At 54.7% G+C, this 115343-nt stretch carries 108 protein-coding genes (2 of these 108 cut by a window edge); 56 read left to right on the top strand and 52 right to left on the bottom strand.

Annotation, left to right across the window (positions count from 1 at the left end):
• A protein-coding gene (add, locus tag RAC90_RS04595; protein WP_375124017.1) for an adenosine deaminase crosses the window boundary here: on the top strand, window positions 1-432 show its 3' end. 564 nt of this gene lie to the left of the window's left edge; 432 of the gene's 996 nt are visible here — the last part of the coding sequence; the start codon falls outside the window, past its left edge; it ends in the stop codon at window positions 430-432.
• A gap of 48 nt (window positions 433-480) precedes the next feature.
• On the opposite strand, the gene RAC90_RS04590 is transcribed toward add, so the two are convergent.
• The 5 genes from RAC90_RS04590 to RAC90_RS04570 form a co-directional block, all read right to left on the bottom strand.
• A complete protein-coding gene (locus RAC90_RS04590) occupies window positions 481-1521 on the bottom strand; it encodes an oxidoreductase (RefSeq protein WP_375096269.1) in 1041 nt (346 codons plus the stop codon).
• A gap of 78 nt (window positions 1522-1599) precedes the next feature.
• The gene (gene araC, locus RAC90_RS04585; RefSeq protein ID WP_006119067.1) at window positions 1600-2517 is read right to left on the bottom strand and encodes an arabinose operon transcriptional regulator AraC; all 918 of its coding nucleotides are present in this window, start codon (window positions 2515-2517) and stop codon (window positions 1600-1602) included.
• Window positions 2518-2589: 72 nt separating this feature from the next.
• Entirely contained in the window at window positions 2590-3576 is a 987-nt protein-coding gene (gene araH, locus RAC90_RS04580) for an L-arabinose ABC transporter permease AraH (protein WP_033741305.1), read from the bottom strand.
• 12 nt (window positions 3577-3588) lie between these two features.
• Complete coding sequence (gene araG, locus RAC90_RS04575; protein WP_033741304.1) at window positions 3589-5109, bottom strand: L-arabinose ABC transporter ATP-binding protein AraG; 1521 nt, start codon at window positions 5107-5109, stop codon at window positions 3589-3591.
• A gap of 118 nt (window positions 5110-5227) precedes the next feature.
• On the bottom strand, window positions 5228-6211 hold the full coding sequence (locus RAC90_RS04570; RefSeq protein ID WP_006119064.1) for an arabinose ABC transporter substrate-binding protein: 984 nt from the start codon (window positions 6209-6211) through the stop codon (window positions 5228-5230).
• 365 nt (window positions 6212-6576) lie between these two features.
• Between RAC90_RS04570 and RAC90_RS04565 the strand changes: the two genes are divergently transcribed.
• Both RAC90_RS04565 and araA read left to right on the top strand, forming a co-directional pair.
• Window positions 6577-8262, top strand: a complete 1686-nt coding sequence (locus tag RAC90_RS04565) for a ribulokinase (protein ID WP_058701963.1) — start codon at window positions 6577-6579, stop codon at window positions 8260-8262.
• A gap of 12 nt (window positions 8263-8274) precedes the next feature.
• A complete protein-coding gene (araA, locus tag RAC90_RS04560; RefSeq protein WP_039340462.1) occupies window positions 8275-9765 on the top strand; it encodes an L-arabinose isomerase in 1491 nt (496 codons plus the stop codon).
• Window positions 9766-10024: 259 nt separating this feature from the next.
• Here araA and RAC90_RS04555 read toward each other — a convergent pair whose 3' ends face one another.
• From RAC90_RS04555 to RAC90_RS04545, 3 genes are all read right to left on the bottom strand, one after another.
• Window positions 10025-11020 carry a hypothetical protein gene (locus tag RAC90_RS04555; RefSeq protein ID WP_375124016.1) on the bottom strand — a complete coding sequence of 332 codons (996 nt, stop codon included), beginning with the start codon at window positions 11018-11020 and terminating at the stop codon, window positions 10025-10027.
• A gap of 740 nt (window positions 11021-11760) precedes the next feature.
• Window positions 11761-12588, bottom strand: a complete 828-nt coding sequence (locus RAC90_RS04550; protein WP_367143066.1) for an MBL fold metallo-hydrolase — start codon at window positions 12586-12588, stop codon at window positions 11761-11763.
• A 72-nt stretch (window positions 12589-12660) separates the two neighbouring features.
• A complete protein-coding gene (locus RAC90_RS04545) occupies window positions 12661-13545 on the bottom strand; it encodes an SDR family oxidoreductase (RefSeq protein WP_367143067.1) in 885 nt (294 codons plus the stop codon).
• A 114-nt stretch (window positions 13546-13659) separates the two neighbouring features.
• Between RAC90_RS04545 and RAC90_RS04540 the strand changes: the two genes are divergently transcribed.
• The 3 genes from RAC90_RS04540 to RAC90_RS04530 all read left to right on the top strand — a co-directional run bounded on the left by RAC90_RS04540 (window position 13660) and on the right by RAC90_RS04530 (window position 17103).
• Entirely contained in the window at window positions 13660-14562 is a 903-nt protein-coding gene (locus tag RAC90_RS04540; RefSeq protein ID WP_039340470.1) for an AraC family transcriptional regulator, read from the top strand.
• A gap of 502 nt (window positions 14563-15064) precedes the next feature.
• Window positions 15065-16048 (top strand): DUF1852 domain-containing protein, encoded by a 984-nt coding sequence (locus RAC90_RS04535; protein ID WP_033741287.1) that lies wholly within the window; start codon window positions 15065-15067, stop codon window positions 16046-16048.
• Between the two features lie 26 nt (window positions 16049-16074).
• Window positions 16075-17103: a methionine synthase gene (locus tag RAC90_RS04530; protein WP_133745206.1), complete on the top strand. Its 1029-nt coding sequence runs from the start codon at window positions 16075-16077 to the stop codon at window positions 17101-17103.
• Between the two features lie 239 nt (window positions 17104-17342).
• On the opposite strand, the gene RAC90_RS04525 is transcribed toward RAC90_RS04530, so the two are convergent.
• Complete coding sequence (locus RAC90_RS04525; protein WP_006119054.1) at window positions 17343-17510, bottom strand: general stress protein; 168 nt, start codon at window positions 17508-17510, stop codon at window positions 17343-17345.
• A gap of 332 nt (window positions 17511-17842) precedes the next feature.
• Window positions 17843-17965, bottom strand: a complete 123-nt coding sequence (locus RAC90_RS04520) for a hypothetical protein (protein ID WP_269750921.1) — start codon at window positions 17963-17965, stop codon at window positions 17843-17845.
• A 727-nt stretch (window positions 17966-18692) separates the two neighbouring features.
• Between RAC90_RS04520 and RAC90_RS04515 the strand changes: the two genes are divergently transcribed.
• Window positions 18693-18860, top strand: a complete 168-nt coding sequence (locus RAC90_RS04515; protein WP_006119050.1) for a general stress protein — start codon at window positions 18693-18695, stop codon at window positions 18858-18860.
• A 140-nt stretch (window positions 18861-19000) separates the two neighbouring features.
• Window positions 19001-19660, top strand: coding sequence for a hypothetical protein (locus tag RAC90_RS04510; RefSeq protein ID WP_110267546.1), 660 nt, complete (start codon window positions 19001-19003; stop codon window positions 19658-19660).
• 427 nt (window positions 19661-20087) lie between these two features.
• Here RAC90_RS04510 and RAC90_RS04505 read toward each other — a convergent pair whose 3' ends face one another.
• The 4 genes from RAC90_RS04505 to RAC90_RS04490 all read right to left on the bottom strand — a co-directional run bounded on the left by RAC90_RS04505 (window position 20088) and on the right by RAC90_RS04490 (window position 26718).
• Window positions 20088-22418 carry an FdhF/YdeP family oxidoreductase gene (locus tag RAC90_RS04505; RefSeq protein ID WP_375124015.1) on the bottom strand — a complete coding sequence of 777 codons (2331 nt, stop codon included), beginning with the start codon at window positions 22416-22418 and terminating at the stop codon, window positions 20088-20090.
• Between the two features lie 405 nt (window positions 22419-22823).
• Window positions 22824-24374: an MFS transporter gene (locus RAC90_RS04500; protein WP_375124014.1), complete on the bottom strand. Its 1551-nt coding sequence runs from the start codon at window positions 24372-24374 to the stop codon at window positions 22824-22826.
• Window positions 24375-24473: 99 nt separating this feature from the next.
• Complete coding sequence (locus tag RAC90_RS04495) at window positions 24474-25538, bottom strand: Gfo/Idh/MocA family protein (protein WP_375124013.1); 1065 nt, start codon at window positions 25536-25538, stop codon at window positions 24474-24476.
• A 10-nt stretch (window positions 25539-25548) separates the two neighbouring features.
• Window positions 25549-26718, bottom strand: coding sequence for a Gfo/Idh/MocA family protein (locus RAC90_RS04490; RefSeq protein WP_375124012.1), 1170 nt, complete (start codon window positions 26716-26718; stop codon window positions 25549-25551).
• Window positions 26719-26914: 196 nt separating this feature from the next.
• Between RAC90_RS04490 and RAC90_RS04485 the strand changes: the two genes are divergently transcribed.
• Window positions 26915-27988 carry a LacI family DNA-binding transcriptional regulator gene (locus RAC90_RS04485; protein ID WP_367143072.1) on the top strand — a complete coding sequence of 358 codons (1074 nt, stop codon included), beginning with the start codon at window positions 26915-26917 and terminating at the stop codon, window positions 27986-27988.
• Window positions 27989-28347: 359 nt separating this feature from the next.
• Here RAC90_RS04485 and RAC90_RS04480 read toward each other — a convergent pair whose 3' ends face one another.
• The 5 genes from RAC90_RS04480 to RAC90_RS04460 all read right to left on the bottom strand — a co-directional run bounded on the left by RAC90_RS04480 (window position 28348) and on the right by RAC90_RS04460 (window position 38025).
• Window positions 28348-29604: an MFS transporter gene (locus tag RAC90_RS04480; protein WP_375124011.1), complete on the bottom strand. Its 1257-nt coding sequence runs from the start codon at window positions 29602-29604 to the stop codon at window positions 28348-28350.
• An 826-nt stretch (window positions 29605-30430) separates the two neighbouring features.
• Complete coding sequence (locus tag RAC90_RS04475) at window positions 30431-31129, bottom strand: hypothetical protein (RefSeq protein ID WP_375124010.1); 699 nt, start codon at window positions 31127-31129, stop codon at window positions 30431-30433.
• 422 nt (window positions 31130-31551) lie between these two features.
• Window positions 31552-33207: a methyl-accepting chemotaxis protein gene (locus RAC90_RS04470; RefSeq protein ID WP_375124009.1), complete on the bottom strand. Its 1656-nt coding sequence runs from the start codon at window positions 33205-33207 to the stop codon at window positions 31552-31554.
• 1257 nt (window positions 33208-34464) lie between these two features.
• A complete protein-coding gene (locus tag RAC90_RS04465; RefSeq protein ID WP_162285660.1) occupies window positions 34465-36009 on the bottom strand; it encodes a methyl-accepting chemotaxis protein in 1545 nt (514 codons plus the stop codon).
• Between the two features lie 585 nt (window positions 36010-36594).
• Window positions 36595-38025, bottom strand: coding sequence for a purine-cytosine permease family protein (locus RAC90_RS04460; RefSeq protein ID WP_375124058.1), 1431 nt, complete (start codon window positions 38023-38025; stop codon window positions 36595-36597).
• Between the two features lie 285 nt (window positions 38026-38310).
• On the opposite strand from RAC90_RS04460, the gene RAC90_RS04455 reads away from it, so the two are divergent.
• A complete protein-coding gene (locus RAC90_RS04455; protein ID WP_375124008.1) occupies window positions 38311-39855 on the top strand; it encodes a methyl-accepting chemotaxis protein in 1545 nt (514 codons plus the stop codon).
• 317 nt (window positions 39856-40172) lie between these two features.
• Here RAC90_RS04455 and RAC90_RS04450 read toward each other — a convergent pair whose 3' ends face one another.
• From RAC90_RS04450 to RAC90_RS04440, 3 genes are all read right to left on the bottom strand, one after another.
• On the bottom strand, window positions 40173-41240 hold the full coding sequence (locus RAC90_RS04450; RefSeq protein WP_033741268.1) for a mechanosensitive ion channel family protein: 1068 nt from the start codon (window positions 41238-41240) through the stop codon (window positions 40173-40175).
• 511 nt (window positions 41241-41751) lie between these two features.
• Entirely contained in the window at window positions 41752-42375 is a 624-nt protein-coding gene (locus RAC90_RS04445; RefSeq protein ID WP_033741267.1) for a protein phosphatase CheZ, read from the bottom strand.
• A 177-nt stretch (window positions 42376-42552) separates the two neighbouring features.
• Window positions 42553-43227, bottom strand: coding sequence for a hypothetical protein (locus RAC90_RS04440; RefSeq protein WP_375124057.1), 675 nt, complete (start codon window positions 43225-43227; stop codon window positions 42553-42555).
• Between the two features lie 287 nt (window positions 43228-43514).
• On the opposite strand from RAC90_RS04440, the gene RAC90_RS04435 reads away from it, so the two are divergent.
• Both RAC90_RS04435 and RAC90_RS04430 read left to right on the top strand, forming a co-directional pair.
• A complete protein-coding gene (locus tag RAC90_RS04435; protein ID WP_263758101.1) occupies window positions 43515-43646 on the top strand; it encodes a hypothetical protein in 132 nt (43 codons plus the stop codon).
• 118 nt (window positions 43647-43764) lie between these two features.
• Entirely contained in the window at window positions 43765-44451 is a 687-nt protein-coding gene (locus tag RAC90_RS04430; protein ID WP_375124007.1) for an RluA family pseudouridine synthase, read from the top strand.
• A 76-nt stretch (window positions 44452-44527) separates the two neighbouring features.
• On the opposite strand, the gene RAC90_RS04425 is transcribed toward RAC90_RS04430, so the two are convergent.
• A complete protein-coding gene (locus tag RAC90_RS04425; RefSeq protein WP_054687792.1) occupies window positions 44528-45067 on the bottom strand; it encodes a DUF2058 domain-containing protein in 540 nt (179 codons plus the stop codon).
• A 243-nt stretch (window positions 45068-45310) separates the two neighbouring features.
• A complete protein-coding gene (locus RAC90_RS04420) occupies window positions 45311-45793 on the bottom strand; it encodes a cold-shock protein (protein WP_375124006.1) in 483 nt (160 codons plus the stop codon).
• Window positions 45794-46060: 267 nt separating this feature from the next.
• Here RAC90_RS04420 and RAC90_RS04415 point away from each other — a divergent pair, with 267 nt between their 5' ends.
• The 5 genes from RAC90_RS04415 (at window position 46061) to RAC90_RS04395 (ending at window position 51835) form a co-directional block, all read left to right on the top strand.
• On the top strand, window positions 46061-46726 hold the full coding sequence (locus RAC90_RS04415; protein ID WP_375124005.1) for a haloacid dehalogenase type II: 666 nt from the start codon (window positions 46061-46063) through the stop codon (window positions 46724-46726).
• 24 nt (window positions 46727-46750) lie between these two features.
• Window positions 46751-47800, top strand: coding sequence for a phosphotransferase (locus RAC90_RS04410; protein WP_375124004.1), 1050 nt, complete (start codon window positions 46751-46753; stop codon window positions 47798-47800).
• Between the two features lie 14 nt (window positions 47801-47814).
• Window positions 47815-49176, top strand: coding sequence for an aspartate aminotransferase family protein (locus RAC90_RS04405; RefSeq protein ID WP_375124003.1), 1362 nt, complete (start codon window positions 47815-47817; stop codon window positions 49174-49176).
• A gap of 15 nt (window positions 49177-49191) precedes the next feature.
• Window positions 49192-49695: an Lrp/AsnC family transcriptional regulator gene (locus RAC90_RS04400; RefSeq protein WP_033741252.1), complete on the top strand. Its 504-nt coding sequence runs from the start codon at window positions 49192-49194 to the stop codon at window positions 49693-49695.
• Window positions 49696-50182: 487 nt separating this feature from the next.
• Window positions 50183-51835, top strand: coding sequence for a methyl-accepting chemotaxis protein (locus RAC90_RS04395; protein ID WP_375124002.1), 1653 nt, complete (start codon window positions 50183-50185; stop codon window positions 51833-51835).
• A 211-nt stretch (window positions 51836-52046) separates the two neighbouring features.
• Here the strand turns inward: RAC90_RS04395 and yjfF are convergent, their stop codons facing one another.
• Genes yjfF through ytfQ form a run of 4 tightly spaced genes read right to left on the bottom strand, consistent with a single transcriptional unit; the run spans window position 52047 to window position 56567 of the window.
• Window positions 52047-53030 (bottom strand): galactofuranose ABC transporter, permease protein YjfF, encoded by a 984-nt coding sequence (yjfF, locus tag RAC90_RS04390; RefSeq protein ID WP_058709196.1) that lies wholly within the window; start codon window positions 53028-53030, stop codon window positions 52047-52049.
• Window positions 53027-54043: a galactofuranose ABC transporter, ATP-binding protein YtfT gene (gene ytfT, locus RAC90_RS04385; RefSeq protein WP_033741250.1), complete on the bottom strand. Its 1017-nt coding sequence runs from the start codon at window positions 54041-54043 to the stop codon at window positions 53027-53029. Before ytfT ends, yjfF begins: the two co-directional genes overlap by 4 nt.
• Window positions 54036-55556: a sugar ABC transporter ATP-binding protein gene (locus tag RAC90_RS04380; RefSeq protein ID WP_367143079.1), complete on the bottom strand. Its 1521-nt coding sequence runs from the start codon at window positions 55554-55556 to the stop codon at window positions 54036-54038. Before RAC90_RS04380 ends, ytfT begins: the two co-directional genes overlap by 8 nt.
• A 54-nt stretch (window positions 55557-55610) precedes the next feature.
• Window positions 55611-56567, bottom strand: coding sequence for a galactofuranose ABC transporter, galactofuranose-binding protein YtfQ (gene ytfQ / locus RAC90_RS04375; protein ID WP_033741249.1), 957 nt, complete (start codon window positions 56565-56567; stop codon window positions 55611-55613).
• A gap of 665 nt (window positions 56568-57232) precedes the next feature.
• On the opposite strand from ytfQ, the gene ydgT reads away from it, so the two are divergent.
• From ydgT to nth, 9 genes are all read left to right on the top strand, one after another.
• Window positions 57233-57448: a transcription modulator YdgT gene (gene ydgT / locus RAC90_RS04370; protein WP_058701988.1), complete on the top strand. Its 216-nt coding sequence runs from the start codon at window positions 57233-57235 to the stop codon at window positions 57446-57448.
• Window positions 57449-57555: 107 nt separating this feature from the next.
• A complete protein-coding gene (locus RAC90_RS04365; protein WP_172912430.1) occupies window positions 57556-57999 on the top strand; it encodes a DUF2569 domain-containing protein in 444 nt (147 codons plus the stop codon).
• A 123-nt stretch (window positions 58000-58122) separates the two neighbouring features.
• Window positions 58123-58704 (top strand): electron transport complex subunit RsxA, encoded by a 582-nt coding sequence (gene rsxA / locus RAC90_RS04360; protein WP_013025663.1) that lies wholly within the window; start codon window positions 58123-58125, stop codon window positions 58702-58704.
• Complete coding sequence (rsxB, locus tag RAC90_RS04355) at window positions 58704-59282, top strand: electron transport complex subunit RsxB (RefSeq protein WP_033741239.1); 579 nt, start codon at window positions 58704-58706, stop codon at window positions 59280-59282. The genes rsxA and rsxB overlap by 1 nt, the downstream gene beginning before the upstream one ends.
• Complete coding sequence (gene rsxC / locus RAC90_RS04350; RefSeq protein ID WP_375124001.1) at window positions 59275-61989, top strand: electron transport complex subunit RsxC; 2715 nt, start codon at window positions 59275-59277, stop codon at window positions 61987-61989. Before rsxB ends, rsxC begins: the two co-directional genes overlap by 8 nt.
• Window positions 61990-63048, top strand: coding sequence for an electron transport complex subunit RsxD (gene rsxD, locus RAC90_RS04345; protein ID WP_006119020.1), 1059 nt, complete (start codon window positions 61990-61992; stop codon window positions 63046-63048).
• Between the two features lie 3 nt (window positions 63049-63051).
• Window positions 63052-63684, top strand: coding sequence for an electron transport complex subunit RsxG (gene rsxG / locus RAC90_RS04340; RefSeq protein WP_283788898.1), 633 nt, complete (start codon window positions 63052-63054; stop codon window positions 63682-63684).
• Window positions 63677-64381 carry an electron transport complex subunit E gene (locus RAC90_RS04335; RefSeq protein ID WP_054633871.1) on the top strand — a complete coding sequence of 235 codons (705 nt, stop codon included), beginning with the start codon at window positions 63677-63679 and terminating at the stop codon, window positions 64379-64381. Before rsxG ends, RAC90_RS04335 begins: the two co-directional genes overlap by 8 nt.
• Window positions 64378-65010 (top strand): endonuclease III, encoded by a 633-nt coding sequence (gene nth / locus RAC90_RS04330; protein WP_283786873.1) that lies wholly within the window; start codon window positions 64378-64380, stop codon window positions 65008-65010. The genes RAC90_RS04335 and nth overlap by 4 nt, the downstream gene beginning before the upstream one ends.
• Before the next feature lie 43 nt (window positions 65011-65053).
• Here the strand turns inward: nth and RAC90_RS04325 are convergent, their stop codons facing one another.
• Window positions 65054-65758, bottom strand: coding sequence for a CTP synthase (locus RAC90_RS04325; RefSeq protein WP_006119016.1), 705 nt, complete (start codon window positions 65756-65758; stop codon window positions 65054-65056).
• A 597-nt stretch (window positions 65759-66355) separates the two neighbouring features.
• Between RAC90_RS04325 and dtpA the strand changes: the two genes are divergently transcribed.
• Window positions 66356-67840 (top strand): dipeptide/tripeptide permease DtpA, encoded by a 1485-nt coding sequence (dtpA, locus tag RAC90_RS04320; protein WP_033741223.1) that lies wholly within the window; start codon window positions 66356-66358, stop codon window positions 67838-67840.
• A 153-nt stretch (window positions 67841-67993) separates the two neighbouring features.
• Window positions 67994-68599, top strand: coding sequence for a glutathione transferase GstA (gstA, locus tag RAC90_RS04315; protein WP_174250611.1), 606 nt, complete (start codon window positions 67994-67996; stop codon window positions 68597-68599).
• Window positions 68600-68628: 29 nt separating this feature from the next.
• Here the strand turns inward: gstA and pdxY are convergent, their stop codons facing one another.
• The 5 genes from pdxY to uraH form a co-directional block, all read right to left on the bottom strand.
• Entirely contained in the window at window positions 68629-69489 is an 861-nt protein-coding gene (gene pdxY / locus RAC90_RS04310) for a pyridoxal kinase PdxY (RefSeq protein WP_006119013.1), read from the bottom strand.
• 56 nt (window positions 69490-69545) lie between these two features.
• Complete coding sequence (tyrS, locus tag RAC90_RS04305; protein ID WP_367143081.1) at window positions 69546-70820, bottom strand: tyrosine--tRNA ligase; 1275 nt, start codon at window positions 70818-70820, stop codon at window positions 69546-69548.
• A 136-nt stretch (window positions 70821-70956) separates the two neighbouring features.
• A complete protein-coding gene (gene pdxH, locus RAC90_RS04300) occupies window positions 70957-71613 on the bottom strand; it encodes a pyridoxamine 5'-phosphate oxidase (RefSeq protein WP_033741468.1) in 657 nt (218 codons plus the stop codon).
• Window positions 71614-71636: 23 nt separating this feature from the next.
• Complete coding sequence (locus tag RAC90_RS04295) at window positions 71637-71951, bottom strand: MliC family protein (RefSeq protein WP_006119010.1); 315 nt, start codon at window positions 71949-71951, stop codon at window positions 71637-71639.
• A 275-nt stretch (window positions 71952-72226) separates the two neighbouring features.
• Window positions 72227-72643: a hydroxyisourate hydrolase gene (uraH, locus tag RAC90_RS04290; protein ID WP_006119009.1), complete on the bottom strand. Its 417-nt coding sequence runs from the start codon at window positions 72641-72643 to the stop codon at window positions 72227-72229.
• Between the two features lie 219 nt (window positions 72644-72862).
• On the opposite strand from uraH, the gene RAC90_RS04285 reads away from it, so the two are divergent.
• The 4 genes from RAC90_RS04285 to ycgZ all read left to right on the top strand — a co-directional run bounded on the left by RAC90_RS04285 (window position 72863) and on the right by ycgZ (window position 74654).
• Window positions 72863-73096, top strand: a complete 234-nt coding sequence (locus RAC90_RS04285) for a YgdI/YgdR family lipoprotein (RefSeq protein WP_033741212.1) — start codon at window positions 72863-72865, stop codon at window positions 73094-73096.
• Between the two features lie 31 nt (window positions 73097-73127).
• Window positions 73128-73355 carry a YgdI/YgdR family lipoprotein gene (locus RAC90_RS04280; protein WP_033741210.1) on the top strand — a complete coding sequence of 76 codons (228 nt, stop codon included), beginning with the start codon at window positions 73128-73130 and terminating at the stop codon, window positions 73353-73355.
• Between the two features lie 562 nt (window positions 73356-73917).
• Window positions 73918-74187 carry a hypothetical protein gene (locus tag RAC90_RS04275; RefSeq protein WP_283786883.1) on the top strand — a complete coding sequence of 90 codons (270 nt, stop codon included), beginning with the start codon at window positions 73918-73920 and terminating at the stop codon, window positions 74185-74187.
• 227 nt (window positions 74188-74414) lie between these two features.
• Window positions 74415-74654, top strand: coding sequence for a regulatory protein YcgZ (ycgZ, locus tag RAC90_RS04270; protein WP_033741208.1), 240 nt, complete (start codon window positions 74415-74417; stop codon window positions 74652-74654).
• Window positions 74655-74798: 144 nt separating this feature from the next.
• Here ycgZ and RAC90_RS04265 read toward each other — a convergent pair whose 3' ends face one another.
• The 5 genes from RAC90_RS04265 to umuD form a co-directional block, all read right to left on the bottom strand.
• Window positions 74799-75002 (bottom strand): hypothetical protein, encoded by a 204-nt coding sequence (locus tag RAC90_RS04265; protein WP_054633877.1) that lies wholly within the window; start codon window positions 75000-75002, stop codon window positions 74799-74801.
• Window positions 75003-75145: 143 nt separating this feature from the next.
• On the bottom strand, window positions 75146-75787 hold the full coding sequence (locus tag RAC90_RS04260; RefSeq protein WP_375096253.1) for a TetR/AcrR family transcriptional regulator: 642 nt from the start codon (window positions 75785-75787) through the stop codon (window positions 75146-75148).
• Between the two features lie 140 nt (window positions 75788-75927).
• Entirely contained in the window at window positions 75928-76773 is an 846-nt protein-coding gene (gene hchA / locus RAC90_RS04255; protein ID WP_375124000.1) for a glyoxalase III HchA, read from the bottom strand.
• A 127-nt stretch (window positions 76774-76900) separates the two neighbouring features.
• Window positions 76901-78166, bottom strand: coding sequence for a translesion error-prone DNA polymerase V subunit UmuC (gene umuC / locus RAC90_RS04250; protein WP_033741199.1), 1266 nt, complete (start codon window positions 78164-78166; stop codon window positions 76901-76903).
• A gap of 2 nt (window positions 78167-78168) precedes the next feature.
• Window positions 78169-78588: a translesion error-prone DNA polymerase V autoproteolytic subunit gene (gene umuD / locus RAC90_RS04245; protein WP_033741198.1), complete on the bottom strand. Its 420-nt coding sequence runs from the start codon at window positions 78586-78588 to the stop codon at window positions 78169-78171.
• Window positions 78589-79314: 726 nt separating this feature from the next.
• Here umuD and RAC90_RS04240 point away from each other — a divergent pair.
• Window positions 79315-79533, top strand: a complete 219-nt coding sequence (locus tag RAC90_RS04240) for a LuxR C-terminal-related transcriptional regulator (protein ID WP_283786890.1) — start codon at window positions 79315-79317, stop codon at window positions 79531-79533.
• Window positions 79534-79746: 213 nt separating this feature from the next.
• On the opposite strand, the gene RAC90_RS04235 is transcribed toward RAC90_RS04240, so the two are convergent.
• Window positions 79747-80613 (bottom strand): LysR family transcriptional regulator, encoded by an 867-nt coding sequence (locus RAC90_RS04235; RefSeq protein ID WP_162285647.1) that lies wholly within the window; start codon window positions 80611-80613, stop codon window positions 79747-79749.
• Between the two features lie 271 nt (window positions 80614-80884).
• On the opposite strand from RAC90_RS04235, the gene bla reads away from it, so the two are divergent.
• Window positions 80885-81766 (top strand): class A beta-lactamase, encoded by an 882-nt coding sequence (bla, locus tag RAC90_RS04230; RefSeq protein WP_052133179.1) that lies wholly within the window; start codon window positions 80885-80887, stop codon window positions 81764-81766.
• Between the two features lie 228 nt (window positions 81767-81994).
• Window positions 81995-82777: a BPL-N domain-containing protein gene (locus tag RAC90_RS04225; protein WP_375123999.1), complete on the top strand. Its 783-nt coding sequence runs from the start codon at window positions 81995-81997 to the stop codon at window positions 82775-82777.
• A 248-nt stretch (window positions 82778-83025) separates the two neighbouring features.
• On the opposite strand, the gene RAC90_RS04220 is transcribed toward RAC90_RS04225, so the two are convergent.
• Window positions 83026-83250, bottom strand: a complete 225-nt coding sequence (locus RAC90_RS04220) for a hypothetical protein (protein ID WP_133745201.1) — start codon at window positions 83248-83250, stop codon at window positions 83026-83028.
• Window positions 83251-83839: 589 nt separating this feature from the next.
• On the opposite strand from RAC90_RS04220, the gene RAC90_RS04215 reads away from it, so the two are divergent.
• Both RAC90_RS04215 and RAC90_RS04210 read left to right on the top strand, forming a co-directional pair.
• Window positions 83840-84097, top strand: a complete 258-nt coding sequence (locus tag RAC90_RS04215) for a biofilm development regulator YmgB/AriR family protein (RefSeq protein WP_033741464.1) — start codon at window positions 83840-83842, stop codon at window positions 84095-84097.
• A 238-nt stretch (window positions 84098-84335) separates the two neighbouring features.
• On the top strand, window positions 84336-85193 hold the full coding sequence (locus tag RAC90_RS04210) for a manganese catalase family protein (protein WP_039340546.1): 858 nt from the start codon (window positions 84336-84338) through the stop codon (window positions 85191-85193).
• A 46-nt stretch (window positions 85194-85239) separates the two neighbouring features.
• On the opposite strand, the gene RAC90_RS04205 is transcribed toward RAC90_RS04210, so the two are convergent.
• Window positions 85240-86208 carry a UV damage endonuclease UvsE gene (locus RAC90_RS04205; protein WP_058701997.1) on the bottom strand — a complete coding sequence of 323 codons (969 nt, stop codon included), beginning with the start codon at window positions 86206-86208 and terminating at the stop codon, window positions 85240-85242.
• Window positions 86209-86534: 326 nt separating this feature from the next.
• Here RAC90_RS04205 and RAC90_RS04200 point away from each other — a divergent pair, with 326 nt between their 5' ends.
• The 7 genes from RAC90_RS04200 (at window position 86535) to RAC90_RS04170 (ending at window position 97303) form a co-directional block, all read left to right on the top strand.
• Entirely contained in the window at window positions 86535-86711 is a 177-nt protein-coding gene (locus RAC90_RS04200; protein ID WP_072021692.1) for a general stress protein, read from the top strand.
• A gap of 233 nt (window positions 86712-86944) precedes the next feature.
• The gene (locus RAC90_RS04195; RefSeq protein WP_375123998.1) at window positions 86945-87085 is read left to right on the top strand and encodes a hypothetical protein; all 141 of its coding nucleotides are present in this window, start codon (window positions 86945-86947) and stop codon (window positions 87083-87085) included.
• A gap of 137 nt (window positions 87086-87222) precedes the next feature.
• A complete protein-coding gene (gene katE, locus RAC90_RS04190; protein ID WP_039340551.1) occupies window positions 87223-89487 on the top strand; it encodes a catalase HPII in 2265 nt (754 codons plus the stop codon).
• A 465-nt stretch (window positions 89488-89952) separates the two neighbouring features.
• Window positions 89953-91740, top strand: a complete 1788-nt coding sequence (gene treZ, locus RAC90_RS04185) for a malto-oligosyltrehalose trehalohydrolase (protein WP_375123997.1) — start codon at window positions 89953-89955, stop codon at window positions 91738-91740.
• A complete protein-coding gene (gene treY / locus RAC90_RS04180) occupies window positions 91737-94268 on the top strand; it encodes a malto-oligosyltrehalose synthase (RefSeq protein ID WP_375123996.1) in 2532 nt (843 codons plus the stop codon). Before treZ ends, treY begins: the two co-directional genes overlap by 4 nt.
• Before the next feature lie 59 nt (window positions 94269-94327).
• Window positions 94328-96400, top strand: a complete 2073-nt coding sequence (gene glgX, locus RAC90_RS04175) for a glycogen debranching protein GlgX (protein ID WP_375123995.1) — start codon at window positions 94328-94330, stop codon at window positions 96398-96400.
• A gap of 138 nt (window positions 96401-96538) precedes the next feature.
• Window positions 96539-97303 (top strand): SDR family NAD(P)-dependent oxidoreductase, encoded by a 765-nt coding sequence (locus RAC90_RS04170; RefSeq protein ID WP_033741178.1) that lies wholly within the window; start codon window positions 96539-96541, stop codon window positions 97301-97303.
• A gap of 167 nt (window positions 97304-97470) precedes the next feature.
• On the opposite strand, the gene RAC90_RS04165 is transcribed toward RAC90_RS04170, so the two are convergent.
• A complete protein-coding gene (locus RAC90_RS04165; RefSeq protein WP_033741176.1) occupies window positions 97471-97746 on the bottom strand; it encodes a hypothetical protein in 276 nt (91 codons plus the stop codon).
• 701 nt (window positions 97747-98447) lie between these two features.
• Here RAC90_RS04165 and RAC90_RS04160 point away from each other — a divergent pair.
• Together RAC90_RS04160 and RAC90_RS04155 are read left to right on the top strand one after the other, a co-directional pair.
• Entirely contained in the window at window positions 98448-99659 is a 1212-nt protein-coding gene (locus tag RAC90_RS04160; RefSeq protein WP_110267815.1) for a diguanylate phosphodiesterase, read from the top strand.
• A gap of 228 nt (window positions 99660-99887) precedes the next feature.
• The gene (locus RAC90_RS04155; protein WP_006119000.1) at window positions 99888-100121 is read left to right on the top strand and encodes a DUF4060 family protein; all 234 of its coding nucleotides are present in this window, start codon (window positions 99888-99890) and stop codon (window positions 100119-100121) included.
• Window positions 100122-100170: 49 nt separating this feature from the next.
• On the opposite strand, the gene anmK is transcribed toward RAC90_RS04155, so the two are convergent.
• Window positions 100171-101292: an anhydro-N-acetylmuramic acid kinase gene (gene anmK, locus RAC90_RS04150; protein ID WP_006118999.1), complete on the bottom strand. Its 1122-nt coding sequence runs from the start codon at window positions 101290-101292 to the stop codon at window positions 100171-100173.
• A 282-nt stretch (window positions 101293-101574) separates the two neighbouring features.
• On the opposite strand from anmK, the gene slyB reads away from it, so the two are divergent.
• On the top strand, window positions 101575-102042 hold the full coding sequence (gene slyB, locus RAC90_RS04145) for an outer membrane lipoprotein SlyB (protein ID WP_006118998.1): 468 nt from the start codon (window positions 101575-101577) through the stop codon (window positions 102040-102042).
• A gap of 46 nt (window positions 102043-102088) precedes the next feature.
• Here the strand turns inward: slyB and slyA are convergent, their stop codons facing one another.
• Window positions 102089-102526 (bottom strand): transcriptional regulator SlyA, encoded by a 438-nt coding sequence (gene slyA, locus RAC90_RS04140; protein ID WP_006118997.1) that lies wholly within the window; start codon window positions 102524-102526, stop codon window positions 102089-102091.
• Window positions 102527-102669: 143 nt separating this feature from the next.
• Between slyA and RAC90_RS04135 the strand changes: the two genes are divergently transcribed.
• Genes RAC90_RS04135 through RAC90_RS04125 form a run of 3 tightly spaced genes read left to right on the top strand, consistent with a single transcriptional unit; the run spans window position 102670 to window position 105772 of the window.
• Window positions 102670-102912 (top strand): DUF1656 domain-containing protein, encoded by a 243-nt coding sequence (locus RAC90_RS04135; protein WP_006118996.1) that lies wholly within the window; start codon window positions 102670-102672, stop codon window positions 102910-102912.
• A 5-nt stretch (window positions 102913-102917) separates the two neighbouring features.
• Entirely contained in the window at window positions 102918-103775 is an 858-nt protein-coding gene (locus RAC90_RS04130; protein WP_203232187.1) for an HlyD family secretion protein, read from the top strand.
• Complete coding sequence (locus RAC90_RS04125; protein ID WP_375123994.1) at window positions 103772-105772, top strand: FUSC family protein; 2001 nt, start codon at window positions 103772-103774, stop codon at window positions 105770-105772. Before RAC90_RS04130 ends, RAC90_RS04125 begins: the two co-directional genes overlap by 4 nt.
• Here the strand turns inward: RAC90_RS04125 and RAC90_RS04120 are convergent, their stop codons facing one another.
• The 4 genes from RAC90_RS04120 to RAC90_RS04105 form a co-directional block, all read right to left on the bottom strand.
• Window positions 105773-106240, bottom strand: a complete 468-nt coding sequence (locus tag RAC90_RS04120) for a hypothetical protein (RefSeq protein ID WP_039340576.1) — start codon at window positions 106238-106240, stop codon at window positions 105773-105775. It lies immediately after the preceding gene.
• 142 nt (window positions 106241-106382) lie between these two features.
• Window positions 106383-106901 (bottom strand): superoxide dismutase family protein, encoded by a 519-nt coding sequence (gene sodC, locus RAC90_RS04115; protein ID WP_054633889.1) that lies wholly within the window; start codon window positions 106899-106901, stop codon window positions 106383-106385.
• Window positions 106902-106983: 82 nt separating this feature from the next.
• Window positions 106984-107880 carry an aldo/keto reductase family oxidoreductase gene (locus RAC90_RS04110; RefSeq protein ID WP_033741168.1) on the bottom strand — a complete coding sequence of 299 codons (897 nt, stop codon included), beginning with the start codon at window positions 107878-107880 and terminating at the stop codon, window positions 106984-106986.
• 65 nt (window positions 107881-107945) lie between these two features.
• A complete protein-coding gene (locus RAC90_RS04105) occupies window positions 107946-108236 on the bottom strand; it encodes a DUF1289 domain-containing protein (RefSeq protein WP_191091045.1) in 291 nt (96 codons plus the stop codon).
• Window positions 108237-108360: 124 nt separating this feature from the next.
• Between RAC90_RS04105 and RAC90_RS04100 the strand changes: the two genes are divergently transcribed.
• The 4 genes from RAC90_RS04100 to rnt all read left to right on the top strand — a co-directional run bounded on the left by RAC90_RS04100 (window position 108361) and on the right by rnt (window position 111422).
• The gene (locus tag RAC90_RS04100) at window positions 108361-108963 is read left to right on the top strand and encodes a TetR/AcrR family transcriptional regulator (protein ID WP_033741167.1); all 603 of its coding nucleotides are present in this window, start codon (window positions 108361-108363) and stop codon (window positions 108961-108963) included.
• 46 nt (window positions 108964-109009) lie between these two features.
• A complete protein-coding gene (locus tag RAC90_RS04095) occupies window positions 109010-110107 on the top strand; it encodes an alkene reductase (protein WP_039340582.1) in 1098 nt (365 codons plus the stop codon).
• Window positions 110108-110220: 113 nt separating this feature from the next.
• Window positions 110221-110628, top strand: a complete 408-nt coding sequence (gene gloA / locus RAC90_RS04090) for a lactoylglutathione lyase (RefSeq protein ID WP_033741163.1) — start codon at window positions 110221-110223, stop codon at window positions 110626-110628.
• 122 nt (window positions 110629-110750) lie between these two features.
• Window positions 110751-111422 (top strand): ribonuclease T, encoded by a 672-nt coding sequence (gene rnt / locus RAC90_RS04085; protein WP_006118986.1) that lies wholly within the window; start codon window positions 110751-110753, stop codon window positions 111420-111422.
• Between the two features lie 38 nt (window positions 111423-111460).
• Here the strand turns inward: rnt and RAC90_RS04080 are convergent, their stop codons facing one another.
• Window positions 111461-111796 (bottom strand): Grx4 family monothiol glutaredoxin, encoded by a 336-nt coding sequence (locus tag RAC90_RS04080; RefSeq protein ID WP_170317969.1) that lies wholly within the window; start codon window positions 111794-111796, stop codon window positions 111461-111463.
• A 364-nt stretch (window positions 111797-112160) separates the two neighbouring features.
• Here RAC90_RS04080 and RAC90_RS04075 point away from each other — a divergent pair, with 364 nt between their 5' ends.
• On the top strand, window positions 112161-112979 hold the full coding sequence (locus RAC90_RS04075; RefSeq protein ID WP_039340601.1) for a C40 family peptidase: 819 nt from the start codon (window positions 112161-112163) through the stop codon (window positions 112977-112979).
• A gap of 258 nt (window positions 112980-113237) precedes the next feature.
• Here the strand turns inward: RAC90_RS04075 and RAC90_RS04070 are convergent, their stop codons facing one another.
• Window positions 113238-113327 carry a YnhF family membrane protein gene (locus RAC90_RS04070; protein ID WP_100208612.1) on the bottom strand — a complete coding sequence of 30 codons (90 nt, stop codon included), beginning with the start codon at window positions 113325-113327 and terminating at the stop codon, window positions 113238-113240.
• Between the two features lie 282 nt (window positions 113328-113609).
• Here RAC90_RS04070 and purR point away from each other — a divergent pair, with 282 nt between their 5' ends.
• Entirely contained in the window at window positions 113610-114635 is a 1026-nt protein-coding gene (purR, locus tag RAC90_RS04065; protein ID WP_375123993.1) for an HTH-type transcriptional repressor PurR, read from the top strand.
• On the opposite strand, the gene punR is transcribed toward purR, so the two are convergent.
• On the bottom strand, window positions 114632-115343 hold the 3' portion of the coding sequence (gene punR, locus RAC90_RS04060; RefSeq protein WP_110267577.1) for a DNA-binding transcriptional activator PunR. 194 nt of this gene lie beyond the right edge of the window; only the last 712 of its 906 coding nucleotides appear in the window; the start codon falls outside the window, past its right edge; the stop codon is at window positions 114632-114634. The genes purR and punR overlap by 4 nt on opposite strands.

Here is a 115343-nt window from a genome sequence, read left to right as displayed (position 1 = left end):
GATGCCGGTTTTCATATTACCGTGCATGCCGGTGAAGCCGCAGGCCCGGAAAGTATCTGGCAGGCGATTCGTGATCTGGGCGCTGAACGCATCGGTCATGGTGTGAAGGCTATTGAAGATCGCGCGCTGATGGACTATCTGACGGAAAACGGTATTGGTATCGAATCCTGCCTGACCTCCAATATCCAGACCAGCACCGTCGCCTCGCTGGCGCAGCATCCGCTGAAAACGTTCCTGGAGCATGGCGTGCTGGCGACCATCAACACCGACGATCCCGCCGTACAGGGCATTGAGCTGGCCCATGAGTACCTGCATGCCGCCCCGGCTGCGGGACTGAGCCAGGCGCAAATGCGTCAGGCACAGGACAACGGCCTGACTATCGCGTTTTTAAGCGCGGCAGAAAAAGCCGCCATCCGGGCGAAAGTGCAGTAAGCATAAAAAAGGCCGCGTTATTCGCGGCCTTTTTAGCGCTGAAAGCGCTTATTTCAGCGACATGGTCTGGCGTTTTTCCGCCGACTGCAGCCCCAGCTCAATCAGTTCCATGACCTGAATGGCTTCTTCCGCCGTCACCGGATTCGCCCCGCGCCCGGTAATGGCATCACGAATCGCAGCGTAATAGGCGGGATAGTTGCCCGGCTGTGTCAGGACGGTTTTTTCATTCAGCGCGTCGCCCTCCACCTGGGTCAGCGTACCGTCACGCATGTCGTAACCCCAGTTCTCGCCCGGCGGGAAATCCCCCGCTTTCAGCCGATCTTCCTGCGGGTCCAGACCGTATTTGACGTAACTGCCGCGCGTACCGTGCACGGTATAGCGTGCGGATTCGGCCGCCACCAGCATGCTGGCGTGCAGCACCACCCGGCGCTGTGGATAGGTCAGCGTCGCATGAAAATAGTCGGTGGTCTGGGCACCCGGCCGCATTTCCGCCAGATCAACGTTAATCGCCACCGGCGGGCCAAACAGCTGTAGCGCCTGATCCAGCAGGTGCGGTCCCAGATCGTACCAGATGCCGCTGCCCGCCCCTTTCATCTCGCGCCAGCGCTGCCGTACTTCCAGACGGAAACGGTCAAAGTGCGATTCAAAATAACGCACCTCACCCAGCTCACCCGCTGCCAGTAAGCCTTTCAGCGTCAGGAAATCACTGTCCCAACGGCGGTTATGGAATACGGATAACAGCAGCCCTTTGGCTTTAGCTAAGGCATCCAGCTCGCGCGCCTGTGACAACGTCACGGTGAACGGTTTGTCCACCACGACGTGCTTGCCTGCGTTGAGTGCGGCTTTAGCCAGAGGGAAGTGCGTATCATTCGGTGTAGGGGTAACAATCAGATCTAACGTAGGATCGTCGAACAGGGCCTGGGGCTCGGCGACGACCTGCACGGCGGGCCAGTCGGCATGGACTTTGCTGGCATCGCTGCTGGAGATGGCAGCCAGTTCAACCTCCGGCGTGCCCGCGATCAGGGGCGCGTGGAAGGTTTTGCTGGCAAAGCCATAGCCGATGAGTCCTACTCGCAGTTTCTCGCTCATTCCTTTTCCTCATTAATCGCTTACCAGACTGATTTAAGACTAATAGTCGGGTCAGGACAAGGAGGATTCCCCTTAAAATCAGGAGACTGAGCGCCGTGCACCGTTCCAGGCGCTCTGACTGGCCAGATTATCGTGTACGTCCTGATTGCGGCGGCGGAAATCACTCGGGCTGACGCCGACGCGCTTACGGAAGACGCGCGAAAAATAAAGCTGATCGTCGTAGCCCACTTCACGCCCAATGCTGGCGATGGGTTCCTGCGTGGTTTGCAGTAGCAACTTAGCGCGAATGACGCGCTGATCTTCCCGCCAGCGAAGCAGGTTCACGCCCATTTGCTCGCGGAACAGGTGCGCCAGCCGCGAAGGTGACAGACACACATGGCGCGCCACTTCCTCGATTTTGACCTCGCTGGCAAGATGATTATTCACATACTGGCAGGCTTCGATGATACGGGGATCGCGGATTTGCTGATGGTTACGTGGATCTTCTTCCACCGCCCGTAACAACAGCCGTTCCAGCAAATTCATTGCCAGTTCTTCGGCAAAACGACGCGATGAGTTGTGGGTTTGTTCAATAGTGGCAAACAGGCGATCAAATTCGCCCCGCAGTGACTCCGGTAAGCGCAGCCGCCCGACGCCTTCCTGTTCATCCTGCCAGCGCAGCCAGTCATGCCAGTACGCGCGCGGACGAAAATAGACCCAGCGGTGAAACCACTGCGGACTGTCGGGCGCCCGACCATAATAGTGAGCCGTTTTTGGCTGGAACAGCAGCATTTCACCCGGTTCACAGTCAAAGGCCTTTTCGCCGTCGAACACCCGCCCTTTGCCTTTAATGGTCAGGTTGAGAATATAGCCCTTCATGCCGTGTGGGCGATCAATAAAGAAATCCAGCGGACCATCCGCGGTGATCGGGGTTAATCCCGCCACCAGCCAGGCATTAAACGCGTATCCGGGCAGCAAAGGGTTCTGCTGCTCTGCCGGTAATTCACGGTGATACATACTGTCCTCACTTCGTCGTTGATTGATCACGCGCGGACACCTTTCGCGTCCGCGGGAAGGTTTCACGCCAAATCAGACTTTATTCTTTTGTTTGTAGCGGTCGAATATCACCGCTGCCAACAGTATCAAACCCCGCACAACATACTGTGAGAATGGCGAGATATTTAATAAATTCATCGCATTCTCAACGGTGCCCAGAATCAGTACCCCGGCGATCACATAGGAGATTTTGCCGATGCCGCCCTTCAGTGACACGCCGCCCAGTACGCAGGCCGAGATGACCACCAGTTCATAACCAATTGAGGTCATGGGCTGACCGCTGGTCATACGTGACGCCAGGATGATGCCCGCCGCCGCAGAAACCAGGCCAGAGAGAATAAAGATAATGATGCGGGTACGCACAACCGGCACGCCCGCCAGCCGTGCAGCCTCTTCATTCCCGCCAATCGCCAGCGTGTTGCGGCCAAAGGTGGTTTTGTTCAACAGGAAGGCGAAGATCACCATGGTACCCAGCGTGATCCAGATGGGCGCAGGCACGCCCAGCCAGTTGGCGAAGCCCAGTACGAAGAAGCGCTCGTCTTCGATGCCTACCGCTTTACCGTCCGAGAAGATATAGGCCAGACCGCGCACAATCTGCATGGTCGCCAGCGTGGTAATCAGGGCGTTGATTTTCAGTCGGGCGATAACAAACCCATTGATAAATCCGGTGATGACACCGAGTAACAACCCGGCCGCCACCCCCAGCCAGAGGCTCTCGCTCATATTGATCACCACGGCGGTGACCACGCCCGCGCAGGCGATCACCGAGGCCACCGACAGGTCAAAATCGCCGGAGGCCAGGCAGAACAGCATACCGCAGGCCACCATGCCGGACATCGACATGGCCAGCCCCAGGCCTTTCATGTTGATAAAGGAGCCAAAGTTAGGGACAAAAACCGCACAGGCGATGAACAGCAGGGCAAACACCACCAGCATGCCAAAGTTGTCCCAGACGCGCCCAAAATGCACACCCCGGCGAGGGGCGGCTGGCGGCGTATTTGATGTCGTGGAAGAAGTCACGGTACTCTCCTGTCAGGCCACGGCGGCCGCATGTGTCGTTTTAGGCATGGCCAGGCTCAGCGTCAGCTGCTCTGTGGCCTCGTCATGCAGTAATTCCCCGGCGACCGCCCCTTCGCGCATCACGATAATGCGGTCGGCCAGGCCCATCACTTCCGGGAGATCGCTGGAGGCAAACAGCACCGCAATGCCGTTGTTCGCCAGCTGGTAAATCAGGTTATAAATTTCGTGTTTAGCCCCGACATCAATGCCGCGGGTAGGCTCGTCCAGCAAAATCACCTTGATCTCCTCGGACAACCAGCGGCCAAGAATGGCTTTTTGCTGGTTACCGCCGGACAGGTTCATGATCAACTGGTCAGCGCTGGGCGTTTTGATTTTGAGGGAACGGATATGGCTGTCGGCATTCTTCACCTCCCAGCCGTTTTTGATCAGGCAACCGGCGGTGAGGTTATGACGGCGGGCGCTGATGTTGATGTTGTCGCGCACCGAATGCACCGGAATAATGCCTTCGGCTTTGCGATCTTCAGGGCACAGCATCACGCCCGCCCGAATCGCATCAATTGGCGCCGTCACGTTAAGGGGTTCCCCGTCCAGCAGAATGCGGCCACCGCGCAGGCGCGTGGCACCAAACAGCCCTTTCAGCAGTTCGGTGCGTCCCGCGCCCACCAGACCAAACAGGCCGACAATTTCCCCGGCATGCACATTCAGCGAGATTGGCGCTCTGACGCCCTTCGCCTCCACGTCCTGTAGCGCCAGCCGTACCGGGCCTTTTTCCCGCGGCGCGTAGCCGTAGATATCACCCAGATTACGTCCGACCATCGCCTGTACCAGATCGTCATGATGCGTATTGGCCATGTCCGTAAAGGTGCGCACATAGCGCCCGTCTTTAAACACGGTGATGGCGTCACTGAGGGCAAAAATCTCTTCCATACGGTGCGAGACATACAGCACCACGCGCCCTTCCGCGCGCAACTGGCGGATCACCCGAAACAGATTGTCGATTTCGCGTGCGGACAGCGAGCTGGTTGGCTCATCAAAGGCAATGATGCGCGCGTTACGGGCCAGCGCTTTGGCAATCTCAACCATCTGCCACTGGCCCAGCGACAGGTATTTCAGCGGCATGTCCGGATCGATATCCATACCTAAATTTTTCAGTTGCAGCCCGGCTTCGTAACGCAGCAGCTTGCGGTTTACCAGGCCATGCTTATGCGGCAACTGGCCCAGATAGATATTCTCCGCCACGCTCATTTCGGGCACTAAATGCAGTTCCTGGTAGATAATGGCGACACCCGCATCCAGCGCATCCGTGGTGTGCTGGAAATTCATCGGCTTGCCTTTGATGCGAATCTCGCCGCCACTGGGCAGATAGCTGCCGCTGAGGATTTTAAGCAGTGTCGATTTACCGGCACCGTTTTCCCCCATCAGCGCGTGCACCTGACCGCCATGGCATTCAAATGAAATATCCTGCAGCGCTTTCACGCCGGGAAAAGTTTTACTGATGCCATGAAACGACAGAAAGGCTGAATCAGTGTTCATGGTGTCTCCAATAGATGGCTGTGAGGAATCGGGGCACCTGACGCTCAGGCTGAACACCGTCGCGGTGTTCAGCCCTGCTTTCCTGATGACCCGATGGTGTTATCCGTACTGCCTGTTATTACATCAACCCTTTCTTCGCCAGCTCGGTTTTGAAGTTGTCACGCGTAATCAACACGACGTCTGTCACTTCGGTGAATTTCGGTGGCTCCTGTCCTTTGCTTACCCAGTTGTAGAGCATCTGGCTGCTCTTATAGCCATGGATGTCCGGACTTGGCAGCAGTGAGCCATAGAAGCCGGTCGCGTTGGCTTTTGACAGTTCGCTGACGGCGTCGACGCCGTTGATACCGATACCGATCACGTCAGCGGCTTTAAAGCCCTGACCTTCGGTTGCACGCACGCCGCCCAGCACGGTGTTGTCGTTCATGCCGACAATCAGCCAGTGCTTCACTTCAGGGTGCTGAACCAGCAGAGAGTTACCGGCATCAAATGCGCCGGGGATGTCATTCGATTTGGTCGGGACCTGATAGATCTGTTTTTCCGGGAAGCCGGCCGCTTTCAGGGCATCCATCGAACCACCGGTACGACGACGCGCGGTATCCAGTTCGTTAGCGGTGATCGCCATCACGGCGGTGTCTTTGACATCCCAGCCGCGTTTCTGCATTTCTTTATACAGTTCCTGTCCCTGACGTTCGCCAATTTTGGTCGCGGCCATCATGACCAGCGGTACGCTGTCCATCGGCTTGCCTTTGGCGTTCACAAACTGATCGTCCACGGCGATCACCTTCAGGCCATAACCGCGCGCCTTTGCCATGATGGCGGAGCCGAGTTTGGGATCCGGTGTGCAGATCACGAAGCCTTTTGCGCCATTCGCGGCCAGGCTGTCGATAGCGTTAAGGGTTTTTTCGCCGTCCGGAACGGCAATTTTAATCACCTCAAAGCCCAGGTCTTTACCGGCTTTATCCGCAAATTTCCATTCGGTCTGGAACCAGGGTTCTTCCGGCTGCTTCACCAGAAAACCCAGCTTCATGGTCTCGGCGATAGCTGATTGTGACATAACCGCTGCCAGCCCGATGGCTGCCAGCGCTTTAGTGAATTTATGCATGATGCTCTCCGGCGCTAGTGGTTTTATCGCTGTTAAATACGAATCGGTGTAAACGCTACCAGTTAACTCTCTTTTGTAGGTACAGATGTAAATCAGCACGTTAGCGGGAGCCATGAGGGTAGCCTGCTTAAACGCTGGCCTAGTTTTAGCGGGAATGAAGAAGAAAAATGTAGAGCGGTATCACATCTTAAAATCACGACAGAATGATCCATATATTCAGCAAATTTAACCGTCTGTTAACTTTTGCAATGGATCACAAATTCACTGCGTGTGGCAGAAAAGTGCATATTCTCAGCCAGCCGTGACTAACCCTTCTTTTTTACACAACTCAGGATAAGGAGGTTTATTCACAACAGGAGAGTCAAATGCGTACTGAAGCCATCACCCTGGGGCTGGACTTTGGTAGTGATTCGGTGCGTGCGCTGGCGGTGGATTGTCACACTGGTCAGGAGCTGCACAGTGCCGTGGCCAACTATGCACGCTGGCAGCAGGGACTTTACAGCGATCCTCACAGCAACCGCTTTCGTCACCATCCTCAGGACTATATTGATGCTATGGAGCAGGCCATGCTGGGTGTGCTCGCGGCGCTGAGCGACACGCAACGGGCCGCCGTCGTCGGCATCGGTGTCGACAGCACCGGCTCCACCCCCGCTCCGATCGATCGTGACGGCAAGGTACTTGCCCTGCGACCGGAGTTTGCGGAAAACCCCAATGCGATGTTTGTGCTGTGGAAAGACCATACGGCCATTGAAGAAGCGGAAGAGATTAATCGCCTGTGTCGCAGCGGCCGCTTTACCGATTACAGCCGCTATATCGGCGGGATCTACTCGTCGGAATGGTTCTGGGCCAAGATTCTTCATATTACCCGCCAGGATGCTGCCGTGCGCGATGCGGCCGTGTCCTGGGTTGAACTCTGTGACTGGGTGCCCGCCTTACTCAGCGATACCGTCGCCCCGGACAAACTCCGTCGTGGGCGTTGTGCCGCTGGTCACAAAGCGCTGTTTCATGCTGACTGGAACGGCTTACCCGACGCCGACTTCCTTAACGCGCTGGACCCGGCGCTGACTCAACAGCTGGACTCTCCCCTGTTCAGCGAGACCTGGACCGCGGATATCCCGGTGGGCACGCTGAGCCCGGAATGGTCGCAACGCCTGGGTTTATCGCAGCAGGTTACGATTTCGGGCGGCGCATTTGACTGCCATATGGGCGCGGTCGGCGCCGGTGCGCGACCCTATACCTTAGTGAAAGTGATTGGCACGTCGACCTGCGACATCCTGATTGCTGACACCGGGAAAGTCGGCGACCGCGCCATCAAAGGCATCTGTGGTCAGGTTGATGGCAGCGTCGTGCCGGGCGCGATTGGTCTGGAAGCAGGCCAGTCGGCGTTTGGCGATATTTATGCCTGGTACAGCCGCCTGCTGGGCTGGCCGTTGCAGCTGGCAGCGCAGCACCATCCCGAACTTAAACCGCAGTTGGCGGAGATGCAAACGTCACTGATCACCCGTCTGACCGAGGCCTGGGTCGCCAGTCCGCAGTTGGATCACCTGCCCGTAGTGCTGGACTGGTTCAACGGCCGCCGTACACCCAATGCCAACCAGCGCCTGAAAGGGGTTATTACCGACCTGAATCTCGGCACGGATGCTCCGGCCCTGTTTGGCGGCCTGATTGCGGCCACCGCCTTTGGTGCCCGCGCCATCATGGAGTGCTTCGAGCAGCAGGCAATTCCGGTGGAAAACATTCTTACCCTCGGCGGCATTGCCCGTAAATCCCCCGCCATTATGCAGGCCTGCTGCGACGTGATGAACCGGCCGCTGGATATCGTCGCCTCCGATGAGTGCTGTGCGCTGGGCGCAGCCATCTTCGCTGCCGTCGCCGCGGGCGTTCACCGCGATGTGGAGCAGGCGCAGGACGTCATGGCCAGCCCGATTGACGTGACGCTGCAGCCCGATCCGCAGCGCGTCGCGCGCTATCAGGCACTTTATCAACGCTATCAACAATGGTGCGAGACGGCAGAACCCCATTATGCCGCCCGTTCCGCTTCCGCTAAGTAAAGGAGTGGTTTTATGCAACAGTTCAACGTGTGGTTTGTCATTGGTACACAGCACCTCTACGGCGCGGAAACGTTACGTCAGGTTGAACACAATGCCCGGCAGGTGGTGGACGGATTAAATCAGGCGGGTTTGCCTGTACGTCTGACGCTGAAACCGCTGGTCAAATCGCCTGATGAAGCGCTGTCGCTGTGCCGTGACGCCAGTCACGATCAAAACTGTATCGGTATCATTACGTGGTTGCATACCTTTTCGCCGGCCAAAATGTGGATCGGCGGATTGAATGTCTTAACGAAGCCCCTGCTACAGTTTCATACCCAGTTCAATGCCGAGATCCCCTGGGACAGCATGGACATGGACTTTATGAACCTGAATCAAACGGCGCACGGTGGCCGTGAGTTTGGCTTTATTGGTGCGCGCATGGGCCTGCAGCACAGCGTGGTGACCGGCCACTGGCAGGATAAACACAGCCAGCAGCGCGTCGCCAACTGGATGCGTGCGGCGCTGGCCAAACAGGCCAGTCAGCATCTGAAAGTCGCGCGTTTTGGTGACAACATGCGTGAAGTCGCGGTCACCGAAGGCGATAAAGTGGCGGCGCAAATCCAGTTCGGCTATGCGGTTAATGGCTGGGGCGTGGGGGATTTGGTGGAGGTGATCAACAGCGTCAGCGAGGGAGATGTCAATGCGCTGGTTGACGAATATGAAAGCCAGTATCGTTTCTCCGACGTGGCCGCCGCAGGCGGTGAAAAACGGCAAAACGTACTGGACGCCGCACGCATCGAGCTGGGCCTGAAGCGTTTTCTGGACGATGAAGGCTGCAAGGCGTTTACCACCAACTTCCAGACGCTGCACGGCATGACGCAGTTGCCCGGCCTGGCGGTACAGCGCCTGATGGGCCAGGGTTATGGCTTTGCGGGCGAAGGAGACTGGAAGACCGCCGCCCTGCTGCGCATCTTTAAAGTGCTGGCGGGTGACCGTCCCGGCGGCACCTCCTTTATGGAGGATTACACTTACCACTTCTCGCCGGGCAACGATTTAGTGCTGGGTTCTCATATGCTGGAAGTGTGCCCGTCTATCGCGCGGGAAGAGAAGCCGCTGATCGACGTGCAGTTCCTCGGCATCGGCAACAAAGCCGATCCGGCGCGTCTGATTTTCTCCACGCCGGCCGGTCGTGCCATTAACGCCAGCGTGATCGATATGGGCGATCGTTTCCGCCTGCTGGTTAACGTTGTGGACGCGATTGAACAGCCTAAACCACTGCCAAAACTGCCGGTAGCCCGCGCGTTGTGGAAAGCGCAGCCGTCTCTGGCGACCGCCTCTGAAGCCTGGATTCTGGCAGGCGGTGCGCACCATACGGTGTTCAGTCAGGCCCTGACGCTGGACGATATGTATTTGTACGGCGAGATGCACGGCATTGAAGTGCTGGTGATTGATGAGCACACCCGGCTTCCGGCCTTTAAAGATGCGCTGCGCTGGAATGACGCCTATTACCATATGAAGCGTTAAGCACCGCTAGCGAACGCATTAACAAAGCGGCGGGCCAGCCCGTTGGCGGCCCGCTTTTTTATGCGTCGCGCTCAACCTGAGGCACAGCGTTACTGCCCTGATATCGGGCAATAATCCCCCCTGACCGCTGTCTGTTTCCTTTGCCAGTCGATCGGCAAAAGCCGCTGCCGGCCTGGCGATATGACCGCCCGATAACGGGACAGGTTATCTTCGTTAACCTTCCCCTCCGCGAGGCACCGTTACATGGCTGTCATGCGGCTCAGACGTTGTGCGTGAGGGCAGTGTGACGCGGCGTCACGCTATGACTGCCCGTCTGATCGTTAATGTTTTGATAGTGAACGTCGCTGTGGCTGACGCGCGCGGGCCTGTCAGACAGGAAGCGGCTGTCTTGCTCTGTCTGTTGCGTGGGCGTCCCGGCGGCCTTGCCTGCCTTGACCAGAAGCGGCTTCACGGGCGCTGCCGAAGGCTGCCAGGCTATCCGCGCCTCGGTCAGCGTATTTTGGGCCAGATTCTCATTCACCTGCGCCAGCTGCCGCCGCAGCACATTGAGTTTCACTGCGGTCGCCAGCGGAATCTGACGTTCCTGATCCTCCAGCACGCTAATCTGCTGACGGGTCGCATACTGTTGTTGCAGCAACGCGCGGTACTGGCTTTCATAGCCCCAGACCACCGACTGCTCCTGTGCAAACTGCAACGCCGAAATATAGCCTTTGTTCAGCAGCGGTCGCCATTTGTTGACCAGGTTTTGCGCCATGCCAACCTGCGCGGACTCGATTTTGATTTGCTGATCAAGTTGCGCCAGTTGTCCGTTCAGCATAGCGGCCTGGAAGTGGTTATCACTGACCTGTTGCAGTGCCAGCTGCTGCGTGTGGGCCATGTCCTGCAGCAGGCTGCCCTGCTCCAGCTTCAACTGATCGCTGACGAGTTGCATGCCTTTGAGTGCCTGACGGTTTGCCTCGGCGATCATAACGACTGAAGGCACGGAGGCATGCGGCAAATGTTCACTGACGGCAGCGATTTGTCCGGTTGGGTTGGGTGCAGTAGCGGCGCTGAGCGGGCGCGCGGACGCGTGCCGGCTGGACAGGGCCTGGCGCAGAGCGGACGTATGATTGTCGACAAAACAGATCAGGCTCACCGTCCCCACCACCAGCGAGAACAGATTACGCCGCACAAACAGTGAGGCAGAGGAAACGCCGCCAGCCGCGGCCACGCGGGACGACTCAGGTGATGGCTGTTGTAAAAATGGTTTTTCCATTTTTTACCCTTAACTCAGTGCGCGTTGGTGGTCTGTTTACGGGATGTCGCGGAAACGTTTTGCTCCCTGGCGGGCAAAAGGCCTCACCGCACACCTAACATCACATGCCCCGGAGCAGAGATAAAACAGAAGTTCATTTCCAGTCGTTACGCTTTGAAAGGGAATCTCACGATGTTTCACCAGCGGTTCAGGGATGTAAATGCCGATGTCTGGCTAACAGCACTCCTTCTCACCTACATTTTACGCAAGCGAGCGAATTAAATAGAGCGCCAGAAAACACTCAACGTCATTTCTCGCCACCCCCAGCGTCACGCCGATGCCCGCTTGCTTTAAGATCGCAATCCCTTCTCCGCGATTACGCGGATGCGGATCTTCAATGGCGATGTAAATATGTCTGGGCCTGAGCCGGGCCAGTGTTAGTGCGCAGGACGGGGTTCTGCCCTGAAAGGCACAGGGCTCTAGCGTGACATAGATTTCGCACTCTTCTACAGGTAACGTAAGTGTGGAAAGTGCATCAGCCTCAGCATGGTACTAACCCGGTGAACGGGTAAATCCGGTCGAGACAACCCGACCATTGTGAACAATTACGCACCCTACCGGTGGGTTAGGTCTGCAATGCGGCAGCGCATGGCGGGACTACGCCAGCGCTAACAGCATAAATTGTTGTGATTTTTGCATCATTAACAGGACTCGTCTCATTACCGTTTTACGTCCGTGAGCTTAGCTACAGAACGTAAAACTCAGATAAACTGCCATTCAAATCCCGCAGAGGTCTGGCTGACATAACCTGCCGACGAGCCCGGAAAATGCGAACTAAACCAGCGTGCCTGATGCTCACTCGCCCACGTCATTGCCCAGCGCCGCTGGGCTTCGGCCTGCGCGGCATCAGCACAAAAGCGCGAGGCAAGCTGGGGCTGACTGACCTGCAAATCGTTATGCATCAGGTCACCGGAAAACAGCGCATAATCGCCCGCACTGTGCAGAATAATCGACGCGTGGTCATGACTGTGGCCGGGCGTGGGCACATAGCGCAGCACATCAGCAAACACCGGCTCTTGCGTCACATCGAACGTCTCCAGCAAACCCGCCGCGATAACCGGATTAATGCTGTCCTCTAACAGCGTTTTGCGTGCCGGATCGTGTTGCCAGCCTTTCAACCCGCTATCAGAACAGTAGTAGCGGGCATGTTTGAAAAACGGTGTCCATTTACCGTCCATCCAGTGCGTATTCCAGCCCACATGATCGCCATGCAGATGGGTGATCAGCACGATATCCACCGCGTCAGGATCGACGCCCGCGTCACGTAAGCGCTGCGCATACGGCGTATTCAGCTGATGGGAGAGCGGAGAGCCTGCCCGCTCGCGACCATTGCCGCTGCCCGTATCGATCACAATAAGGTTGTCAGGCGTGCGGACCACCCAACTGTGAACAGAGAGCGTGATCGTTTCCGGCGTTCCGCTCGCTAACGCCTGCGCGGGAAACAGCCATTCCGTGGACAGAGACGCGTCCAGTTCAGGAATTTTAAAGACCTCGCACTCACCTACGCGGTAAACCGACGTCACAGACATATGACCTCTCAAATCAAGGAAAAATGATACTGACTCGTCGCATCTTGCCATCTTCCCGGCAGCTAAGCACGCTTAGCCCGGCATGCGTTCAAGATCGGCAATCAATCCCGGTCCTGTGGGCTGCCATCCCAGTTGCGCCCGAGTAAGCCTGCCTGAGGCGGACATATCCTGCGCAACGAAATGACTCAGCCAGCCAAAATGACCGGTAGCTTCAGCGGCTGAAAGGGATATGACCGGCAGGTTGAGGATCCGCCCGAGGGCGTCGGCAAGCACGCGCAGCGTAATGCCTTCTTCGGCGACCGCATGATAACGGCTTCCTGGCCTGTTCTTTTCCAGCGCCAGCCTGTAGAGGCAAACCGCATCGTCAAGATGCACTGCTGACCAGCGGTTTTGGCCTTCATCAATAAAAGCGGAAACGCCTGTCTGTCTCGCCACTTCAATCAGCGACGTAACCAGGCCCTGTTTCAACGGATTATGTACCTGAGATAACCGCACAACGGAAACGTTGACCCCTTTTTCCAGTGCCGCCATCGCGGCCAGCTCGGATGCCCGGCGCGGATTAGGATGAAGCGGGTTGAAATAGTCTTCTACGGCAGGTCTTCCCTGCCCCGGCGAGCCCAGTCCCACCGCCGAGGTGATGATTAAGGGCCGTGCGCTTCCTGCCAGTGCCGTGGCCATCGCGGCGATGGCCTGCCGATCGGCTTCACAGTTTGTCAGAAACGTCGAAAAATCATGGTTAAAGGCGGTATGAATCACTCCCTCGCAGCTTGCCGCGCCTCGTTGCAAACTATCGTGATCGTTAATATCCCCCCAAAAGGGCTCGACGCCTGCTTTGCTGAGCATGTCAGCACCCTGCTGATGTCGGGTCAGTCCGACCACCTTATGCCCTGCCGTGATCAGATCGGCCGCAATCGCCGACCCGATAAAACCCGTTGCTCCTGTAAGAAATAACCGCATGTCTGTTCGTCCTCTTGTCAGCCTTCGCAACCGTGGTTGTCTACTTTACGATGGAGAAGGAATGCGCTCTATGTGATAACGTCGCTTTTTTATGTCTGACCGTCTGGGATGATCATGGACCCGCTTTCACAGCTCTTAGCCCTGCTTGAACCACAACGCTACGTTTCCGGTGGTGTGATACTGACGCCGGAGATGTCGGTACAATGGCCCGCTCATGATGGCGTGAAGTGCTATGCCGTCGTAGCGGGTGCCTGCTGGCTGACCGTTGACGGTGTTGCGGAACCCTTGCGCCTTAACGCCGGCGAGTGCTATCTGCTCCCGCCAGGCGCACCTTTCAGGCTGGCCACAAACCCGGACGCGCAGACTGTCGATTTCCAGACGGTGCGGTCTGAGATGGTTGCCGTGACAGCGGCAAAGCTTGATGAAACCTCCGCCTGTTTACTGGTAGGCGGGCATTTCCTGCTGACCGGACGGCCCGCACAGATGCTGTTAGGTACGCTGCCGCCAGTGGTGCATATCCGGCGCAGCGCAGACAGAGCCGCCATGCAATGGGCGCTGGAAAGAATGTCACAGGAAGTCCGTGAAGCGCAGCCCGGCAGCGTCCTCATCGTGCAACAGCTGGCATTTATGCTGCTCATTCAGGCGTTACGGCTGTATGCAAATGACCCGCAGCAGTCGGGCTGGCTTGCGGCCCTGAAGGATAAAAAGCTGGGCGCGGCGCTGGCCTGCATGCACCAGCACCCCGAACACAAGTGGACGCTGGCGGAACTGGCAGCCAGGGTGGGAATGTCACGCGCGGTTTTTGCTGAACGATTTAAGCAAACGGTGGGCATCGCGCCCGTCGACTATCTCACGCAATGGCGCATGCATCTTGCCTGCGACCAGTTAAAAAAAGGGAATGGCGGGCTTACCGCGATTGCTGCCGGGCTGGGCTATGAATCTGAGAGCGCCTTTGCAAAAGCCTTCAAGCGTGTCATCGGTGTTTCACCAGGCAAGTTCAGTAAAGAAAACGCCTGATCGGGCGGCCCGAAACCAGGGATGATGGCGGGCTTCAGGGGAATATGGCTGCGCGGCGCTGAAAATCCCTGCGTGAGTACGGCAGCGCTTGCTGCGGGCCTGTACAACGCTCATGAAAGAGGCTCATTAACCTGAATAAATATCACCGCTTTTTCCGCAACATGAGAAACCTTCACATGAGCCGTTTTCATGAGGAGACGGAAACCGGGATATCGGCAGGCCTTACGCCACAAGGGTTCAGGGCGCATTGCATCACGGCACACTCTGTCCCTTTGTCTCCATTACGCGTATGGCAGAGGCTTTACCTCTGTCGACCATGAAGATGGCTCATGTTGTGTTGAAATTAAGTCGCTTTCCCTTCCTCCGCGGCTCTGGCATAAAATATGCTTTATTGACAAACACACAACGTGAAAGCGGTTAAACGAAAAACCAGAATGCAGGCCCGTCTGGATAACTAACAGCCACAGACCGTTTTTCACATCAGAACGCAGGGTGCATCACGATGAAAAAAGAATTCACATTTACGATTAAGAGCAGTGTTTTCGATGAGAATTACAACCCGTCTGAAAATACGCGCATCACCACCAATTTTGCTAACCTGGCGCGCGGGACAAACCGTCAGGAAAACCTGCGCAATGCCTTAACGATGATTGATAATCGCTTCAACTCGCTGGCGCACTGGGATAATCCAAAGGCCGATCGTTATGGTGTGGAACTTGAAATTATCTCGGTTGAGTTAAATATCGAAAACGAGACGCAACGCGGCGCGTTTCCTGTAATTGAAATTCTGAAAACCCATATCGTCGATAAAAAAACTCAGCAGCGTATTGAAGGTATTGTTGGCAATAACTTCTCCTCTTACGTGCGCGATTATGATTTCAGCGTGCTGCTGTCTGAGCACAATAAAAACAACACCGGCTTCAGCGCACCTGCTAACTTTGGCGATTTGCACGGCAATATTTTCAAGTGCTTCGTGAACTCTTCGGCCTTTAAAGAGAACTTTAAAAAACAGCCGGTCATTTGCCTGAGCGTGTCCAGCAAAAACGTTTATACCCGCACAGGAAACCGTCATCCGGTACTGGGTATTGAATACCAGCAGGATGCCTATTCCCTGACTGACCAGTATTTCCACAAGATGGGCCTGACGGCGCGCTATTTCATGCCGGAAAACAGTGTTGCCCCGTTGGCGTTTTATTTCTCGGGTGACCTGTTGAGTGATTACACCAATCTTGAGCTGATCAGCACCATTAGTACGATGGAGACGTTCCAGAAAATTTATCGTCCTGAGATTTACAATGCTAATTCACCGGCGGGCCAGTGTTATCAGCCAAGCCTGAACCATCTGGACTATTCATTAACGCGCATTGTTTACGATCGCGAAGAGCGTAGCCTGTTAGCGGTAGAACAAGGGAAATTTACCGAAGAGAAATTCATTAAACCTTACAAAGCCGTTCTTGAAGAGTGGTCTGCCAGTTACGCGCTTTGATTAACCGAAATACAAGGTCACCTATTATGAAAATGTTGTTACCTACCTCAACCGCAGGCAGTTTACCGAAGCCATCCTGGCTGGCTCAGCCTGAAACGCTGTGGTCGCCCTGGAAGCTGCAAGGCTCAGAACTGGCTGAAGGGAAAAAAGATGCGCTGCGTTTAATTCTGGACGATCAAATCCAGGCCGGTATTGATATCGTCAGCGACGGTGAACAAACGCGCCAGCACTTTGTGACGACATTTATTGAGCACCTGAATGGTGTTGATTTCGAGAAGCGCGAAATTGTCCGTATCCGTAATCGTTATGATGCCAGCGTACCGACGGTGATCAGCGCGGTTAGCCGTCAGAAACCCGTCTTTATTGACGATGCGAAATTTTTGCGTCAGCAGACTAAGCAACCGATCAAATGGGCGCTGCCGGGTCCGATGACCATGATTGATACGCTGTATGACGGCCATTACAAGAGTCGTGAAAAGCTGGCCTGGGAATTTGCCAAAATTCTGAATCAGGAAGCCAAAGAGTTAGAAGCGATTGGCATCGACATTATTCAGTTTGATGAGCCCGCTTTTAACGTGTTCTTTGATGAAGTCAACGACTGGGGCATCGCCGCGCTGGAACGCGCTGTGGAAGGCCTGAAGTGCGAAACCGCTGTGCATATTTGCTACGGCTACGGTATCAAAGCCAATACCGACTGGAAGAAGACGCTGGGGACGGAATGGCGTCAATATGAAGAAGTCTTCCCGAAACTGCAAAAATCAAAAATCGATATCGTTTCGCTGGAATGTCAGAATTCGCGCGTGCCGATGGAGCTGATTGAGCTGATTCGGGGTAAAAAAGTCATGGTGGGTGCCATTGATGTAGCAACCAATACCATTGAAACGCCGGAAGAAGTGGCCGCGACGCTGCGTAAGGCGTTGCAGTTTGTGGATGCCGACAAACTCTATCCGTCAACCAACTGCGGTATGACGCCATTATCCCGTGAGGTGGCGCGTGGCAAGCTCCATGCCTTAAGCGCGGGCGCGGCTATTGTCCGTCAGGAGCTTTCAGCGTAGTTCACGCGGGTAATCTGTAGCAGGTGAGCGCGCTGACGTGACTCGCCTGCCATCCCTGCCTTGTCGTTATCATCCCTTTGTGTAAGAACAGCCTGGCACTGACCGGGCTTTTTCGTGCGTGGATCGATGCCGTCTCTGATGAATTAGCCTGGGCATTGATCATGCCTGCGGAAACGGTGGGACATAATGCAATCATGGAGCAGTCCCTGCTCCGCTGTTCAGTCCCTTATAAGCCGGTATCAGGAGCCACGATGGCTGTTCTGGCCCCCTTTCTTACCGGCTTCTGAGGCTTTTTCACGATCGTTTTTGAAATTGCCGCCGCTGTTCTGGCCGCCTTTTTTACCGGCTTCAGAAGCTTTCTCTTTATCTTCCGCGAAATTACCTGATCCGCCACGATGTTCAGTCATAATATTTCCTCTTCAGGTTAAAGTTGTCTGCTTCTTTGCTTCACCATTTGCATGGCACTGTTAAGGTTATAACGCGCCTGTTAATCTGCAAGCGTGGCGGATAAAACATTCGCCGCTTTGTTTAGCGCTTTTAATACTGCCGCGCAACCGCAACGGAGGGCGGAAAATAAAAGCGAAAAACAACAAGATAATCACCATAAAACTCGCTTCTCTTGTTTAAATGCGACTGCTTTCATTCGTCAAAAAATTAACAAGAGGTTACATTTAGGCGTGTAGAACGGCAATTTTCAGGCAAAATAAATACTCAGCCTTAGGCTGACATCCCTTCACGGTTAAAAGACAATCTGTTTACGCACCACCACGTGCTCCCGCAGCATCCCACTCAACCTTTTGCCAGCCTCAGAAAACGACGCTACCACGTCTGACGCCTGCCCTGTAATACCGTGCTCTGCCATTAAGCTTTACCTGTGGGCGTCGGCCACGTGTTAACGGCCTTATTGATCAGGGGCACACTAACGCTGCCTGGAAATAAAAGAGAGTGGTCTGTCGTCAGGAGCAGGTAATGTATTTCAGTCATCCGTCAGCGGCAACAGCGCGCGCTCAGGAAATGCCACGGCGATTGTGAATATTCATTACTCATCGCGCTCTAAATAAAACCCTGCGCCTAAAAAAGGCTCCCCGTGCCTGTCGCGCGAGTGAATATACCGCTTTATTTTCTCGCCTGGCTGTTTAAAAAGACGACCTCCCGTTTCGTCGGTTAAAACATAACAGGACGCCCCCAACGCCAGCTATGAAAATAGTGGCATTCACTGACATCAAAAAATGCTATCGCGCCCTGTGTGTTGATAAGCGGATTGAGCGTTTCTGTTGGGTAAAAAAAGAAAATGGGATCGTTGCGTGGCAGCATGAATATGTCGCCGTCAGGCCGACAGGCTATAAAAAAGTTAAGATTCGTCTTAAAAAAATCGGGCAGTAAAGCTGCACATGGAATGAAACTTTCGTACAAATTTAATGCTAATAATCCTCACTTTCAAAGAATAAAAAACCTTTCAAGACGAAGCGGTATTAAAAAAACAGTTTTTTATTTTTTTCCATTGTATTGTTTCGCATTGGAATTATCAGAAACCATCGACCAAAATGAGGCTTTCCACTGTTAATGATGAAATGAGAGAGGACAGACCCATGGTCAAATATCGTGGCGGCGCAGGAAATTTTGCAGCAAACCCCGAGAGAGCCTCTGAAGCGGGTCGGAAAGGCGGCAAAAACAGTAGCGGAAACTTCAGGAACAACCCCGAGCGTGCAGTAGAGGCGGGCCGTAAAGGGGGAAAAGTCAGCCGTCGTACGGGCTAGTTCCCTTTGCGATTTCGCCCGTCTGCCTTTGCCGCGCTGGCGAGCATCTCTTTATACCTCCATCGAAACGCGCAACGCCAGAAAGGCCGCTTATCTTCCTGGCGCTGGCGCACATCTGATTTTTATAAACAGGAGTTTTTATGTTGTCATCCGACACGCTTTGTGCGCTCACAGGCGCCTCCCTGACCAATGTACGACGCTGGCAACGGTATGGACTTGTTGCTGTAGATCCCGTGACAGACTACTGGACAGAAGCCCAGCTCGAAGAAATCCGCGAAGTCATGTCAGCCAATGCCCACGGCGCAACGGCGCAGGAAATACACGATGGCCGCAGGCAATCAGAGGGCGTAATGACGTATGGCTGGCCCGCCCGCCGTGGCGAAATCCTGACCAGCCTGGAGTTTGGTTCAGACAGGCAGTTGATCCGGGTTATCCGTAGCCTGAGTCGTGACTTTGCCGGTGACGATTTTGTCCGGTCTTTAATGCGTCCACTCTGCAGTTGGCTGCGCGAGGACCAGCGTCGTGGCGCTGCGCGCAGGCTTGCCCGCTTTGAACATGTCACGGAGCATCATCACGCCTGTGTGACCCGCGCTGCCTCTCGCTCGGCCAGCGTACCGCTGTTGCTTGAGATTGCAGGTGAAGTACAGAACACGGATGTGCTGCTTGAGGCCATCCGGTTAACGGCACAGGGCTTTAGTGTGGATGTCTGCGTGGACACCTCTGTGCCGCTGCCAGCTCATCAGCGTAAGTCTTACGATCACCATCTGATCTGGCAGGCCAGCCAAATCAGCGTTCAGTAGCCGGTTCGCGTTAATGCTGCCCTTCCCCTCTTCATTCCGCAAACAGGTTAGCGTTTTCCCTTCACTCCGCGTGGCTGCGGTATGTTCTCCGGCGCTTTCCCTTGCGTTCTGACACTCCCCTTGCGTGCTGTTCTGGTGTGGATATGCGTGACCCCAGCCTTACAGTAAACGCACTCATTTGTCCTTCAATCCTGACGTTTTATGAAAGACCGTGGACTAACGCGGGCCATAGCATGGCGGTGATTGCGCCGGACAGGTTAGTTCCGGGCCGCCTTTTCCGGTTACGCATCCCCGGCGGTGCACGCCCCCAGTGATGCGCCCCATACAACTCAATGCCACTGGCGGCGCACAATGCGGTGGCGACGCGATTCTGCGCCCGCTGCGTACCGCTTCTCTCAGAGGGCGCACACGTTCTGTGAATACCGGGCTAACGACGTGTGGCAGAGCCGGCCAGTGCGCTTTCAGGCTGAACGCGTTCGAGCCTGACAGGGGTGCTTTTATAGGCCGGTATACCACTTTTGGTATCATGGCTGTCCAGCGGTACCAGTACGTTCGCTTCCGGATAATAGGCTGCGACCGAACCATAGGCCATATCGTGCACCACGATGGTCAGCTTATCCATGCGCCTTGAAGTCGGGTTGCCGTCCGGGTCCAGGGCGATGACGTTGACCTGCTCGCCGACGCGTAACTGCCGTTTTTCGGCCTCATCCGAGTTGATAAACAGCACATCCCGGCGTCCTGTTACGCCCCGGTAGCGATCGTTCAGACCATAGAGCGTTGTATTGTATTGGTCGTGGCTGCGCAATGTCGTCAGCACCAGATCGTGGCAGGTCAGTGAGCGTGGATCTTCATTGATGCCCGCCATCACCAGGAACTGCGCTTTTCCTGACGGCGTGTGCCAGATGCGCTCGGAAGCGCCATTGGGCAGGCGAAAACCACCCGGTTGTTGAATGCGCTGATTATAGTTTTCGAAGCCCGGAAACACCGCTTCAATGGCCTGGCGGATATTACTGTAATCACGCGTCATCTTGTCCCAGTCGACAACCGTATCAGGCAATGTGGCTTTCGCCAAGCTGGCCACCAGCAGCGGCTCTGACTTCAGGTGCGGCGAGGCGGGATCGAGCGTGCCCCGTGAAGCATGTACCATCGACATGGAATCCTCAACCGTGACACTTTGCGCGCCCGAGGGTTGCTCATCCACCTCTGTGCGTCCCAGGACCGGAAAAAGATAACTGTGCTTTGCCATCAACAGATGTGAACGGTTCAACTTCGTCGCCATGTGCACCACCAAATCCAGATTGCGCATGGCAGGAAAGGTGACCTGTGGGTCAGACATGGCTTCAGCCAGGTTGCCGCCAAGGCACAGCAGCGCTTTAGCACTGCCGTCACGGATGGCGCGAATCGCCTCAACCGCGCCGTGACCGTGTTGTCTGGGCGGCGTAAAGCCAAACACCTTTTCCAGACTGTTCAGCAGACTGTCAGACGGGATTTCGGTAATCCCAACCGTGCGATCCCCCTGAACATTGGAGTGGCCGCGCAGCGGACAAATGCCGGCCCCCTTTTTGCCCATGTTGCCGCGCATCAGCAACAGATTCGCGATTTGCTGTACATTCTGTGTTCCGTACTGATGCTGTGTAATGCCCATGCCATAGCAAATAATGGTGCGATCCGCCTCCGCATACAGTCGGGCCAGATGCTGAATCTCTTCACGCTCCATCCCTGAGACTTTCAGAATGTGCGCCCAACTGGTCGCCTCCAGATCGGCCTTCAGCGCCTCGAAGCCCTCAGTGTGTTCACGAATAAAGGCCTCATCCAGCACACCCGGTTCGCCCTGTTCCCTGGCCGTCGCATCCATAGCGATCAGGAATTTCATCATCCCTTTCAACATGGCCGCGTCACCGCCTACGCGCACTTTATAATAGGTTGACGCCAGCTCGGTTGAGCCCATCGACAGCATCTCAATCGGGCTTTGCGGTGAGGTAAACCGCTCCAGCCCGCGTTCGCGTAACGGATTAATCGCAACAATCGTCGCACCACGTTTTGACACCTCTCTGAGCGTGCCCAACATGCGCGGATGGTTGGTGCCCGGGTTATGACCAATACATAAGACAAGGTCGCAATGGTCAAAGTCATCCAGCTCGACGGTGCCTTTTCCTACGCCGATGGATTCCGGCAACCCCACACTGGTCGGCTCGTGGCACATATTGGAACAGTCTGGGAAGTTATTGGTACCGTACTCGCGGGCAAACAACTGCCAGAGAAAAGCGGCTTCATTCGATGCGCGGCCAGAGGTATAGAACTCAACCATGTTCGGATCGCTATAGCTGCGCAGCCGCTCACCTATTTCACGAAAGGCCGTTTCCCATGCGATGGGCTGATAGGTATCGCTGGCCGCATCATATTTCATCGGATGGGTCAGCCTTCCTTCGCCTTCCAGATCCAACGCGCTGCGCGTCCACAAATCGCTGACCTTGTTAGCCGCGAAAAAATCGGGCGTGGCACGCTTACTGGTGGCTTCCCACGACACCGCTTTGGCCCCGTTTTCGCAAAACTCAAAAGAAGAAGTATGCTGCGGATCGGGCCAGGCGCAGCCGGGGCAATCAAAGCCCTGGGGCTGGTTCACCCTGAACAGGGCAATGACGTCCTGTTTCACCGCCATTTGCCCCCGAATCGCATCCGCTACAGCTTTTAATGCGCCCCAGCCACCCGCTGATCCGCCATACGGTTTGACCCCAAAAGTACGATTCGTTTGTTTCATTTTTATTCCAACCTGTATCAATGACTTTTGCTTAAGCCTGGTACAGGATTAGGAACACGCCTGATAAGCAGGGCGCAAAGTCTGATTTAATTTTTGCAAAATGTTACCTCGCTGCGGTTAATTGCAGCCCATGCGCTTTTTGTGTCCCAACGGCGTTACCCGCCGTGTTTCGCTTAAAAGGCAGAATTTTAAATCACGCATAAATAGCGAGCCGGCGTCACTTTTCATTTGCATAATCATGGGCAGGCAGCGTCCGCCAAATAGCGGGAAAATGACGACGAAAATCATATCCACTCGCGTCGCGTGATATTTATTTATCCGTTCTGCTTATTTCTGGCTGGCCATTGACGTTTCTGGCTGTTTATATTTCTCCGGTAAGTCACGTCACGCCAACGGCCTGTTCGCTTACCCTTTCAGTTCTGACTTTACAGCAGCATCCTGTACAGGTTCTTTTTTACTGGCTCCCCAGACATCATCATAGGCATAGCCGGTCAGCGCTTTGATCACCTCACGGGTTTCGGCATCACAGTCTTTAGGTGAACCGCCCAGCTTACGGCGTGCGACCTCTTTAATCAGCAATTTGTGGCTGCGCTGGGTCAGTTTGAACTGGAACGTCAGCCAGAAACTCACGGCCAGAAGCGCGCCTGTCACGCCTACCATCAGCAGGACAATGGCGGTGACTGCGCTATCAGGCTGAGCGCCGTTCCCCTTGGCAAACCCGCTTTCCTGGAGCACCACGCCAATAATAAAGATGGCAATCGCGACCGAACTTTTGCGCGTAAGCACCATGACGCCCGCGAAGATGCCTTCCCGGCGCTGACGGGTTACCATTTCATCAATATCGGGAATGAAGCTGTAAATGTTCCACGGAATATAATACAGCCCCGCGCGCGCTATCCCCATAAACAGGAAGGCGGCGCTAAATAACAGCACGGGTACATGCCACTGCCAGAGATAAACGGCATACAGAAAAAGCAACACGACGGCAATAGATATATAAGAGAGTCTCAAGGCGTTAGAAGGCGTCATAGAAAATCTGCCCAGCAACAGCATAAATAAAAAGGTGCCGGGGATAGACATAAACATCATATTACTCAGAAGCAGCGAGGCTAATGAGGCATCCTGTTTTAACCCATAAATAACGAAATAGGTAAAAACGGCAAGAAACACATCCATCGCTGTGAACGAGCAGATATAAATGAGCAGGTGCTGACGAAACGCCCGAATTTTAAATGACGAGGCGAGATCCACAAACATGTGTTTCACATGCGAAAGAAAATGACGCGCGGGTGCCGGTGGCTTTTGAACCTCGTCTGCATCCTGAATATCTTTCGCTTCCCAGGTGGTATACCAGGTAATAAATACCGCGACGCAGTAAATCACTGAGAAAATCACGCCCGTGAGTGTATAGGTGATGGCGTTGTCTTTGCCCGTGTACGTCATGATGATGCCCGGTACCGAGACCGCGAGAAAACTTCCCAGCGAGGAAAACATCATCCGCACGCCGGAAAGGCGAGTGCGTTCACTGAAACGGTTGGTCATTTCTGACGACAGGGTTTCCCACGGCACCAGCACCATGGCAGATAACAATTCGATGGTGAGATAGGTGCCAAGATAATACCAGTAGCTCATATCCGTGACCCACAATGCGCCGTACAGCAGCATCAGAGGCGAGGAAATTAACAAGAAAAAACGACGACGGCCGAATTTGCGCCCGGCCCAGGTATGGCCGAAATTATCCGTGATATACCCCATGATCGGACTCAGTACGGAATCAATCACCCTGGCGATGGCGAAGATGGATCCGGCTTCCAGCACCGATAACCCGCAGTAGGTGGTATAAAAAAACAGTAACCAGGCACCTATCACTGCAAAGGCACCGCCCCCAAATAAGTCGGTAATGCCGTAGCCTGTTGCTACGCCATACCCGACGCGACGTTCAGTCGGTTTAACCATTTATCTGCTTCCTGTTCTGGTCGGTGTTTTATAACGGCAAGCCAGTGCCTGCCGTCGCTGTTATCAACAGAATTGGAAAAGAATGGGCGTGCGGGCTGACTACACCGCGTTAGCTAACATTTGGGCTTTGATACACAGTTCAGCCGCTTTAAACGCATGTTCCTGCGTCATGGCGTGCTCTGTGCGATGCAGACAGTCGGTGATCAACTGGCCAAAGAACGGGAAACCCACCGTGCCCGCCACGCTGTAGCGAAACTCACCGTCCTGATTCACCAGGTAAACCACATCCTGCTCGTCACGCGTGAGATCGGTATACTTGCGAATTTCGATGTAACCGTCGGTTCCGAGCAGCGTCATTCGCCCGTCGCCCCAGGTCGATAAGCCTTCCGGGGTGAACCAGTCACAGCGAAAATAGCCGGTTGCGCCATTTTCCCCTGCCAGCATCGCCTCGCCGAAATCTTCAAACTGCGGATGGTGCGGATGGTGAAAATTGCGCACCTGACTGGCAACCACACGGGCCTGACTATTGCCGGTGTAATAGAGAAACTGCTCGATCTGGTGGCTGCCGATATCGCACAAAATGCCGCCAAAGTAGCGACGTTGATAGAACCAGTCCGGACGGCCGGTTCCTTCGCGATGCGGGCCCGTGCCCAGCGTTTGCACCACCCGTCCAATCGCGCCCTGTTCCACTAACTGTCCCGCGAAAACCGCGCTCTCAACGTGCAGACGCTCGCTGTAGTACACCGCATATTTGCGGCCGGTTCTGGCGCACATGGCTTTGGCATCGTCCAGCTGTTCCAGGCTGGTGAGTGGGGCTTTATCGGTGAAGTAATCTTTCCCGGCCGCCATGACTTTCAGTCCCAGCGCACAGCGTTCCGAGGGAATGGCCGCCCCTGCCACCAGCCGCACCTGTGTGTCAGCGAGGATCGTGTCCAGGCAATCCGCCGCCTGAGCCTGCGGAAACTGTTGCAGGAACCTGTCGACTTTGGTCGCATCCCGGTCATAAACCCATTTCAGCGTCGCCCCGGCTTCAGTCAGGCCATTGCACATCGCATAGATATGCCCATGATCCAGCCCGGCGGCAGCGATAATAAACTCGCCTGGGTTTACAACCGGCTGGGGTTTGCCTTTCGGCGCGTAGTTCATGCCATCCTTTTGATTCATGGTGTTGTCCTCACGCAAAGTTTTTGCCTAACGGGATCGCATCCTCATCCGCGAAATTTTCCACGGAGGCCTGTTTTTCATAAAAGTGCGGTGCGCTGGCAATCAGGCCACCGGTACGGTAGAAGGTGTCGTTGCTGGCAATCGGCAGCGTGACGGTGGTATGGGTTATAGCCGACTTGTAGATGGCGGTGATTAACGCCAGGGATTGCTTGCCCTGCTCACCGTCTACCAGCGGCGCACGCTGCTGCTCAATGGCCGAGAAAAAGTCATCCACCTGACCGGCATGCAGTGTCCATGTCAAGGGCGGGATCTGCGCATAAAGCTGGTCCAGTTCGTTTTCCAGCGCGATGTCATGATCCTGTTCCGGAAAGCCGTTTTCCGCCGCCTGATAAGCCACGGCTTGCCAGGGCGCAGAGAGCCGCGCTTTCTCGCCCTGTAAGATGATTTTTTGATCTTCACCGTGATGCACCACCGAGGCCGTCAGCTGTGCCAGCGTGCCGTTCGGGTAACGGAAAATCGCGGCACTGAGATCTTCGACCTCCGCATTGTCATGGGCGACATTGCTCATCATGGCGACCACGTCCTTCGGTGCGCCGAGCATCCATTGCAGCGCATCGATGTGGTGCACAGCATGATTGAGCGTGCAGCCCCCACCTTCTTTTTCCCATGTCCCGCGCCACCACAAGTCGTAGTAGGCATGACCGCGCCACCACAATGAATCAACCTGGGCGTGACAAATCTTTCCTGCCAGGCCGGAATCCACGGCCGCTTTTAACCGCCAGAAGGCATCGGTAAAGCGGTTCTGCGCCACCACGGAGAGCACTTTGCCGCTGGCCTTTTGCGCCGCGATCATGGCATCGCACTCTTCAAGCGATGCCGCCATCGGCTTCTCGCACAGCACATGTTTGCCTGCCTGTAGCGCCGCTATCGTATTCTCGGCGTGCACATAAGGCGGCGTGCAGACATCCACCACATCGATATCTGCGCCATCCGCCAGCATGGCGAGATGATCGCTGTACACGCGTACATCCTTCAGGCCGTAACGCTGCAATTTATCGCGGGCTTTGTCCGGGTACACATCCACTACCGCCACAATTTTGCCGCGTTCGGGAAACTGCAAAAACGCCTGAATATGTAAATTGGCAATATTACCCATACCTACTATCGCAATTTTTAACATGCCACTTCTCCGTCTTTGACCGTCGCTGTTGTCTTTGCGAGGAACATAGAAAAGCGGCTGTCGTGGGACAAACTGTTTTTGTGAGAATGTTCGCAGAGCGGCAAGGTAGTTTGTGAACAGCATGTAAAACCGCATTACTATCAAGCCACTACGGCTGCAAAAAATTGCAAAAATTGATTGGGACGGGGATCACACTATGGCGGGCAAGCTCAGGATGGACGAAATTTCGGCAAAAACCGGGTACTCTGTCAGTACCGTTTCGCGCGTACTGAGCGGCAAGGCTTATACCAGTGAAAAAGCCCGTAATGCGATTGTGCGCTGTGCACGTCAACTGGGTGTGTTGCACGACATGGTCAGCAGCCGCCTGTTAATTAACGGTCTGGTGGTCTTTGCGCCCGCCCGGACCTTTGCGCCGCGCGGCGATCACTTCTATCTGGAAGTGACGCGCGGGATTGCCGAAGCCTGTGCCAGCCATGATGTGCACATCAGTTACTGCCCACTGGAGGAACAGCGTGCCGATGTGAAACTGTTTCTGGAGAAGGCGGGCGCAAAAAGCAACGATGCGATCATCATCATCGGCACCGACGATCAGGCGATATTCAGCCTGGCAGCCTCGCTGAATAAACCCTGCGTCCTGATAAATTCCCGCGATAAAGACATGAAACTGGATGCGGTCTCCCCCGATCACCATGCGATTGGGTTCAGCGCCATGCAGCACCTGTTTGAGCAAGGGCACCGCCGGGTTTTGACCGTCACCTGTCTGCGCCGTGAAACGCTGTTTCTGCGGCTGGAGGGAATTAAAGACGCGTACCGCCATTTTCACCTGCCTTTTAGCGCGCAGAAGGACCTGATTGTGGTTGAAGCCTATTCTGAGCATGAAACCGAAGCCGCCCTGAATGGCTGGCTGGACGAACATCCGCGTGAGGAGTGGCCCGATGTGATAGTGCCGGTGGGCAAAGGGATTATTACCGGCGTTCAGACTGTGCTGGCGGCACGTTCCTTGCGTATTCCCGAAGATATCTCACTGATGACGACCGATCTGGCAAGTCAGCTGGCGGGCGCGGCCGGCAGGCCGGTGACAGGCTTTGCCGTCCCGTGTCGGGAGCTGGGCTACGAAGCCATCCAGCTTCTGCAGAACCGTCTGAACCGGCCCCATGCGCCCGTGTATAATCTGCTGTTGCAGGCAAAACTGATCGACCACGGCACGGTCGCCAATGCCACTCGCCATGCGGCGCGGGAGGAAATACGGGACGATCAGAAACCGGCCTGAACAGAGGGATGCGGGTTTGCAGCAGGCAAGTCATCTGTTGCAGGCCCCGCTCAACGCTAGCATTTGTGATTAGCCGGCTGACACGAGCACAATAGGCGTGAATTCTCACCGAGCCCACAAGGCAAACTGTGCAAAACAGCCTGCCTTTCCTGCCCACATGGCTGAATACAGGCTCCCCTCTTCACCTCATCGTGCTTTGTAAACCGGTTTGCATCGTAGACCTGCCCTGCCGACGCTATTGCCGGTTCGGCATACTGACCTCCCCGACGGACAGTTATCACGCCTGACCCGGTCTTCTGGTTCGTTGCTGCGCATGTCAGTTGCCGTGACCGCCTCCCGTTTGCGCTATACAGGTGCCTTCACGATTTCGCCTGCAAACGTGCCAGCATACGTTGCCTGTTGACATAAATAATGGCGCAGAGCAGGAGGCTCAGCATGGCCGTGCATATAAATACGCCCGGCCCGGTCATGGCCAGCATCACACCACCCAGTAGCGGCCCGGCAGCAATACCGAGCGTTGACAATGTTGAGGCGCCCAGGTAGGCACCTCGATGTTCTGCAGGTGCCAACTGGTCGAGTAAAATATTCAGGTTCGGCATCAGAATCGCTTCGCCTGCACTAAACAACACGGTGACAGACAGCCAAAGCCAACTATCCGCTGTTCGCAGGGAGAAAAAACACAGCTGTGAGAAAAAGAAAATCACTGCACCCAACAGAATTCGCTGAGGTAAATGCACCCTCGCCATAATGCGGACCAGAAAGGTTTGAAATACCAGCACGGTCGAGGCATTCGTGACCAGTATTAACGTCACCAGCTTTACAGCCGCGTCGCTGTTCAGTAACAGAAGGTACTGGGGCAGTACCGCTTCAAAATGAATAAAAACGATACTGCACAATGTGCTGCACAAAAGCCCGGCCACAAAAATTTTATCTCTGATAATAATTCCCATAACCTGGTGAAGTCTAACAGCGGAAACCTTGTCGGCCGGCGGCGTGTTCACCGGTTTACCCGCCGGGATAAACAGGAGCACGTAGATAAAAAAAGGGAAATAGCTCAGGCCGGTTATCAGAAATGTGCCTTTCTGAGACGTCAGGCCAAAAGCAATGCCCACCAGGGGGCCCAACACCGCAGCGACGTTGACCAGGTAGTAGCGCACTTGCAAAGCCAGTGCGCGGCGGCGACGTTCGCCTAGTAAATCACTCATTAACGCACGCAAAGGCGGATCGACCCACGCAAAGCAAACGCCGATAATCATCAGGCCGGTAATAAACAGACCGACTCCCGTCGCCTGCGCCAGAAGGATATAGCCGACTGCCGAAAATCCACAGCCCATCAGCAGAATAATCCGTCGTCCTAACCTGTCCGAAATCTGGCCGCCATACATGCCCAGCCCCACGGATACCAGCGCACTACTGGTCATCGCGCAACCGATGGCAACAGGCGACATGTGGTAGTTCTGTGTCATGATCATTGCGATAAATGGCCAGGCCATAAAATAGCTGAACCGAATAATCAGGGTAAAAATGAGCAGCGCGTGAACTGTCGCCGGAAAGGTTTTTAACGTCTTAAATACACCGGGCTCTACCCTGATTTCAGCGGCGGGCTTTGTTGTCATACGTCACCTTATGATGGGTCTGTTGCACACTGAAGCGTCAGAGAAGCGCACGGCTTGTCAATTAGTAATATAAGTATTCCTGACACGATGCAATATAAAATCACGCTAACTCTTTGATTCACAGGCTTATGACGTATTCAACCCTCGCCACAGGATAATGTAATGAAAAGCCTGTTAGTGATTTATAACGTCAGGCGTTAATCCTGAAACAAACACCAAGACCGCCAGGGGCGCAGGCGAGAAACAAGGCGATATTGCGCATCGTTGGAAAATTACGCCTGATTCTCACGTCAGCCTGAATGCGCAGGATGGGTTTTACCCACTCTTTAAAGTTCGCCATCCCATCAATGTAAGGCGGCCATTTTTTCTCCTAACGCAGCGGTTTTTAACTGTTTCCTTACTAAAAGGGACGCCGCGCAGAGATAGCCGTTTTTTTATCCGTACATCATGCAGGCCCGGACGCTGCCTGAAATCAGACACTGTTTTGTCAGTGGTTACCCGACAAAGACCCGCTCGATTGTGAATAGCAGGGATTATGTGCTCCGGGAAGAAGCCGGGATCGCCGTCGTTCAGGTGATAAGGCCGGTTACACCAGATAACAGGGAACGGCTTACAGGTCGTCATACAGCGGGGAGACAGGTCTGCACGCACCAGGTGTTGCTGCCAGCAGAAAGCTTTAACAGGTTGCATGAAGCGAACAGCGCTACAGGCTGGCTGTTTCACCACGTGCTTGTGTTTTCAGACCGGAAATAACGGACCCTGTTTAGCATAATATGGCACCCCTCAGGCTGGTGATAACAAGGCGCTAAGCGCGCCCCGAATACCCTTATTGCGGTAGTGCATGTGCAAAGAATTTAACCCCATCAGGCCAGGCGCCCCGATGGCCTGAAAAGGTGTCAGCGGCGTGACCGATCGTCATATTTCGGCTGCCTGCCTGGGTGATATCCGGGCCGTCAGCGCGTAATCTTGCCAGCGAGATACGTGACGGCCTGACAACCGCGATATGACCCGGTCTGTGCTGATCGGGGCTTTCATAGGCGACCACCACCAGCATGCCTTTATTCGCCAGCTGCTGAGCGTGCCACGCATCGCTGACCCTGATCCAGCCTGACTGACGCCCTTCACTACTGTCAAACCAGCGTGTTTGTGCGCTCGCCAGGAAAATCTGGCTGTGCTGAGGCGGCCTGAGCATATAGACGCCCAGGCGTGCGCCTACCGCCGCCGCAAACGCGCTGCAGTGCGTATGATTACCGGGACCAGAATAGGTATCCGGTCTGTCAGGCTTGCCCGTTTCCCAGTTGACGTGATGATGATTCAGCCATAAATGCTCCACGTCCGCATGGTCAAGCACGGCAAGAATCTTTTGCGCGTTGGGCGTGAGCGCGCCGCAACAGGGCGCATCCTGCGGCGGCACGGACTGGACGTTGCCAGCCGGAACCGGGCTGGCGACAGCCGGCAGGGACGGGAAGAGAAAAGCCGCACTCGCAAAGACGGCCAACGCATATCTGCTCAGTGATGGTTTCATAGTGACCTGACTGTATAGAATTAAGGTTCGGCATTGAAGGGGCTCCTTGAGGAAGCGCGCGCGCCCCTTCGTCCGCCATTCCGTGCGGTGAAGCGCCGGAACCCATCGCGCCTGCCTGCACCTTTATTTTACGCCTCTGCCACATCTTCAGGGTTGGGTTTCTGCATGACGAATTGAGCTCTGCCTCCCGGGTTTCCCGCCTGAAGCGGCGAACAGCCTGCATGTTTCTGTCATCGCACACCCGGTCGTGGCGTGCCTCGGTGACGTGACACGTCAGGCGGATTTCAACTTACTCCGGCAGGGATTTTTTGCAAGGATCACGTTCTGTAAGAACCGCAAGGTCACCACGGAGAATCTGTGGTGACCCTTGCCCGTTCAGAGCCTGCGCCCGTTTTCAGCAGCACAGGCGTTTGTGTTGATTTTCAAAAACTCTGCCAGTTGGTCTCCGCTGCAGCGGGAATAATATTGCTGACAGGGCGCGTCATGGCGGGCGGAGCTATCGCGCTTTTCACTTCCTTAAGCGCGTCAGGTCCTGCACGCTGGATAACAAACGTGGCAACCAGGCGGTTTAATGCTGAGGCCTGCTCCATTAATGAACGCGACGCAGAGGATGCTTCTTCCACCAGGGCCGCATTTTGCTGCGTCACATCATCCATTTGATTGACGGCCAGATGGACCTGGCTAATTCCCTGAGACTGTTCCTGGGCGGCGACAGAGATTTCATCGACCAAATCGGTAACCTGCCGGACGGCATCGTTCATTTTGTGCATATTTGTACCCACCCCTTCAGCCTGTACCGCACCGGCTTCCACAAAGCCCATTGACGATTCAATCAGCGCTTTAATCTCGCGGGCTGATGATGACGAACGCTGCGCCAGGTTGCGCACCTCGCCAGCCACGACCGCAAAACCACGGCCCTGCTCGCCTGCCCGTGCGGCTTCGACCGCCGCATTCAGGGCAAGGATATTGGTCTGAAAGGCAATCCCCTCAATGAGAGAAATAATGTCGGTAATTTTGGCCGAGCTTTCGCGTATATCGCCCATCGTCGTCAGCATTGTTTTCACCCGATCTGCGCTGTCTTCTGAAATCTCACGCGCATTTTTCGCTAACTGGCTGGCCAGTCGGGTATTTTCTGCCGTCTGACGCACCGTTTCACTCAGCTCTGACATACTGGCAGCCGTTTGCTCAAGTGATGCCGCCTGCTCTTCAGTCCTTGCCGATAAATCCTCGTTACCCGCTGACATTTGCGATGACGCTGTACTGACAGACTGCGCGGCACTTTCTACTGCGTTCAGTGACAGCGACACAGTCTGAATCAGATGGTTAAACGCTTTTGCCGTCAGGCCGATTTCATCAGAGCGTGTGTCATCTGCTTTGAGAGTGAGATCGAGGTTTTCGCTGGCCTGCTCCATCGTCAGGCGCATGGCATTCAGCTGGCGGCGAATGGCTAAAATTGTCTTAACGGTAAAGAACCCCAGCAGCAAAATAGCGGCGGCTGAGCCGGTTATCAGGGTTAACAGCGTATGATGATAGGTTCTGTCGTTTTCTCTGCTGAGCGCATTGGCGAGATCGGTATTGAGCTGAAGTTGCTGCTGATAATTCGCAATGAGCTGTCGGGCTTCGGCGCCAATCCCTGTTGTCCCCTGCAACATTCCCAGAGACACAGCATCATTCTGAGCACGTGAGGCGGCCAGAAAGGCCGGCAGGTCGCGTTCTATTTTATTAATCATAGTAAACGCCTTTTCCGTCATTTGCCTGTCTTGCTCGTTGGACGTGTCCTCTGCAAGGTAGTGCTGATTAAGCGCACGAATATGTTTGATTGTGTCGTTGACTTCTTTTTCGATGACAGCCTGCCTGGCCAGGTCAGTCACGCTCTGATGATGATAAAGGGCGATGATGACGGCATTACTGCCTTCAATCATCTTTGAAATACCGGTGATTGACGGGACCGTATTTTCGTTAACGTATTTGAAGCGGGTCTGAAACCCTTGCGACACGCTGACAGATACGACAACCATAGCGACCAGCGCTGAGGAAAGCAGCGAAAACGTGAACAAAAGACGCTGAGTTATAGTCATTGTTTTTACCTGGTAAAAGAGAAAAGAAATACGTCTGATATGATTCAGAAAAGAGGCGACATACAGACAGTCAAATAAAATATCGGCGCCATAAAAAAATAATCAAACGGAGTTCCCGCTCTGTTTACACGCCATTTATACATACCTCCCTCCTGAAAAAACAACTCACTTAAAGGCCTCAGTTATTTTTGCAACGCTGTTTTCTAAAAATTTAATGCCGCGCATTTAAAACGTAATAACACCCCTTTTTCTGTGCCTGACGTTAAGCCCCCGCCTTTATCATTCACTTTTCCTGTTAAAAGGGAAAACCATCAAGAAAATTAAAGCAGTATTTTAAATGACATATTTAAATATTTTTTCTTTACGCGGGAGCGCTGTTCTGTAAGGGGGGGAATCCTGCATCGCGTCCTCACATTGCAGAGCGGCGTCCTGCTGCTTTCTGATGCGACAGCCAGCCTCACTACACGAAAACGCCATAAAAATACTGTTAAAACAAAAAATTATGGCAAAATCGCGTTGCGACACGTGCCATTAAACCGTTACCCTGTCGTTTTCAATACGGGAACATTTCACGTCATCAGCCACGCTGAATGCCTGTACAGTGATGAACCGGCAACGCATAAAACCCTATTTTTAATTTATCCTTAAGCGATAACTCATTACTTATAGCCATAAAAAAAGCCCGGCATGCCGGGCTAACACCAATCAATAAACTGCCACCTTTAGGCCGACACTGTATAGCGCAGCGCAGGAAGTGTAGTTGAGCGCCGCATTATTACTGTAGGGAATACCATAAGAGATGTAATCAGATGTTATTTTTTTCGCAAAACTAAATAAGCGCCACACTATTTTAATAGCCTTATATCATTTTTCTCTTTTCTGCAATGCTGTGTCATTGCAGCCATATAAACGCTTTGCTGCTGTCTGCTTTTTTAAACGGCATCGTGAACATGAGGTTATTTTTTTACGACGCAGGCGCGGGACATATTTACGTTAACAGAAAAGTGTCTCACAGGCGGCTTTCGCCATCAGCCGGTCAGCGCGCATCAGAAAGCCCTGACAGGGGCTGCGCCTCACCGGGCGTTGATTTTCGCAGCCAGGCGCATCCTGTTAGTCACCCGTGTCATGCTGATAGTGACTCGCTGTAAGCTGAGACAGTGAGAATATCCCCCTCAACATTCATGACGTTGCGTCAGATAACAGGGTTCATCCGGTTACTGCACCGCGCGCCCGGATAGCCCGGCGGGCGGTGATCTGTCAGACCTGAAATGCCTCCACCATGTTACGCAGCGCATGCGCCTGTTCTGACAACGAATGGGAGGCAGATGATGACTCCTCGACCAGGGCTGCATTGTTCTGCGTTACGCCATCCATCTGGCTCACCGCGATGCTGACCTGCGAAATGCCCTGCATTTGCTCAGAGGAAGCCAGAGAAATATTATCCATAGCCTCAGCCAGCTCGTTCACCCTCCCCACAATGTTGACAATGCTCTGTCCGGTCGTAGACGCCACCGTGGTGCCGTTTTCTACCTGACCTACCGCCTCTTCAATCAGCAGTTTGATATCGCGCGCAGCCGTAGCGCTGCGCTGCGCAAGCGTTCTGACTTCACCGGCCACTACCGCAAATCCCCGGCCCTCTTCGCCTGCGCGTGCCGCTTCAACCGCAGCATTGAGCGCCAGAATATTGGTCTGGAAAGCGATGCCTTCAATGACGGTCGTAATATCACGCACTTTCGTTGCGCTCATGGATATGTCCTGCATGGTATCGACCATCCGCTGCACATCCTCTTCGCCGCCTCGGGCAAGACGGGCGGTTTCGCGGGCAGATTCGGCGGTCTGCCGTGCGCCGCTGGTGTTGCTTTTCACCGTGGCCGTCAGCTGCTCCATGCTGGCGGCCGTTTCCTGTAAAGCTGCCGCCTGCTGTTCGGTGCGGGAAGAAAGCTCGGCATTCCCCTTAGAAATTTCATCGGCGGCTAACGCGACAGCGTTCGACGTATCCCGGATATTCGCGACCATGTTGCGCAGGTTGGCCTGCATGACATGAAGGGAAGCCAGCAGGCTGGTCGTGTCGTTGCGACGAAGTGTGACAGGTGACGTTAAATTTCCGGACGCAATCGATGCTGCCAGCGCCTGTGCCTGCGCCGGTTCGCCGCCCAGCTGGCGCATCAGCGTACGGATAATGATAACGCAGGCCATCACAGCAACAACCAGAGACAAAAAGACCATTATCGCCATCAGACTGGCCGTACGTGACGCTGACTCTCTGGCATCAGAAACCGTTTTTTGACTCACCTCCATCTGAATCTCGGAAAGCCGATCCAGGGCGTCCAGCATTTTCCGCTGTACCGGCCGTACCGTTTTCAGCAGGTAATCAATTGTGGCCGCCTGGTCGCTTTGCATCGCCTTCTGGCCTGCCATGGTGATCAGGTTCAGCGCCTGGTCATCTTTAGCGAGCAGGTTCTCCAGGGCATTTTTCCCTTCGGCTGATACATTCTGCGACATGCTGCTGACCAGTTTTTCGCGTTTCGCCAGGTAGTTCGCTTTCTGGTTCTGCACCCGCTCCCACTCGGTTTGCTTCTCTTTTGCATCGCTCAGTAAGGCAATATTTCTTACCGCAACGGACATATCCCGGGCAGCACTGCGCATATCCTGGATCAGATTGTACCGATACATTTTATTGTTGACGGCATTATCCATGTCGTCCCGTGCCTGCCAGAGTGCGTGAAGCGCAATGCCTGTGCAGAGCACAAAAAGCAGGATGAGCAGACTGAAGCCTGCAGCGAGACGTGTGGCAATTTTCATGGTGTTTTCCCCGATAATGTTGCTACTGCTGTGTGTAGTCCGGTTTTGCTGAATACATTTGCCGGAAAGATCTCTGCAAATGAAAATGTGTGTTTCCTTCACCTGTCAGTAACGGCTGACAGGGAAATCTATATAGATGACAAAATGGAATTCGGGTGGGACAGAGGGGACAGAAAGCAAAGCCAATACGGCAAAGTCGCGCATAGCGCGGCTGGGAGGGCGAAAACTCTTTTTTCAGAATATTGTTAGTAAACATGTCACGATAAAACGCGGCGTATCAGACACCTCCCGACACAGGGGGATCATGCTGTTCGAATGCGATCTCCAGCTTCTGTGAACAGCAGTGTGTTACGTTGACGGCAACGCCCGAAGGCCAGACGTAACCTCATGAATTCTGTACGGGCGGAGGCGGTTCTGTGCCCGGTTTGCGATGAGCATCGACACGGTCAGGATGATTCATCGGGTCCCTTTCGGAAATGCCTGTGACGCGATGTTGTCCGTTGTTCAGACGGGGAAGATGCCGTAAAACGCTTTTCCATTCCCCCGTTAACCCGTCTTACCTGCCGCCAGAAAGCATGGCAACGGCTATTCTGCCGGGGAGACTGAATGGACGGGTGTGCCCCGGCGATCCCAGCGGCGGGCCATCCACCACAGCAGTGCCGTGATGCACCAGCCAATACACCACGACACATCGTTACCGGCAAACAGCCAGGTGAGTGAACCATGGTGAAGTGGATTGTCGATAAACGGCAGTTGTACCAGCACACCCAGAACATAAACGGTAATCCCCACCCTGTTCCAGCGGCCATAACGTCCGTCTGGCTGTGACAGCGCAGGAATATCCACTTTGCCCTGGGTGATCACATAAAAATCGATCAGGCTAATCGCGCTCCATGGCACGAAAAACGCCAGTAAAAACAGCATAAAATGGGTGAACGTTTTCAGAAAAGCAGGTTCACTCAGCAATGCAATCACACAGGCCACACTGACCATCAGGACCACAAACAGAATGCGTGCACCCCGACCCATTGCGGATTGCTGGCGGAAACCCGAGACAATAGTGGTCAGTGCCATAAAACTGCCGTAAGCGTTCAGGGTGGTGAACGTGATTTTGCCGAAGCAGATAGCGAAATAGATCACCATCGCCATCGTGGGCGTACTGCCCAGGCTGACAATATAGCCAACCTCATTGCCCGCAAACGCCTTTCCGGCCAGCGCCGCGACAATCACACCCAGCGTCATGGACGCCTGCGTCCCCGTTACGGTGCCGAAAAACACTGACCAGAACAACGTTTTCGCGGAGACATTCGCAGGCAAATAGCGCGAATAGTCGGAGACATAAGGGCAAAATGCGATCTGCCATGAGGAGGAGAGCGACACCGCCAACAGGAAATGAGCCAGCGTGAAGTGCTGATTCTGCCAGACAGGCGTTAAGTCATGCGTTACCACCAATGTGATAAACAGATAAGCAAAAGCCAGTACACCAACAATGCTGGCCAGTTTGCCAAGCTGATGGATCACCCGGTAACCCAGCACCGCAATGACGATGATTATCGCGCTAAACAGGATCATGCCCGTCGCATTGCTGACATGCACCAGCTTAGCCAGCGCCTGGCCGGCCAGCACGGTACCGCTGGCCGAAAAACCGACGTACATCATGCATACCAGCAGCAGCGGAATGACTGCCCCATAGACGCCGAACTGCATGCGGCTGGTGATCATTTGCGGTAAACCCAGGCGCGGCCCCTGAACCGCATGTAATGACATGATACCTGCGCCCAGGATCTGTCCGACCAGTAATCCCACCAGTGACCAGACCACATCGCCCCCCAACACCACCGCCAGCGCACCCGTAACTATCGCGGTGATTTGCAGATTTCCGCCAAACCACAGTGTGAACTGGCTAAAAGGATGACCATGTCGCTCCCGCAGTGGGATGTAATCAATGGAACGGCTTTCAGAGAGGCGCGGTTTCTCAACGCCTGAATAACCTGCTGCAGATGTTTCGGCTGGCATCATTTCCTCACTGGGCAGTGTATGGGGTGCGTTGCTGTTTACGTCCGGCGGACGCCAACGCAGGGTGACAGTACATGTATAGACAAGCAAGGATAGTGTCATGCTCACGCTGAAGTGACAAGGCCATGCGTCATTGGAAAATGTGATGAGGTCCGTTCGGCAAAATGTGCGCACGAAAAAGCAAAACTGCTTATTTCTGATACGATTTAAACGTAGCCGTAAAAGTAATGTCTTTTTTGCTACGAACGTAAACACAGCAAAATTAACCTACATAATGAGACAATAATGAAAATATCCACACGCCTTATTGCAGGTTTTGGCCTGCTTATTCTTTTGTTCATCCTGTGCACCGGGATTGCCCAACAGGCCCTGCATCATGCCCGTGAAGGCATGGACGATACCGTCAACATCAAGATGAAAAAGTACCAGTTAGCGCAATCCATGTACGGTGAAGTCAGAGATATGGGCATTGCCGTCAGGAATATCGCGCTGCTCAGCGACACCGAGGCGATGCAGCCTGAAGTCACGCGGATTCAGAAACAGAAAGCGCTCTTTATTGCTAACCGTCAGGCGCTCGGCGCTATCCTGGCAACCGATTCTACGCAGGCGGGTCGCGAGGCTTTCAAAAGAATTACCGACAGCGAAGGACCAACATTTGCCGCCCTGGATCAGGCAACCAGGCTCGGGCTGGCCAATCTTGATAAAGAAACCACGGACTATCTGTTAAAGGACGTGCGCCCTGTTCAGACTAAATTACTGAATGCTCTGCGCGATATGACAGAGATTCAGGAGAAAAACAGCCAGGCTGCTGTGCAACAAAACAGCCATTCTACTGCCCGCGCCTCGCTGATTCTGATGCTACTGGCCACCGCTTCCGTGATTGTCGCGGTCGGTGCCTGTGCGGTCACTATCAGCGTGCTGATGCGCCAGCTGGGCGGTGAACCGGCACAGGCGCAGGCGCTGGCTGCCTCCATCGCAGCCGGTGATCTGACCGCCACCGTGTCACTGCGCCGCAAGGACACCACCAGCCTGCTGGCCTCCCTTGACGTCATGCAAGCCAGGCTACGTGCACTGGTTTCCCAGATTAAAGAGGCTTCGGCCTCCGTTGCGCTGGCTGCCGATGAAATCGCGCAGGGCAATACCGAGCTGTCCTCACGTACCGAACAGCAGGCGGCGGCTTTGCAGGAAACGGCCGCCAGCATGGAGCAGCTGACGGCCACGGTGAAAAGCAATACGGCCGGTGCACAGCAGACGGCGGATTCGGCACGTGAAACCGCACAGCTTGCCCGCACAGGCGAATCTGACGTGCAGCGCATGACGCACACCATGCATGACATTTCGGTCAGCGCCACTAAAGTGCGCGACATCACCGCCGTGATCGAAAGCATTGCCTTTCAGACCAATATCCTGGCCCTGAACGCGGCTGTTGAGGCGGCCCGTGCCGGCGAGGAAGGACGCGGTTTCGCCGTGGTCGCGGGCGAAGTGCGCACGCTGGCCCAGCGCAGCGCTACGGCAGCACGTGACATTAAAACGCTGATAGAACAGGCCGTTGAACAGGTGGAAAGCGGCGTGACGGTTGCCTCCTCAACCGGGCAGAGCATCCTGAAAATCGTTGGAATGGTCGGCGAACTGGCTGACGCCATGGATAATATCTCTCTGGCCTCCTCCGAGCAGATGCAGGGCATTTCGCAGGTCAGTATCGCGGTGAGCCAGATGGATGGCGTGACGCAGAACAATGCAGCACTGGTTGAAGAATCGTCTTCGGCGTCACGCTCACTGTCGGAACAGGCGCATGCGCTGCGCGGCATGGTCGCGGCATTCCAGGTGTAAAAAAGGCGGCAACCGCCGCCAGAGAGCAATAAATTCGGCACAAACCACCAGGGACAGGCGGGCGTCGTCATGACAAAGCCTGTCCCTGGCGGACTGTCGACAGCGGCAGTTATCTTGCTCAATCACGCTGTCCGCCAGGAACGCCACCGCCCCGCACGCAGCGGTGCCTCTGACCGTCCCTGAGACCGGCGTGTCAATGCAGTCCAGACGTCGCGCCCGCCTGTGGCTTAACGCCACACTTTCCTTGCCCCACGCCCGTTTGCCCCACACGGGTGAGCCAGCCTCCTGCCTCAATACAGACGTGAGAACCCCTGGCGTCAGCGCGAGTCCGTCTCAGTCAGCGTTGCCCTGACATGCGGCAGGCTCTGCGGGTAGTTCTGCTGAATAAATTCGATCATTTTTTCCCGCACGTAGCAGCGCAAATCCCAGGCGGTGGGCGAATTTTGTGCCGTCATTAATAATCTGATTGTCATGGTTTTTTCAGAGGTGTCGGTGACCTGTAGCACCTGGGTTTGCTGATCCCAGAGTTTGGTTTCACTGAGCACTTTCTCGAAATGCTGACGCAGCGGCTCAAGCGGCAGGGAGTAATCCACATACAGAAACACCGAGCCCAGGATTTGCGCGTTGTTGCGCGTCCAGTTCTGGAAGGCGTTTTCCGTGAAATAGGTAATCGGCAGCACCAGCCGACGGAGATCCCAGATACGCACGACCACATACGTCAGATTGATCTCCTCTATCCAGCCCCACTCTTTTTCCACCACAACAGCGTCATCAATTTTGATCGGCTGGGTAAAGGCAATCTGAATACCGGCAAACAGGTTAACCAGCGACTTTTGCAGCGCAAAACCGATGATGATGCCTGCGACGCCCGCACCGGCCAGGATGGTCGTGCCGAATTTACGCACGCCGGGAAAGCTGAGCAAGATCATCGACAGACTCAGCGAGACCAGGATCACGATGGCCACTTTTTTCACATAAATTAACTGCGTGCGAATCTTACGGGCACGCAGATTGTTCGACAGATTGATATCGTAGCGAATGAAAAGCATATCCTGCGCCACATTGGTCAACCGAATCAAAATGGAACAAATCGATAAAATGATAAAGATATTGGCGGTGGAGGTGATAAACGCCACGGTTTCAGGACGCAGATCGATGTAGTTAATGCCGATATTGATCAACACCAAGGGGATAAACAGAAACAGCGAACCGCGCAGGTGCTTTTCCAGTGATTTGAACAGTTTTCGGTCCCGGTTCTGCCAGAAGCGGATGAACCTGAGAAAAATAAACCGGGCCAGAAAGCCCACGATAAATGAAAGCGTGACGAGCAATACAGCAGGTATCCATGTTGGCGCACCCGATAACTCCCCAATAAGTAATGGCATCATTTCCCCTTATAGTCCGTCAGCAACCTGAGTTGTCGGATAAGTCACTAAAATCAGTAACCGTTGTGTTCCCGGTTATCTACGAATGAAGTCATTGCGCACATTAGTTTATGAAATTTTTTAACAATTGACTGACCTGTCGGTAAAAAAGCCCTGCCAGCATGCATATGGCCCGAGACAGCCGAATGCAATTAACTGTTATTTATAGCATTTTTATTCTTTCGCGAAGCAGCGGATCGCCGTTCTGTGTGGGGATGTTTATGTCAGCGCAAGCCCTGACAGCCGACGGCCAGGCAGGCATACGCGACTGCCGCCGTTGACAGTACCGCGCCAGGATGCGCGGTGCGGCTGGCAAAACGGGAGAAGAAAACTGTCCCGCTGTGCCGTCGGTGTTGCGGAAAAGGCGCCGGTGGGCGGTATCGCTGAGAGGTCGCCCCCCTGCCTGACGAATGGCGCAGGCAACCCTTTAGTATGCCGGAAGAGATGGGTCTTAAAGAGAGCGAGTCCAGCCTTAGAGTCCCAGGCTGGCGAGCAAATCGTCCACGTCATCCTGCGAGGCTGACGGGCTCTCTGATGGCTGTGCAGCAGCCGGTGGACTGGCCACTTTGGCCACAGGCTGTGCGGGCACGTTATCCCTCAGCACCTGAACCAGGTGGACTTCCAGCTCGTTCAGCATTTTCGTCATGCGCTGGATAATCTGGCCCGTCAGGTCCTGGAAACCCTGAGCCATCATCACCGCCTGAAGTTGCTGACGGGTGAAACCGGTTAACTGCGGCACTGTGCCAAGCCATGTGCGCGTTTCTTCCGCCAGCGCCCGTGCCGCGCCCTCGTTTTCCGGTGTGATAGCCGTGCTGTTCCAGCGCGCCAGCAGACTTTCCGCCGTATCCTGTAGCGTTGTCTGCGCAGGCTGTGTCAGCTCCACGCAGCCCAGTACCTCACTGGCCGCATTTTCGGTCATGGTCACCACATAGCCCAGACGCGCGCGGGCATCCGGGATCCCGCCCGCGACCTCGGACAGGGTTTGATCGTAGCCCAGTTCACGTAGGCTGTTACGTAAATTACGCAGCATAAAACCTGCACGAATGATCAGTGTGCGCGTATCATCCGCAGATAAAGACAGTTTAAGTTCAGACATCGAAACGCCCTCCGTTCAGAGTTGTGATTAGATTATCGGCAGGCGCGGCCTGAAAATTAATTGCTGTGGTCATTATCTTTATGGCGCAGCGGATAAAGGACGTTGGGAGGCGGATTTACAGCGGAGACTGAGGCGCTTGTTGCACGGCCTGCCGGTTAAAACAGGCCGTACTGCTCACTATTTTTTCAGTAAGCGTGGCAGTTGATTATCCAGCTCCAGCAGGCAGGCATCCATCATCTTTTGCGTCACCTGCGTGACTTTGGCGTAATGGTTGGCCGTCCAGTCATTCAGCGGTGCGGTGACATGCGCGGGTTCACATTCCGCAACCACATAGGGACTCAGGATCGTGCCGCCTTCCGGACGTTTATAAAACAGGACCCGATACGTTAAATCGTAGTTACTGTTGCCGGACGACATATCGGTGTACACCAGCGACCATTTTGAGGCAGCAATGAACAAGGGTTGTGTGTAAGCATAACCCCCGCCATTTTTATTCAGCCATTGCTGGATTTTGACGTCGGCTTTGGGCGTGAAATACGCGGCGGTGGGTTCCGGCATGCTGTCAATATCACTGCCCTTGTAGTTATTCTTATCAAATGAACCCGTGCTGATGCCGCTCCCCAGCACGGCACTCAGTACCGCTATTCCCATTCCTGTCCCGGCTCGGGCCGGCGTGACCTGGCGCAGTTTAACATCCGCGTAGGTATTATTATTCATATCGGTAGGTGCGAAAATCGTGTTGACGGTTAGTGAACTGCCGTTCTCCGCCTTGATCAAATGCGTATTTTTATTCTCCGCACATCCCGTCAGAAAGAGTAAAGCCAGCGTGCCCGTAACGATAATTTTGTTCATCATGAATGCCATTCCCTTTATTCAGTCGCCCTAAATCGTTATTTTTTATGCGGTTATAATGATCACACTGCATTTATCTATAACGGGTATTCATGAAAAACCTTTAGGTATTTTTTATTAACCTTTTTTGACGCCCCGTAACCGGCTGTGTCGCTGCCAGCGCCAGGGAAAGACGGAAAGATAATGCAGCCTGTTGTGGCGCGGGCCCGGTTATCTGGCAGGATGCGCCTGGTCTGTCGCGCCCTGTCGTGATGTCTGTTCCCGCCTGCAACAAGGCGGTGAACAGCGTGTCACGCCCGGAGCTTACTGGCGCGGTGCCCGCAACCGTGCTGATCTGGTCAGATCCCCGCAGTGAACTGATGACGTTCGGCCTGCCGGTAAGCACGCCAGCGATCACCGCGCTGGCTATTAGCCGTTAGCCGCTGTGACCGGCATTAACTAACGCAGCGTGCGCGGGCTTGTCCTGCGCCTGGCGTGATTCGCCTACGGGTGGAAAATGGGTTACTATCCGCGCCCGCTTCCCTTTGAGGCTGCCTGATGTCTGCCCTGTTCGACGATTTTATTGCGCCGCCCTGCCATGAGGCGATCGCGATCCTCTATGAGGACGCGCACCTGCTGCTGATTAACAAACCCAGCGGGCTGCTGAGCCTGTCCGGCAGGCACCCGAAAAATCAGGACTCGGTCCATTTCCGGCTGGCAGCGCGCTTTCCCGGTTGTACCCTGGTTCACCGGCTGGATTTCGGCACCTCCGGGCTGATGGTCATTGCCCGTAATAAGGCGATCAATGCCGCCCTGTGCGCGCAGTTCAGTCAGCGAAGCGTCAGCAAAGTTTACACCGCGCTACTTTGCGGCCACGTTGAACATGATGAGGGAAGAGTGGATGCGCCGATTGCGAAGCAGTTTCCGTTGATGGCGATTTGCGCACGCACCGGCAAACCAGCGCGCTCGCGCTATCAGGTGTTGGCGCGTTTTACGTATGTCCCAGATGACGGGCCGTCTCTGCCGGTCACGCGGGTGCAGTTAAGTCCTGAAACCGGCCGCACTCACCAGCTGCGTATTCACTGTCAGTACCTGGGGCACCCTATTTTAGGCTGTGAGTGGTATGGCGGTCTGCCGCCGCACAGCGCACGGGCACCCAGACTGATGCTGCATGCCAGCGAGCTGCATTTTACCCATCCTGTCAGCGGAGACGCGATTCAGGCCCGTCATGACAGTCCGTTTTAGGGGTAAAACGCCACGCGGTTATTCTGCGCCCCCGCGACCAGGCGGAGGCGCTCTGAAGCGGCTGATGTCGCGTGGATTACCACATCAAATCGTCTGGCACTTTGAAATCGGCATAAGGATCGTCCTCTTCCTGCGCGTCCTGACTGAGTGCGCTGTTTAAGACAATGCTGTCGGGATCGCGCTGCGCGATCTTATCCGCGACGCTGGCCGGAATAATCGCGTAGTGCGGCTCGTCGCTGTTTTCTGCCATCAGACGGGCGATGGCCAGGCGACCGTTAATCAGTTGGGTCTGCACAGGTTTATCGACCATGATTTTTTTAATCAGGTTATTATCCGTGAAGTTAAAACCGATCTCACCTTTTGCCACGACGATTCTGTTCATTTCAATTAACTGCTTCACCTGCGCTTTATACTCTTTCGCCAGCACCGCTTGTTTACGCTTTTCGCTGAGCTGCCTGTCCCGCTCGATCTGCGCTTTTTTGTTTTCTTCTACGGCTTCTCGCGCTTCGCGCGCCTGCACGCGTGATTTTTTCGCGGTTCTCTGGACCTTGTCCATTTTTTTACTGGTTACCAGTCCCGCCTTTAATAACTGCTCCTGAAGAGTGAGTTTTGTCATTGTCGTCTCTGCATCGGTGAAATTAGGGTGTAGAAGTGAGCCTGAAGCGTTACCGCCCCGCCTTTTTGCGTCGGCAGACAGGCGGAAAGCGCGAGGTCAGGTGCGGATCTGCGGCGCGTGGCAGGCGGTACATCGTCATAACCGCGCTGCCGGATGGGCTGCTGGCGGCGCATGACCTCGCTCCGTGGGCATCGCCTTGTCGGCCAGGCCGTCGTCCCAGCGGGCCAGCGGCGTTATCGGGCATCAGACTTTGAGCATTTTGACGGTAGCGTCAATATCAATCTCATCTTCCGTGAAGATTAAGGTTGCGCCCTGAAAGGTCGTGATCGCCAGTTTTTTCAGGGTGCGCATCGCTTTCGTCTTTTGCGCTGATTTGGGCCGGATATTATTCATCAGTATTCCCACCGACAGCACCGTGTTTTCTTTATCAATCCCTGCATCCGCCGGGACGTCTTCACTGAAAACAACGTAAGACTTAATCGCGGTGAGTTTGATGCGCTCACCCGCAATATAAATGTATTTACTTTCCGGCAGGACTTTCACCGCAAACGCTGACAGCCCTTTATTATTCGTCGTAGGTTCGAACGTGACCGAGGCATCTTTTTTAATCAGGTCAGGATTGGCAACTTTGATGACATGAAAATAACGGTTATCGCCGTTTTCATCTTTAATAAAACCAAAGCCTTTATCATGAAACCAGGTAGTAATTGTACCGTTCATCGCCATTGTCGCCTGTTTAATCGTTTATCACCTTAATTTTTGCAGCGCGCAGTGTAAAACACAATGCCCGTACGCACTACGTTTTTGGGCATCATTACGTCCGGTCCCGCCGTTTCAGCCTGCCCCGTCAGTGAGGATCTTCCACACCACCTGGCCCGATGCCGTAAAGCGGCCACAATTGAGCAAAAACCCCTTCTTTGTCGCGGTAATAAGAAATTATGTGTTTGTGTCGCGCGATATACTTCTTTCATCCACATGAAAGAGGTTAAGCAAATGATTTTCAGGCCAAAATTTATCAGCTTTGATTGCTATGGCACGCTAATCAATTTCGAAATGGGCCCAACGGCAAAGGGCATTTATGCCGATCGGGTCAGCGAAGCGCACATGGCGACTTTCCTGGCGCATTTTCGTTTCTACCGGCTTGATGAGGTGCTGGGTGCCTGGAAACCATTTTACCAGGTGATTGAAAATGCGCTTCAGCGCGCCTGTCATGCCCATGGCGTCGCCTATCAGGAAAGCGATGCGCAGACGCTTTATGCTGCCGTGGCCAGCTGGCAACCTCATCCGCATGTGGTTGAGACGCTGACGACGATAGCACAGCATATTCCGTTAGTGATTTTATCCAATTCCATGATCGACCTGATCCCGCACAGCGTTACCCGTCTCGGCGCGCCCTTTCATGCGGTGTACACCGCCGAAGAAGCCCAGGCCTACAAGCCGCGTGCCCGGATCTTTGAGTATATGTTCGACCAACTGGGCTGCGGCCCCGAACAGATGATGCACTGTTCATCCAGTTTTCGTTATGACCTGATGACAGCGTACGATCTGGGCTTTATGGCCAGGGCGTTTATCGATCGCGGTCATGAGCCGACCATTGACGGTTACGGTGTGAACCGCCTGACCGACTTCCGCCAGCTACCCGGCCTGCTGGGCCTGTGATCTCCTCAACGGCAGGGAAACATCATGTCTGAAACTGAGACACATCAGGCTGTCGCCCTGAATACCGCCGCGCCTGCGCTGTCGTTATCTGCCGTACAGGCGTTAGTGGCAGAGCGGTACGGTATGATGGATACCGTTGTGCAGCCCCTGGCAAGCGAACGCGACCAGAACTGCTTCATTGAAACCCGGACCGGTACGCGTTTTGTCCTGAAAATCAGTAATCCCGCCGAAGCGAAGGCGATTGTCGATTTCCAGATCGCCGCGCTTGAGCATATCGCCGAGGTGGCACCGGATCTGCCCACACCGCGCGTCGTGCGCACATCAGCGGGCAAGGAATGTGACGTTGTCACGTTACCAGCAGGGAGCACCACGCTGATTCGTATGCTGAGTTGGCTGGAGGGCACTCAGGTCAGGGATACCCAACCTACCCCCGCACAGCGTCGGGCCATGGCGTGCTGTCTGGGCCGGCTGGATTTGGCGTTGCAGGGTTTTTCACATCCGGCCGCCCGCCACGATCTGCTGTGGAATGTTTCCGCCGCGCATCGCCTGATGGACAAACTGGAGGCAGTCATCGATCCGGCACGGCGTCGCCTCGCAGAAAAATTTATGATGCGCTTCAGCACCCAGGTATTGCCGCGTCTTGACTCGCTGCGGGCGCAGGTGATCCATAACGATTATCACCTGTATAACGTGCTGGTTGCGCCAGATGCACAGGAGCGTCTCACCGGCATCATTGACTTTGGCGACATGATCTATGCACCGCTGGTAGGCGAAGTGGCCACTGCTGCGGCCTTTCAGATGACCGGCTGTGACGATCCCTTCGCAGGAGTTGCGCAGTTCGTCGGTGCCTACCACAAAACCCTGCCGCTCACCGATCTGGAACAGGCTATTGTCACCGACCTGATGGCGACGCGTCATCTGATTACAGTCCTGATTACCGAATGGCGCGCGGCCCGCTATCCACATAACCGCGCTTACATCATGCGTCACAATCCTGCCGCCTGGGAGGCGCTGTCGATGCTGGCAGACCTGACCCGCGACACGGCACGTGATCGCCTGCTGGCCGAACTCTGATACGGGAGACTTCCATGAAAAGCACCACCGACCTGAATATGGTTAATGCCTATATCCCCGGACAGGCCGATATTGATCCGGTGACCGCGGCGATGATTGACCGCCGCGATGCGTTGCTGGGCCCGGCCTATCGCCTGATGTATGAACATCCTCTGCACATCGTGCGCGGTGAGGGTGCCTGGCTGTTCGATCCCGAAGGGCGCCGCTATCTGGATGTGTATAACAACGTGACCTCGCTGGGGCACTGCCATCCGGCGGTGACGGGCGCCATCTGCAATCAGGTCAAAACGCTGGCCACCAACACGCGCTATTTGCATGACACGATTCTGACCCTGGCCGAGCGCCTGCTGGCGACGGTACCTGAAACTCACCTGGCTCACCTGATGCTGACCTGCACGGGCAGTGAAGCCAACGATCTGGCCTTTCGTATTGCCAAAATCCGGACCGGTGGCACCGGAATTATTGTGACCGAAACCGCTTATCATGGCATTACGGACGCCGTCTCACAGTTCTCACCCTCGCTGGGCAAAAGCGTCGATCTGGGGCCGCATGTTCGGCTGGTCCCTGCCCCGCGCGCCTATCACGCCGACGGTGTCGATCTGAGCGAACGTTTTACCCAGGATGTGGAAATGGCCATTGCCGATCTGCAACGTCACGGCATTCAGCCTGCCGCGTTGATCGTGGATTCACTCTTTACCAGCGACGGGATCCTGCCCGGCCCGACCGGCTTCCTGCACGGCGCGGTGAACGCCATCCGGCAGGCTGGCGGCCTGTTTATCGCCGATGAAGTCCAGCCCGGCTTTGGCCGCACGGGCGAAAACATGTGGGGTTTTCAACGTCACGGACTCAGACCGGATATCGTGACGCTGGGCAAACCCATGGGCAACGGTCAGCCTGTTGCCGGTTTACTGGCCACAGCCGACGGTTTGGCGGAGTTTGGGCAGCGCTCCCGCTACTTCAATACCTTTGCCGGTAATACTGTTTCCTGCGCGGCGGCCCTGGCGGTGCTGGATACCATTGAGCGAGAGGGACTGATTGCGCATGCGCGTGAAACCGGGAACAGGCTGCTGGAAGGCATTCGCGGCCTGAGCCACCGGCACGAAGCCATCGGCGATGTCCGGGGGGCGGGCCTGTTTGTCGGCGTGGAACTGGTTTCTGATCGGCAGAGCCGCGCAGCCGACCGCTGGCTGACCAGTCAGGTGGTGAACCGGATGCGGCAAAAAGGCGTATTGTTGAGTGCCTGCGCCATGGGCCATAACGTATTGAAGATCCGTCCTCCTCTGGTGTTGACGGCCGAACAGGCGGAAATAATAATCGACGTGCTCGACCAGGCGTTGACGGACGCCACCGCAGCACGCATGGGCCATTCAACCTGAGAGAATACGCCATCTATGTCACATGCCAGGCTCCCTGACCGCACCGATATCCGGATACTTGAGCATCTGCAACGCGAGGGGCGCTGTTCGATTGTCGAACTGGCTGAGGCAATAAACCTCAGCCCCAGTCCCTGTCTGGCGCGAACCCGCCGTCTGGAGCAGAGCGGCATTATTGCCGGTTATGCCGCCCGGATTTCACTGAATAAACTGGGCTGCAATCTGGTGGTGTTCTCCGAGATCACCCTGGCGAGTCATTACCCTGCTGATTTCCTGCGGTTTGAAACCGGTGCCCGTCAGTATCGGGAGATTGTCGAGTGCTACAACATCAGCGGCGGCTACGATTATCTGTTGAAAATCATCGCCCCCAACCTTTACCGGTTTCAGGATTTAATGGCGCGGCTGCTGGACGACGAAATCGGCATTGCCAAATTCGCCAGCCGCGTGGTGCTCAGGCACCCCTGGCCGTGGCGGGAAGAACCGTTGAGCGAAATTGCCAACGGAAACTGCAGCTGGGAATAGGCAAGTAACGGGCCTGACGGGGACGGGCGTTACCTGAGACATCAACCGTTGAACCGCCTTTCCGTCTGTTTCGTTGCGGTGTGGGTCCGCGCCCTGTCCGGCCGCTTTGCGCCCCCTACCGCTGCTGTCTGGCGGCCATATCGACACAGACACGTTTTTTCCTCACCCGACGGGTTACGCCCTTTCTGAACCTGGCAGTTTACGCCTGTCACGGCTTTTAGCGGTCTCGTTCTGACGATGCGCCGCACGAGGCCATAAGACCGCCACTCAGCCGTGCTTTATTTAACAAATTATTTACTTGAGTAAATGTTACTCAAAGTGAATATTTCACCTAAAGCCTTTGTCGCATAATGCCGATACCACGACTGGCGATAGTTAACCTTACAAAATTTTATACCGATCACCTTCCGACTTTTACGTAAAACATCTTCGCATCAGCTCGCCCATCGGGCTCGTTCATGCCGGGGCCTGACACTATGGAATACATATGAACAACATCAGAATTGGAATACGGCTTGGGGCCGCCTTCGGCTTTATGGCGCTGCTGGTTATTTTTATGGTCCTGATCGGCGTGATAAAAATTAACTCACTCGGCAACGCCAATGATGAGATCTCGGGCGCGCTTTACAGCAAATCCTCTTCGTCTGCTGCGTTGCGCTATTACACCTCTGATATGAGCCGTCTGGCACGTAATGCCATTCTTCTTAAAGACGTGACGAAAAGAGAGAAAGCCATAAGTGATTACCGTGGGGAACGTCATGAAGTGGATACGCTGATCGCGCAGATGGGCAATCAGGTCAGCACGTCTCAGGGCAAAGCGATTTTTGACCAACTGAACGCCCGCTCAGCCCTGTTCCTGCCTTTTATCGATGAGGTTGTCGCGCTGGCTCAGCAGGGAAAAAGTGATGAGGCGACGCAACTGCTTTTTGGCCCCCGTTACCAGACGCAGGGTGACTTCATGGCGTCGCTGAAAGAGATGCAGACGTTTCAGGAAGCGCGCATGAAATACGCGGCCGACAAATCGGGGGAAGATCGCGCCGATGCGCTGATGATACTCATTATTGCCGGGATTGTTGCGCTGCTGTTGGCCGCCATATCCGCCGCGATTATCACCCGCAGTATTACACGTCCACTGAAAGAAGCGGTTGAGGCCGCCTATCGCGTGTCCCACGGCGATCTGAGTGGTGTCGTCGTAACCACGGGTAAAGATGAAACGGGCAAACTGTTGTCCGCCATCCGCGAAATGCAGGATTCGCTAATCAATACGGTCAGCCTGGTCAGGAAAAACGCGGAGAGTGTTGCCTCGGCCAGCACACAGATTGCTCAGGGTAATGCAGAGCTTTCACAACGTACCGAAGAACAGGCCAGCTCGCTGGAACAGACCGCCGCAACGATGACGCAGTTGGGTATGACGGTCAAAAATAACGTCGACAATGCCCGTCAGGCGGGGCAACTGGCGGTCAGTGTGCGGGAAGTGGCCAATAAAGGCAGTGACGCGACAGAGGCGATCACCGGCACCATGAAATCCATCAGCGACAGCTCCGGCCGTATCGCTGAAATTACCGCCGTTATCGACGGGATCGCTTTCCAGACCAATATCCTTGCGCTTAATGCCGCGGTGGAAGCCGCCCGTGCAGGCGAGCACGGCAAAGGCTTTGCGGTCGTCGCCAGTGAAGTGCGATCGCTGGCACAGCGCAGCGCCACCGCAGCCGGTGAAATTCGCCAGCTGATCGCGGCAAACGCCCAAAGCGTAGGCCAGGGAAATGAACTGGTCGTTCACGCGTCTGAAACCATGTCAGGCATTCTGTCTGCTGTGGGCAAACTGACAGATACGGTAGAAGAGATTACCACTGCCAGTGCCGAACAGGCGCGTGGCATTGAGCAAGTGGGCACCGCCGTGACGGAAATGGACAGCACCACACAGCAGAATGCGTCACTGGTGGAAGAATCCGCATCTGCCGCATCCAGTCTGAAAGAACAGGCCGACATGCTGTTACAGGCCGTTTCCGTGTTCAGCCTGGGTTCTCCGGCGACCACGGTGGCGACGGCCGGTGTCGCGCCCACGGTCATGTCTCCACACCAGACGAAGGCGGTTACCACGAAGGCGAACAATGCCGACGACGGCTGGACGAGCTTTTAATAACCTTACCGCGTCGGGTACCGGCGCGGCGGTTTCAAAGACAGAGCCCGGCGGCCGTGCGGGCTTATTCCCCCTGTGCCCGAGCCCTCATCGTTGATGCTCGCGTCTGAGATGACGGTAAGGTTGCCGCAGGTTCGTCGCGTCCGTCTTCCCTGCCCGACACCGACAAAAGCGGCGCCGCAGCGCCGCTTTCTCATGCACCTGCCTGACGTCAACTCAGCCGCTTCACCGGTGCATTCTGCTGCCTGTCCCACATTACGGTGAGTAACCGTTGCAGGGCGATAAAGGCAAACAGCAGGATGCCAATGGCGATTTTGGTCCACCAGGAACTGAGCGTGCCGTCGAAGTTAATCCAGGTCTGAATCAGCCCCTGAATCAGGACGCCAAATAACGTGCCGAGAAGGGTCCCTACACCACCGGACAGCAGGGTTCCCCCGATGACGACAGAGGCGATGGCATCCAGCTCAACGCCCAGCCCGGCCAGCGCATAACCCGCAGAGGTGTAGATGGAAAACACAATACCCGCCAGCGTGGCTAAGGTAGTCGACAACATGTAGATTTTGACGGTTGTGGCGCGGGTTGAAATGCCCATCAGCTGCGCCGAGGTCACATTGCCCCCGATGGCGTACACCTGATTGCCAAACCGGGTGCGGTGCGCCAGAATCATTCCGCCTACAACCACCAGCAACATGATCAGCGCCAGCAAACTGAGCCGCCCGCCGCCCGGCACTTTCCAGGCCAGGCCGGAAAGCGTGGCGTACAGCGGATGATCAATCGGAATGGAGTTTTCGGAGACCAGATAGCTGCATCCACGCAGGAAAAACATGCCCGCCAACGTAATAATAAACGCAGGGATTTTGAGTGCGTCGATTAGCCAGCCCATCATCGCACCAAACAGCGCCCCCATGCAGAGGACCAGGGCAAAGGCCACCAGCGGATTAAGGTGATAATCGCCGATGACTTTGGCCAGGAAGACGCCAGAAAACGCGATGACGGCCCCCACAGACAGATCGATGCCGCCCGACAGAATCACAAAGGTCATGCCCACCGCGATAATGCCCAGAAACGCGTTATCCGTCAGAATATTACAGATGACCCGCGTCGAGGCAAAACCGGGAAACTGGCTCAGGCAAAACAGATAGCCGAGTACAAACACCAGCAGCGTAATCATTAAAGGCAGATGACGTTTAATCATGATGCACGTCTCCGTTTAAACATCGCAATAAAGCGCGGGGATTGCAGCAGCAGTACACACATCACCACCACCGCCTTCACCACCTGATTAAGTTCCGGCGGAAAGCCCGACAGTAAAATACCGGTATTCATCGCCTGAATAATCAGTGCCCCTATCAGCGACAGCAGAATGTTAAATCGCCCGCCCATCAGCGAGGCACCGCCAATCACCACAGCCAGAATGGCGTCCAGCTCCAGCCACAGCCCCGCGTTGTTCGCATCGGCCCCGCGAATATCGGCCGCCACAATCAGCCCCGCCACCGCTGCGCAGATTCCGCTGATGGCATAGGTGGACATCACAACCAGCCAGCCATTCACGCCCGCATTACGCGCAGCGCGCAGGTTGATCCCGACGGCTTCGATAAACAACCCAAGGGCCGTTTTACGCACCAGCAGCCAGACCAGCAGCGCGACCGCAATCGTGATCCAGACCGGCACCGGCAACAGCCAGAGCGCGCCGTTGCCGAACCAGCCCAGGCTGTCGTTGTTAAACGTCACGATCTGTCCCTGCGTAATTAACTGGGCGATGCCGCGCCCGGCCACCATCAAAATCAGCGTCGCCACAAATGGCTGTATGCGTAACAACGCAACCAGAATGCCGTTCCACAGCCCGCAGGCCAGCCCGCTGGCCACCGTGACCAGAATAATAAACGGCACGCTGTGGCCCGCCACGGTCAGCGTGGCCGCCGTCGCGCCGGCAATCGCCATAACGGCACCGACCGATAAATCGATCCCACCTGTGGCAATCACTAAGGTCATGCCGACGGCCAGTAAGGCTACCGGCGCAGCCCGGTTGAGGATATCAATCGGGCTGCCAAACAGCCGGCCATCCTGTAAATGGATGGCGAAGAAATTCGTTGCAACCAGGCTGTCGACCAACAGCACCAGCAACAGCGCGATAAGTTGCGGCATGCCTGGCGGCAGCCTGAACGTGCGACGTGTCGCCCGGGTCGGGGTAACCGGTGATTCAAGCATGCTGCGTACCTCCATCAGCAATGGCGTTAACGATTGCCGCCACAGAAAGTGCCTCGAGGGGGATTTCTGCTACCTGTTTCAGATCGCGCATAATGATGACGCGATCGGCGTAGCCCACCAGTTCTTCCAGCTCCGAGGAAATGACCAGTAGCGCCAGCCCATCGGCACATAACGATTCAATTAAGCGGATAATTTCGGCATGTGCGCCCACGTCAATGCCGCGCGTGGGTTCATCCAGAATCAGGAACTGCGGTTTTGTCACCAGCCAGCGAGACAACAGCACCTTTTGCTGGTTTCCGCCCGACAACAGCTCGACGGGCTGCTCCGCATGCGGTGTGCGAATGCCCAGGCTTTTGATAAAACGCTCGGCAATCGCCTGCTGCTCGCGTTTCTTGATCGGACGCAGCCAGCCGCGCTGCGCCTGTAACGCCAGAATGATGTTCTCGCGGACAGAAGCCGCCCCGATAATTCCGTCGGTTTTTCGGTCTTCCGGACAAAAGCCCATCCCGAGACGGGAAGCCTGCGCGGGCGTTCGGATCGATTCAACCCTGCCTTTGATTTTTGCCGTGCCGCGATCGGCGCGGCGAATGCCAAACAGCACCTCTGCGGTTTCGGTCCGCCCCGAACCCAGCAAGCCTGCCAGCCCGACCACTTCACCGGGCCGGACCTGAAGCGTGAAGGGTTCGATCGTGCCCTTCTTACCATAATCTTCGAATGACACGACCGGCTGGTTGCTCTTCAGCGTACTGCCCTGACGCTGCAGCGCGGTCGCCATCAGTTCCCGGCCAATCATCAGTTTGACCAGCTCAATTTGCGGCAGCGTAGCGGTGTCGTGCGTGGCAATAAACTTGCCGTTGCGCAGAACGGTAATGCGATCGGTAATGCGGTAAACCTGGTCCAGAAAATGGGTGACGAAGATCAGGCTCATCCCGCGATGTTTTAACTCTGTCATCAGGGTGAACAGCATTTCCACTTCGCTCGCATCCAGACTGGCGGTGGGTTCATCGAGGATTAATACCTGGGCGGAGAGATCCACCGCCCGGCAGATCGAAATAATCTGCTGCATCGCGACGGAGTAATGACCAAGCGGCCGCGTGACGTCCAGTGCAAAACCGTATTTGCGCATCAGGGCATCCGCCTCGCGCACCATGCGCTTACGATCAATCATGCCGAACCGACGCGGCTCGCGCCCAATGTACAGATTATCGGCCACCGACATATTCGGCAGCATATTCACTTCCTGGTAGACCGTGCCGATACCGATTTTCTGTGCTTCAGCAGTACTGCGCGGCGAAATGGCCTGACCGTTTAACGTAATCGTGCCGCTGTCGCGGGTGTACACGCCGGTCAGCACTTTGATCAGGGTTGATTTGCCTGCGCCGTTCTCACCTAACAGCGCCATGATTTCGCCTTTGCGCAGGCTGAAAGAGACATCGTCCAGCGCTTTCACGCCGGGAAAACCTTTACTGACGCCGTTGATGGCTAAAAGAGGTGATTCATTGTGTGTCGTCATGCTGTCAACTCCGCCCTACATCAAAGAAGACCGCCCCGAAGGGCGGCCTGCGGCTTAGTAACCCATGTTCTTTTTCTTGTCTAACTCGGCCTGCGCGTCAGCAGGTAAAAAGAGTTTTGATTCGGTTCTGATAATTTTGGGTGGCAGGGTGCCGTCTTTTTTGAATTTTTCCAGCGCGTCAAAGGCCGGGCCGGCCATATCTGGCGTCAGCTCGACGTTAGCGTTGGCTTCCCCGGCCAGCATCGCTTTGTAGATATCCGGCACACCATCGATCGATCCGGTCAGAATATCTTTGCCCGGTTTCAGACCGGCTTCTTTGATCGCCTGAATGGCCCCGATGGCCATATCGTCGTTATGGGCATAAACCATGCAGATATTTTTGCCGTTGTTCTCGGCCTTGATGAAACTTTCCATGACTTCTTTCCCTTTACTGCGGGTAAAGTCGCCAGACTGAGAGCGAATCACTTTAATATTCGGGTGACCACTGATCGCTTCAGCAAAGCCTTTTTTACGATCGATGGCGACGCTCGCGCCGACCGTGCCTTGCAGCTCTACGACATTACATTTTTTATCGCCGACGGTTTTTACCAGCCAGTCACCAATCAGCTTGCCTTCCAGAACGTTATCGGCGGTGACAACGGCCTGATACAGCGAGTTATCTTTTACGACGATGGCGCGGTCCAGCAGGTATACCGGGATTTTGGCATCCTTGGCTTCTTCTAATACCGGCTCCCAGCCCGTCTGCACAACAGGCGCAATAAAAATGGCGTCCACGCCCTGCGCGATAAAGGAGCGCACGGCTTTAATCTGATTCTCTTGTTTCTGTTGACCATCGGCGATCTTTAAATTAATGCCGCGTTTTTTGGCTTCGCTTTTTGCGACATTGGTTTCAGCCGAACGCCAGCCGGATTCTGAGCCTACCTGTGAGAATCCCACTGTCATTTCCGCCGCTAACACTGAGCCACTTAATGCGGCGCTGACCATTGTCGTCAGGAGTAAACGTTTCCACATAGTTTTTCTTCCTCTGAAGGGCGTTTGCTGTACAGGGTAAAGTGCCTGTGTAGCCTGACGTAAAAAAGGGCAGATTAGGGCGACACGCCTCACAAAACTGAGCGATTTAAAGGGGTTACGTTGATTAACGGAATACTCTCAGCGCGGGCTTATGGACAAAACGCCTGTGTCTTTTTTCAACTTACGTTAAATAAATGTAATAAACAGAATCGCTTAAGTGTGACACTGCTGAAAACGATTACAGCCAGGCGTACAGAATGAGCCATCCCGTTTTCAGCCCCGGGAAAAGTCTGTTTTGTGATTTCCAGCACACACAGAAATCCCCTGTCTCCGGCATGAAACGATTCCGCTGACCGCACTGGCCTGAGGTTTATCCTGGTTATTTTGTTATCCGGCCCTGAATCGCAGTTATACACAATCGATTCGTACATAAAAGCAGATAAAAAGTGACTTGTGACTGAGAAATGATTCTTTTAGGTTGGAACTGGATGCACCGCTTTACAGCAACAGGATTATGGCGACGATCCAAAACCTGATAAAATTCACCTTTAGCGAGCTATGCCCCACGTTTGTCTGATTTTTGCTTTTTTTCATCCGCGGAACTGGACAGCGTTAAGCGGCTCCCTATACTTGGCCTTCTTTCTTATTGATTCGTTATGACAAAAATGACTGCGCACGATTACCTGTTAAAATTTCGCAAAGTGAATAACCTTGAAAGTCTTGAAAAACTGTATGACCATCTGAATTATTCGCTGTCGGACGACAAAGACATTATCAATATGTACCGGGCAGCCGACCATCGTCGTGCTGAACTCGCATCGGGTGGCCGCTTGTTCGACCTGGGCTGCATACCAAAGTCAGTCTGGCGCTACGTGGTGTAATCCCGCGCATCTCCCCTGTTCCCGCCCTCCTGTTTTCACTGTTGGTTTGCGTCTGTCTTAACATGCTATTCTGACCCGCTGACGACGTTGAAACAGGATGAACCGCAATGACGACCCCGATGACAGCCCCACGTATTGGCGGCTGGCTTTTACTGCCACTGGCATGGTTGCTGATGACGCTGCTGACCACCGCGCTGGTGATGGCCATGTATCTGACGCCACTGTTTGATGCGCAATGGCGCGAAACCTTGTTTAACCACCGTTCGCTGGTGACGGGCTATTGGGCCATTTCATTATTGACCGCCACCGCATTGTGGGCTTACAGCATGTGGGTTGTGTGGATGTTCGTTAAACGTTCGCACCGTCTGCCGCGTCACTATATCGTGTGGTTGCTGATCACCGTTTTGCTGGCGCTGAAAACCTTTGCCTTTACGCCGGTGTCTGATGCACGCGCGTTGCAGACTTTGCTACTCTCACTGGCCGCCGCCGCCGTTTTTGTTCCCTATTTCAAACGTTCCGCGCGGGTAAAAGCGACATTTACTCAGCGATAACGCTGCTGTTTTCGTCAAGAGTTTAATTCTGAGTGCGGTTGGCGGCTGACAATAATGCGATGGAGTTGTGATGCAGCGCTTTATCAATGATAATAAGCCGCTTTCTGGTATTCAGGCGAAAAAATGACCGATTATCTTCTCCTTTTTGTTGGCACAGTGCTGGTGAACAACTTCGTGTTGGTGAAGTTTCTCGGCCTTTGCCCGTTTATGGGCGTTTCCAAAAAGCTGGAAACGGCCATTGGCATGGGCCTCGCCACCACGTTTGTGATTACGCTGGCCTCCATTTGCGCGTGGCTGGTGAATCACCTCATTCTGGTTCCGCTGGACTTAGTGTATCTGCGGACCATGGCTTATATCCTGGTGATCGCGGTTGTCGTTCAGTTCACCGAAATGGTGGTGCGCAAAACCAGCCCATCGCTGTATCGCCTGCTGGGTATTTTCCTGCCGTTGATCACGACAAACTGTGCGGTACTGGGCGTCCCCCTGTTGAGCGTTAACCTCAATCACACCTTTCTTCAGGCGGCGCTGTATGGATTCAGCGCCTCGCTGGGCTTCTCGCTGGTGATGGTGTTATTTGCCGGGATGCGTGAGCGTCTGGTTCTGGCGAATGTCCCGGCCCCCTTCAAAGGGAATTCTATTGCGTTGATCACCGCGGGGCTGATGGCACTGGCCTTTATGGGCTTTACAGGTCTGGTGAAATTCTGATGAGTGCAATTTGGATAGCGGTGGCGGTACTGAGCGCCCTGAGCCTGGTCTTTGGTGCCCTGCTGGGTTACGCGTCACGCCGCTTTGAAGTCGAAGAAGATCCCATTGTTGAGCAGATTGACGCCGTGCTGCCGCAGAGCCAGTGCGGTCAGTGTGGTTACCCCGGCTGTCGCCCCTATGCTGACGCCGTGGGCAACAATGGCGAAGCCATTAACAAATGCGCGCCCGGTGGTGAGCAGACCATGCTTAAACTGGCCGCCCTGCTCAATGTTGAGCCACAACCGATCGATGGCGATGACGAGGCCAAAGCGCCCGTGCGTACCGTCGCGTGGATTGACGAAGAAAACTGTATTGGCTGCACAAAGTGCATTCAGGCCTGCCCGGTTGATGCCATCGTCGGTGCCACGCGCGCCATGCATACCGTGCTGAGCGATGTCTGCACCGGCTGCGATCTGTGTGTTGCCCCCTGTCCTACCGACTGCATTGAAATGCGTCCGGTTGCCACCACCACGGCCAACTGGAAGTGGGATCTGAATACCATTCCTGTTCGGGTGATCCCGGTAGAGAGTCATGCTTAATCTGCTTAATTTCTTTAAAAAAGAGAAGATCTGGGATTTTCAGGGCGGGATTCATCCGCCTGAAATGAAAACCCAGTCCAACGGCACGCCGCTCGCTGAATTGCCGCTGCCGCACCGGTTTATCATTCCCCTGAAGCAACATATTGGCCACGAAGGCGAAATTTGCGTTTCCCCTGGCGATAAGGTGCTGCGCGGCCAGCCGCTTACGTTTGGACAGGGCAGAATGCTGCCTGTACATGCGCCCACCTCGGGCGTCATTGACGCTATCGCTCAGCACATGACAGCGCACCCGTCTGGCCTGTCAGAGCTGTGTATTTTTCTGACGCCTGACGGTGACGATCGCTGGATGCCGCTCTCCCCGCTTCCGGACTACCGTCAGCATGAACGCAGCGCCATTCTTAAACGCATACATGATGCCGGCATCGCCGGTCTGGGCGGCGCGGGCTTCCCGACGGCCACCAAACTGAAAGGCGGCCTGCAGGGCGTCAACACGCTGATCATTAACGCGGCTGAGTGCGAACCTTACATCACCGCTGACGATCGTCTGATGCAGGACTGCGCCGCCGAGGTGCTGGAAGGATGCCGCATTCTTGCCTGGGTGCTTCAGGCGGAGCGCGTGCTGATTGGTATCGAAGATAACAAACCCGAGGCTATCGCCGCCCTGAAGCAGGCATTGGGTGGTGAGCGGGATTTACAGATCCGCGTTATCCCGACGAAATATCCGTCCGGCGGCGCTAAGCAGCTGACCAAAATACTCACCGGCATGGAAGTGCCGCATGGTGGTCGTTCTACGGATATTGGCGTGCTGATGCAAAACGTCGGTACGGCATGGGCCGTGAAGCGCGCCATTATCAATGGCGAACCGATCACCGAGCGCGTGGTGACACTCACCGGTGAAGCCATCGCGCAACCCCGGAACGTGTGGAGCCGCTTAGGGACGCCAATCAGCCACCTGTTGCACCAGGTCGGTTTTCACCCTTCACCAGGACAAATGGTCATTATGGGCGGCCCGCTGATGGGCTTTACCCTGCCGTCGCTGGATGTGCCGGTCGTGAAGATCACCAACTGTATTCTGGCCCCGTCCGGCACTGAGATGGGCAACACGCAACAGGAACAGTCCTGCATTCGTTGCTCTGCCTGTGCTGACGCCTGTCCGGCCAATCTGCTGCCACAGCAGCTGTACTGGTATAGCCAGGGGGGCGATCACGATAAAGCCCGTGCCCATCACATTGATGACTGCATTGAATGTGGTGCGTGCGCCTACGTCTGCCCGAGTCACATTCCGCTGGTGCAGTACTATCGCCAGGAAAAAGCTGAGCTGCGCGCCATCGACCTGGAAGCCAAACGCACGCTGGAAGCGAAAGCGCGTTTTGAGGCACGCCAGGCACGACTGGAGCGGGAAAAGCAGGCGCGTGAAGCACGTCATGCTGAAGCCAAACAGCGCGTAGCCCGCAGCGAAAGCGGAGAACTGGCTGCGGCAAAAGCCCGCGCCAGAGCGAAACAATCTGCTGAGAATGAAGATGCCGCTGCCGAAGCACGTCATGCGCAGGCCCGGTTACGACAGGCTGAGGTACAGGCGGAAACCCAGGCGCTGAGTCGTCAGACGACCGATCCACGCAAGGCTGCGGTTGAAGCGGCGATTGCGCGTGCCAGAGCGAAGAAACCGGTGACGCCTGACAGTGCGGACACGACTGAAACGGCGGTGGCGGATCCACGCAAAGCCGCGGTGACCGCCGCCATCGAACGTGCCAAAGCGAAGAAAGCCGCCCAGGCGGCTGACGCTGAGACGGCCGACACCGCATCCGAAGATCCGCGTAAAGCCGCGGTGACCGCCGCCGTCGAACGTGCCAAAGCGAAGAAAGCCGCCCAGGCGGCGGCTGAGGCTGCCGACACCGCATCCGACGATCCGCGCAAAGCCGCGGTAGCCGCTGCCGTCGAACGTGCCAAAGCGAAGAAAGCCGCCCAGGCGGCTGACGCTGAGACTGCCGACACCGCATCTGAAGATCCGCGCAAAGCCGCGGTGGCCGCTGCCGTCGAACGTGCCAAAGCGAAGAAAGCCGCCCAGGCGGTGGCTGACGCTGACGCTGCCGACACCGCATCCGACGATCCGCGTAAAGCCGCGGTGGCCGCTGCCGTCGAACGTGCCAAAGCGAAGAAAGCCGCCCAGGCGGTGGCTGACGCTGAGGCTGCCGACACCGCATCCGACGATCCGCGTAAAGCCGCGGTGGCCGCTGCCGTCGAACGTGCCAAAGCGAAGAAAGCCGCTCAGGCGGCGGCTGACGCTGAGGCTGCCGACACCGCATCTGAAGATCCACGTAAAGCTGCGGTAGCCGCCGCCATTGAACGTGCCAAAGCGGAGAAAGCCGCCCAGGCGGCGGCTGACGCTGAGGCTGCCGACACCGCATCTGAAGATCCACGTAAAGCTGCGGTAGCCGCCGCCATTGAACGTGCCAAAGCGAAAAAGCGCGCTGCCGCGCAGGCGCAGGCAGAAGACGCGTCCCGTGAGGCGGCTGTCGCGGCGGCCGAAGCGCACAGGGACGTTGAGCAGGCAGAGAGGGCGCAGGAGCAGGCTAATCATGCCAATGCCGAAGCCGAAGAGGCACCTGAACTCGATCACCCCGCCGATGCGCGTAAAGCCGCGATTGCGGCGGCTGTCGCCCGTGCCAAAGCGCGTAAAGCGCAATCGACATTGACACCTGAGGATTAAATGGCGTTCCGTATCGCAAGTTCACCTTATACTCATAACCGCCGCAGTACCGGCAACATCATGATGCTGGTTATCCTGGCGGCGCTGCCTGGTTTTGCCGCGCAGTGCTACTTTTTTGGCGTGGGAACCTTATTGCAGGTTGTGTTGGCCTCGCTGACAGCGTTGCTGACAGAAGCGGCTATCCTGCGCCTGCGTAACACACCGGTCGCCCCTCAGCTGGCCGACAACTCCGCCCTGCTGACGGCAATTCTGCTGGGGATCAGCATCCCGTCTCTGGCCCCCTGGTGGTTAGTGGTGGTCGGTACGGTATTTGCGATTGTTATTGCCAAACAGTTGTACGGTGGCCTGGGACAAAACCCCTTCAACCCGGCCATGGTCGGCTATGTCGTTCTTCTGATCTCATTTCCGGTTCAGATGACCAGCTGGATGCCGCCAGAAGCCTTACAGGTGATTAAACCCGGCGTGCTGGACTCGCTGAGCATGATCTTTACGGGTCATACCCTGGCGGGCGATACGTTACAGCAACTGCAGTTGGGCGTAGACGGTGTCAGCCAGGCCACACCGCTGGATACCTTTAAAACCGGCTTGCGCGCAGGCCACAGTGCAGAGCAACTGTTAGCCCAGCCCATTTACAGCGGCGTTCTGGCCGGTCTGGGCTGGCAATGGGTCAACGTGGGTTACCTGCTTGGCGGGGTATTCCTGCTGTGGAAAAACACCATTCGCTGGCATATTCCGGCCGCGATGTTGCTGTCGCTGACCGTCTGCGCCACGCTTGGTTGGTTACTGGCTCCCGCCTCGCTGAACAGTCCGCTGATTCATCTGTTTTCCGGGGCGACGATGCTGGGCGCATTTTTTATCGCCACCGATCCGGTTACCGCCTCCACCACTGACCGTGGCCGTCTGATTTATGGTGCCCTGATTGGTCTGCTGGTATGGCTCATTCGGAGTTTTGGCGGTTATCCGGACGGCGTTGCTTTCGCCGTTCTGCTGGCTAATATATGCGTACCGCTGATTGACTATTACACGCAGCCGCGCGTTTACGGTCATCAAAAGGATTAAATGATGCTGGACACCATACGCAAGAATGGCGTGACCCTGGCTCTCTTTGCCGCGATCACCACCGGCGTCACTGCTGTTGTAAATACCGTGACCAAACCCACCGTCGAGCACCAGACGCAGTTACAGCAAAAAAATCTGCTGGATCAGGTGGTGCCGACCGATATGTACGATAACCACATTCAGCAGGAATGTTACGTTGTCACTGATGCGGCACTGGGTAATGCCAGCCCTCATCATCTTTATCTGGCGCGAAAAGGCAACGAACCTGTGGCCGCCGCCCTGGAAACCACCGCACCGGATGGCTATTCTGGCGCGATTCAGATGCTGGTCGGCGCGGATTTTCACGGTAAGGTACTCGGCGTGCGGGTGATTGAGCACCATGAAACGCCGGGCCTGGGGGACAAAATCGAGTTACGGATTTCTGACTGGATAAACAGTTTTAATGGCAAAGTGGTAACCGGGCCAGATGACAAAGCGTTTGCCGTCAAAAAAGATGGCGGCGAATTCGACCAGTTTACCGGTGCCACCATTACCCCGCGCGCCGTCGTGAATGCCACCAAACGTACGGCATTGTTAATTGAATCCCTGAAAGGGAAACTCTCTTCGTTACCCGAATGTGGAGACGCCAATGAGTGAAGCGAAAAACCTGCTGGTCGGCGGGCTGTGGAAAAATAACTCGGCGCTGGTGCAGCTGCTGGGCCTGTGCCCTTTGCTGGCGGTGACCGCCACGGCCACCAATGCTCTGGGGCTGGGGCTTGCCACGACGCTGGTGCTGACCCTGACAAACAGTTTTATTTCGGCCTCACGTCGTTGGGTGCCTTCTGAGATCCGTATTCCTATCTACGTGATGATCATCGCCTCTGTCGTAAGCTGCGTGCAGATGCTGATTAACGCTTACGCCTACGGTCTGTATCAGTCACTCGGTATTTTTATTCCGCTGATCGTGACCAACTGCATCGTAGTGGGTCGGGCTGAAGCCGTGGCCTCGAAAAGCAGTATTCCCCTTGCCGCACTGGATGGCTTTGCTATCGGTATGGGCGCCACCTGTGCAATGGTGGTACTGGGATCGATCCGTGAAATCATCGGCAGCGGCACATTGTTTAACGGTGCGGATCAGTTACTGGGTCCCTGGGCTAAAGTGTTGCGTATTGACGTGATTCATTTTAACTCGCCAATGCTGCTGGCAATGCTCCCGCCGGGTGCCTTTATCGGTCTGGGCATGATGCTGGCGGGGAAATATGTGATCGATCAGAAAATGAAGCAGCGCGCAGCGCGTCGCGCAGAAGACGCGGCGCTTGATGCGCCGCAGGGCAACACGGGAAAAGCCGTGTGAACCAGACGAAACGCATTGAAATTCTCAGTCGTCTGCAGCAGGCCAACCCTCACCCTACGACCGAGCTGCAGTTCACCTCGCCGTTTGAACTGCTGATTGCGGTTCTGCTGTCGGCTCAGGCGACGGACGTGAGCGTTAACAAGGCTACTGCAAGGCTGTACCCGGTGGCGAATACACCTGCTGCGATGCTGGCGCTGGGCGTGGACGGCGTGAAGGAGTACATCAAAACGATCGGCCTGTTCAACAGTAAAGCCGAGAACGTGATTAAGACCTGCCGTATTTTACTGGACCAGCACGGCGGTCAGGTGCCTGAAGATCGCGCCGCGCTCGAAGCCTTACCTGGCGTCGGTCGTAAAACGGCTAACGTGGTACTGAATACGGCTTTTGGCTGGCCGACGATTGCGGTGGATACGCACATTTTCCGCGTCTGCAACCGGACGAATTTTGCGCCGGGTAAGAACGTCGAGCAGGTCGAAGAGAAACTGTTAAAAGTCGTGCCGAAGGCGTTTAAAGTCGACTGCCATCACTGGCTGATTCTGCACGGTCGTTACACCTGCGTGGCGCGCAAACCGCGTTGCGGGTCCTGCCTGATTGAAGATCTGTGTGAATATCCCGATAAGGTCGAATAAGCCCGGATAACAGCCTGTGACTGGTCACAGGCTGTTTTACTGTTCAGCGCTGACGCTGCGCCAGCGCCGCCCGCATCCAGGCCATCACCAGCGGCGAATCCTTATCCTGTAATGCCGCCCGTTCGGACTGGAATAAGGTGGCGACATAGAAAGGATGATCGGTCAGTTCAATGCCGCGCACATCGCCGTTCAGATCCCAGGACGTGATCCGCATGTTTTTACCCTGCAGCGCCGCACTGAAAGCCGGGTTCACGCCAAAATTGCAATGATAACCTTCATCGCTGGTCAGCGCACCGTAGGCGCTGGCCATACGCGAGCCGGGTGCAAACGTGACCTCCCCTCGCTGTTCGACCAGTGAGCAGCTTAGCGGCGCAATCACCATCCGACCGGTCTCGCTGGTTTCGGCATGACTGGCATCTTCCCAGCCCAATACGTGGCGGGCATAGTCGATAACCGCATACTGAAACCCGCCACAGGAGCCGAGAAAGGGCTTACCGTTTTCCCGTACCCAACGCAGCATGCTAAACACGCCGTCATCGTTTTTATAGGGGCTGCCGGGCACCAGCCAGACGGCATCATGCTGCGTAACGGCGGACAGATCATCTAAATCCGGGGTGGGAATCCAGTCAGGCTCAATCGGGATGGCAAGGTGCGCCGCGGCGCGCGCCAGCGCCAGGGGAATGGATTGATGCGAAACAGCGTCCGGGCGGTAGTCACCCACTAAGGCGAGACGTAAAGATAACGACATAGCAACATCCTTTTTGGGAAATAAAGAGGCTACGTGAGTGCGCGTGCGCTGTCGAGCAGGTGAGCGCATTTTTGCTGGTTTTTTACGCCTGTTAATTAAGGGCCGGACGCATTATTTCCTGATGAAACCATTTTTCTTCTGCTGAAATAACGGCGAATAATGTGAGTTTAATCAACTTTATTGCGCACCCGGCGTCGTTTTGCACCATAGTATGCAGATTATTTCAGCGAAACGACGTCAAAAGCCGCATTTCCGGCGCTTTATTCTGATGAAAGATCACTTTCCAAAGCAAAGCTCTACGCAACCACCGTTTAGTGGTTAATGTCATTATTGACGATCTGAAAAGCCCCACGCAGGTATTTTGAACCAATAAAAAACCTGAAAACATGACAAAATTTCAATCAGTAATATTTATTTAGGTTTTAACACCATATTGCCCCTGTCTGGCAGAAGGTAGAAAACGCTTGCCCTGCCGCCTTTATTCAGCCAAATTAGTCGCCGTTTTTCCCATCTAATAAAAATCTGGCCCATGGTGTGATCACATGGCGCGGACGGAATGCCTGTCACGACGCAGGATATGAAATAACAGAGGTACAAGTGTCAACTGCAAACAAACACACCGACGAGGCCGTCAGCCTTAATGCTTTTAAACAGCCCAAAGCGTTTTACCTGATCTTTTCAATCGAATTATGGGAACGTTTTGGCTACTACGGCCTGCAGGCCATTATGGCCGTTTATCTGGTTCGACAGCTCGGCATGTCGGAGTCCGACTCCATTACCCTGTTCTCGTCCTTTAGCGCACTGGTTTATGGTCTGGTCGCTATCGGCGGCTGGCTGGGCGATAAAGTGTTGGGCACCAAACGCGTTATCGTGCTGGGTGTACTGGTGCTGGCCATCGGCTACGCGCTTGTCGCCTTCTCCGGTCATAACGTCAGCGTCGTCTATATCGGTATGGCGACTATTGCGGTGGGCAGCGGCTTGTTTAAAGCGAACCCCTCTTCCCTGCTTTCCACCTGCTACGAGAAAGACGATCCGCGCATTGATGGCGCCTTTACCATGTTCTACATGTCCATCAACATCGGCTCACTGTTTTCAATGATGCTGACGCCGTGGTTAGCCGAAAAATATGGCTATAACGTGGCGTTTTCGCTGTCGGTGATCGGCCTGGTCATCACGCTGCTTAACTTCCTGTTCTGTAAGCGCCTGGTGAAAGACTTTGGTTCCAAACCGGACTTTGCCCCACTCCAGTTCGGCAAACTGCTGATGACGCTGGCAGGTATTGTGGTGTTGATCGCCCTGGCTAACTGGATGCTGCACCATCAGGCCATTGCCCGTATTCTGCTGGGCCTGATTGCGCTGGGCATTATGGTGATCTTTGCCAAAGAAGCCTTCGCACTGAAGGGCGCGGCACGTCGCCGTATGATTGTCGCTTTCCTGCTGATGGTCGAAGCCATCGTCTTCTTCGTGCTTTACATGCAGATGCCTACGTCGCTGAACTTCTTTGCGATTCGTAACGTTGAGCACACCCTTTTTGGCATTACCTTTGCGCCAGAGCAGTTCCAGGCGCTGAACCCGTTCTGGATTATGCTGGCCAGCCCCATTCTGGCAGCCGTGTATAACAAGCTGGGCGACAAGCTGCCGATGCCGCACAAGTTCGCTATCGGCATGGTGCTGTGTTCTGCCGCGTTCCTGGTATTGCCTGTCGGCGCGAAATTTGCCAGCGATGCCGGTATCGTGTCCCTGAACTGGCTCATTCTCAGCTATGGCCTGCAAAGTATCGGCGAACTGATGATTTCGGGACTGGGCCTGGCGATGGTGGCACAGCTGGTTCCACAGCGCCTGATGGGCTTTATCATGGGCTCATGGTTCCTGACCACCGCGGGTGCTGCCGTCATTGCCGGTAAAGTGGCAAACCTGATGGCGGTGCCTGAAAACGTTACCGATCCGCTGATTTCGCTGGTCACGTACGGCAAAGTGTTCCAGCAGATCGGGATTGCCACCGCCGTCATCGCTGTGCTGATGCTGGTGACGGCCCCGCTGCTGAACCGTATGACGCAGACGACGGAAGCGGAAAAAGCCTGAGTGCGATTTTGACACGCAGCAAAAACCGGGCCTTGCCCGGTTTTTTTGTTTTTGTCGCCGATCGGTTCCTGGTAGATTACTCATGCTAATAACTGGTAATTCTGCCACAGGGGATTACTATGCAAACACGACTCGCAACATGGTGGCTTCATGATGAAACTGTTTTGTAAAGCTGGTGCCTGTTCTCTTTCACCCCATATTGTTCTGCGTGAATGTGGTCTGGATTTCACTCAGGTCAATGTCGACCTGCAAACCAAGCTCACCGAGCGCGGGGATGATTTTCGTCAAATCAACCCCAAGGGTCAGGTACCGGCGCTGCAATTGAGTGAGGGTAATGTCCTGACTGAAGGCGCGGCGATTGTGCAGTACCTGGCCGATCTCAAGCCCGATCGTCATCTTCTGGCCCCCGTCGGCAGCCTGACGCGTTATCACACTATTGAGTGGCTCGGCTACATCAGCAGTGAGTTACATAAGAGTTTTTCACCGCTGTTCCGCAACGATGCGCCCGACGAGTACAAAGCGCTGGTGCGCCGTCAGTTGGAGGCAAAATTTGCCTGGGTAAACGGTGAACTGCAGGACAAGCCCTGGCTGATGGGCGTGCATTTCAGCGTCGCGGATGCTTATCTGTATGTGGTGACGCGCTGGGCGAAAGCGCTGAACCTGGATGTCAGCGCGTTGAACCACCTGCAACAGTGGTTTGCGCGCGTTGAAGAACGGCCATCGGTTCAGGCCGCGCTAAAAGCGGAAGGCCTTATCTGACACGATCAGGGCCGTTACCGGCCCTTTTTTTACAGCTTCTCTGCCGGAAAATAGTGCGTTGGCCGGGCAATAGCGTCCTGCGCGGCAACCAACTGCAGCTCATATTCCCCCATCTCATGCGTTTTCAGCATCACTTCATAGACGGCGGCCGTGACGTGCTCCAGCGCCGCCTGCAGCGACTGTCCGTGCAGCAGATCGACCAGCAATAAGCCGCTGGTTAAATCGCCCACGCCTACAGGCTGGCGAACTCCAAAGTCCACCAGCGGACGGCTGATGTGCCAGGCTTCGTCGGCGGTGACCAGCAGCATTTCAAAGCGATCGCTGCGGCGTCCTGCCCGTGCCAGATGCTTAATCAGCACCACTTTTGGCCCCTGCGTGATCAGCAGGCGGGCAGCCTCAACGGCGGATTCGACACTGGTTACCGTGCGTTCGCTGAGCATTTCCAGCTCCAGCAGGTTTGGCGCGATGATATCGCTGGCCGGTAGCGCCATTTTGCAGTGAAACTCCGCCACGCCCGGTGCCACAATGCAGCCCTTTTCCGGATGCCCCATGACCGGATCGCAAAAATACCAGGCCTCAGGGTTGGCGGCTTTTACCTGATGCACGATGTCCAGAATCTTTTCGCCCTGTTCGGCCGATCCCAGATAGCCGCTTAACACCGCATCACAGGTTTTCAGGCGGTCGATATCGGCGATGCCTTTGACAATGTCGGTGAGATGCGACGCCGGCATGACGGTGCCGGTCCAGTGCCCGTACTGCGTATGATTGGAAAACTGCACGGTATTCAGCGGCCAGACGTTCACGCCCATACGGCGCATCGGGAACTCTGCCGCCGCATTGCCTGCATGACCAAACACCACGTGCGACTGAATTGCTAAAACGTTTTTCACTTTTTTACCCTGTCGTGCCTTGCCATAAAAAAGGGCCGGAAACCGGCCCTGAAAAGCTACTGCCAGTTGATCAGGCAGTAATGTTTTTTACCGCGGCGTAATAACGTGAAGCGGTTAAACAGCTTGTCGCTGTCGCGGAAGCGGTATTCCGCATCCGACTGCTTCTCACCGTTCAGCGATACGGCATTTGAGCCAATCATGGTGCGCGCCTGGCCGCGTGACGGTACCAGCTCCGCTTTAACCAGTGCCTGCTGCAGATCGTCCTCAGCAGACAGCGTAATGGTGGGCATGCCGTCCTGCGCCAGCTGTTCGAAATCGGCCTCGGTCATGTCACTGAGCGCACCGGAGAACAGACTTTCCGTGATGCGTTTCGCGGCTGCCAGACCCTCTTCGCCATGAACCAGGCGCGTAACCTGCTCGGCCAGGACATACTGTGCACGCGGCGCGGTTCCGCTGTTTTTATCTTCTTCTTCCAGGGCAGTAATCTCTTCAATGCTCAGGAACGTGAAGAATTTAAGGAAACGGTAAACATCCGCATCGGAGGTGTTGATCCAGAACTGGTAGAACTTGTACGGGCTGGTTTTCTTAGCATCCAGCCAGACCGCGCCGCCTTCGGTCTTACCGAACTTGGTGCCGTCCGATTTGGTGATCAGAGGAACCGTCAGACCAAACACCTGGTTCTGATGCAGACGACGTGTCAGATCGATACCGGAAGTGATGTTGCCCCACTGGTCCGAGCCGCCGATCTGCAGCGTTACGCCGTGCAGTTCGTTCAGGCAGGCAAAATCATAGCCCTGCAACAGGTTGTAGGAGAATTCGGTAAACGAGATCCCCTGGTCGTCACGGTTCAGACGCTGTTTGACCGCTTCCTTGTTGATCATCTGGTTAACCGAGAAGTGTTTACCAATGTCACGCAGGAAGGTCAGCACGTTCATATTGCCAAACCAGTCATAGTTGTTGGCCGCAATCGCACTGTTCGCACCACAGTCAAAATCCAGGAATGGCGCAACCTGTTTACGGATTTTTTCGACCCATTCACCGACGGTTTCGCTGGTGTTGAGCTTACGCTCTGCCGCTTTAAAACTGGGATCGCCAATCAGACCGGTTGCGCCGCCCACCAGCGCCACCGGCTTGTGTCCGGCGTCCTGAAAACGTTTCAGGCAGAGCAGCGGTACCAGATGGCCCAAGTGCAAGCTGTCAGCAGTGGGGTCAAAGCCGCAATAGAGCGAAATTGGCCCTTGCGCCAGTTTCTCGACTAACGCGTCTTCATCCGTCACCTGGGCGATCAGGCCCCGTTCTTGCAATTGTTGTATCAGGTTACTGCTGGTCATCACTGACTCCAAATTGATCAGACTGCACCTAGGCTGGTACACAGCTTTCCGCTGAGTTGCGGAAGAAAAAAATGAGGGCTATAGCATAAAGCGCTGACGGCTTCTGTGCCAGCGCTGATAAGGGGAAAGCGCAGTTTTACGGGGCGAGTCGGTCAATTTTCCAGCCGTCGTTATCCCGTTGGTAGAGGAAACGATCGTGAAGGCGATGTTCGCCCCCTTGCCAGAACTCCATGGTGTTAAATTTTACCCGATAGCCGCCCCAAAAACTGGGCAGCGGCACGTCGCCCTGCTGGAATTTCTGCTTCAGTTCCAGAAACTTCGCTTCCAGCACACCGCGGGCAGAAATCCGGCTGGACTGACGCGAAACCCAGGCACCGATCTGGCTGTCACGCGGGCGGCTGCTGAAATATTTCAGGACGTCCAGCGGCGACAGTTTTTCGACTTCGCCCAGCACCATGACCTGGCGCTCCAGAAAATGCCACGGGAAATGCAGCGAAATACGCGGATTGTTGGCCAGATGTTGTGCTTTACGGCTGCCGAGGTTGGTATAGAACACCATGCCCTGTTCATCATAATGCTTCAACAGCACGATACGCTGATAAGGCTGGCCTTGCTCATCGACCGTGGCTACCGTCATGGCTGTAGGATCGGGCAATTGTGCCTCGCAGGCCTGCTTTAACCAGCTTTCGAACAGCGCCAGCGGATTATCCGGCAAATCGTTACGACGCAGACCACCGCGCGTGTATTCACGACGCAGGTGGGCAATGTTTTGCAGCATTTCATTGTCACTCATCATGCACACTCACTCAGATAACGTTAACCAGCCGGTTGCAGCTCGCAGTCATTCACGACGATTTTATCGTTGCGCTCAATAAAAGCACCGTTTCCTTTAGACCAGAAAACATACTGTCCGTCGCTGTAGCGGGCCCCCGAGGCAGAAACGGTTTGCGTCAGCGTCAGCGGTTTGCCATCCATGATAAAGCTGACCTGATCTTTAGCGTTATCCAGGGTGACGGTGAGCGGCAAGGTGCCACAGCGATAGTGTAACGTTTCTGGCGCGGGCGACGATTTGTGCATCAGGCTGCAGCCTGACAGCATGACCATGGCAACCACAGTTAATCCTTTTCGCATCAGCGATTCTCCTGTACGTAAAGCAGGCACAGCGCGCCCTGCTTTGTTCGGTATGAAGGTTCCGGCACCGGCAGGTTAACCGTTCCGGCACAGAGGGGCAATTTAACCGATGATCGCACCCGTAGCAGCAAAAGTTTTTTTGTCCGGACGTGGCAAGGTGAAGACTGCAAAGCCAGGGTTTGGTCGGGAAAACGCGACATCGCGCGGCGATGACCAGGGCGGAGGGGGCGAAAGAGACCGGCAACACCCGGGTATTCAGGCGTTGCCGGTGAGGATTAATTACCGCGATAGGTAGAATAGCCGTACGGGCTCAGCAGCAATGGAATATGGTAATGCGATTCACTTTTGTCCATGTGAAATATCACCGGAATTTCCGGGAAAAAGGACGCGTGCTGAACCTTCTGATAATAATCTCCCGTTTTAAATACAACTTTATAATCGCCCGTTTCATATTGTTTATCTGTCGGGAATAGTGCACTAATTCTGCCGTTTTTATCGGTTACCCCTGAGGAAAGCTTAACCCACTTGCCCTGTTCTTTATGTTCGAGGTCAACAGAAATACCGGGAGTCGGCGTGCCGGTCTCCAGATTTAATACGTGTACACTCAGCGGATTCTTCATCGCGGTTGTTTCTGCCGCACAAGCAACGGAACCCATTAATAACGCTGCAACTGCACCCATTTGCCATTTCATTCTCGATTCCTTTTTTCGTTAACCTGTCAACGAGCGTAAAGGGCCGCAGACTAAATACCAAACCGCAGGCGCTAAATGTGAAATTTCTGAGAGGCATAAATACGCTTTAGCTATTCGCGCTTTTTCTGCGCAAGTGCGTTTATTGTTTCGCTCACCGCCCTGCAAAATTCTCAAAAGCGACTATGCTGTTTAATTCAAGGTCCACTTCAAGGAGATGAAATGCATACTAAATCCCTGTCAGCTGCCGTTTTGCTTGCCCTCTCTCTGGCAACGTTAGCCGGTTGTTCTTCCAACCAGTCCATTAAAACGTCAGACGGCCGTACAATAGTGACCGATGGTAAGCCTCAAATTGACAGCGATACGGGGCTGGTGTCCTATCGTGACGCCCAGACAGGCAAAACCGAACAAATTAATCGCGATCAGATCAGCAATATGAGTGAACTTGATAACTAACGGACTCAATCACAGAAATAAGGTGGATAATATGAAGAAGACTCTGATTTTACCGCTGGCAGTTTTGATCGGCATGACCGCATTAACAGGCTGTACCCGCACAAGCTACGCTATTCATACCAACGATGGCCGCACTATTATCAGCGACGGTAAGCCGTCTGAATCTGATGCCGGTTTACTGGGTTATACCGATGCCAATGGTGTGAAACAGCAGATCAATAAAGCGGACGTTAAAGCCGTTTCCGAAGTGCCAAAATAACAGCGTTGCCGCCTGATCAGGGCGGCTTTTTTATTTCCTGCCGCCTCTTCATTGCTTCACCCTCTCAATATCTTTTTATCCGGAAATAACGATCGTCGTAAACAGTGTAATAACGATTTACACGGCATGATCATGGCTCATATATCCTTTTGTCTTTCTGACACAGGCGCTCGCCTGTTATGGCCTTTTTCATTCCCTCTCACTTTGCTTTGCGACAACACAAACACATTAGCATCTCTTTCTTATGGACATTTTATTTACAGCGTCAGGTTGCGTTCCGGAATGCCGCTGACGGCCAGGTCACCGTGTCAGGGACCTATCGTAATTTCAGGCCAGTTCGCCACTATCTAGTGGTTTAATCACTTCAATTCTGGCGGATAAAACGGGTCTTTATAAATTTTCGCTCGCTTATTAAGGTGTTAGCCTGCGGTATGAAAGTTCACTGTTTTTAATATTTTCTTTGATAGGTATCACCGAATGAAATCACATTATCGCTATTCATTTCTTTTACTAAACTAATCACTGGGTCGACGACATTCTCACTCACTCTCAGGAGGTGCATATGAATTTTCACGATGAGGCTACCGGTCATAAGATTATTGGTGAAGCTGCGGTGAACCTGGCACTACAGAATGAGGAGATCACGGTGGTTTCACTGATTCGCCAGCTCAGCACGATGGCGGACCATGAAAGCGACGATGAGCGCGTGCTTCTGATCGCCGATGCGCGTATATGGCTGAAAAGCTTTATTAACGTGGCCACGCGCGAGCGGGCCGAACTCAACTGGATGGTAGTAACGGGCCAGGTTCCCGCCAATGTGACCGAGCATTAACGCTGACAGGTTAGTGCGATACCGCGCTTCGCGGACGCCGGATGCGTCCGCGTTTACTGCGTGCTAACTGTCTGTATTCTCTTTGTGTCCGCTTTGCGCCCTTCTCCTTGTCCCCGTCTGAATCGCGCCGCACGCTTTTTCTGCGAAAATAGCTGTACAAGTTTTATTTTATTGTATAACTTTACGCTACTTTCAACTGACTACTTTTGAACCACCCGAGAACCTCTATGCAACGCAATCATCGCTTACCGCAGAGCGCCGACGATATCTCCCGCTATTTTTCTGCGGCGGGTCTCCCTTCACAGCAGGAAATGCTGGGGCAAATCGTGGTAGATATTTTACGCGCCGGCCAGAACGTGAACCGTAAGTCTATCTGCACTAAACTGCTGCGCCGTCTTGAGCTGTCAGCCAGTCAGGAAGAAGAGCGCCTTTGCCGTGAACTGATTGGGTTGCTGTTTGGTCGTTAAGACGGCCAGTGACTGCCCTGACGGGACGGGGCATCGTTGCGAAGCCGTTGCGGCCTTTTCGCTGCTGCTGCTGGCATTATTGTTGCTGCTGTCGTTACTGTGACGTGACGGCCGTACAGGCTTCCTTGCTTCAGACCGTCGTCATTAATGGAGTTTATGCGCGAGGATACGGATAGCCTCTTCGCAGGTCTGTCGGGTCGTTTTACAGCTTGTCTGTAGACTTTGCTGGTGCAACGCACCAATAATTTCCTGCAGTGTGAGCGTTTTACCCGGCTGCAGGATGTCTGACACAACGCGCCCTAAAAGCGCGTGAATCTCTTCACCGATGTTTGCCCTGTCATGTTTCACGCATAATCCTCAAATTTTACTTTTTCTGTAACAGCAAAGTGTTTTAGAGAAGGCACACTGTGCCTGTGTCTGGCAGCCCGTGGGTGACCGGCCGCCCTGCATGGATGACATAAGGGAATATTTACTTCCTAAATGAGCAAAGATTAATCCAGGATTTTCAGGGCCAGCGCAATCGTAGCCTGTTCATCGTGTACATCCGCCACCTTGCCGGTAACACGCATACCAAAGGCAATACGCAAAATCAGTCCTGCAGCCGTCTCCACATCCAGGTCGCGCCTGATGGAGCCATCATGCTGCCCTTCCTGCAAGAGTGACATCAGAAAGGCCTTATTGCGGAAGATAACCTGTGTAACCTGTTGTGACAGCTCCGCATCCAGCACCTGTAATTCAATAGCACTGCCTACGACCAGACAGCCGGTCCGCCCTTCCGTTGACCGGGAAGAATCCAGATAAAACTGGAGTAGTTCACTTAACTTTGCGCGGCCGGTCGAAAAGCGGGCCAGGCGTCCGCGCAGATCCTCGTTGCGGAGCGTGATGTAACGCTGAAAAACCAGCAGGAACAACGATCGCTTGTCCTGAAACGCTTTGTAGATACTACCGACAGAAAGCTGCATTGCCTCACTCAAATCGTTAAGCGAGGCGGCATGATATCCTTTTTGCCGGAACACGATCATCGCCTGGTCCAGAGCCTGTTCGATATCAAATTCTCTGGGCCTGCCGCGTTCTTTTTGTTTATTCGCTGTGGATTGTTGGCTGCTCATGACGACCAGTTTGAGAGGCTGCATTTCCGACATTACCCGGAAACGATAGGCAGAACGATTGTATCTCAGGCACCGGGTGCAAGTACACCCGAATCCCACCCCGGCGCATCGTCTGCACAAAGTGCGGTGCAGGCGATGCCGTGGTGGGATAAAAAGCAGGCCGATCAGGCGTTGGCTTTAAGCAGCTCGTCTGCCGCCAGTTTACCGAGCGCGTTCGCCGCAAAGGGACTGTCGCCCGTCAGTACCCGGCGATCTGTATGCACGGTCCCTTTAATATCGCTGTTAACCAGCGTCAGTCCCATGGCCTGAAGTTTCTCCCCAAAGAACCAGGTTAACTGTCCCGGCATGTAGCCGATATCCGGTGTTTGTTTGTCGGTCGCATCGGGGAAGGCGCAAATTTTATAGCCATTAAGCGGATTGTCGCCTTTGTCCAGAGCAAGAAAGGCAGCCGGGCCATGGCACAGCGAAATCAGGTGACGATCGTTGGCCAGCGTCCAGCGGATCACCTCAGCGACGGCTTCACTTTCGGGCAGCCCTATCAGCGCGCCGTGACCGCCCGGAATAAAGACGCCTGCGTACTCTGACCGGGGCGTCAGTGACTGAACGACAGCGTTCAGCGTCAGCGGGGAACGAAACAGCGACAGGCAGTGATTGTAAAAGCCAATGACCACCTCATCCTGCTGGGGCATCGCCCAGTGTTCAAACTTCACCATCTGCCCGGACAACGTCGCCACATCAAACTGGAAACCGGCCTGATACAGGTGATACATCGGAAGCAGCGTCTCAATCGGATGGTTACCGGTGGAAAACAGGGTGTCGTTATCAAGCGGCAGATAGCGCTCGTCGGTGCAGATCACCAGGACCTTTTTATTCCCTGAATACGGCTGGGGATAGTCGGCATCACCGAGATCAGATGTGGGGCGGGTGAACTGGTCAAGTGAGTAGGCAGAAGGAAAAAAGGCGTTATGTTCGGCCCGATCTGCCACCGGCGATTTACTGAGTTCTGACATGACAAAGCTCTCCTTAAGGGGATGGATACCTGTTTTAGCCTAGACCACAACGCCAGATTTAAACCGAGCGGCAGCCCAAACGGCCCCCTTATAAGAGCATTCTGTTGCTGTCATCCCTGCCCACGCCTTACTTCACCACCGGCAGATCGCTGATGCGCGTGGTATAAGCCGGCGACAGCATTTCGCGCTTCATCGCCCAGCGCTTCTCTGTCCCCTGTCCGGCGAACCACATTTTCCCCTTGCCCGCTTTGTGGATCTGATCGATAACCTGCATCAGATCGTTACGGCCCGGGTTGACCGGTCGCTCATCAAACAAATCCAACTGAGTCACGCCGTGGTCAAAGAAGTCGCTCAGGACAACGCCCGCTTTGATATAGCGGTGGCCCGCGATCCAGATGTAGTCCAGCATGTCGGTCGCCACCCGGATAATGTCGCGCGTATCGTGCGACGGCGTCAGTAACTGACCAGTGGCCTGATTGCCGTAAAAGTTTTCACCAACGGCATGGGGGCTGGTGCGCAGAAACACCCCGATTTGTCGGCAGTACTGTTTTTCTTTCCGCAGTTTTTCGGCGGCACGTTCGGCATAGGTACAGACTGCCTCACGCACCTGTGCATAGTCTGAAAGACGGCTACTGAAAGAACGTGAGCACATGATCTGCTGTTTGGTGGGTTCGAGGGCTTCTAAATCCTGACAGGGTTCACCGCATAATTCTCTGACCGTGCGTTCCAGCACCACGCTGAAATTCTTACGAATCAGGCTGGGACGCTGACGCGCCAGGTCTGCGGCCGAGGTTATCCCCATCTCCTCAAGCCGCTGGCTGAGACGGCGGCCAACGCCCCAGATATCCTTGACCGACACCTTCGCCAGCAGTTTTTGCTGGCGCACCGGATCGGACAGATCGACCACACCGTTGGTGTAGCCCGCCCATTTTTTGGCCGCAAAATTCGCCAGCTTCGCCAGCGTCTTGGTAGGGGCAATCCCGACACAGACGTTAAGATGAATTTCTTTTTTGATGCGTTTTTTAATCTGGTGCCCCAGGGTATCAAGCGACATGCAGTGGCTGACGCCGGTTAAATCCAGAAAGGCCTCATCAATCGAATAAATTTCTACCGACGGGGCCATTTCCTCCAGTAGCGTCATGACCCGGGTGCTCATATCCGCATACAGCGCATAGTTAGAGCTAAAGACCTGCACGTTATGGCGGGCAATGATTTCTCGCATTTTAAAAAACGGCACGGCCATGGTGACGCCAAGGGCTTTGGCTTCGGCATTACGCGCAATCACACAGCCATCGTTGTTTGAGAGCACAATAATGGGCTTGCCCTTGAGATCCGGTCGAAACACCGTTTCACAGGAGGCATAAAAATTGTTCACATCGACCAGCGCAAACATGATTAATAAACCGACTTGATCACATAGGTCACAACGCCAAACACTTCGAGCGCGTCTTCTGTGCTAATCACAATGGGTTTGAACTGACGGTTCATTGGCATCAGTTGCAGGCAGGGCTGAAGCTGAAGCCGCTTGACGGTAAATTCGCCCTCAATCGCGGCCACCACAATATCGCCATGAGAAGCCACCAGTGCGCTGTCCACCACCAGCATATCGCCGTCGTTAATGCCCGCTCCGGACATCGATTCTCCACTGACGCGCACAAAGTATGTCGAACTGGGATGCTGAACGATGAGCTTGTTCAAATCAATCCGCTGCTCAACGTAGTCCTGCGCCGGAGACGGAAAACCGCACGGCACCCGCTCGACAAACAGCGGTAATTGCAAAGGCGTGCTCACTTTTGCTGGCCTGATAAATTCCATATTCACCTCTCACGCCAAATTACTGTATATAATTACAGTAATCGCGATCCGCCAGTGCGATCAAGCGAAACCGGAGAGGTTTATGTAAACCAGTTGATGTGGATGGATATTTTTTTCTGCCCTTTTCACCGCCTTATGACAGGCCTGTGCAGCCATTAACCGTACCGGTTGTTTTTTCGCCGGCGCATGCAAAATTCTTCTCTTCGCTGAACAGATGTTTAAAAAGCACGGAACGCTGCCCGTTAGCGGCGCGTATTTATTCGCCGCACAACCCGGGCGGAAATAATGCTGACAGCGTTAGCAACATCAATCGGCTAAGCGTACAAGCGGCGCGCAGACGATAACGGAAATAAACAACCGCCTGGCCGTGCATAGTGATAAAAATAGCCCTAAGCAAGTCCGAAAAAAGGCGTCAAAATAGCAGGCGATAAACGGGGTCTGATTCGCCAGCGCTGTTTCACGCTGCTTTTATGACGGGAAAATCACCACAGCCGATCTTTTTTGCAAAAATGAAGACAGGATCGCCGGATACAACGTTCATCTTTTGTGATGTGAACGTGTCTCATTCGGATTAAAAATGATAATAATCATATAGTTAAAAAAAATAAGATAACGTGAAATGATTTATACTGTGATATCCAACACGTTTGCCTATCATGCCTGCATTACCGCCGAACACGGCTATCACCGTGGCATTGAAAAAAAGCATTGAGAGGCAGAATAAAAATGGAATTGAAAAGTACACAGGGAAAAAAGGTCTATTTAACCGAGCAGGAACTTTCTTTAAGCTGGCTTTTTATGACCGGTATGACGGTTAACCAGATCGCGTACCAGATGGCTTCACCTGCACACGTCATCTATTATCTTAAGCAAAAAATCATGCAGAAAGTAGGCGTGAGAAATAACAGTGAGTTTATCCTCTGGCTGATTCATCTCAGAAAATAAAAAACGTCGCGCTGTGTTGCCCGCATGGCAGGATAATACGTTGCCTCCGCCCGCGTGATGAATACGCACAATGTCCGCGCAGGCATCATCGGTTAACCCTGCGCCGTCATCATGCCGGGATAACGTCACCGCGCGCCTGACTCGCCCTGCGCTTTCCGCCGGCAACCGTAACCTGATCGGCGTGTGAGGCGCATGGGCTTGTGACCGATCCGGTCAGCCATTTACCTGCTGCCTTATCCATTCGCGAAATATCTCCATCGATGGCGTCAGCGTCTTTGACCGCAGCCAGGTTAACCAGTAGCCACCGACATCAATCTCAATGTCAAAAGGCCGCACCAGGATGCCCGCCTCCAGCTCCCGCTGAAACATGCAGACCGGCACCAGCGCGACACCGCCCGTCTGAACCGCTGCCTCGACCATCAGCCGCGAGGAGTCGAAAACCGGACCAGTCATTCTGGGGGGCGTGATATTTGCCGCAGTGAACCAGTTACCCCACTCATCCGCGCGATAAGAACGCAGCAGCGTTTCCCGTAACAGATCGCCGGGCTGCTGCAGCCGACGGGCGATATCCGGCCGGCAAAGCGCAGTCAGCGGTGCGGTAAACAGCGGTTCGTTGTGCGTTGCAGGCCAGGCCCCCGTCCCAAAGCGAATAGCATAATCGATGCCTTCGCCCGCCAGATTCACGACGTTATTATGGGTGCGCACGTTCACTTCCAGCGCAGGATGCTGCTGATGAAAGGCATCCAGACGCGGCAGCAGCCAGCCCAGCGCAAAGGTCCCGACACAGGCGAGGGTCATCACTTCGCGGTATTCACCCCCTTCAAACCGGCGCCAGGCTTTTTCAAGCTGGGTGAACGCCTCGGACACCTCGGCAAACAGCAGCCGGGACTCGTCCGTCATCTCCAGTCCACGCGGTAAGCGCCGGAATAACGTCACGCCCAGCCGCTCTTCAAGTAGCCTGACCTGCTGGCTCACGGCCGCCTGCGAGACGAAAAGTGCCATACCTGCGTGAGTAAAATTCAGGTACCGGGCCGAAGCATAAAAGGCCCGGAGTGCATTAAGCGGAACATCATTTTTCATTGTTAACCCCAGAAATTCTTTTGGCTCCTCTCAAATTATCTCGCTTGTCGATAATTTGAAATCCCTTACTCTCTCCCTCGTCACACTTTTGACAGGCGATATGTCCCGCAATAACGCGACCTTCGTGTCATAACGGGGGCATCAGGTGGCAGAAACTGACATAAGTTTCACGAGGGGCGCATTTTACACGTTTCGCTCAGCACGCCCCGCTTCCTGAGGCGGTGAGGTGCCGGGCATGTCTGAATGCAGATACACATTAACGGAGGTTTATATGGCTACGGCTCCCCGGCTGCGCATCTGTGCAGCGGCAACCCTACTGGCGCTGGCGGTCCCTTTTGTCGCCGAGGCCCATTTCAATGACGCATTGTTAGCGCAACCTGTCCGGCAGCTGGAACATGCCGCAGGCGGACGCTTAGGCGTGGCGGCGATCGACACCGGTGATGGTTCTGTTTTTACTTATCGTGGTAACGAACGTTTTCCCCTTTGCAGCACCAGTAAAGTCTTTACGGTGGCGGCCATTCTGAAGAAAGCGGAAACCGCACAAGGCCTGCTGAATGAAAACATCGCGATTCGTCACGCCGACCTGGTGAATTACAACCCCGTGACCGAAAAACAGGTGGGCGGCACGATGACCGTGGCAGAACTCAGTGCGGCGGCCTTGCAGTACAGCGACAACGCGGCGATGAATAAACTGCTGACGCACCTTGGCGGGCCGCATGCCGTGACCGCCTTCGCCCGCAGCATCGGCGATAACACGTTTCGTCTCGATCGAACCGAGCCCACGCTTAATACCGCTATTCCGGGTGATACACGTGATACAACGTCACCGACAGCGATGGCGCAGAGCCTGCAAAAACTGGTTTTAGGCACGGCGCTGGCACCTGCTCAACGCCAGCAGTTAGCCGACTGGATGAAGGGCAATACAACCGGCACCTACAGCATACGTGCGGGTCTGCCTGCTGACTGGGTGGTCGCGGATAAAACCGGCAGCGGTGATTACGGCACCACCAACGACATCGCCGTGATCTGGCCACCGCATCATGCCCCGCTGGTGCTGGTGACCTACTACACGCAGACCGACAAACACGCGGCCTCGCGTAAGGATGTGCTGGCCAGCGCCGCAAAAATTATCGCCTCAGGTTATGAAAACTAAGCGACCGTAACGGCGTTAACACGTGATATGGCCTGTCTGTACGGGCTGTATCACGCCGCTGAAAAGGTTTGTCAGGTCAATAAACCCGTTGACAGGCATCCGTCACTTCCCTAAATTGAGCGCTTGCTCAAGTCGCCGGTTTACCGCCAGTACGCCTGCCTGAGCACAGGCGACTGGCCGGGATTACGCCGTGCATACCCACGTTATTTAACCGACAGGAAATAACCTATGAGGCTGGCTTATCATGCAATCCTTCGCCCCCGTAACGGAAGACTGACCGCCCTGCTGCTTGCCTTAAGCCTGGTGCCCGGCGCGGTGCTGGCTGTCCCGCCGCCGCTGAACATCGCCGTTTATCGCGGCGCGGCAGGATGTGACGGCTGTTCGGAAATGGTGGTGAAATCGCTCCACGGCCTCACCCGGCCGGTTCGCACAACGTACATCGGCGAGCATGAAACGCTCAGGCTGACGGCACAGAACCTGCGTCAGTTTGATCTCTATATTCAGCCTGGCGGCGGTCAGGATATTCCCGCGGCTTATGCCGCACTGGGAGAGGAAGGCGTCCGGGCTATTCGACAGTTTGTTCGCAGCGGCAAGGGGTTTCTGGGCCTTTGCATGGGGGCCTACCTGGCAGACAGTCAGTGGCTGGGGCTGATTAGCTCACCGCTGGAATCGGAAGTGGGCCGTCCAGGCTCGGGCATTGCTGATGAGGGCGATTACACGATTCGCGTTGACTGGCAGCGTCAGCCAACGCGGTTCTATTATCAGGACGGTCCGTACCTTGAGGGCAATCAAGCCCGGGATGGTTTTACCCCTCTGGCCTTTTACCGGAATGGTGACGTCGCTATCGCCCACTATACGTATGGAAAAGGCACGGTTGTGTTAACCGGACCGCATCCGGAAGCCGACGAGAGCTGGATGGACCAGGCAGACGGCGGTAAAGACGGCGTTGACACCACGCCCCAGGCAAAAATGTCTCGCCTGTTGGCCGGGTTTGATAACACCGTGCCTTAAGCCCGCACTGCGTGAGTGTCCGTGGCCGGGCGGCGTGGTCCTGTCGTGACGGTGCCGCTTTTCCTGTACGCGATGTGAGCGGCAACCGGATCGCTGCGTAGCTGTCTGTCGTGAATATAACCGGGAGATCCGGCTGGCGGACAGCTGACGCTCACATTCCTCAATCCGCCCTGCGCCCGCCAGGTCGCCGTGCCTGACGGCTGGCACGTGAAGGCAATCAGCGTCGCGCATCCCGTCAGGCAGGAAGATTACACGGTGCTGTCGGCCTCCAGCGCATCCTGAATCGCATCCGCCAGATTGGCAATTTCGTTTGCCACGGCCTGCAAATCCCAGGCGGCTTTAGAGCCATTCGCTGACGTCGAGGCGCTGACGGATGCTTTTGCCACTGCCAGCGCCGCCGCAACGGCGACCGTACGTTTGTGTTGTTCCTGCGTCATGCCCGCGGACGGCAGTGAAAAATAGTCGTTAACCATTATCATGTCCTTGTGATTCAAGAGGCGTAAACCTTAACGCCCTGCGCGTTCATAAGAAAGTAAATTATGACCACGGCTCCCGACAGATTCACACGGCACTTCCGGGCAACGCGCCCGCCCCGGCCTGTTTGCAGAGTTCACCTGCCAGACGCGGTTCCCCGTCTGCGCTCAGGGGTTATTAGCCTGCCATGTCGACGTTGCCGCCAGGAAGGACGTCGCCGCACACAGCACGCGTAACAGTGATCCGTTCCTGCGTCGCCTGTACAACCCGGGCCGCTCAGAAAAGCCATCTTGTACAAGGCTGTACAACTTTCCAAAGAGGCGCCGCGCAGAGGGCACCCTCAATAATCCCTTAAAAATCAACATCAAATGTTAATATTTTTAGATTTTATGTTGCAATAAGCGCCGAAAAGTCATCCGACCACTTAAAATTTTATACAAAAAATTGTACAAACTTGGTTTTTTTGTATAACTTTACGGCGTGATGTTAAGTCACTTGTAACGAAAGGTGCTTTGCACCGCATCTGAAGGTGAGTGGATTTCCACCTTCAGATGCAAAATTTTTCTTTCTAACGATTTTGAGGCCATGATGCAAACGACAACGAATACTGAGTCTCAGATTTCAGACTATTTCATGAACGCGGGTGCCCATTTCACCAGCGAAAAAGATGTGATTGCCGAAACCTGGTCAGAGCTTGCTGCCTATAAGGCTCACGTTTCTGAAAAAGATATCGTGCTGGGTTTGATCCACAAACTCGAATGTGAAACCGATGTGACCATGCAGGATATCTATCGTCAGGCCCTGGAGATTGTGCTTCAGCGTACGCCGGGCGATGTCCGTTTTTGATAAGTTGTGATGAAACGCTAATTAGCATGGATGCTTTGCCTTCCCTAAAAATTCGCCCCTGATTCAGGGGCTTTTTTTTTTATTTTTTTTCAGCTTACCTCGCCTCTCCTTTCTCGGTAAATCAACAGGTTAAACGCAGCGGCGATGAAGAAAACCTACCTCGCTGCGCTTTATTTCTCTGGCATTCATGACCAGGCTTTTGGCTGTTGATCGATTCCTCACTAACCAGGAGATAACCATGTTTCATCACTCATCAAAGCTGCAGTACCCCGTGCGAGTAGAGAAACCCGATCCTGAATTCGCCATGTTACTCCAGCAAGCCATTGGTGGCGTGGAAGGCGAAATACGTGTGGCAATGCAGTACTTCTTCCAGGCCATGGGCGCACGCGGCGATGCGCGAATCAAAGATCTTCTTATCTCTACGGCAACTGAAGAACTGAGCCATATTGAGATGCTGGGCCATGCGGTGGCCCTCAACCTGGAGGGCGCGCCCCTTTCTTATCAGGAAGCCTCGGCAAAAGATCCCGTGGTGAATGCGATTCTCGGCGGAATGAATCCCCGTCATATCCTGTCATCAGGACTGGCTGCCCTGCCGGTGAATGCGAACGGCATGCCTTTTGACATGAGCCATATTTACGCGTCCGGCAATGTGGCGGCCGATATGCTGGCAAACGTGACGGCTGAAGCCACAGGCCGGGTACTGGCGACGCGCCTGTACAATCTGACTGAGGATAAAGGCATGAAGGATTTCCTGTCTTTCCTGATTGCCCGCGACACGATGCACCAGCAGCAGTGGCTGGCGGTAATCGAAGATTTAGGCGGCCTGGATGCGTCGCTGCCCATCCCGGACAGTTTCCCACAGGAAGGGGAAGCGCAGGAACATGCTTACTACTGCCTGAATACCTCACTGGATAAACCGTTGCCGAAAGGCCGCTGGAGTGAAGGCCCCTCCTTCGACGGTCGCGGTGAGTTTAGCGCGAAAGAGCAGCCGGATATTTTAGGAGAAGAGCCGCTGCTGGGGAATGCCCGCCCCGGTTCCGGTGCTCAGCAGGCACAAATCGAAGGTGGCGTTCCGCCACTGAAAAAGGGATTGTGATGATCTGAAGGGCCACCGGCCCTTCTTTTTTTGCCCGCCGGTCCTGTCAGGCCACCAGCCTGTGACTTTTTGCCTGCGTGTAAAGCGTTTCTCTGGCCAGGTTCTTCATTTTCACTTCGCACATAATGTCGAAATCGCTAAACGACAATGCCCAGTCATTGAGCGTCGCGTTGAAATAATAATCGGAGTGCGCCCGCAGTTTGGTTTTTGGCACTGCCAGTTGCTGCTGATCGGGGAACCCCTTCTCAGGGATAAGGCCCTCCTGCGAAATGGAATAGTGCAATACTGGCCGTACGCCACGCCAGGACTCTGTAATTTGGGCAATACGAACATCATCGGCCTGAATAAACTGATTCTCTTTCACCCAGTGATGATGAATGTCTAACACGACGGGACACAATGCACGGGCCTGAAGCACGTCGTCCAGCGAACAGGATATCTCATCATTTTCTACCGTCAGCATCAGGCGGGCTTCGGGACTGAGACGGTGAAAGGCCTGTTTAAACCCGTCAAAACCCCGTTTGCCATTCATATGGATGTTGATTTTAAAATCCTGAAAGGTTTTGCCGTAGCCCATCAGGCAGGCGCACAGGGCATGGTATTCCACATCTTCCAGCGCGCGGGTTACTACATCAGGATTGTCTGACGCCAGCACGCTGTACTGTCCCGGATGGAATGACAGACGAATGTTATGCTGTCTGGCCAGTTCACCGCAGCGGGCAAAAAGCGGATACAGTTCCGGCAAAAAACGGGCAAACAGGGGTTTTGCTTCTGGCACGGTGTACAGCGGCAGTAAATCGCTGCCAATGCGCATCATTCTTAACGCATCAGGCTGTGTCGCTATCGCCTCCAGCGTTAAATACAGATTCTGCAAATTGGTTTGCGCGATCTCATAAAGCAGTGCGCTGCCCTGCGCCTTATCCAGGCGGAGAAAACGTGTCCGGGTGGTGGCGCGAAAGGGAAAGAACTGCTTGCCGTCCGCATTTAAGTACTTGCATGCAAAGCCTAATTTCATAGTCACTCCTGAAAGGTATTCAGAAAGTGTAACAGTTAATTTTTAACTCGCCATTTTGGGCAATTTTATCAATAGGTTAATGACCATCTTTCCAGGTAATGCTTCATTAAACCCATTCTGACAGTGGGTGAACGATAAGCGTCACTCATCCCGTCACAGCCGCTCACCCGTAACAGAATATTACTTACTGATTTTTTGGGAAATAACTTACGAAAGCCGCAAAAAGTCTGCGCGTGCAGAGTGGCATAATTTCCTGTAACAACTAAAATGACAGTGTGACTAGCTAGTCCTTTTTATCTTACGGAACACTGATATGAGGTCTGACTATGACACAACAGAAATACAGAGGTGGAGCCGGAAATTTTGCTAACGATCCTGATCGCGCCAGTGAAGCTGGCAGTGCAGGAGGCAAAGCCAGCGGAGGTAATTTCAGGAACGATCCTGAAAGAGCCAGGGAGGCCGGTCGGAAAGGCGGCAAAACCAGCCGACGCACGTCTAAGTAGTTCTGAGTAAGGCGCCTTAAGGAAGGACGACGCCATGGACTGGCACTTTTCCTCTGTCAGTTCCCCTTTTATCCGCTCTGCACACTATCACCGGCTCTGCTTTGTCTTTTGTCTGACTCAATCACATCGCCCTTTACCTTAATAAGCGCAGCGGTATTACGCTATGCGTAAAATACCGTATCGCCAGCAAAGTGCGTTAATCACGAGAGGCGACCTGTTTCAGAAAATACCGCATGAAAAATAAACGTGCGACGATTGCCCGGCCCTTCCCCGTCTTTACAGAAAACAATCAAACAAATGAAAAACAACGAAAAAATATCCAAAATTTGCTATTTAATTTCGCTAATGAATTATTTCCGCCTGTGCTTTGCTGAAAATAAAAAAACAGGCATCACACACCGTGCGATATTTAAGCGCACCGGTTAAACAGAATATTTTCAGGCGTAATCGGTGAGGTGTTCTATATTTACAGCCACCTCACGTCGTATAAAAAAAGCTGGAGCAATGTGTCATGTCGAATGAGAAATCTACTACGCCCCTGAATCACCGTGCCCCAACCACCGGCCCCGAATCCTCACAGCCCGGCCTGGGATCATTAGCCCCCAAAGACGGTTCACATCAGCCTCCTGCCGAACCCACACCACCGGGGAAACAACCAACGGCGCCCGGCAGCCTTAAAGCCCCTGAGACGCGTAATGCAAAGCTGGATCAGCTGGAGGTGAACCGCAAAGGCGGCACAGGCAGCGCGCTGACCACCAACCAGGGCACCCGTATTGCAGACGACCAGAACTCATTGCGCGCCGGATCACGCGGTCCGACGCTGCTTGAGGATTTTATTATGCGGGAGAAGATCACCCATTTTGATCATGAACGCATCCCTGAGCGCATCGTCCATGCGCGCGGCTCGGCCGCCCATGGTTACTTCCAGCCTTACTGCTCGCTGAAGGACGTGACCAAAGCCCATTTTCTGAGCGAGCCTGAGCAGATCACGCCGGTTTTTGTGCGCTTCTCTACCGTTCAGGGCGGTGCCGGTTCGGCGGATACCGTGCGTGATATTCGTGGCTTTGCCACCAAGTTCTATACCGAGGAAGGCGTTTTTGATTTAGTGGGCAACAATACGCCCGTCTTTTTTATTCAGGATGCGCATAAGTTCCCGGACTTTGTGCATGCGGTGAAACCCGAACCGCACAATGAGATCCCTCAGGGCCAGAGTGCGCACGACACGTTCTGGGATTATGTCTCGCTGCAGCCCGAAACCCTGCACAACGTTATGTGGGCGATGTCCGACCGCGGTATCCCACGCAGCTACCGCACGATGGAAGGCTTCGGCATTCATACGTTCCGCCTGATCAACGACGAAGGTAAAGCCACGTTTGTGCGTTTCCACTGGAAACCGCTGGCCGGTAAAGCCTCATTGCTGTGGGACGAATCTCAGAAGCTGACAGGCCGCGATCCCGACTTCCACCGTCGCGATCTGTGGGAAGCGATTGAAGCGGGTGATTTCCCTGAGTTCGAGCTTGGCCTGCAGATGATTCCGGAAGAGGATGAGTTTAAGTTTGACTTTGATATTCTGGACGCCACCAAACTGATTCCTGAAGCGCTGGTGCCTGTGGTGCGCGTCGGCAAAATGGTGCTGAACCGCAACCCGGACAACTTCTTCGCCGAAACCGAGCAGGTCGCCTTCCATCCCGGTCACATCGTTCCCGGCCTGGATTTCACCAACGATCCCCTGCTTCAGGGCCGTCTGTTCTCCTACACCGATACGCAAATCAGCCGTCTTGGCGGGCCTAACTTCCATGAAATTCCGATTAACCGCCCGGTTTGCCCTTACCACAATTTTCAGCGTCAGGGCATGCACCGGATGGACATTGATACCAATCCGGCCAACTACGAGCCGAACTCGATCAATGACAACTGGCCACGGGAAACCCCACCGGCGGCAAAAGGAGGCGGCTTTGAAAGCTATCAGGAGCGCATTGAAGGACATAAAGTGCGCGAACGCAGCCCTTCATTCGGCGAATACTATTCACAGCCGCGACTGTTCTGGAACAGCCAGACTGCCATCGAACAGCAACATATTATTGGCGCGTATTCGTTTGAACTGAGTAAAGTGGCTCGCCCTTACATTCGTGAGCGCGTGCTCGATCATCTGCTGCGCATTGACGTCACGCTGGCGCAGGGCGTTGCCGCCAATCTGGGGATTGCGCTCAGCGACGACCAGTTGAATACCGCCGCGCCAAAAGAGGTTAACGGCCTGCAGAAAGATGACAGCCTGAGCCTGTACGCGATCCCGGATGGGGATATCAAAGGCCGCCAGGTAGCGCTGTTAGTCAGCGAGGGCGTTAACGCCGATGATGTGCTGCATATCCTGCAACACCTGAAAACGGCCGGCGTGCATACGAAACTGCTGGCGGCGCACATGGGCCAGGTCAGTGCCGACGATGGATCACAGTTACCCATCGATGCCACCTTTAACGGCCTGCCTTCCCTTACGTTCGACGCCGTGATCGTTCCCGATGGCAACATGGATGCGCTGCTGAAAAGCGGTGATGCGCGCTACTTCCTGCTGGAAGCGTACAAGCACCTGAAAGTCATTGGTCTGAGTGGGGAAGCGCGTCGCTTTAAAGCGCAGTTTGACCTGGATGAGAATCAGCAGGAAGACGGCATCGTGGAAGCCGACAATGCTGAAATCGCGCTGATGAATGATTTCACGGCGGCCATGGCCGAACACCGCGTCTGGTCACGTAGCCAAAAGGCGGAAACCATCCCGGCCTGATGGCGCGTCAGCCAGGCTTTCGGGTCTGGCTGACGATATCGTGACAACGTCACATAAATTCACCTGTTTGACCGCGAAACCGCTGTTTACGGCGGTTTTTTTGTGCATAACGGCACAGGGTTTTATCTGATTTTCCATAAAGTTCAGCGAAAACCAGGGCGGGCCCGATGGCGGTGCGTATCAGCCTCGCTGAGGAATAAATCGTGTACAAAGGCGGGCACGCGCAGTAAATGCGGCAACGTAGTCTATGATTAGGGATTAAGCATGGTGTGAATCAGACGCTGCCTGGCGTCTGAAGCGGTATGACACATAACACTTTCTGAATAGTAACGCAGGCAGAGGTGATGAAGGCGTTCCCCTCTCCTGGGTGCCTGATCTCGTTAACAACATTTTCAACCCGTACCCTCGGCTGACCGATAGCGTGAGGGTGCTTATTGCGTACTTTCTGATTAAAGAGGCAACGGAATGGGATCGACAGCATTTTGTAAGAGTTGGGGGGCGGAGTTTCTGGCCGACGGGAGCGTGCGTTTCCGCGTTTGGGCGACCGGCCAGCAGCAGGTCACGCTGCGACTGGGCGGTCAGGATAGTGCCATGACACCCGCCGAAGACGGCTGGTTTGAATATCATGCCAGCGGCATTCAGGCGGGCGCAGCGTATAACTTTGTGCTGAACGATGGCACCGTTATCCCCGATCCCGCCTCACGCGCGCAGCAGGATGATGTCAGTGGACCGTCGCTGGTTATCGATCCGACACACTATCGCTGGCAGAACACCGACTGGCGTGGTCGTCCGTGGCAGGAAAGCGTGGTCTATGAAATGCATATCGGCACGTTCACGGAAGAAGGTACTTTCCAGGCCGCAATTAAAAAACTGCCTTATCTGGCTGAGACCGGCATCACCATGATTGAGGTGTTGCCGGTCTCGCAGTTTGGCGGCCAGCGCGGCTGGGGCTACGATGGCGTGCTGCTTTACGCACCGCATGCCGCCTACGGTACGCCCGACGATTTCAAAGCGTTTATTGATGCCGCGCATGGCTATGGCATTGCAGTTGTACTCGACATCGTGCTTAACCACTTTGGTCCGGACGGAAATTATCTGCCGCTGCTGTCACCCGACTTCTTTCACAAAGATCGCATGACGCCATGGGGCGCGGGTATTGCCTATGATGTTGACGCCGTTCGCCGCTATATCGCGGAAGCGCCCCTTTTCTGGCTGCAGGAGTATTGTCTGGACGGCCTGCGTTTTGATGCCATCGATCAGATTGAGGATATCGCTGACAAACACGTGCTGACGGAGATTGCTGAGCGGATCCGGGCGGACATTCCTGACCGCCAGATTCACCTCACCACCGAAGATTGCCGTAACGTCATTTTCCTGCACCCCAGGAGGGAAAACGGCGGCGTGCCGCTGTTTACGGCGGAGTGGAATGACGACTTCCATAATGCCGTGCATGTCTTCGCCACCGGTGAAACGCACGCTTACTACAAAGACTTTGCCGATCAGCCTGAAAAACGCGTGGCGCGCGCGCTGGCCGAGGGCTTTGTCTATCAGGGTGAGGTGTCCGTTCAGTCCGGTGAGAAACGCGGTGTAGACAGCACGGGACAGCCGCCTGTGGCCTTTGTTGATTTTATTCAGAACCACGACCAGGTGGGCAACCGTGCGCAGGGCGAAAGGCTGATTTCGCTGGCCGGCGCTGAACGCACACAGGTGCTACTGGCGACATTACTGTTATCACCGCATATCCCGCTGCTGTTTATGGGGGAAGAGTATGGCGAAACCCACCCTTTCCTGTTCTTTACCGATTTTCATGGCGATCTGGCTAAAGCCGTGCGTGAAGGCCGGGCAAAAGAGTTTGAAGGCCATGCCGGTCATGAGGGCGAAAGCGTGCCCGATCCAAACGACGAAGCGACGTTTGTGCGTTCAAAGCTGGACTGGCGCAAGCTGGAAAGTGAGGAAGGCCAACGCTGGCTGACGCTGACCCGGTCACTGCTGGCAATCCGACAGCAGTCCATTGTCCCGCTGCTGGCCACCGCAGGCGGTCACAGCGGTCAGGTGCTGGCGACCGCCGAGGGCTTTGTTGCCGTGAGCTGGACCTTCCCTGCGGGGACACTGTCCATGGCGCTGAACATAGGTGAGCAGGCCCAGCCGCTGCCTGAAATGCCCGGTGAAACCCTCTTTGCCTGGCCACAAGCGGCCGATCGGTTGCCCCAACATTCCATCGTGGTTCGTCTGGCTGCGGGAGACAGCAAATGAGTATTCCAACCGCTACCTACCGTATTCAGTTTCGTAACGGCATGACGTTTGATCGTGCTGCGGCGCTGGTGCCCTATCTGAAAGACCTGGGCATCAGCCATCTTTATGCCTCGCCCATTTTTACCGCTACAAAGGGATCCACCCACGGCTACGATGTCACCGACGTCAACGCGATCGATCCATCCATTGGCGGTCGTGCGGGCTTTGATCGTCTGGTCAGCGCCCTGAAAGCCGCCGGACTGGGGTTGATTATTGATATCGTACCCAACCACATGGCGGCCTCGCTGGAAAATGGCTGGTGGCGCGACGTCCTTGAGCATGGTCAGGACAGCCGCTATGCACGTTACTTTGATATTGACTGGTCACGGCGCTTAACGCTGCCGTTCCTGGGCGACGATATCGATACCGTGCTGGAAAATGGCGAGATCAGCGTGAAGCGCGATCCCGATACAGGTAAGCCCGCGCTGGCCTATTTCGAAAGCTATTATCCGCTGACCCCGGCAAGCTGGGAGGGTCATGAAGCGGCGGTGCTCCAGCTCAGCGGCAAAGGCGACCTGGCGGCACTGCATGAGCAGCAGCCCTGGCGGCTGATGTCATGGCGCGATGCTGCACACGACCTCTCCTATCGTCGCTTTTTCGAGGTCACCGGTTTAGTGGGCGTGCGGGTGGAAGATCCGGCGGTGTTCGAAGATGCGCACCGGCTTATTCTGAGCCTCGTACACAGCGGTGCGGTTGACGGACTGCGCGTTGACCACGTTGACGGGCTGGCCGATCCCAAAGGCTATCTGGAGCAACTCCGCCAGGCCGCCGGGCCAGATTGTTATCTCACCGTTGAGAAAATCCTGGGCGCCGGAGAACACCTTCCGGCCGACTGGCCCATCTCGGGCACCACGGGCTATGAATTTATCAGCGCGTTGTCTCATGTGCTGGTGGATAATAAAACGCTTGGGTCACTGCGTCAGGCCTGGGAAGACGTCAGCGGCGCTGACGTGCAGATGGAAGAGGAACTGCGTAAAGCGAAATGCCTGATGGCAGACCGTAACTTTGCCGGCGAGTTTTCACGTCTGCTGCAGCTGGCCACGGCTATTGCCGAAGATGAAAACGTCGCCGTGCGCCCGGACGATCTGCGCAACGCGCTGCGTGAGCTGCTGGTGGCGTTTCCGGTTTATCGTACCTATGGCAATACGCAGGGCCTGACCGCCGATGACCAGCAACGGTTGCAGGCGGTCGCCGCAGACGTCAAGGCATCAGCCCATGCACCGGACAGCCACGCGCTGGATTTCCTGCTGCGCATTATGCAGGGTGATGTGGCGCATGCGGTGACCGGGCAGGCAGACAGCTTCCGTACACGTTTCCAGCAACTGACCGGCCCGCTGATGGCGAAATCCATCGAAGACACGCTGTTTTATCGTCAAAACATGGCGCTGGCGTTGAATGAAGTGGGCGCAGAACCGCTGCAGGCGCAGTTTTCACCGGCGCAGTTTCATGAGGAAATGCAGGACCGCCTTGCGCGCCAGCCCGATGCTCTTTCCGCCAGTTCAACCCATGATACCAAGCGTGGCGAAGATGCCCGTGCCCGTCTCTATACCCTGACAGAAGCACCGCAGCATTGGGCAGCCTGCGTCGCGCGCTGGCGTGAGCTGAATCGCCCGGCGGTCCGCTCGCTTGCGGAGGGTCCGGCACCCGAAGCCACCGTGGAATGGCTACTCTTTCAGGCACTGGCGGGCGTCTGGCCGCCGACGTTGCAACCGGATGATCGTGCCGGACTGGCCGCCCTGGCCGAGCGCTTTGCCGGCTACGTTGAAAAAGCCCTGCGTGAAGCCAAGCTGCGTACCGACTGGACGGAAAACAATACGGATTACGAACAGGCGGTACTGGATTACGCTCATCATCTGCTCTCCCCTGATAATCAGGCTTTTCTGCAGGATTTTGTCGCCGCATTACAGCCGTTTATTCAGGCCGGGCTGATAAACAGTCTGAGCCAGCGAATCATCAAACTTACCGCACCCGGCGTGCCGGATATTTATCAGGGAAGTGAAGCGCTGGACTTCAGCCTGGTCGATCCGGACAACCGGCGTGAGCCCGATTACGCGGCGCTGGACAAGATGCTGCATGCTGGCATCACCGCGCTGCCCGATACGCCTGAGGGCTGGCTCAGTGGTCACGTGAACCAGTATGCCACGCAGGCCTTGCTGAACGCCCGGCAGTCGCACCCCGCGCTGTTTGCCCGGGGCGCGTACCTGCCGCTGACGGCACAGGGCGCCCATGAGGACGCGCTGCTGGCGTTTGCCCGCACGCAGGGTGACGAGGCGATTATCGTGATTACGCCGCGATTGATTTTTAACACGCTACAGACGCTGACGTCCCCGCCTGCCGGACGCTGGGATGACACCGCGATCCCGCTGCCTGAGGCGCTGGCGCATCGACGCTACCGCGATCTGCTGAGCGGCGAGGAAATCACCCTGACCGACCATATTGCGCTGGACAGATTAAATAACTTTTGGGCACTGGCACTGTTAGCTTGCTAGAAACAGGCTGGTACAAGGACTAAAACGCCGTTACTGGGTTCGTTAATTGAGAGGGACAGATGTCAAATCATCGTTTTGAAATTACGTCGGGATCGGCCCATCAGCTTGGGGCAAATTATGATGGGCAAGGCGTCAACTTTGCGCTGTTTTCTGCGCATGCAGAACGCGTAGAGCTGTGTCTTTATGATCCCAGCGGCAAGCAGGAGATCGCCCGTCTGGAGCTGCCAGAGTTTACGCATGAGATCTGGCACGGTTACGTGCCGGGTTTACAGCCAGGTGCGCTTTATGGCTACCGGGTGTATGGCCCTTACGACCCGGAAAACGGTCACCGATTCAACCCTAACAAATTACTCGTCGATCCGTATGCGCGCGAACTGGCCGGGGATATTGCCTGGAATGAGGCGCACTTCGCATATGATTTGTATCACGACGATAAAGATTTGACGTTTGACGATCGCGACAGTGCGCCTTTTACGCCGAAATGTCGCGTCATCGATCCGAACGAATTTGACTGGCAGGATCAGAACCGGCCGCAGATTCCCTGGTCAGAAACCATCGTTTATGAAACCCATGTGAAAGGCTTCACCCAACTGAACATGGCGTTACCTCCGGAGATGCGCGGCACCTACGATGGCATGAGCCATCAGTCGACGGTGGGCTATATCAAAAGTCTGGGCATTACGTCAGTAGAGTTGCTGCCGGTGCACTGGTTTCCCGACGATCAACACCTGCTGGATAAAGGGCTGAAAAACTTCTGGGGCTATAACTCACTGAACTTTTTTGCCCCGGCCACACGTTATTTCGGCCCGCGTGGGATTCAGGGATTCCGCGATATGGTGCGCGCCTTCCATGATGCCGGTATCGAAGTGATTCTGGACGTGGTTTATAACCACACGGCCGAGGGCAATGAGCTCGGTCCAACCCTGTCGTTTAAAGGCATCGATAACTTCTCCTACTACCGTACATTACCGGACCAGCATCGTTACTACATTAACGACACCGGAACCGGTAACACGGTCAACACCTCGCATCCACGTGTGTTGCAGATGGTCACGGACTCCTTGCGCTACTGGGCAGAATCCATGCATATCGACGGCTTCCGCTTCGATCTGGGTACAATTTTGGGACGTGAACCGGAAGGCTTCGATCCACGCGGCGGCTTCTTCGACGCCATTACTCAGGATCCGCTGCTTTCCCGATTAAAACTGATCGGGGAACCGTGGGACATTGGTCCGGGTGGTTATCAGGTCGGTGGTTTCCCGCCGGGCTGGGCGGAATGGAACGATCAGTATCGCGATACGGTGCGTGATTACTGGAAAGGCAATAATGTCTCTACCGACTTTGCGGCGCGGTTGCTTGGCTCCGGCGATCTGTATGACCAGCGCGGTCGCCGCCCCTGGGCCAGCGTCAATTTTATCACGGCGCATGATGGCTTCACGCTGAACGACCTGGTGTCGTACAACGAGAAACATAATGCCGACAATGGTGAAGACAATAACGACGGGCATAACGATAACCGTTCGTACAATTATGGCGTTGAGGGGCCGACGGATGACGAAGGCATCAATGCCGTCCGTGAGCGTCAGAAGCGTAACTTCCTGGCCACCCTGTTTTTCTCGCACGGTACGCCCATGCTGCTGGCAGGCGATGAGTTTGGCCGTAGCCAGATGGGCAATAATAACGGCTATTGTCAGGACAGTGAAATTTCCTGGGTTCACTGGGACAATCTGCCCCCTTCCGCCGAAGCGTTACGCGAATTTACCCGTCACATTATCGCCTTACGTAAAACCCAGCCGTTATTGCGGCGCGAAAGCTGGCGCGATGGCATGGAAATTAAATGGTTCAATGCGGGCGGCGGTCTGCAACAGGCTGAACAGTGGGATGAGGGCTCAACCCTTGGCGTTTATATCGGTCGGCCCGACCTGCAGAATCAGGAAGGAATCTGGTATGACGCGCTGATGTTAATTAATCCTTTCGAGGGTAATGTGCCCTTCCGTATTCCGCAGTTCGGTGACGGCGGCTGGGTGCTGGAACTGACCACCAGCGATGTGGATAAACGCGGTCTGGTGATTACCAAGGAAAAGGACTTCGAACTGGAAGGCCGCAGTATGGCGCTGTTCAGAAGGCCGTAGGCCGGCGTTAGCGCAACGCGTACCGCGATTGCTCAGGTTAAACTCTGCGCATCCGGACGCGCTGCGCTTGACCTGAGCCTGGTGGCTGCCAGGCTTAAACGCGTATCAACAGAAAAGCAACGCCATTAAGGAGGCAACATGTCCAGATTTACAGGAAAAATCGTTGTAGTGACAGGCGCCGGATCAGGAATTGGCGCAGCGAGTGCAAAACGCTTTGCGGAGGAAGGCGCGTCTGTTGTGCTGGTGGGACGTACCCGGGATAAACTGGAAAAGGTCGCGGCACAACTGTCGGGTCAGGACCATATGGTTGCCGATTGTGATGTCGCTGAAGCCGACCAGGTTCAGGCCCTGGCAAGCCGCGTTGAAGAAAAATATGGCCGCGTTGATGTGCTGGTGAATAACGCCGGGATCATCGTGCAGGGCCGCATTCACGAGATTGAACTCGCTGACTGGAAAAAGCTGATGAGCGTTGATCTCGACGGCGTCTTCCACTGCGTGCACTATTTTATGCCTGCCCTGCTGAAAACCCGGGGCAACGTCGTGAACATTTCGTCAGTATCAGGCCTGGGCGGCGACTGGGGCATGAGTGTGTATAACGCGGCGAAAGGCGCAATCACCAATTTTACCCGCTCACTGGCGATGGACTACGGCACCGATGGCGTGCGGGTCAACGCCATTTGTCCTGGCTTTACGTTTACCGACCTGACCGAAGGCGTTAAGAACGATCAGGCACTGCTTGAACGCTTCTACGACCGAATTCCGCTACGTCGCGCCGGGGAGCCGGAAGATATCGCTGATGCGATTGCGTTTATTGCCAGCGACGACGCCCGCTACATTACCGGGGCGAATCTGCCTGTCGATGGCGGCCTGACCGCCTCAAACGGTCAGCCTAAACAGGCTTAACCGACTTAAGCAGCTGTTCGCAGCTGCTTTTTATTGACTGCACGACAGCGCCGCTGCCCGTTATTTCACGGGCTCAGCAACCGCCATTTCAACTTCTGGCACGTCGGGCTGACCGGCGCCCTCCGCCTTCTGACATCATAGTCCCCTGCTTTATCACTCAGCCTTATTCAGGATGATTTTGGCGTATGTCGTGTCGGCAGCGGACGGCCACGGGAAGTGAGACGGTTGCCGGCTGTGGGACAGACATAATGGCTCAGGCAGACCGTACACAGAATCGCTTCGGGATGATGGATTTTTGCCACTGTCAGCGCCTGCTGACGGCTATACAGTGAACCAATAAATTCCCGGCCACGGCTGTTATAAAGATGAACACAGCCTTCTTTATGAATGATCCATCCGCTTCTGTTGTATGGACACACATAATAGTAGCTTGATTTAAGCATGGTACTGCCCCCGGTGGTTGCTGTATCAATCAGGTGAGAAAAAGCAAAGTATGATTTTATTTAATAATGTAGCGTCATTAACACTAGCTGAGAATTATGCCTAAAACTACGCAGGCAATTATAAAACGGTGGTTTTGAGATTTATTCGCAACCCATCTTCGCCCTTCCGTTAATGTTGCATCAGCATCCTGTTTTACAAAACGGTTTATACGAAAAGTTCGGTTCGCCGTCTTAATCATTACGTTCGGCCTTATCGTCTGGCCTCCCGCTGAGAAAATCATACCAAATCAAGGCACTACCCTTTTTAAATCCCGTGCAGGAGACAATAAAAGAGAAAATTTGATTACCCCGCGTAACCTGACTGCTGAGGCAGAGAAACTGCTTTATTAACCGTTCATAAACTGCAAAAAAGACACCAGGATTTCCTCGCCGGACGTCGAAGTGCTGATATAATGGAAACGATGCGATACCACGCTGGTAAAGAAAAAACCAGAGCAAATCGGTTGATGCCCGACAGCGTGATCTGAACGCTATTAACCCGTCTGTGACAACGGAACCTCACAGGTAAGCACCCTCCTTGCGCCATGCTGGAAACGCCTGGCTCAAACACATTTTGCAACGGCATTCACGCAGGCTCGGGGCCGCCCGGTCTGGGTTTTGGCAATGTGTGCGGTAAAAAGAACAAGAATCTGGAAGACGTTATGTTGTTGACAATTATCTATCGCAGTCACATCGCTGATCATGTTCCACTGAAAATGCTGGAAGGCCTGGTCGCTAAAGCCAATAAAATTAATGAGTCATCAAGCGTTACCGGCATCTTATTATTTAATGGCACCCATTTTTTTCAGGTTCTTGAAGGTCCAGAGAATGATGTACTGGCGGTTTACGAACGTATCTGCCGTGATACCAGCCATCATAATATTGTGGAATTAATGCGGGATTATGCGCCTTCCCGCCGTTTCGGTAACGTGGGCATGGAGCTGTTTGATCTGCGTGAATACGATAAAACCACTGTGCTTAATGCCGTGCTTGAAAAAGGCACAACCAAATATCAGCTGACCTATGAAGACAGAGCGCTTAAATTTTTGCGCACCTTTGTCGAAGCACGGGAAAAAGAGAATTATTTTGAAATTCCCTCAGCGGAAAGCTGGGATTTTATCAGTGATGATGAGGAAGTGCGCGAAGGTGACGACGCGCTGATTAATCACGAAGGCGTCAATTTTGCTTTTCAGGCGATTATCGATCCCCTTGCACGTAAAATCGTCTCGCTGGAAGCCCTGCTTCGGGGCTCGCAGGGCGAAACACAACAGGATTACTTTTCACGCCTCCCGCCGGAGAACATCTACCGCGACGATCTGCAGTCCAAACGCATCGCTTTTGCACAGGCGAAGGCGCTGGGGATAGAAGGCATTATGCTGTCAGTCAACCTGTTGCCCATGTCGCTGGTGCTGGTGCCGGATGCCGTAACGTTTCTGCTTACTGAAATCTACGCCCACGATTTGGTTCCTGAGCAGATCGTGGTCGAGTTTACCGAAAATGAAATCATTTCCCGTCCTGACGACTTTGCAGCGGCGCTGAAACAGCTCAAAGCAGCGGGCATCAGCGTGGCACTGGATGATTTTGGCGCGGGCTATGCCGGGCTATCCTTACTGACGCAGATTCAGCCCGACAAAATAAAAATTGATCGCAGCATTATCAGCAATGTGCATAAAAGCGGCCCGAAGCAGGCTATTGTGCACGCTATTTTAGCCTGTTGTTCGTCACTGGAAATTACCGTGATTGCAGAGGGCATTGAACAGCCCGAAGAATGGATGTGGCTGGAAGCGGCCGGCGTTTCACAATTCCAGGGGTTTCTTTTCTCCTGGCCGAAAGTCAACGGCGTCTCCTCTGTTACCTGGCCTGAGTTAAAATAAGACGGTTATCCGCAGGAAAGTGAATTTTTCGTTCTTCCTTGCCGGACTGAAAACGCGCTGCTAAATATTAGAAGCGCGTTTCAGATTGTGTCATCGCATTGCAATAGTCGACGTGCACGCTGTTTTTAAATTATCAAAGATGTTAAGCAGTCAGATGTTCAGTGTTAAAGGCCGAAGTCACGCGCCGTTTTAAGGCGCGCCCCACAGGTACAGCATTTGAGGAACTGAATGAAGCAAATCATCCGCGGTGATAAAGAACCCGTCCATATCGTAGCCGCCTCGCGCGCGCTTGAAGCCCATATGTCCCGCTATGGTGAGGGAAACAAATACCATCCGGTTATCTATTCGATTGCCTATCGCAGCAAATACTACCAGGTTGAAGTCATTACACGACGTGAAACGATCGTCGCCACCGTCATTACCGGCGTGCGTAAACTGACGCACCTGCCCGGCGTGGCCTGATGCTGTTTTACGCGCCTTCTGCTCAGGGGACAAACCTGTCCCCTTTCTCTCAGCGGTAAAAGCGCGGATTCGCCGGATAAATCGCCCCGATGATGCTTTTCTCCCGCGCCCCGGTCACCGCAGGTAAATTGCCCGGCAAACCAGACAGTGTGCGGTAAGCCAGCCAGGCAAATGCCAGCGCTTCCATGTCGTCACCATTAATCCCGACGGTATCGGTTGTCGTGACTTCTGTTCCGGCCAGATGCGCCGCCAGGCGGGCCATCAGCAACGGATTTCGGCTGCCGCCTCCGCATACCAGCAACCGATCGCAGCCATCGTTGAGTTGTACCTGTTGCGCAATGGTCACGGCGGTAAATTCGTTTAGCGTGGCCTGCACATCCTGAGCAGCGATGCCGGGAAAGTGGCGCAAATGCTGTTCAAGCCAGCCCAGATTAAACAGTTCACGTCCGGTACTTTTGGGCGGCACCCGCGCCAGCCAGGGTTCACGCAGTAGCGCTTCCAGTAACGCAGGACTGACCTTACCGCTTCGCGCCCAGTTCGCGTCCTTATCATAGGCTTTCCCCTGATTACGCCATATCCATGCGTCCAGCAGCATATTGCCCGGCCCGGTATCAAAGCCGCGCACGGGCTGCCCCGGAATCAGCAGGGAGAGATTGGCAATACCGCCGATATTCAGCACCATGCGCCGTTCCGTGGCATCCATTAACAGGGCCTGATGAAAGGCAGGCACCAGCGGCGCGCCTTGCCCACCCAGCGCCATATCGCGCCGACGGAAATCCCCGACCACCGTCACGCCTGTTGCCGCCACTATCTGGTTGTTATCGCCAATTTGTAAGGTATTGGGTGCCGCGCTGTGCGGCTCATGCCATACCGTTTGACCGTGACAGCCAATCGCCACCACATCGCTCATCTCCAGCGCCTCGCGCTGCATAAGCGTCAGTACTGCGTCAGCGAATAGCTGGCCCAGTCGCGTGTCCAGTTGCCCCAGTTGCGACAACGTCACTGCCTGGCCCTGACAAATCGCCAGAATGCTCTGGCGCAGGTCGGGCGGCATGGGATGGCAGTAGCTCGCCTGCTGCGCCACCATATTTTCGTCGATGGCGGCCAGCACGACATCGACCCCATCAAGGCTGGTACCCGACATCACGCCAATGTAGCGTCCTGATTTCATAGCCGTTCCTTTCATCGGGATGAAAAAGTGAATACGCTGCCTGTAGCCTGACAAAATATCGGCCCTGAATCCACGATTACTTTGTTTTAAATCAATAAACTGTCTGGTGGTTAACGTCCCGGGTATTTTTATGATTGATTGAATCATTGTTAAAAATTTGCGGTCTATGCTGTCGACAGCCATGTTTTATTCCGCAGAAGGTTAATTCGCCAGTTTTCTGTCTTATACTGTTTACAGGATTTCGCGATAGAGATGGCGCATTCTTGAATAAAGGAGTTTCAAATGATTAAGCGTTTAATTGTGGTCGCTTTGACTGGTGCGATGCTGGCGGGCTGTAGCAATACCGATACGTTATCGGGCGATACCTACAGTGCCAGTGAGGCCAAGCAGGTACAAAGTGTTTCTTACGGTACCTTAGTCTCAGTTCGCCCGGTTAAAATCCAGGGTGGAGACGACAGCAACATCATTGGGGCCATTGGCGGCGCCGTACTGGGTGGATTCCTGGGTAATACCATCGGCGGTGGTGCAGGACGTAGCCTGGCAACAGCGGGAGGCGCGGTGCTGGGTGGCGTTGCAGGTCAGGGCGTACAAGGCGCAATGAACAAAACTGACGGCGTTGAGCTGGAAATCCGTAAGGATGACGGCAACACCATTATGGTGGTGCAGAAACAGGCAGCCAGCCGTTACTCAGTCGGACAACGTGTTGCGTTGGCCACCGACGGTAGTCAGGTTACCGTTTCTCCGCGTTAACGCAGTGACCAACCGACGCCGGTGCCGGTCGCACTGCGCGTCGGTCTTATTTCTCTTTGTTTTGCAGTTCGAGAATATTCTTTTCAAGACGCGCAATCAGCGTCACCATTTGGTTGATTTCGTCGCGGCTGATACCGGAGAGAATGTCATCCCGGGTAATATCAATCACGTGTTCAACCTGCTGAATGACTGGCTCTGCCTGTTGTGTCAGCTTAATGCGTTTGGCCCGACGATCGTGGGCGCAAGTGGTCCGGGTAATCAGCCCTTTCTCCTCAAGTTGATCCAGGGTTCTGACCAGAGAAGGCTGCTCGATACCAATGGCTTTCGCTAACTGGATTTGCGACTGCTCAGGCGGCAGTTGATGGATATTGTGCAGTGTTACCCAGTGCGTTTGAGTCAGCTCTAACGGCTTCAAACGTTGATCAATCAGTGCTCGCCAGATTCGCACCAGCCTGGACAGATCCGTGCCGAGAGGGGTATCCATGCTATCTCCTTATAATGTATGTACGCAGCTATCAAGCTGCATTGTATAGCATTTTGCAAGCCCGAAGTTTAAATTACAAATAACCAAGTGAACAGTTTCGGCTGAAATTGTTTCACGCACAGGTTCCAGGATACTGCACTGCAATGGATATCATTCGCCAAGGATTTTTCAGCATCAGCCCGCTTTCCGAATTGATTTTCGGCGCCTCACTCTATTTCCCTCCCCTGTTTAAAGCGGTGCTGGCCGGTTTTGTTCTCTGGTTATTTATCCACCCGCTTCTGCGCGGCTGGCTTGCGTCGGGTGAGGTCTGGCATCCCACCTTGTTCGATCTCTCGCTGTTTGTGTTGTGTGTAACAGGCGCACTCTGGTTAATGGCGCACGGATGAAAAAGATGAACCTTTCAGGATTAAAGTACTTTTCTACGTTGATTGTTTTCACGCTGGCGCTTCTCAGCGCCTGGTGGGCCTGGAACTACTACATGCAGTCACCGTGGACGCGCGACGGAAAAGTACGTGCCGAGCTGGTCACGATCACCCCGCAAATTTCGGGACGGATCACGGCACTGAACGTGGTCGATAATCAGTTTGTACATAAAGGGGATCGGTTACTGACGCTGGATCCTGTGCCCTGGCAAATCGCTCTGCATAAAGCCGACGCACAGCTGAGCCAGGCGCAGGCCGATATGGCGAAAGCCCAAAATGAATTCAACCGGCGCAGTAAACTGCCGCGCAATACCATCTCGGGCGAAGATCTGGATGTCGCCCGACTGAATGCAGCGGCGGCGCAGGCCAATGTCAAGGCCGCGCAGGCCGCGCGTGAACAGGCCGCATGGAATTTACAGCAAACCACCGTGAACGCCCCCACGGACGGTTGGGTCAGCAATCTGACACTACGTCCCGGCAATTTCGCCACGGCTGGCACTCCGCTTTTTGCGCTGGTGGACAGTCACGCTTTTTATGTCGTGGGCTACTTTGAAGAGACCAAATTGCGCCATATTCGTCCGGGTGCGGCCGCTCAGGTGACGCTCTACAGTACGGGCCGGCAGTTATCCGGTCAGGTTGAGAGCATAGGGCGCGCGATTTACGATCAGAGTCTGGACGCCGACAGTGGGCTGCTGCCCGATATCAAGCCGAACGTGCCCTGGGTGCGCCTTGCTCAACGTGTACCTGTACGCATTCGTCTCGCTGCTCTCCCGGATAACGCTCTGTTAATCGCCGGTACGACCTGCACGATTACGATACAACCATGAACCTCAACGGACTGGCCTGGCAAAACCTGCCCTGGCTGAAAGCGGACAGCAATCAGTGGCGTTATGCTCTGCGTAACGCGGCTGCCATGTGCCTGGCCCTGAGCATTGCCTATGGACTGGATCTTAACGAACCCTACTGGGCCATGACCTCCGCTGCGGTGGTAAGCTTCCCGACAATCGGCGGTGTGATCAGTAAGAGTCTGGGACGTATTGTTGGAAGCCTGCTGGGGGCAACGGCCGCCTTGCTGATTGCGGGCCATACGCTTAATGAACCCTGGCTGTTCGCCTTTTTTATCGCAGGCTGGCTGGCGCTGTGTACCTGGGTGGCCAACCACTATCAAAATAATGTCGCCTATGGGTTTTCGCTGGCCGGGTACACTGCGGCGATCATTGCCTTCAGCTGTGTCAATCTGACCGATATCAGTGGCCTGTGGGACATTGCCCAGGCGCGCGTCTGTGAGGTGATTTCCGGGCTGCTCTGTGCGGGTTTAATGATGATGATCCTGCCCAGTACGTCAGACGGTGAAGCCCTGATCTCCGCCCTGAAGCAGATGCACACGCGTCTGCTGGATCACGCCACGCTGCTCTTGCAGGACACCCGGAACGACGAGATCCGTCACGCTCACGAAGCGGTGATTGGCCAGATCCTGACCATGAATTTATTGCGTATCCAGGCATTCTGGAGCCATTACCGCTTTCGTCGCCAAAATAACGTCCTGAACTATATCCTGCATCAGCAGCTTCGTCTGACCAGCGTCCTGTCCAGCCTGCGGCGCATGCTGCTGAACTGGCCAGACGCGCCGGAAGCGCTGTATCAGGCTTTAACACGCATTACGCAGGAGCTGGCAAAACCGGACTGTGATAAGTACCGGCTGGCAGCCTTGTTACGCAGCATCACCCCTGCCAGCGATGGTGATTACCGGCAACGGGCGTTTTGTCAGCGGCTGCGCTACTTCTGCTGGATGTACCTCAATGTGTTGCGCTGGATAAGGCAGCTGGAACAGGCTGATGCCGATACCCGCTTTCAGCCGCCCGCAGTGTCTGCGCTGGCCAGCGAAAGTGACAGCGCCGAAGCCGGCTGGAGTGCGCTACGAACATTCAGCATCATCGTGGCAGGCTGCGCATTCTGGATCGCGACACAATGGACCTCGGGTGCCTCGGCCCTGACGTTTACGGCGATTGCCTGTGTCCTTTACGCGTCGGCCCCTTCGCCCACAGGCAGCATTACGCTGTTACTGAAAACGTTGCTCTGGCTGTTTGCTTTTAGCGTGCTGTTTAAATTTGGTGTGATGGTGCAGTTTAATCAGCTGTGGCAACTGCTGGCCATCCTGTTTCCGCTGCTGCTGACGCTACAACTGTTCCGGGTACAGCAAAAACAGCGGGCGGCGATGTGGGGCCAGTTTATTGTTTTTCTGGGGTCGTTTCTGGCCGTCACCAATCCGCCCGACTGGGATTATCAGGGGTTCGTGAACGATAACATAGCGAAAGTCTGCGGTGTGCTGCTGGCCTGGCTGGCTTTCCAGATCCTGCGGCCCAGCTCCGATTCACGCCGCAGCCGTCGTCATATCCAGGCGTTGAGGCTGGCGTTTCTGGATCAGCTTCGTCAGCATCCCCATCGGGATCAGAACCGTTTTGAATCGCTGATTTATCATAAAATTGGTCAACTCAGTAACAGTAAAGATGAAACGGCGCGCGTCTGGCTACTGCGTTGGGGCGTCGTTCTGCTTAACTGTTCCCATCTCGTCTGGCAACTGCGTGACTGGCAAACAGACACACCGCTACTGAACCAGTACCGGAGCGAAGCATTGCACAATCTGCAGAATATTATGAGCTTACACGGTGTGCAGCATCGCCACCTGGACACCGCGCTGGACGCGCTTCAGGGCCTCACAGAAGAGGCGCTTAGTGTCAACAGTGCCGACGCCAGCACCCTGGCCGGCCTGCTGTGGCGGTTGCGCTGTTCACTGGCGCAGCTGAAACAGGCGATTCCCGACTGATTACTGGCAATACTGCTGGTGCTGCCGGTTAAAATCATCCTGAAGTTGCTGAACGGTTTTTTGCCCTTCGAACCGGGTTTTATCGGCTTCGGAAACAGGCTCAATCACCAGGGCTTTTTCGTCGGGTGAATAGATAAAACGCCGGTAAATCATCGACCCCGTAAAACTTTTGCCGAGGATGCCACCACAAATCATTGTCGTGTTATGCCGGTAAATGGTGGTATCCGTGAAATTGGTTTCCGTGGCGCTGCGCAGAACATTCTGGCAATGCTGCGCTTCAAGCTTTTGCCGCACATCCCGACTGAGCCGTTCACGGCCCTTCGCAATCTCTTCGCAGCGAAGGCGTGCTGAACTGGTATCAATGGTGCGCTGCAGTTCACGTCCTGTTTCTGTGATCAGTTGCGTATCATTGGGTTTATCGCATCCTGCCAGCAACAGACACAGTAGCCAGGCGCCCTTCCATTTCATTTGCACTGCTCCTCAGTTTGTCAGGCTTTGTAACGGGAATCAGTATCATAGGGGGGAATAAGACGATGATGCTACAACAAATTGTCAACAAGCGAAAAGCCGTGATGGCGGCAAAATCTGCCGCCATCAGCGACACACAGCGTCAGATAACACCGCAGGCAAACCGTGCCCCGCCACCGCCCAAAGGTTGTGGGTGATCCGCATGGTTATCCCCGCCCACATGCACCATCAACGCTTTGCCTTTCACCTCGCTCAGCGTTTTAATGCGCGGTGCCAGCACCGGATAGGTGGCTTTACCCTGCGCATCGACATAGAGCGCAGGCAGGTCGCCTAAATGGCCCTCAGCATAGGGCCCCAGGTGCTTGCCGGTGTTCGCCGGATCAAGATGCCCCCCTGCCGCCCCCGCGGCCACCCTTTTTCCTTCCGATTCGCCGGGTTCACAGCTGCCTTTCGCATGGACATGAAAACCGTGAATGCCCGGCTTCAGTCCTTCCAGCATGGGCGTCAGTTGCAAACCGTATTGCGTCTCTTCAATATTTACCGTGCCGATGGCATTGCCGATTCCCTGCGCCGAAACGGCATGAATTGTCACCTGTTCGCTGGCCGCCTGCGCGGCACCGCAGGCTAACAGCGTCGCTATCGCAATTGCGTTCACTTTCATTGTGGCTCCTTTTTGCTCTGGGGTTCAGCTTAAGCCTGGCCCCGTAGCGCAAAGATTGCCGCAAATTGACGAATGTTTACGCTCAGGGCACGTCATAGCCCAGTGCGGCTTTGCGGATGCGGAACCACTGCTGCCGACTGAGCGTCAGCCCGGCCGCCCCTGCCGCTTCTGTAATGCGATGGGTTTTGCCTGACCCGATGATGGGCAAGGGTTTACTCGGCAGACGCATCACCCAGGCATAGACGACCTGCTCAAGGCTTGATGCCCCGATCTCCTGACGAATGGCTTCCAGCTCGTCGCGCAGCGGCTGAAAATGCGGATCGCTGAACAGACGTCCGCCCCCCAGGCACGACCAGGCCATTGGGCGCAAACGCTGCTGCTGGCAGTGATCCAGCGATCCATCAAGCAGAACATGTTGCTGAACGGGTGAGATCTCAAGCTGGTTGGTCACGAGGCTAAACGGCAAACGAGACTGCAGCAGGGCAAACTGCGAGGGGGTAAAATTGGACACGCCAAAATGCAACACTTTGCCTGCCTGATGCAGGTGCAGAAAGGCTTCGGCAACCTCATCGGCCGCCATGAGCGGGTCGGGGCGATGAATCAACAGCAGATCAAGGCGATCGGTATTGAAATGTCCCAGCGAGCGTTCGGCACTGGCCACAATATGCGCTTTTTCCGTAATGTAATGGCCAATCTGGTGTTCAGGTTTTGCGCGGGTCGCGATACCGCACTTGGTGACGATCTGCAGCCGATCACGTAATCCCGGGGCCTGTCTGAGCGCCTCACCAAATGCGGCCTCACAGCGGTAATCACCATAAATGTCGGCATGATCGACTGTCGAAATGCCCAGTGAAAGATGGTGCTCAATAAACCCCACCAGCTGCTGTGGTGTCATGCCCCATTCCATCAAACGCCAATAGCCCATAATCAGCGGTGAAAAGTCGGGGCCCTGTGGCGCGATGGCTTGCGGTTGTAGCATGGTGTTCTCCCTGTGGCCTTGAGGCTGAATGTGTGTCAGGGAGTATAACGGAAATCACCATGCGGTCAGAATAAGGTGGGTTGCTGCGGTTCCTGCGGTTCTTCTTTGTGCTGCTGACGTAACAGGCGCAAACGGCGCTGGTGACAGAGGCGGAGCACCTCACGCTTTTGACTGTCGCTGTATTGCAGCCAGTTAAAACGTTCCTCACGGCTACGCAGGCAGCCTTTGCAGTAGCCACGTGAATCGGTTTCGCAAATACGCCGGCAGGGACTGGGTACCGGAAAAAACTCAAGCTGCTCTGCCACAACGGCCTCTACTGAAACGGTGATACGTCTATTGAAGCCAGAGTCCGGCATTTGTGCAAGAAATAATCATAATTTGAACAATTTATTCACTCTAAATCGCCTTCAATTTAACACTGCGTGCCTGGCGCGCGATAAAAGTTTGCATTAGACCGATTGGTCTACCAGGATGAACCCCATGAATAAGATGCCGCAACGTAATGAAACCCGGGAACACCTGCTGACGACAGGCGAATCGCTTTGCCTGCAACGGGGCTTTACCGGTATGGGCCTGAGCCAGCTACTGAATCAGGCGCAGATCCCTAAGGGATCGTTTTATTACTATTTTCCCTCTAAAGAAGCCTTTGGCGTGGCGTTGCTTGAGCGGTACTTTGTCCGTTACCTGCAGAACCTTGAGCAGCAGCTCTTCCAGCCTGCGGGATCGGCGGGTGAGCGATTACTGGCCCATTTTCGCCATGCGCTCGATCTGTTTGAACGGCAGGGCAATATTGTGGGCTGCCTGAGCGTAAAATTATCAGCCGAAGTCTGCGACCTGTCAGAGCCTATGCGCATAGCCTTGCAGCAGGGAGCCAGCCACGTTATCGCCGCCTATGTTAAGGCGCTGACGCAGGCACAGCACGAAGAGGATTTATCTCTGCCCTCGCCTCCGGAGCAACTGGCTGAACTGCTGTATGTTCTCTGGCTGGGTGCGAGTTTACAGAGCAAGCTATCCCGTAATGCACAGCCCATGCGGCTGGCCTTAATTACCATCGAACAGTGGCTAACAAAACCACTGGTTTAAAAAAACCACCATTTGTAGACGACCGGTCTACTTGAAAGGAGTTGTTATGGCGAGTACCCAGTTGTTTCGTCCGTTAAAAGTGGGCGCAATTACCGTTCCTCATCGTGTCTTTATGGCCCCACTGACACGTTTACGTAGCATCGAACCGGGCGATATCCCGACGCCGTTGATGGCCGAATACTATCGCCAACGTGCGGGTGCGGGGTTAATTATCACTGAAGCGACTCAGGTCTCCTTCCAGGCGAAAGGTTATGCGGGCGCGCCAGGCCTGCACACGCAGGAACAAATTGCCGCGTGGAAAGTCATCAATGAAGGCATTCATCAGGCAGGCGGCCACAGCGCAGTCCAGCTTTGGCACACCGGCCGCATTTCACATAACAGCGTTCAGCCTGAAGGTAAGGCACCGGTTGCACCGTCCGCCATTCCGGCAGGCACCCGCACCTCATTGCGTGCTGAAGACGGCAGCGTGTATCGCGAAGATACCTCGATGCCGCGCGAGCTGAGCGTCAGTGAAATCCAGCAGATTGTGGCGGATTTTGGTCAGGCAGCCGCCAATGCGCGTGAAGCTGATTTCGACCTGCTGGAACTGCACTCTGCTCATGGTTATCTGATGCATCAGTTCCTGTCGCCGTCGTCTAACCATCGTACCGATGCCTACGGCGGCAGCGTGGAAAACCGTGGCCGTTTTGCACTGGAGGTCGTCGATGCCGCCATTGCTAACTGGTCCGCAGACCGCGTAGGTATTCGCGTGTCACCTGTTGGCAGTTTCCAGAACCTGGATAACGGTCCGAACGAAGAAGAAGATGCGCTGTGGTTTATCGCTGAGCTGGCGAAACGCAACATCGCTTATCTGCACATGTCCGAACCGGACTGGGCAGGCGGCACGCCTTACAGCGACGCTTTCCGCCAGAAAGTGCGGGATACCTTCCCGGGCGTCATCATTGGTGCCGGCGCCTACACCGTCGAAAAAGCCGATGACCTGATCAGCCGTGGCCTGATCGATGCCGTTGCGTTTGGTCGTGACTACATCGCCAACCCGGATCTGGCGCAGCGTTTACAAAAAGATGCTCCGCTTAACCCACAACGTCCCGAATCGTTCTACGGCGGTGGCGCAGAGGGCTATACTGATTATCCTGCGCTGTAAAACAGTAGGCAGCCGTGAGAAGGTGTTACGGCTGCGGTTATTGTTTGGCGATGATCGTCGCTATACTGCGTATTTATGTCATCCGGGGATGACGTTTTTTTAAAGAGGAAACTATGCGTTTACTTCATACCATGCTGCGCGTTGGCGATTTACAACGCTCAATCGATTTTTACACCCGTGTGCTGGGCATGCGTCTGCTGCGTCAAAGCGAAAATGCTGAATATAAATATACGCTTGCGTTCGTCGGCTACACCGAAGAGAGCGAAGGCGCGGTGATTGAACTGACCTATAACTGGGGCGTAGACAGCTACGACCTGGGGAATGCTTATGGCCACATTGCGCTGGGCGTTGATGATGTCGCGGCGACCTGTGAACGTATCCGTAATGACGGCGGCAACGTGACCCGTGAAGCGGGCCCGGTGAAAGGCGGCTCCACCATCATCGCCTTCGTTGAAGATCCTGACGGTTATAAGATCGAGCTGATCGAAAACAAACATGCCGGTCACGGCCTCGGTAACTAACCGTTACCGCCCATCAGCCTGCCTCCTGCAGGCTGATTCTTACTTCCCTCGCCCACATCTGCTGCAGAGAGTGCGCTTTTTTGGCATACTACGCGCTGCCCTTTTTCTGCAATGAGATCCTGATGTCTGAATCGTCTTCCCCCAACGCACTCAATCAACGCTTTCGTGGTTTTTATCCTGTCGTGATCGATGTTGAAACGGCGGGCTTTAATGCGCAAACCGATGCGCTGCTGGAAGTCGCTGCCATCACCCTGAAAATGGATGATGAGGGTTGGCTTCATCACGACGAGACGCTGCATTTTCATGTGGAACCCTTTGTCGGTTCGCTCCTGCACCCTGAAGCGCTGGCGTTTACGGGCATCGATCCCACGAATCCTTTGCGCGGCGCAGTCAGCGAATATGAGGCCCTGCATGCCATTTTTAAAATGGTGCGAAAAGGCATCAAAGAGACCGGATGCAACCGCGCCATCATGGTCGCTCACAACGCCACGTTTGATCTGAACTTTATGAATGCGGCGGCGGAACGTGCGGGCCTGAAACGCAATCCCTTTCATCCCTTTGCGACCTTCGACACGGCCGCGCTGAGCGGACTGGTGCTGGGCCAGACCGTGCTGGCGAAAGCCTGCAAAGCCGCAGGAATGGCGTTCGACAGCAGTCAGGCGCACTCCGCGCTCTATGATACACAGCAAACGGCGACCTTATTTTGTGAGCTGGTTAACCGCTGGAAACGGCTGGGAGGCTGGCCGTTAGCTGTAACGGAAGCGTCGGCGACGGGTGGAGAAACAACCGAGTAACGCGCATAAAAAAGGCCGACGAGGTCGGCCTTTTTCAGTTATTCCGCTTCTTTAAACTTCTCAGCGGTTTCTTTGATTAACGGCTGCAACTCGCCGCGCTGGAACATTTCAACAATAATGTCGCAGCCGCCGACCAGTTCGCCATCAACCCATAACTGCGGGAACGTGGGCCAGTTGGCGTATTTTGGCAGCTCTGCGCGAATATCCGGGTTCTGCAGAATATCCACGTAAGCAAAGCGCTCACCACAGGCTGACAACGCCTGGACCGCCTGCGCAGAGAAACCGCAGCTTGGCAGTTTCGGCGAACCTTTCATGTACAGCAGGATCGGGTTTTCTGCGATCTGGCGCTGAATTTTTTCTACAGTACTCATTATTGCCTTCCTTAATTCGTCACTTCGTGTTTCTTTATTGTAGCGACTTCACGCCAGGACTGAAAACGAGATTTTGGCTCGTCCGACGTTAAATCGCCATGTTTGCTAAGTAGGCTGGTCAGGCATTCGCAGGAAACTGTGACAAAGACTATGAATGTATTCATAATTTGCAATGAATTTGCTGTTATAAGAGACTGAAATTCCTGATTAATGCCTGATTTTTATCCAGGCCATCAATTAATAAAAAAAGGACTTACTCTTTTAAAAAAAACTGGACTAGAATGACTTCGGCGCTGATCGGTGATCAGATTTTTCTTAACTTTGTCAGAGACCTGTTTGATCTGACAGCTTAACCAGTAAACGGACTATGCGTTCAATCATTACGCTTCTTATTCTGGCTTTTGCGCAACTCTTCTTTAACATCGCTGCTGCCTCCCCGCATGCGACGGTTAAGGCCAGCTTGCATAAGGTAGAGAAAAAAAGTGCGCGCGACGATGATCGGCGCAAACGACGCGCGGTTAAAGCCTCATCTAAAAAAAGTCGCGCCTCCGCTGTTCAGAAAGTCAGTAAGACCACGAAAACCAGCAAAACGACCTCTCACACCACCACGCACAAAACGCTCGCTAAAACGACTGCCTCGCACAAGACGCTGAGCAAAAAAGTCGCCGCCAATGCCGCCAGCAAAAAACGGTATGGTCATCAACGTGCTGCGAAGGCGTTAACGGCAGACAATACCGAAACCGGCACCATTAAAATGAGTAAAGCGCATCGCCAGCGTTACCAGAAAGCGCGTGAAACGGCGATGGCAAAACTGATGGGGCAACTTGGCAAGCGTTATCAGTGGGGAGGCAAATCGCCCCATACGGGTTTTGATTGCAGTGGCCTCGTATGGTACGCCTACAAAGACGTCGTGAAGTTTAAGATCCCCCGTACCGCTAACGAAATGTACCATCTGCGGGATGCAGCACCGGTCAACCGCGAATCCCTTGAAAAAGGCGATCTGGTTTTCTTCCGCATCAACGGGCGTGGAACCGCAGATCATGTCGGGGTTTACCTGGGCAACGGTAAATTCATTCAGTCACCGCGTACCGGTAAAGATATTCAAATCAGTGCGTTGAGCGAAGATTACTGGCAGCGCCATTATATTGGTGCGCGTCGCGTTATGACGCCAAAGACCGTTCGCTAAACGTCCTTCATACAAAAAAGCCGGGAAAGGCAACTTCCCGGCTTTTTTATTGCCCACCTCACCCCGATTGTGCAGCCGGATGTTCCAGGCGAAAATGCCGCACCTGCCGGTGATACGGTCTGACAGACAGGACGTATCACCGGCAAGGCTGGACGCGCAGTCAGCCAGTCAACCAGTCAGCCAGTCAGCCAGTCAGCCAGTCAGCCAGTCAGCCAGTCAGCCAGTCAGCCAGTATAGCGTCGCTGCAAACGAATGCGACTAGTGCAGAATAGCGGTGAAGCTAAACGCGATGATCATTAACAGTGCGGCTGCCGTCGTCATTAATGACAGTTTTAAATCGGTACTCATCCCCTCTCCTTTAACCCTGACGTTTGTAAGGTGAAAGCATTTTCACATACGCGTGGGTAAAAATCTCGTTTTATCCGCACAGCCTTGTTAGAATCCCCACTTTGTTGCGCAACAGCGCGCAATATCGGTTGCGTCCGCGCCCTTTTCAGACGTTATTTCCTGCCCTGATGACTTAATACCGGACAGAAAAGCGATGTTTTTCGCAGAAATAACCGTCCGCTGACGCAAACGTTTAACAATATGCTTATCAATAATTTAGATAGGCCCGGGAGTTCGATTTACATGGCAACAATTAAAGATGTGGCGAAGCGTGCGGGCGTGTCCACCACGACCGTCTCACACGTCATCAATAAAACGCGCTTTGTCGCAGAAAATACCTGCGAAGCGGTGTGGGAAGCGATTCGGGAACTGCATTATTCTCCCAGCGCAGTCGCGCGTAGCCTGAAGGTGAATCACACCAAAACGCTGGGCCTGCTCGCCACGTCCAGTGAAGCGCCCTACTTTGCTGAAATTATCGAAGCCATTGAGAATCACTGCTTCGATAAAGGCTATACCCTGGTTCTGGGCAACGCACATAATGACCTGCAAAAACAGCGCGCCTATCTGTCAATGATGGCGCAAAAGCGCGTTGACGGGCTTCTGGTGATGTGTTCAGAGTATCCGGATGATCTGCTGCAAATGCTGGAAGCGAACCGCAATATTCCGATGGTGGTGATGGACTGGGGCGAATCCCGTGCCGACTTTACCGATACCGTACTGGACAATGCTTTCCAGGGCGGTTATCTGGCGGGACGTTATTTGATTGAGCGTGGTCATCGCGATATTGGTGCCATTCCCGGCCAGATGGAGCGTAACACGGGAGGCGGTCGCCATGCCGGTTTCCTCAAGGCGCTGGAAGAAGCAGGTATTCAGCCACGTGCCGAATGGATTGTGCAGGGTGACTTTGAACCCGAATCTGGCTATCAGGCCATGCAGCAGATTCTGTCACAGAAGCAGCGCCCAAGCGCCGTATTCTGTGGGGGCGACATCATGGCGATGGGCGCAATCTGCGCGGCCGACGAAATGGGCCTGCGCGTGCCGCAGGATATCTCCGTCATTGGTTACGACAATGTGCGCAATGCGCGCTATTTCACTCCGGCACTGACCACGGTGCATCAACCTAAAGCCCAGTTGGGTGAGAAAGCGCTGGAGATGTTGTTAGATCGCATCACCAGTAAACGGGAAGAGTCGCAGACAATTGAAGTCCACCCGACGCTTATTGAGCGACGCTCGGTGGGCTATGGCCCTTATCGCGATTACCGCCGTTAATCCTCGCTCAACCACTCCTGATTTAGCGTTTGCGCATCGCCCAGGTACTGGAGTAACCACCCCAGCGCCGGTGATGCGCGATCTTCCGCCCAGCTGACGCAGCAGGGACTTTCCGGAAACGCCTGCGGTAAGTTCAGCTCTGCCATCTCGCCGCTGTCCAGTAAGGGCCGCGCTAAATGGCCGGGTATCATCGCGACACACAAGCCGGCGCGCACGCAGTCCAGACCGGTTTGCCAGTCCGGGACCACCAGCCGGCGTTGGTTATCCAGCGCCCAGGTCATACGACGCGGTAACGCGCGTGACGTATCTTCCAGCACCAGAGAAGGCCAGTTGCGCAACGCCTCATCATCCAGCGTAGCAACCTGCGTCAGAGGGTGCTGACGCGCCACCACGCAACGCCAGTTCAGGGTGCCCATATCGCGAAAGGCGAAACGCCCCCCCACCGGAATCGCCTGTGTCGCACCTATCGCCACATCCACTCGCCCGTCTGCCAGCGCATCCCAGACGCCGTTAAAGACCTCATAGCTGATGTGCAACTCCATGTCGGGAAAATGGCGGTAAAAATCCCTGACAAACTGCCGGGTCCGCTGCGGTTTGACGATGCAGTCGACGGCAATACCAATCTGACCGCGCCAGCCGTTGGCGAGCTGTTGACACTGACGTCGTGTGGCATCCATTTTTTTGATAACGCTGCGCCCTTCCCGCACA

The sequence above is a fragment of the Pantoea sp. CS_6 genome (genome assembly GCF_041954745.1).
Taxonomy (GTDB): Bacteria; Pseudomonadota; Gammaproteobacteria; order Enterobacterales; family Enterobacteriaceae; genus Pantoea; species Pantoea stewartii.
Note: the sequence above shows the minus strand (reverse complement) of the source record. Positions and strands in the feature narration are given on the sequence as shown.

Coding starts and splice junctions, on each gene's coding strand:
- RAC90_RS04095 (WP_039340582.1), top strand. CDS start 109,010: ATGGCGAGTACCCAGTTGTTTCGTCCGTTAAAAGTGGGCGCAATTACC.
- ydgT (WP_058701988.1), top strand. CDS start 57,233: ATGACTGCGCACGATTACCTGTTAAAATTTCGCAAAGTGAATAACCTT.
- RAC90_RS04450 (WP_033741268.1), bottom strand. CDS start 41,240: ATGCCATTACTTATTGGGGAGTTATCGGGTGCGCCAACATGGATACCT.
- anmK (WP_006118999.1), bottom strand. CDS start 101,292: ATGAAATCAGGACGCTACATTGGCGTGATGTCGGGTACCAGCCTTGAT.
- treY (WP_375123996.1), top strand. CDS start 91,737: ATGAGTATTCCAACCGCTACCTACCGTATTCAGTTTCGTAACGGCATG.
- RAC90_RS04160 (WP_110267815.1), top strand. CDS start 98,448: ATGTTGTTGACAATTATCTATCGCAGTCACATCGCTGATCATGTTCCA.
- RAC90_RS04495 (WP_375124013.1), bottom strand. CDS start 25,538: ATGAATCAAAAGGATGGCATGAACTACGCGCCGAAAGGCAAACCCCAG.
- RAC90_RS04125 (WP_375123994.1), top strand. CDS start 103,772: ATGAACCTCAACGGACTGGCCTGGCAAAACCTGCCCTGGCTGAAAGCG.
- yjfF (WP_058709196.1), bottom strand. CDS start 53,030: ATGATTAAACGTCATCTGCCTTTAATGATTACGCTGCTGGTGTTTGTA.
- RAC90_RS04120 (WP_039340576.1), bottom strand. CDS start 106,240: ATGAAATGGAAGGGCGCCTGGCTACTGTGTCTGTTGCTGGCAGGATGC.
- RAC90_RS04480 (WP_375124011.1), bottom strand. CDS start 29,604: ATGACAACAAAGCCCGCCGCTGAAATCAGGGTAGAGCCCGGTGTATTT.
- RAC90_RS04220 (WP_133745201.1), bottom strand. CDS start 83,250: ATGGTTAACGACTATTTTTCACTGCCGTCCGCGGGCATGACGCAGGAA.
- rsxA (WP_013025663.1), top strand. CDS start 58,123: ATGACCGATTATCTTCTCCTTTTTGTTGGCACAGTGCTGGTGAACAAC.
- RAC90_RS04475 (WP_375124010.1), bottom strand. CDS start 31,129: ATGAAACCATCACTGAGCAGATATGCGTTGGCCGTCTTTGCGAGTGCG.
- rsxG (WP_283788898.1), top strand. CDS start 63,052: ATGCTGGACACCATACGCAAGAATGGCGTGACCCTGGCTCTCTTTGCC.
- RAC90_RS04515 (WP_006119050.1), top strand. CDS start 18,693: ATGGTCAAATATCGTGGCGGCGCAGGAAATTTTGCAGCAAACCCCGAG.
- RAC90_RS04505 (WP_375124015.1), bottom strand. CDS start 22,418: ATGAAACAAACGAATCGTACTTTTGGGGTCAAACCGTATGGCGGATCA.
- RAC90_RS04485 (WP_367143072.1), top strand. CDS start 26,915: ATGGCGGGCAAGCTCAGGATGGACGAAATTTCGGCAAAAACCGGGTAC.
- RAC90_RS04210 (WP_039340546.1), top strand. CDS start 84,336: ATGTTTCATCACTCATCAAAGCTGCAGTACCCCGTGCGAGTAGAGAAA.
- RAC90_RS04470 (WP_375124009.1), bottom strand. CDS start 33,207: ATGACTATAACTCAGCGTCTTTTGTTCACGTTTTCGCTGCTTTCCTCA.
- RAC90_RS04405 (WP_375124003.1), top strand. CDS start 47,815: ATGAAAAGCACCACCGACCTGAATATGGTTAATGCCTATATCCCCGGA.
- RAC90_RS04550 (WP_367143066.1), bottom strand. CDS start 12,588: ATGTCTGTGACGTCGGTTTACCGCGTAGGTGAGTGCGAGGTCTTTAAA.
- RAC90_RS04165 (WP_033741176.1), bottom strand. CDS start 97,746: ATGCTTAAATCAAGCTACTATTATGTGTGTCCATACAACAGAAGCGGA.
- RAC90_RS04400 (WP_033741252.1), top strand. CDS start 49,192: ATGTCACATGCCAGGCTCCCTGACCGCACCGATATCCGGATACTTGAG.
- RAC90_RS04280 (WP_033741210.1), top strand. CDS start 73,128: ATGAAGAAGACTCTGATTTTACCGCTGGCAGTTTTGATCGGCATGACC.
- RAC90_RS04260 (WP_375096253.1), bottom strand. CDS start 75,787: ATGCAGCCTCTCAAACTGGTCGTCATGAGCAGCCAACAATCCACAGCG.
- RAC90_RS04135 (WP_006118996.1), top strand. CDS start 102,670: ATGGATATCATTCGCCAAGGATTTTTCAGCATCAGCCCGCTTTCCGAA.
- RAC90_RS04325 (WP_006119016.1), bottom strand. CDS start 65,758: ATGTCGTTATCTTTACGTCTCGCCTTAGTGGGTGACTACCGCCCGGAC.
- RAC90_RS04570 (WP_006119064.1), bottom strand. CDS start 6,211: ATGCATAAATTCACTAAAGCGCTGGCAGCCATCGGGCTGGCAGCGGTT.
- araA (WP_039340462.1), top strand. CDS start 8,275: ATGCAACAGTTCAACGTGTGGTTTGTCATTGGTACACAGCACCTCTAC.
- rsxB (WP_033741239.1), top strand. CDS start 58,704: ATGAGTGCAATTTGGATAGCGGTGGCGGTACTGAGCGCCCTGAGCCTG.
- glgX (WP_375123995.1), top strand. CDS start 94,328: ATGTCAAATCATCGTTTTGAAATTACGTCGGGATCGGCCCATCAGCTT.
- ycgZ (WP_033741208.1), top strand. CDS start 74,415: ATGCAACGCAATCATCGCTTACCGCAGAGCGCCGACGATATCTCCCGC.
- RAC90_RS04285 (WP_033741212.1), top strand. CDS start 72,863: ATGCATACTAAATCCCTGTCAGCTGCCGTTTTGCTTGCCCTCTCTCTG.
- RAC90_RS04540 (WP_039340470.1), top strand. CDS start 13,660: ATGGACCCGCTTTCACAGCTCTTAGCCCTGCTTGAACCACAACGCTAC.
- RAC90_RS04425 (WP_054687792.1), bottom strand. CDS start 45,067: ATGACAAAACTCACTCTTCAGGAGCAGTTATTAAAGGCGGGACTGGTA.
- bla (WP_052133179.1), top strand. CDS start 80,885: ATGGCTACGGCTCCCCGGCTGCGCATCTGTGCAGCGGCAACCCTACTG.
- rsxC (WP_375124001.1), top strand. CDS start 59,275: ATGCTTAATCTGCTTAATTTCTTTAAAAAAGAGAAGATCTGGGATTTT.
- RAC90_RS04535 (WP_033741287.1), top strand. CDS start 15,065: ATGAAAAAAGAATTCACATTTACGATTAAGAGCAGTGTTTTCGATGAG.
- RAC90_RS04530 (WP_133745206.1), top strand. CDS start 16,075: ATGAAAATGTTGTTACCTACCTCAACCGCAGGCAGTTTACCGAAGCCA.
- RAC90_RS04335 (WP_054633871.1), top strand. CDS start 63,677: ATGAGTGAAGCGAAAAACCTGCTGGTCGGCGGGCTGTGGAAAAATAAC.
- RAC90_RS04455 (WP_375124008.1), top strand. CDS start 38,311: ATGAAAATATCCACACGCCTTATTGCAGGTTTTGGCCTGCTTATTCTT.
- RAC90_RS04555 (WP_375124016.1), bottom strand. CDS start 11,020: ATGGAAAAACCATTTTTACAACAGCCATCACCTGAGTCGTCCCGCGTG.
- slyB (WP_006118998.1), top strand. CDS start 101,575: ATGATTAAGCGTTTAATTGTGGTCGCTTTGACTGGTGCGATGCTGGCG.
- RAC90_RS04445 (WP_033741267.1), bottom strand. CDS start 42,375: ATGTCTGAACTTAAACTGTCTTTATCTGCGGATGATACGCGCACACTG.
- RAC90_RS04275 (WP_283786883.1), top strand. CDS start 73,918: ATGAATTTTCACGATGAGGCTACCGGTCATAAGATTATTGGTGAAGCT.
- RAC90_RS04430 (WP_375124007.1), top strand. CDS start 43,765: ATGTCTGCCCTGTTCGACGATTTTATTGCGCCGCCCTGCCATGAGGCG.
- RAC90_RS04070 (WP_100208612.1), bottom strand. CDS start 113,327: ATGAGTACCGATTTAAAACTGTCATTAATGACGACGGCAGCCGCACTG.
- RAC90_RS04215 (WP_033741464.1), top strand. CDS start 83,840: ATGCAAACGACAACGAATACTGAGTCTCAGATTTCAGACTATTTCATG.
- RAC90_RS04205 (WP_058701997.1), bottom strand. CDS start 86,208: ATGAAATTAGGCTTTGCATGCAAGTACTTAAATGCGGACGGCAAGCAG.
- RAC90_RS04240 (WP_283786890.1), top strand. CDS start 79,315: ATGGAATTGAAAAGTACACAGGGAAAAAAGGTCTATTTAACCGAGCAG.
- RAC90_RS04170 (WP_033741178.1), top strand. CDS start 96,539: ATGTCCAGATTTACAGGAAAAATCGTTGTAGTGACAGGCGCCGGATCA.
- RAC90_RS04590 (WP_375096269.1), bottom strand. CDS start 1,521: ATGAGCGAGAAACTGCGAGTAGGACTCATCGGCTATGGCTTTGCCAGC.
- RAC90_RS04235 (WP_162285647.1), bottom strand. CDS start 80,613: ATGAAAAATGATGTTCCGCTTAATGCACTCCGGGCCTTTTATGCTTCG.
- RAC90_RS04295 (WP_006119010.1), bottom strand. CDS start 71,951: ATGCGAAAAGGATTAACTGTGGTTGCCATGGTCATGCTGTCAGGCTGC.
- gloA (WP_033741163.1), top strand. CDS start 110,221: ATGCGTTTACTTCATACCATGCTGCGCGTTGGCGATTTACAACGCTCA.
- slyA (WP_006118997.1), bottom strand. CDS start 102,526: ATGGATACCCCTCTCGGCACGGATCTGTCCAGGCTGGTGCGAATCTGG.
- RAC90_RS04395 (WP_375124002.1), top strand. CDS start 50,183: ATGAACAACATCAGAATTGGAATACGGCTTGGGGCCGCCTTCGGCTTT.
- rsxD (WP_006119020.1), top strand. CDS start 61,990: ATGGCGTTCCGTATCGCAAGTTCACCTTATACTCATAACCGCCGCAGT.
- RAC90_RS04155 (WP_006119000.1), top strand. CDS start 99,888: ATGAAGCAAATCATCCGCGGTGATAAAGAACCCGTCCATATCGTAGCC.
- RAC90_RS04490 (WP_375124012.1), bottom strand. CDS start 26,718: ATGTTAAAAATTGCGATAGTAGGTATGGGTAATATTGCCAATTTACAT.
- RAC90_RS04420 (WP_375124006.1), bottom strand. CDS start 45,793: ATGGCGATGAACGGTACAATTACTACCTGGTTTCATGATAAAGGCTTT.
- araG (WP_033741304.1), bottom strand. CDS start 5,109: ATGAACACTGATTCAGCCTTTCTGTCGTTTCATGGCATCAGTAAAACT.
- RAC90_RS04365 (WP_172912430.1), top strand. CDS start 57,556: ATGACGACCCCGATGACAGCCCCACGTATTGGCGGCTGGCTTTTACTG.
- umuC (WP_033741199.1), bottom strand. CDS start 78,166: ATGTTTGCGCTGGTCGATGTGAACAATTTTTATGCCTCCTGTGAAACG.
- RAC90_RS04465 (WP_162285660.1), bottom strand. CDS start 36,009: ATGAAAATTGCCACACGTCTCGCTGCAGGCTTCAGTCTGCTCATCCTG.
- RAC90_RS04415 (WP_375124005.1), top strand. CDS start 46,061: ATGATTTTCAGGCCAAAATTTATCAGCTTTGATTGCTATGGCACGCTA.
- hchA (WP_375124000.1), bottom strand. CDS start 76,773: ATGTCAGAACTCAGTAAATCGCCGGTGGCAGATCGGGCCGAACATAAC.
- RAC90_RS04200 (WP_072021692.1), top strand. CDS start 86,535: ATGACACAACAGAAATACAGAGGTGGAGCCGGAAATTTTGCTAACGAT.
- RAC90_RS04510 (WP_110267546.1), top strand. CDS start 19,001: ATGTTGTCATCCGACACGCTTTGTGCGCTCACAGGCGCCTCCCTGACC.
- ytfQ (WP_033741249.1), bottom strand. CDS start 56,567: ATGTGGAAACGTTTACTCCTGACGACAATGGTCAGCGCCGCATTAAGT.
- RAC90_RS04110 (WP_033741168.1), bottom strand. CDS start 107,880: ATGCTACAACCGCAAGCCATCGCGCCACAGGGCCCCGACTTTTCACCG.
- RAC90_RS04440 (WP_375124057.1), bottom strand. CDS start 43,227: ATGAACAAAATTATCGTTACGGGCACGCTGGCTTTACTCTTTCTGACG.
- RAC90_RS04545 (WP_367143067.1), bottom strand. CDS start 13,545: ATGCGGTTATTTCTTACAGGAGCAACGGGTTTTATCGGGTCGGCGATT.
- tyrS (WP_367143081.1), bottom strand. CDS start 70,820: ATGACCAGCAGTAACCTGATACAACAATTGCAAGAACGGGGCCTGATC.
- araC (WP_006119067.1), bottom strand. CDS start 2,517: ATGTATCACCGTGAATTACCGGCAGAGCAGCAGAACCCTTTGCTGCCC.
- ytfT (WP_033741250.1), bottom strand. CDS start 54,043: ATGCTTGAATCACCGGTTACCCCGACCCGGGCGACACGTCGCACGTTC.
- RAC90_RS04460 (WP_375124058.1), bottom strand. CDS start 38,025: ATGCCAGCCGAAACATCTGCAGCAGGTTATTCAGGCGTTGAGAAACCG.
- rnt (WP_006118986.1), top strand. CDS start 110,751: ATGTCTGAATCGTCTTCCCCCAACGCACTCAATCAACGCTTTCGTGGT.
- RAC90_RS04130 (WP_203232187.1), top strand. CDS start 102,918: ATGAACCTTTCAGGATTAAAGTACTTTTCTACGTTGATTGTTTTCACG.
- RAC90_RS04525 (WP_006119054.1), bottom strand. CDS start 17,510: ATGACTGAACATCGTGGCGGATCAGGTAATTTCGCGGAAGATAAAGAG.
- treZ (WP_375123997.1), top strand. CDS start 89,953: ATGGGATCGACAGCATTTTGTAAGAGTTGGGGGGCGGAGTTTCTGGCC.
- RAC90_RS04075 (WP_039340601.1), top strand. CDS start 112,161: ATGCGTTCAATCATTACGCTTCTTATTCTGGCTTTTGCGCAACTCTTC.
- umuD (WP_033741198.1), bottom strand. CDS start 78,588: ATGGAATTTATCAGGCCAGCAAAAGTGAGCACGCCTTTGCAATTACCG.
- gstA (WP_174250611.1), top strand. CDS start 67,994: ATGAAACTGTTTTGTAAAGCTGGTGCCTGTTCTCTTTCACCCCATATT.
- RAC90_RS04195 (WP_375123998.1), top strand. CDS start 86,945: ATGAAAAATAAACGTGCGACGATTGCCCGGCCCTTCCCCGTCTTTACA.
- katE (WP_039340551.1), top strand. CDS start 87,223: ATGTCGAATGAGAAATCTACTACGCCCCTGAATCACCGTGCCCCAACC.
- RAC90_RS04500 (WP_375124014.1), bottom strand. CDS start 24,374: ATGGTTAAACCGACTGAACGTCGCGTCGGGTATGGCGTAGCAACAGGC.
- RAC90_RS04225 (WP_375123999.1), top strand. CDS start 81,995: ATGAGGCTGGCTTATCATGCAATCCTTCGCCCCCGTAACGGAAGACTG.
- RAC90_RS04380 (WP_367143079.1), bottom strand. CDS start 55,556: ATGACGACACACAATGAATCACCTCTTTTAGCCATCAACGGCGTCAGT.
- RAC90_RS04410 (WP_375124004.1), top strand. CDS start 46,751: ATGTCTGAAACTGAGACACATCAGGCTGTCGCCCTGAATACCGCCGCG.
- RAC90_RS04100 (WP_033741167.1), top strand. CDS start 108,361: ATGAATAAGATGCCGCAACGTAATGAAACCCGGGAACACCTGCTGACG.
- RAC90_RS04105 (WP_191091045.1), bottom strand. CDS start 108,236: ATGCCGGACTCTGGCTTCAATAGACGTATCACCGTTTCAGTAGAGGCC.
- RAC90_RS04520 (WP_269750921.1), bottom strand. CDS start 17,965: ATGGCAGAGCACGGTATTACAGGGCAGGCGTCAGACGTGGTAGCGTCG.
- pdxH (WP_033741468.1), bottom strand. CDS start 71,613: ATGAGTGACAATGAAATGCTGCAAAACATTGCCCACCTGCGTCGTGAA.
- RAC90_RS04565 (WP_058701963.1), top strand. CDS start 6,577: ATGCGTACTGAAGCCATCACCCTGGGGCTGGACTTTGGTAGTGATTCG.
- uraH (WP_006119009.1), bottom strand. CDS start 72,643: ATGAAATGGCAAATGGGTGCAGTTGCAGCGTTATTAATGGGTTCCGTT.
- purR (WP_375123993.1), top strand. CDS start 113,610: ATGGCAACAATTAAAGATGTGGCGAAGCGTGCGGGCGTGTCCACCACG.
- sodC (WP_054633889.1), bottom strand. CDS start 106,901: ATGAAAGTGAACGCAATTGCGATAGCGACGCTGTTAGCCTGCGGTGCC.